The sequence below is a fragment of the Nostoc sp. FACHB-190 genome, assembly GCF_014696905.1.
Lineage (GTDB): Bacteria > Cyanobacteriota > Cyanobacteriia > Cyanobacteriales > Nostocaceae > Nostoc_B.
In genome coordinates this window covers 57,672-173,014 of record NZ_JACJQW010000013.1, presented here as the reverse complement: position 1 = coordinate 173,014, position 115,343 = coordinate 57,672, and the positions used below count along the sequence as shown (strand labels likewise).

The following is a 115,343-nucleotide window of genomic DNA, read 5'->3' as shown; positions in this document are numbered from 1 at the left end:
GCCTGTTGATTTTGCTGACGTAATTGCTTGATGGCGCGAGATGCTGCTAAAAGATGGCGGATTCTGTGGGATAATACTACCCATTGAATTGGTTTAGTAATGTAGTCGGTTGCACCCACGGCAAAAGCTCGCTCTACCGATGCTGGCTCGTAAGCCGCAGTAATCATTAATATTGGTGTATCCTGAATATCTGGTAATTTTTGTAATTTTTCGCAGCAAGTAAACCCATCCATAACGGGCATAATAGCATCTATAATTACCATATCTGGATGTAAATTAGTGTAGGTAGTAATTGCTTTGCAACCATTACTAGCTTCTACGACTCGATATCCAGCATATTCCATCAGTTGACGCAGATGAATTCTGGTCACATCGTCGTCATCGACAATCAAAATCAGCGCCGAATCTTGATTAGTCATGGTGATTGGTAGTTCTTCATCAATATCAAAATTTAAAATCAGAAATTTAAAATGCTATGGCTTATACAAATTATTATCAACTCTATGATGGGACTCATATTTGATTTCTGAACAAAATCAATAAAATCTCTGTTCCCTGTTCCCTTTTCCCTACCTTCACTCCTTAAATTCAGAAATCAAACCAAATTTTATATGACCACTACATTTACCGCACCAATTAAACCAAGACTCGAAGATAGTTTTGCAATTACCTTTGCTCCCTTATCCCTTGAGGAAGTCTACGCCAAAGCGGACGATGCAGCTAACGGTGCTGTGGTGGTGATGAGTGGTATGGTACGCAACAACACTGATGGACAACCTGTCGTCGCCCTAGAATATCAAGCTTATGAACCGATGGCGATGCGGGTGTTTTATCAAATTGCGGCTGATATTCGCACATTTTGGCCTGATGTTAAACGAGTTGTGATTCATCACCGCATTGGTAGGTTACAAGTAGGCGAAATCAGCGTTTTAGTCGCTGTCGGCTGTCCCCATCGCGGTGAGGCGTTTGAAGCCTGTCGCTATGCTATTGATACTTTGAAACATAACGCGCCAATTTGGAAAAAAGAACACTGGCAAAATGGTTCTACCACTTGGGTGAGTATTGGTGCTTGTGAACAGTCAGGACAAAATTGCTAAAATTCCCGAAGTAGTTGCCTATGCCCGTGTTTCATCTAGAGAACAGGCAGAAAATTGGGCGGCATTAGATCAGCAAATAGCTCGTCTTAAGGCGGCAGGGGCAGAAATAGTATTAACTGATACTGAATCTGGACGTGAGGGCAAAGAAGACCAACGTTCTAATTGTGCAAACTGCAAATCACATCACAGTTTGCACAGTGTTTCAAAGATTACCGAAAAGTAAACCGAGTTGACCATTCAATAAAAGACTTAATTACACAACGAATATACGGATTAATCATGGGATACGAAGACTTAAACGACCATGAAGAATTACGTCATGACCCGATGTTTGCTCTAGCATTAGGAAAAAAAATATGTTGAGATTTTAGTACGAGGAGATAGTGCTTATTCCAGGGACGATATTATGACATGGTGTGAGTCACTGCCTGGAGTTGACTACGTTTTTGGATTGGCGCAAAATAGTCGTTTAATTGGGATGGCTACCACGACTCATTTAGGATTGCTATGCAATAAATAGGGTTTGCTGAAAAAGTTATTTGGTGGGGATTTTTCTGTAGGGTGCGTGACGCAACGAGAAGATTTGAACGTAGTCATCAGATTTATCACGCCACACACCAACCACCAATTGTGACACTTAGGTAAGTCCTACTTAAATAGGTTGTAGGGGTGAACAGCCGTTCACCCCTACAACCTCACACTCATTCTTAACAAACAACCTTTGTGCTTAAGTCTTGTATGTACTTATCAATCTTGGGCAATTTCCTCAGAACTCTTTCTGAGAGTTTGGCTGGCCAAGGCGACAGAATGATCGTAATACTTTCTAAAGTCAAATTTGTCCGGCCAGTCTTGCTGAAAATCGTATCTACCGGGAGCTAGGATATTATTTGGGTCTAACGCCCGTTTTAATTCTTGTAGTAATTTGCCATAGTCATCTTTGGGTGTTGGTAAAGAATTCATTGCTGAAGTCGTTAAGCGATAAGGAATATAGCCTTCTAGTATCAATTTTTGCATCATTTCATCATGACAAGCGATCGCTCTTTCATCTTCTCCAGGCACATCTCTATCGTAAACAATCGCAACAGTCATATCGATACTTCTTTCTGTGACACATTGCAGTCCAATATTTGGCTCAAACTGATATCGGATAGCGATTTCTTCAATAATTTTTAAAGCTGTTCTCACATGCTTGCCATCAAAAGGTACACTAGGAGCCAACCAAATCAAACCACAACGATCTCTATCTGGATTCATATTAGATGGTACAGGATCTCGCTTTCTCCAGTAAGCCATAGAAATAACTTTGTCAGTGGGGATACCTCGCTGGAGATTTTTATTATAGAAAAAGTCAATTATACCTCTTAAATCTACTCCAGTAATCAATTTATAAATAGGGCGAATGATTTCTAAAATTTTTGCTTTACGCTCATCAAAAAATACAATTTTATTAACTGTTTTCTTCAATGCTCGTTGAATTAACTTCCTTTCAATTCGTCCCTGTTCTTTACTAGCAGAGTATAAAGCGCCTTCACCAATCCATAAACCACCACCCCATGCCTTTCTAAAGTTAGGCATTAAATCTTCTGGGAGGGGTGTTTTTTCATTAGTATCTTTCCAAGGATATTGTTGTTTTGTAGACAACATACGATAGTCATTAAAGATAACAAAGCTATTTCTTAATAGTCCTTGTAACTTTAAATTTTGCAGAGTATCGATAAATTCTTCAAAAGCAGAATCATCTTGGAGAGAATAGAAAAAAGACTGGAAATATTGAGGTTGGGGAATTAACCAGATTGTCATTTGTGTAACAATCCCAAAGTTAGACTGTGTAAATATGCCATCTAAATAAGGGCCTATTCCCCAACGATTCACCTTAGCAGCTTGAGCATTTGCAAAGCGATCAAATCCAGTATGAATCAATTCTCCTGTTGGTAAAACAACTTCAAATCCGCAGACATTAGCAAATCTATCGCCATAAGGCCCTTTACCAATTCCTCTTTCTAAGATATTGCCAACTAAACTGGAATCGGAAGCACTTCCTGTCACAGACATCATTAAGTTTGACTGATGTTTTTGTAAAAACTCAAACAGTTGTCCCTGTGTGACACCAGCTTCTACAGTCACATAAGCCAACTTCTCGTCATAATCCACAATTCGGTTGAGCCTACTCAATTCCATAATCACGCAACCATCTTGAGTAGGCACTTTTGAACCATATCCCCAATTTTTGCCTGTACTCACAGGGTAAATAGGTACTTTATATTTGTTTGCTATGCAGACACACTCTTGGACTTCAGCACAGTTTCCCGGTCGAATAATGGCCAGCACTTTCTGAGTTGTTGCAAATGTTGCAGTTTCAGCCGCCGAGATGGATTTTTGATCAACCACCACATTATCTGGACTTAAAAGTTCTTGATATGCTTGCAGTACTTTGGCTAAGTATTCCATATTTTTGGGTTAAGTACTAGATTGTTGATAATTCAAAATGTTGGTATCTCACCTCTTTTTTAGAGGTGAGACTAAATTCCGATTTCTCACTAGTGGCGTAGTCAAGCTAAATCAGTGCATCAAGATGAAGCATCTTTGTTGCAAAAAAGTTATCCTCCAAAAAAATTAATGCAACATTTTTATTCTTGAGTCGTCACTATTGAAAAGGTTTTCAAGACAATGAAAGCCTAGCAATCAGTTCTCGGTACGGGGGCGCTGGGGTAGTGAAAATTTAGCAATAATAGCTCTTTTACTTCTCCAGCTTCCTCGGCTTTCTTTTATCTACGAAGTTTTAGGAATTTCTAAGTTAGTTAAACAAGCGGCTTGCGAGCAGTTGTAATCTCACCTGGACAGAGCATCAAACTAACATTGCGATCAAATTGAATACGCCCATTTAAACGCATTCTGTAAGCTCTAACTTGAGCCGCTTGATGTTCGAGGTCAGCTTGAAGTCTTTGTTCCTCGGAAAAGTACTGTTGAGCAACAATTGAAGAGTTAATTCTGTAATTGAAGCTTTGTTCGCACTTAACATTGATAAACCCTGATGTGGTGAGCCATCCGTATAGCTCTTCTCTGGTAAGAAAATGACGGTTTTTGGCTAAATCATCCATACCAGCATAAGTATCTTTGACTCTCGCAATTTCCCGCAGTTCATCCCTTTCTTGTGGATCATCGAATAGCATACCAAGATTCACAAAAAGTCCGCCTGGCTTCAAAACTCGGTAGATACTACGATAAAGCTCTAACTGATAAGAGCGAGGAATTTCATGGTTGGAACTTTTAATCATGACTCGATCAAAAGAGTTATCGGGGATTCGGATGTGAGAGTCGCGGGAAGTCATGGTTAAAATATCTCCCCAAATCACCTCTGCGTTAGCTTGTGCAAGCTTATTGCTGGCAAACTTGGTTTGTACCTGTGAGTACTCCAGTACAACGAGTTTAGGACAATCAATTTTGTGTGTCAGACAGTATTGATAAAGCCCGTGCGCTAGGTTGCCATCTCCTGCCATTGCATCTAGAACAGTCTGAGCTTTTTCTGGTTCTAACAGCCTGAATATCTGATTAATTAATTGAGAGTCAAATCCGTTAATTGCATCTTGATCATATTTTCCAACTAAGTCAAATCCTCTATCTTCTTGTAGTAAAACCATTGGAATCCTCCAGTTATGTGAATTGTTGTTGCAGATTCAGGAAAGAAAAGTCAGCAACTCAAACAGTTGTAGCGATCGCCAAGAACGCTGCAAAATTAAGAGTAAGATTGCACTGTTTGGGTAAAATGAGAGCTTTATTTTATACCGAAGTTATTTTGGCTAAATACTTTGGTCAAGCTCTAATCTTTAATCATTCCTAATCCGGAATGTTTCGCAGATAGTAACAAAACTTTACAGTTCTCCCTTTCATCCTTCCCAAACCCTTGATTTTTGGTTTTATTGTGTAAGTTCTATGTATATGTATGAAATCAAAAATCCTAATGACTGTTGTAAAAATCGAGGTTTTGATATCTCTAGTGTTTGAGGAGTGGAAGTGGTTATTTGCTCCCAAATACTTAAAAAACTTTACACTTAAAGCTTAATATTTTATTAACTTTCAATTCCGTCCCATTTGTAATACGCAAAATTTAATATTCAAAAAGCTTTTAAATGCACACTCAATTATGTATAATTTAATTCACCAAAATATATCATTAAATCGAGTTTTTACTCAAACTAAGTATGTTATCAGTTTTTTTTTGAAGATTAAATTTAAGCAGCCTACAGTCAATTTAGCAAAAATTTTTTCCCAACATATACCAGCTTTTCAACTATATCTATTGCAATTTCAAATACTAACCGTTACTAGCATCATTTTAGGATTATATCTAACACCTAAAACAGTCTTAGCTCAAAACATCATCCCCGCCAACGACGGCACAGGTACAACAGTTGACCCCCAAGGCGACAAAATCAATATTAGTGGTGGTAGCCTCAGTAGCGACAAAGCCAATCTCTTCCACAGCTTCAGCAAATTTGGACTCGATGCCAACCAAACCGCCAACTTTTTATCCCAACCATCCATCCAAAACATTTTAGGCAGAGTCACAGGTGGAGACGCATCCATCATTAACGGCGTAATTCGCGTCAGTGGTGGCAATTCCAACTTATATTTAATCAACCCCGCAGGTATTATCTTTGGGCAAAATGCCAGTTTAAATGTACCAGCCTCCTTTACCGCTACTACAGCCACTCGTCTCGGTTTTGGGAATAATAACTGGTTAAATGCTGTTGGCACAAACAACTACAGTCAACTTATTGGTACACCCAATAGTTTTGCCTTTGATAGTAGTGTTGCTAGTGCAATTTTCAACCAAGCTAATTTAGCTGTACCAACTGGCAATAATCTCAGTTTATTTGGTGGCACAGTGGTAAGTACAGGCAGTTTATCAGCCCCTGGGGGTAACGTCACAATTGCGGCTGTACCGGGAAGTAGTTTACTCAAAGTCAGTTTGGCGGGAAATCCGTTGAGTTTGGAAATTCAACCGTTAAATGCAATTAATAATAATTTGCCATCGAATGATTTAGCGGCGTTATTAACTGGTGGTGGTGGTGGCAATGCCACTAATTTAGTTGTAGATAATGGTGAAGTAAAGTTAACTGGTTCTGGTTTGACTGTGAGCAATGGTGATGTTGTTGTAACTCAAAATATTATCACTGCTGATAGATTTACTGGTTTAGCAGGCGCAGTTAATATAACAGCAGAAGGTAATATTACAACTAATAATATTGATGCTTCAGCTTTCAGCCGTTTTGAAAGTGCTAAGGCAGGCGCAGTTAATTTAACAGCAGGCGGTAATATTACAACTAATAATATTGATACTTCCGCAGCTTTAATTTTGGGGACTGCTAATGCAGGTGCAGTGAATTTAATTGCTGGTGGTAACATTAATGTGGATAGCATCAATACAAGTGCTATTAGTATTGATGTTGGTCAAATTAATTTTATCAATGCCAATCTTCCACCTCAAGCTAGAATTTCGTTGCCTGATACACCCCCACTTGCTCAAGGTGGTAATGTTAATCTTTTAGCCAATGGCACTGTCAGGGTAGTAGGAGAAATTCTTGATAATGATCAGCCTACCGGGAATTCGATTTTGACTAGTGCATTTACTCAACCGGGTTCTGTCACGATTCAACATAACGGCGGCGTAAATAATGTGCCATTTGTGGTAGGTAATGCTAACTTGAATGGCACCAAAGCAGCTATTAATGTCAGTCAACTTAGTTTTTTTAATCAAACTTCAACTGTTGCAAACATCATCATAGATAGCAACGATTCCCAAATTACGTCGACATCACCAATTAACACTTTTCCTGTACTGCCACTAGGCGGAATGGCAGAAGGTACACCTGATTTAATTTCTATTATTTCTGTTAATACTCCACCGACTTTAACAGGTAATTATAATTTACCAGATACTCGCCAAAATCGTCCTGTTACATTTACCCTTGGTTCATTAAATATTAATCCTAATGATGTTAATAATGATGTCAGCAAAATAATTGTAGATAAGATATTATCTGGTTTTTTAAACTTGCAGGATGGAACACCCGTTACACCAGAAACTATTTTAAATCCCAATACAGTTTTAGTTTATACACCACAAAGGGGTTCTGTTGGTCGAGTACAAGCTTTTACAATTAAAGCAAGTGATGGTGTTTCTGAATCTGCACCACAATCAATCAATGTTAATATCACGCGACAACCAATAATTATCCCTCCGCCTATTACTGAGCCTCCTGTAACAGATAATCCCTCGCCTAACCCTAGAACAAATAATCCTCCTCCTGTAGATACGGATAATTCTTTTAATCCCGAAACAAATAATCCGCTAAATATAGACCTAACTAATGTAGTTGATTCGGAGACAGAAGAAAAGAAAACGGCTAGTATTCCAATTTTAGAAAAAGATCAGTCTTTGCTAAATGTAGATGTAGATAAAGAGATATCTAAAATTGATGCTAGATTTACTAACCAGTTTGCCCAATATTTAGGTACAGGTACACCACCAATTAAAGGTATTAAAGAAGCTAGTGAAAGTTTAGTCAATATTGAAAATGCTACAGGTGTAAAACCTGCATTGATTTACATTTCGTTTGTGCCGAAAACACTCAAGCGGAGTGTTTTACCAGAACAAAAACTCACGCCTCAAGCTGATGATGTTTTAGAGTTAGTTGTAGTGACGGGTAAAGGTGAGCCGATTCGGAAAGTAATTGATGTGACGCGATCGCAAGTTTTAGCTGTAAGTAAACAGTTTACCAACAATATTACCCAACCAAGTTTGTCAAATAACTATCTTACTTCAGCACAACGACTATATAACTGGCTCATTACACCCCTAACACCTACCCTACAAGCACGGCAAATTAACAATTTAGTGTTTATTGTGGATGCTGGCTTGCGAACTATGCCCATAGCGGCACTTTATGATGGTCAACAGTATCTTATAGAAAACTATAGTGTTGGCTTAATGCCAAGTTTGAGCCTGACAGATACCACATACGTCGATATTAAAACAGCCGAAGTTTTGGGGATGGGTGCATCTCAGTTTATGAATCAAGATCCCCTACCATCTGTACCTTCAGAGTTAACTACTATCACGCAAAAACTGTGGCCTGGTAAAGCCTTTTTAAACGAAGCTTTCACCTTAACAAATCTGAAAACTCAACGACAGCAAAAAGCCTTTGGAATTGTTCACCTAGCAACTCACGGCGAATTTAATTCCGGTGCGCCGAGTAACTCTTATATTCAATTGTGGGATACCCAATTAAAAATGGATCAGATTCGCCAACTGGGTTGGAATAACCCACCAGTAGAATTGGTGGTGCTGAGTGCTTGTCGTACAGCCTTGGGTAATGAAGATGCAGAATTAGGTTTTGCTGGCTTTGCGGTGCAAGCTGGTACAAAGTCGGCGTTGGCGAGTTTATGGTATGTTTCCGATGAAGGAACACTGGGATTAATGACCCAATTTTATGAGAAGTTAAGACAAGCGCCTATTAAAGCTGAAGCTCTACGAAGAGCGCAAGTTGCTATGCTGAAAGGTCAAGTGCGAATAGAAATGGGTAGGCTGCGGACAGCGCGGGGTGATGTTCCTTTACCACCAGTTTTACTAGAATTGGGTGATAAAAAGTTGACGCATCCCTATTTTTGGGCGGCTTTTACAATGATTGGAAATCCTTGGTAATGATATGGGGAGTGGGGAGTGGGGAGTGGGGAGTGTGGGGAGAGAGGGGGGAAAGATTTCTTCACTATCCTCACACACTTGTCACACCTCCCACACCTTTCACACCTCCCACCCATTCCATTTATTGCATAATCATCCGTGCGACTTTATCCATAACTTGACTCAAGGGATGTTCTGGATGACGTAAGCAAAATAAATCGCTACTGGCTAGTTGAATTAATTCTTCTGCTAGGGGTAAAATTCCGGCTACGGGTGCGTTGTAGATTTTTTCGACTTGTTGTTTGAGGGCATCAAAATCTAAAGCTGGAAGTGCTTTATTAATTAACAACAACATATTGGGTACTTCCAGTTTGCGGGCTACTTCTACGGTGACGGCTGTACCTTGAAAATCTTGGCGATCGGGGCGTAAAATTAAAACTAAAATATCAGAAATTGCAATTGAAAGTAAGGTTTCTTCGTTGAGTCCTGGGTGAGTATCAATGAAGAGGAAATCTAGTTGTAAAGCAGTTAGTAATTTTTGAAAGCCTTCGTTAAGTAAATTAAAATCAAATCCTTCCCGCAAGACTTTGGTAATATCTTTGGCTTTAATACTAGAAGGGATGAGATAAATTCGTCCTTTTTTGTTTGCTGACTGCCCTAAAACTGAGCTAACATCATAAGCTGACTCTTCAATATTACAGCGCCCCCAAAGATAATCATTCAAGGCATATTTCATTTTCTGTTCATCAAAACCAAACAAAACATGAATCCCTGGCGATTGAATATCTGTATCAACAATGCCAACCCGATAACCATAACGTGCAACAATTCCGGCTAGGTTAGCGGTAGAGTTTGATTTACCTGTACCGCCGCGAAAGGAATGGATAGATACAATTTTTGACATGATGAAATTGATTTTTGTAGGCGAACCACAGAGACAGCAGAGTAATATATAGCAGTCCTAGTTGATATGTGAATAACAGAGACAAGGGAGACAAGGAGGACAAGGTAGACAAGGGAGAGAAATATTTTTGAAGAAGAAAAAATTCAGAAGTCAGAATCAATTAGTACGTAGTGGAATATCTAGACTAAAATAGTGCATTAGATTGGAAAAATTAACCGCAGATGTAGACGTGCAAGCGGCTTGCCGCAGTCTACGCGGATGAAATCAATTTTTTAATGCAACATTTTAGTCTGGTCACGTTACTACACTTACTCCTGGATTCTATGTTGAGAAATCATTTAGGATGGCTATAGTTGTCAGAATTTTTACATAGATTTAGAGTTTATCCCAAATATTTTGACTGAGTTTACTTTTCTTTTTTTCACCAAAGTAGGGTTGATAGTAGATTAATCCACTATCATCTATTTCTTGAATAAATCTTTGGGTAACTAAAGTTTTTAGTTGCTGTTGTGCCAATTCTTCTGTAGTTTCCAAATGGCTTACTACTTCTGCTAAAGTAACTTTTTGCTGGCGAGTTATCCAATTTATTAGTTGTCGTTGTTCGTCTGGTAAATCGAGGATATCTAATTGACTATTTTGGGGAGATGATTGGTTAGGTTCTGGGTAATTCATGATGATTATTTGTTTTCTTTCAATTTTTTACTACGACGTTGTAAATCTGCTAGATATTCTAGTTCGTCTGGTTCTTCAATTGTGGTTGGTGTGGTGGTGATTTCTAAGTTATTGCTTGGATTTTGAGGGAGTAAGGTTTCTTGGGAATTAATTTGGTTGCGTCTGTCGCGGACTTGCTGGAGATAATCTATTTCTGTAGGTGCAGAATTAGTAGGTTGAGAAATGATGGTATCAGCTAACAGATGATTAGTTTCTGGGGTATTTACAGTAGGTAAAATTGTGGGTGGGAAGTCTTCAATATTATCTCGCCCCCGCAAATCTTTGGCTTTTTGTTGTAGTTCTAAAAAGTAGTCACTTTCGGTAATTGCTGCTACTTCTTGATTTTTTTTGTCTTGGTCAATGTCAATATTAATTTTGAGAAAGCCTTTGACTGTTTTTACAATTGTGGCGGCATATCTGTCTATTAAAACCACAGCAACAGCACTGCCTAACAAACCTAAAACTGGTGGTACTAAAGGTATCCAACCAGCTTGGAGAAAGATGATATAAGTACTACCTAATAATACAGCGATCGCTACACCGCCACCCAATATCAACAGCCAAGGTTTGCGAATTTGCCAAGCTAAAAATCCCCCAACTAATGACCAAGCAAAGATCCACAAGCCTTCTTGCCATTCATTCCAATACCAAAATAAAGGTCGTTTATCTAAAACTGCACTTAATATTTGACTAGCATTTTGGGCGTGGACTACTACCCCTGGCATTTTTTGGCTATCGGCTGCACCCGCGCTATAAGGTGTGTAAAAGGTATCTTTGACAATTTGGGCAGTATAGCCAATCATCACAATTTTGTCTTTAATTAAGGCTGGGTCAACTTTATCTGCTAAAACATCGCTGAGGGAAACTTGCTTGACGGCGTTTTTGGCAGAACGATATTTTAGTAGTATTTGGTAATCTGATGTATCAATGTTGTGATAGCCGCCAGCTTTTGGTGTTAAGCGTCTAATAACGGTAGAATTAAACTGTAATTCACCAGATTTGGTTTGTTGTGGTTCAATTCCCTGGGCGGTGAGGTAACGCACCACCATTTGAAAACTCAGCGATGGTAGTTGATTTTCAGGATCATCGATATTGCAGATATGTTCGCTGGGTTTGGGCAGTTTGGAAGCTTTAGGAACGGAAATCATCATTCCTTGGCGGACTGTACCACCAGCATCTACAGGAAAGTCCGCAACTCCGACTCTATCTTCAGGAATCCCAGGTGCGGCGGCGATACCGGGAGAATCAGCTTTACTCAGAACGCAAACAGCCGCTATATTCTCGTTTTCTGCTAATATTTGCATTAAATCTGCCCGACCTGTGGCTGCACCTTGTTTCACATCCCGCAAAATATCTATGCCAATGACGCGCGGTTCATGTTCTGCGAGTTTCGTTAATAACTGCGCCATTGTGCCGTCTTCAATGGGATATTCTTTGCGGGTTTGAATATCGTTATCATCCACACCCACGATTAAAAAGCGATTGTCTATTCCTTCATCGGGACGCGATCGCATTAACCAATCAAATGCAGCTAACTCCATCCCCTGCAAACTTCCCAATTCTCGCAATCCCAAAATTAATCCCGCGATCGCTACACTGGTGAGAACAACTGTTCCGCCAATGGTGACTACTGTTTGACGGAAATTACGCTGTTGGGAATTTTGACCGACCATTGGCCTTACCTCTTTCTGGATTAGCTAAAGTGTAAATGTTAAAAAATAGCTCGTTTCCCCAAGAAATTTCGATGTAATAATTGTTTGCTGTAATTAATATTTTGCGAATATGCGTCCAAATTACCTGTTTTGCTTCACTCTGTCATTAGCTATTTAATATTTCTCAATGAAATTGGTTTGAAAAAACAATAGATGTAGCCACCCTGATTTCTCGAATCCAGGACTTACGCAAAAGTAGGAAAAAACGAACCGCAAAGGACGCAAAGGACACAAAGTTATAAGAGTTTTAGAGAGTTATTGCATAAGTCATAAAATAATTGGGCTATCTGTTGAGTTTAAGAATAATTGAGAAATGCTATAGTGTTTTCACTGAGGCTATTTTAAGCCAAAATTAACTAAATTTAAGCAGAAAAGATTCACAAACTGAAACTTTAAATATTCGTAAATAGTCATTCATAAAAACATACATATTGTAAAAAATATGCTCAACAAAAACTTACTATTAATTACATTAGGCTTAACTCTCATTCCCGATTTGCTGCTGGGGACAATCCCCACAATTGCCGCACCTACCAATAGCATTGCTCAATTCGGTGTTCCGCGTTCCACACCCAGATTATTTCCGCGTCGCCGTTCTCTATTAAGATTTAAAGTGCCAGGAATCCGGGGTTCGCGCAATTTAGAAGCAGGTGCAGCCAGAGGAAAATGCAGCCCGCAAGATATTAGTGGAGTTTTACCACCCAAACCGCCCAAAAGTGCCGCTAATCAAATTCCCGTAGAATTAACAGTGAGCGATCGCCCGACGTTTTTTGTCAATGTACCCCAAACCTCTGCACAGCAAGCAGGATTTTTACTCCGGGATGAAACTGGAGAAGAATTACTTGACAAAACTCTGCCAATTACAACCAGCAGGGGAATTATGAGCTACACCTTACCATCTGATTTTGCAGGGTTAGAAATCGGGAAGAAATATCGATGGCGCTTGTCTTTACTGTGTGATGCTACCAACGGCGATCGCAGTGGCGATCCAACCGCTAGTGGCTGGATTGAACGCATCGAAGTACCCCCAACCGTAGCAAGTAAATTACAAACAGCAACACCTAAACAACGTGTCATCATCTATGCAGAAAATGGTTTTTGGCATGATACCCTAAAAACCTTGGCTGATTTACGTGCTGCCCGTCCCAATGATTTAACTTTAGTTCGAGATTGGGATGATATTTTGCGATCGGTCGGGTTAGAAGCGATTTCCCAACAGCCGTTAATCCCCCTCCACCCCACCACAGCAGCTAATAAATAAACTCTACTTTCGGTATGGGTTTCTCTTCTCCTCCGCCCATATCCTTTGTTCTCTTGCTTGACGATGGTTAAATATCAAGGTATTTAAATGCTTAATATCCTGTCACTATCTAACCATGTCTACCGCACAAAACAAGGCCATCGCCCTGGAATTTTACCAAGCCTTTGACAATGGCAGTGTTGAACAAGCCAAAAAAATTATCGCCGCAAATTTCATCGCCCATACAACAGGCGCATCGGAACCTCTCGATTTAAATGGTTTTATCGAGTATGGGTTGATGATGCGGAATGCTTTTCCTGATGGGAAGCATACATTTGCAGATGTGATTGTGGAGAATGATAAAGTCGTTACCCGTGGGACATTTAGCGGTACTCATACAGGAGAATTACTGGGTTTTCCGCCCACAGGTCAGCCAGTGAAATTTGCCGTGATGCACATAGACCAGATTGTTGACGGCAAAGTGGTAGAACATTGGGGACAGGCAGATATTATGGCTTTGATGCAACAACTGGGTATTCTTCCCCCATTCATGTAATCGGTATGTTGCTATATGAAAATCACAGTTAGGACTTACGCATCAAAATGAAAAATCAAGGGTGTAGGGGTTCAGGGGTATAGGAGTGTACTGATTCAAAATCCTTACACCCCAAACCCTTTCACCCGAATTTCTCACGTATAGGTAGCGGGTGTGGAGAGAGAGGGGAGTGTGGGGGGAAAGATTTTTTCACCATCCTCCCACACTCCCCACACCCCTGGATTTCTCTCTTGTGAGAAATCCAGGTTTCACCCTTACACCCAATCTTCACAGATAATCTTTGTGCGTCAGTCCTGACTAGTAATAGCGATGATTTCTGGACGCAGTTCCAAATTTGATGTTTAAACTACTAAGACACGTAAGTCTTTTTCTGATTACAGCTTGTTTGCTGTTGGCTTGTCATAGTTCAGCGCCAACAAAATTGCAACGTCCGCCTTTGAAAGTGCAATTTGGCTCGTTTGTCGGGGAGTATCCTGGAATAATTGCTCAAGAAAAGGGATTTTTTCAAGCCCAAGGGGTAGATGTAGAACTAATTTATAAAAGATATGCAAAATTAGAACAAGCAAATTTCAGTGCTGGTAAATATGATGGAATTTCATTATCATTAGGAAGTTTCATGATTTTGAGTGCCACAAATCCTGATATTCAAGGAGTGATTGTGATCGATGAATCAACAGGTGCAGATGTGGTAGTTGCCAAATCACAAATTAAAATCATTGCTGATTTGAAAGGGAAAAAGTTAGGGGCAAATCTCGGCGGTTTTAGTGAAGTGTTTGTGACGGAAATGTTAAAAAGTGCCAACTTAACCAGCGATGATATTAGCTTCGTACAATCAGAAGCTTTAGATATTCCTCAACGTCTGAAAAATAATGTGATTCAAGCCGGACATACTTGGCAACCTCATCTGACAGAAGCTGTGAAATTAGGGGGACATATTTTATTTACTAGTAAAGAAACCCCTGGCTTGATTTTAGATATGATTATCTTTCGTAAAGATATCATCCGCGATCGCCCTGAAGATATTCGTGGATTTGTGCGGGCTTGGCTGCAAGCCTCAAGCTATTGGAAAGACCATCTTCAGGAAGGAAACACCATCATCAGCAAGGCTTTAAATATTCCCATTCATACCCTGTCTCTAGAGGGCATCAAACTCACTAATTTAGCCGATAATCGCCAATTTTTTCAATCTAGTAACCCTCATTCTATCTACAAAACTGCCAAGATATATGCAGACTTTTTCATTCGTGCTGGAAATGTCACCCGCCTTCCAGAGTTAAAAGGTTTGTTCAATTCTACCTTTGTGAACCCTCCCTCATAATTTAAAGCTATGCAGCGAACATTTTTGGGCGGTATTCGGAGTAAGTTAATTGCTTCATTTCTAATTGTAGCTTTAATTCCCTTGCTGTTACTGTCTTGTATTAACAAACAAACCACAGAAACAGCACTGACTGAAAATGCAAAACAGGCTTTATCTGCGGCGGCTAAGGAAACAGCAAATAGAATCGATGCTTTTATTGATGCTAATTTGAATGCGGTGCGGGTAGAGGCAATTTTACCAGGTTTGTCACGCTACCTGAGCTTAACTCCACAACAGCGAAATAATAGCCAGGAAATGCAATTGGCGACAGAAACTTTAAGTCGCCTCAGTCGCAAAGATATGCTGAATATTCTTTCGTATTCTTTGCTGGATTTAAACGGGAAAAATGTTTTAGATACCCACACATCGAATATTGGTAAAGATGAATCAGCCGCAGATTATTTTCAACAACCATTGCATACTGGCTTATCTTTTGTTTCTAGCATGAAGCGATCGCCACAAATTCCTGACCTTGTTACCCTGGTTTTTAGTAGTCCAGTCCGCAATGCCAAGGGTAAAATATTGGGGGTATTGCGGGTTGCTTACAATGCAACTGTGGTACAGCAGTTAGTCACCAGAGAAACTGAACGGGCTGGGGCTAAAGCCTTTGCGATTTTGTTAGATGAAAATCATATTTATTTAGCACATAGTACAGCACCAGAACTACTATTTAAATCAATTGTACCTCTGCCTTTGGAAGTAGTAACACAACTCCAAAAAAAAAGTCTGTTGCCTAATGCTCCTGTGGAACAATTAGCAACTAATGAATGGCAACTCAAGCAAGCATTAGATAATCAACAATCATATTTAATTACATCTTTATCAACAACAGCCAATCAGGTAAATTTGATTGCGATCGCTCATTTAAAATATGAACCTTGGTCGGTATTATTTATTCGCCCCCTAGCAATTGCTCTAGCACCTGTAGACAAGCAAATTACTGATGCTATGTTGCTGTTTGCTTTGATTGCTTCAGTAGTAACAATCATTGCTATTGTGATTAGTCAACTGTTCACAAAGCCAATCATTTATCTTACCAAAATTGTTGCTCAGTTTACCGCAGGTAACTTAGATATCCGCGCCAAAATTAACTCTCAAGATGAAATCGGTCAATTGGCGACATCTTTTAATAATATGGCACTTCAGTTACAAACATCTTTGACAACTTTAGAACAACGAGTCCAAGAAAGAACAGCCGAGTTAGTCATTGCGAAAGAAAAAGCGGAAGATGCAAATCAGAAATTAGAAAAACTGATTAATCTTGATGGTTTGACTCAAGTAGCTAACCGACGCTGTTTAAATATACAACTACAAGCAGAATGTCACCGCCTCGCACGCGAACAACAACCTCTTGCACTAATTTTATTTGATGTTGATCAATTCAAACTTTATAACGATTGTTATGGTCATCTTGCAGGTGATAATTGTCTAATCAAAGTAGCACAAACAGTTCAACATATTCTTTATCGTCCTGCTGATCTTGTGGCGCGTTACGGTGGAGAAGAATTTTTAGTATTACTACCTAATACTAATTTAGTAGGAGCGATAACTGTAGCGCAAAGAATTCAGGAAGCAATTCATGAACTGGCGATTCCTCATGAGAAATCTAGTGTCAAGAATATCATCACTGTGAGTTTGGGTATTACTTCTGTTATTCCCACGTTAGACTTCAAGCCAGATACATTCATCGCCTTGGCTGATCTAGCACTGTACAATGCCAAAAAACAGGGACGCGATCGCTATTGTAGCGCCGAGGTAGGAGATAGTTCACAATTACATGAATCCGGCTGACTCGTATAATCTCTGCACCATTGCCGTAATTTTAGCCCCATAATCTAAATCTGCTGACCAACGACCAGAAAGTTGACTAACTAAAGGTGCAATTCCTCTGGTGACAAAGCGAAATCTAGGGTCAACCACTTCATTTACTAACGGTTCTAAACTGGCGTAAGCTTTTAAATGTTGAATATGCGCCCTAACTCCAATTCTGGCACTATCAAACGCCGCCGCATCAGAACCACCGCCAATACTCCCCAGTCCAGCAAAGTTGTTTTGTTCTGGTCGAATATCACCACCAAAGCGTAAAAAACCAGTTTCAACACACATTTGGCAAAAGGCGATATCGTAATTTACCCCTTCAATTGAGGCTTCTTCTCGATAGAGTTTGGGAATATCAGGAAACTTGGCTAAAGCATTTTCATTATTATTTCGCAGAAAGAGTTGTAGCTGCACTTCGGAAGTATTACCACGGGAGATAATTTGATCCATCTGACCTTTGCAGATCACTAAAATCGAACGCAGGTTAACAGTGCGGGTTGTACTGTCCCAGTTGACAGAAATATTAAAATCCCGCAGTTCCACAGCTTTGACATAGACAACTCGGCGATAGGTAATTCGGTTGACATTGGCGGCTGTTGTTAAGTCAATTCGCAAGCGGTCTACTAAATCAATGGGAATATAAGCATTACCATTCACTAATATTCCTTGTTCTGAATAACTCTGCCCATTGATGTTGATATTAATCGATGGATAAGTTTGTTCGGTGGGAGTTCCGGGTGTAGGGTCAACAACACGACTCCAAGAAGCCAAACCATCAGCAATACCCAAAGCAAAATCACGGCGACGGTTTTGCAGCAAGGCGCGGTCATCAGGGCTGCTGAGAAATCCCACCTGCATTAATAATGAAGGCAGTGTTGTTTGACGACAAAAGGCTAAACGTCCCAAACCACTATCGCTATCTGGTTTCACTCCCCGATTCGGTAATTGGGGAACACGGCGTAACAAACCCACTAACAGCAGTTCACCATTACTTTTACGCTCATTATTACTGGCAATATAAAATACACTAGCCCCACGCACTATTGGGCTACTGGCGGAATCAGCATGAATTTCCAGGGCGACATCTCCCCGACGACCACGAGAATTAATCCAAGTGATGGTGTCGGCGGCGCTTAAATCATCAGGAACAGCCAAAACTTCAAATGTCCGCGCCCGTAGTTCTGTAACAATTAAATCCCGCAGCAGAATCATTTCTCTGGCTTCTGTAGTTCCCCCAGCAATTGAACCTGGATCGATTCCTCCTGCTTCTTTGCCTCCGTGCGCCGCCGAAATAAAAATACGCCCCATCTTCAGTATTTCCTCTTAAAAAGTTAAGCGTAAGCAATTCTATAGCGGTTCTCGGTTGGATGAGGTACATTTCAACCCCACCCCCAACCCCTCCCCGCTTGCGGGGAGGGGAGCGTTTGCGTCAGCAAATGCGGGGTGGGGTTCCAACTGTATTACAAGCAAGTAAGAACTGCTATATACATAATTCTTCGTCTAGCAACAAGAATATAATAGCTATCAGAAGTATTTTGTCATTAGTCATTTGTCCTTTGTCCTTGGCAATGACCAATGACCAATAACCAAGGACTAATATGTACATTCCCCGCTTGCACCCAGACACAATTGAGGAAATTAAACAACGTGCTGATATTGTGGATGTGGTATCAGAACACGTAGTTTTACGCAAGCGTGGTAAAGATTTTATCGGTTTGTGTCCCTTCCATAGCGAGAAGAGTCCTAGCTTTACCGTCAGTCAAACTAAGCAAATGTATTATTGCTTTGGCTGCAATGCTGGGGGAAATGCAATTAAGTTTTTGATGGATTTGGGTAAGCAGTCGTTTACGGAAGTGGTGCTGGATTTGGCGCGGCGCTATCAAGTAAATGTCCAAACCCTGGAACCTGAACAAAGACAAGAATTACAGCGTCAATTATCGTTGCGGGAACAATTATATGAAGTTCTCGCAGCAACCGCCAATTTTTATCAACACGCCCTGCGTCAAACTCAGGCGCAAAAGGCTTTGCAGTATTTACTGGAGAACCGCAAATTAAAGGAAGCAACTATTCAGCAGTTTGGTTTGGGTTACGCCCCTGCTGGTTGGGAAACGCTGTATAAATATTTGGTAGAAAATAAACATTATCCTGTGCAGTTGGTAGAAAAGGCAGGATTGATTAAGCCGCGCAAAGAAGGGGGCGGTTATTATGATGTGTTCCGCGATCGCTTGATGATTCCCATCCGCGATATTCAAGGGCGGGTGATTGCGTTTGGGGGGCGCACATTGACTGATGAACAGCCAAAATATCTCAATTCCCCAGAAACCGAACTATTTAATAAAGGTAAAACTTTATTCGCCATAGATTTAGCCAAAACCGGAATTGCTCAAGTTGACCAAGCTGTGGTAGTAGAAGGGTATTTTGATGCGATCGCCCTTCATGCGGCGGGGATTAACAATGCTGTGGCTTCTTTGGGTACAGCCTTGAGTTTAGAACAAGTCCGGTTAATGTTACGTTACACCGACTCGAAACAGTTAGTTCTCAACTTTGATGCTGATAAAGCCGGGACTAACGCCGCAGAAAGAGCGATCGGCGAAATTGCAGATTTAGCCTACAAAGGTGAAGTCCAACTCAAAATTCTCAATATTCCCGATGGTAAAGATGCTGATGAATATTTGCATACTCATACCACAGAAGATTATCAAAGCTTGTTGCAAAATGCGCCACTGTGGTTAGATTGGCAAATTCAACAAATTACCAAAGACCGCGATTTAAAACAAGCTACCGATTTTCAACAAGTAACTCAGCAAATAGTCAAATTACTCAAAAATATCGCTAACACCGATACTCGCAACTATTATGTTTCGCACTGTGCGGAAATTCTCAGCTTGGGTGATACGAGATTAATCCCCTTACGGGTGGAAAATTTGCTGACTCAAATCGCCCCGAATGTAATTAAATTTTCTCAGCCGACAACCACAAAAAGAGAATCGAGTAGCAATAAAAAAGCACCAGTTCCACAAACAGATAAAAGTCTTTTAGAACGAGCCGAAGCTTTATTATTACAAATTTATTTGCACTGTCCCGAACAGCGAAAAGTAATTATTAACGAACTGGAAGAACGAAATCTAGATTTTAGTTTGTCTCATCATCGGTTTTTGTGGGGACAAATTTTAGAATTAGAGGAATCTAATACTCAGCACTCACACTTCGACTCCGCTCAGTATGCAGCACCCAGCACTCACACTTCGACTGCGCTCAGTGTCCAGCACTCAAAAGAGGATTTAATCTCCAGCTTGCAAGATAGATATTTAGAATTAGGTGAAGAAATCGAATTAATCTCACATTTATTTCATTTAAATGAAAAGAGTAAAAAAGAGCTACTCCGCACCCCGCAAGTTGTCCAAGCTGCGACTGCTGGGATGGAAAGAGTATTGCGAGAAAAACGTTATCGTCACTTTTTAGAATTATGGCAACAAACCGATCCAGACGCAGAGCCGGAAAAATGCCGAGCTTATTATGAGGCATTTTATAACGAAAAAATCAAACTGCAAGAACTCGATCGCCAGCGTCAATTTTCCATTACTGATTTGTTATGAAAGTTCGAGCCTTTTTCCAAGCTGCGACGGTTGAAAATATTTCGCCACCATATAATAGTATTCACCTCAAGGTTTTCTACCCAGAACCAGAACAAAATTTAAGTCTTGTTCCGGCTGAAACTCAAGCATCTAAGTTTCCAGTCGTGATTTTGTTCAACGGAATTAACTGTGGCCCGGAAATGTATCAATGGTTGGCGGTGAAATTAGCCGAGTTTGGGTTGGTAGTCGTGACATTTTCCTGGATTGCGGAAAATATACCTGGGTTTGTGGCGATGACTCCTGGCGTTGATTTGAGTATGCTGGCTCCCGATAATTATGGTCAAGGGGCGACAGCTTCAGCTTTACCCACATTGCTGAAAACCTTGGAACGTTTGCAAGTGGAAGGGATTTTGGCTGGCTTGCTTGATTTAGACAAAATCATTCTCGGTGGACATTCTGCTGGTGGTAAAGTTGCAATTGAAAGTGCAGATCCGGGATTTTGCTCACAGGTAGTAGCCGCCTTTGGTTATGGCGTACATACAGCAGCAACTGTACAACTAGGATATAAAGCCGGGACAATCTTACCTTTACCAGACTCCTTACCGTTACTCTTGATTGGCGGAACTTGTGATGGCGTGATTGCGAACAGTAGCAATAACTATGGCGTAACTTGGGAACAACCAACAACTCCTATAATCAGGACTTTCCAAGAAGCGATCGCAGGTGGTAGAAATGATAGTTATTTACTGATCCTCGAAGGCGCAAACCATTTTTCTGTTACCCATCCTTTGGATACCACTATTAGTAGACAATTTCCTGACTTTCCTGCTACACAACAAGAAGCAGAACTCCGAGATTTAATCGCCCAAATTATTCGTTTATTTATTGATGCTCACGTTCGTTACCAAACAACCGCGCTGGAAGCTCTTAATCAAATGTTAGTTGCTCAAAATCCGTTAATTGCATCATTTAATCGCAAGTAAATTTTAAGATTTAGGTGTAACAGAAGCAATAGGTAGAATAATTTCAAATTCTGTTTCTGCATTTGGCTGCGATCGCACGCTCAAAGTGCCGCCATGTTGTTGAATAATTGAATAGCTAACAAATAAACCCAACCCTGTACCACGCCCGAAGGGTTTTGTGGTAAAAAATGGTTCAAAAATGCGGTTTTGGATATGTACAGGAATTGTACTATCTGTATTGGCGATCGCAATGCGTAAGTGGTCATTATCTATCACTTCAGTGCGAATACGAATTTCTGGGTATTCACTGCATTGGCGATTATCTCGAATGGCATCAATGGCATTATTAATAATATTTAAAAAAACTTGATTTAAGTGGCTAGGATAGCAATTTACCAGAGGTAGTTTGCCATATTCTTTCACTATCTGCACTTCTGGTTGAATTGCTGAACCTTGCAAGCGGTGTTGCAAAATGAGCAAAGTACTTTCAATCCCACTATGCAAATCTACTGCTTTAATTCCGGATTCATCCAAGCGCGAGAAGTTGCGTAAACTCAAAACAATCTGGCTGATGCGATTACTTCCTGTCTCCATTGATTCCAGAATTTTATTCACATCATCAAAGATAAAATCGATATCAATTTCTTGGCTTTTCTTTTTAATAGCTTGGCTGGGCTGGGGATATTCTTGCTGATAAAGTGTTAACAAACTAATCATATCTTGAATATAACCTTTGGTATAAGTTATATTTCCTTGGATAAAACTCACTGGATTATTAATTTCATGGGCAATTCCGGCTACTAATTGCCCCAGAGATGACATTTTTTCTGTATGAATTAATTGGGCTTGGGTTTGTTGTAATTGTTTAATAGTTTGTTCTAAATCTTGGGCTTTTTGGTTGAGAGCCTGGGTTTTTTGTTCTACTTCTGCTTCTAAAGTGTAAGAATAATTTTCGACTTGTTGGTATAAGCGAGCATTTTCTAAAGAAATAGCAGCTTGAATACACAGAAAGTTGAGAACTAAGATGCGATCGCTCGTAAATACTCCACTGGCAGAATTATTTTTTAAATACAAAATCCCAATTAAATTTCCTTGATTGAGAATTGGCAAGCACAATAAACTTTTTGGTTGACGTTGCCATAAATATTCATCAATTACAGGTAAATCAGTTTTAAGTTCATCAACTACCACCACTTTTTGACTGTTTTTGACATACTGAATCAACTTCACAGGTAAATTAGGATTACCTTCCAGGGGTTGACAACAAAGTTCGGTGTTATTGGGTGTGCTGATTGCTCTCAATAACCATTCTCCTTGATTATTCGGCAAAATCAACGCACAGCGATCGCCGCCAGAATTTTGGAGAATCATCTGCGTTAGTTGGTGTAGCAGTTCATCCAGTTGAATTTTGCCAGAGATGGCTTGAGAAGCTTTGAGAATAGTGACAAAATCCAGAGTTGTATTAATACTTGTACTAGAAGAGTGAGAGGTTGTATTTTTGGTATTAATCACACCATTCACAGTTGCAATACTCGCCAGTGTTTCCAATGGGTTCCAGTTCTGTGTGGTTTTGTGGAGAATTGGACGCAATAAATGAGGATAGCGTTGTTCTAAATCATCGATTTTGGCTTTTGCACCCCAATGAGCATAGCAATAGTAGGCTTCTTGCATATAGCCTGCGGCGATTTTTTCTCTGTGGCGTTCAAGGTAGAATTTGGCTGCGAGTTCGTTGGCTAATGCTTCTTCTTGGATGTAATGATTTTCTTTGGCTGTGGCGATCGCGCGATCGTATAATTCCATTGCATCATAAGGTTTGCCTGAAATACGACACAGTTCGGCTTCTACTAAGTGATATTTGTGTAAATGATTACTGGGGACTAAATCTGCCCATTGTTTGAGTTTTGTTTGATGAAGTTGCACACGCTCTAAAATAGCCGATGCTTCCGGTTCTGCAACTTGGTTAAAGATGGCTAACTGTGCTAAAGCATCGTAGAAAGGTAGCAAAACGCTGACAAATAAACCCGGAACCCCATCTAAATATTGTGCAGCAATCTCAGCCTCTGCGATCGCTTGCTGATATTCACCAAACAAGTAGCAGAGAATAATTTTGTTAATCTTGGCATGATAAACAGCCGGACGATCATTAACTGCTTGATGTTGGGGTAACATCTCATCTTCGTTGTACACATCCCCCACTAACAAAAAAGGCGTTTCACTATAGCCGAGTAAGTTTAAAGTCGCTTGGTGATAGGTTTTTTGATAATTCAGGGCTGTGGTTTGCTTGAGTTGGGCGATCGCTTTACTATATATAGCTAACTCTTGTTCTAATTTTGTTAGTTCTTTACCAGAGCAATAAGAATGGAAGCTATAACCAAATATGCACCATACAGCCCATTCTAAATCCCCAGTTTCTAATCCACTTTGGTAGCCTTGCAATGAAGATGTCAGCGTTGCTTTTAGAGGCTCTTGCCAATGTCTAATAAAATTATTAAAGACGGCTGCTATCCTCGCACGCAGGTGTTGAGCAGAAAACTTCTCCATTAAGTTTAAAGCCAGTTGCCCAAATTTGTAGCTGGTTTCTACCGCACCAGTAAAAGCACAAAGAATTAACCCATAACTTGTATATGCAAAAGCTGATAAAGCTGTATTACCGTATTGAATTGATAAGTTAACTTGTTCACAAATTGTTAAAGGTAACATTTCTGGACAGCCATTATATGCAGCCCCAAACATACTTGCTAAAATTCGCATCGCAGCTTGGGCGCGAATATCTGTCATCACAGGCAAATCAAGTATGTCTGTGGTATTTTTTTCACCTAAAATTAAACTTGTTTTTTCTAGTGCTTGGTTAACATCTTGGTATGTAGGCTGATTTGGTAAATCTATCCCCAACTGATGCAGAATTGCCAAGGCTGTATCTAAGCCTAAGCGCAGTTGATTTTGAGCAATACAAGCTTGTATTTTAATTTCATAGATAGGTATACTATCCCAAATATTCTGCACCTGATTTAATACTATTGCAGATAGTTCCTCCATCTGCTCAAAATCTGTATTCAAATAAGCCGCTTCTGTTGCTTCTGTATAGATTGTCAGCATTAAATCATAAGATATTTGCCAATGATGATTTGCTAATAATTTTCTGGCAACTCCATAATATTCAACGGCGGCGGCGTAAGCTGTAGAAATTTTCGCTCTCCGTCCAGCAATTAAATTCAATTCAGCTAAATCTTGCTGTTCTTGGGGATGGATAACTAAATCAATACCTAGTTTAAATTGATTGACTAAATCAAAAATTTTGTCTTCTCGTTCTGCTAGGGAAGTATGCTGGAGGAGTAGTTTCCCAATTTGATAGTGAGTTGCTGTTGTTTGCGCTTGGGGAATTAAACAGTAAGCAGCTTGTTGAATGCGATCGTGTAAAAATCGATAGGCAACATTTTGCATCTGCCCATGATTACCATTAGTTTCTGTCTGGTACAAATAAAATTTATAGATTTCATTTTGGGGTAAAATCAAGCCCTCTTGTAATGCTTGCCATAATGCTGTTGCTGTATCATTTGGTGACTGCTCAGAAACAATTGCTAAAGTAGTTAAATCAAAGGAATTACCAATACAAGCAGCCAACTTCAAAACATTTTGTGTTGCTTCGGGTAACTTTTGCAATTGACTAGCCATAAACTCCACTACATCAGCAGTGATAGCTAGTGTATTTACTGCTGTTAAATCACATTCCCAATTACCTTGCAGGTAATTAAAGTTAATTATTCCATCTTCATATAATACTTTGAGAAATTGCGTAATAAAAAAAGGATTGCCTCTAGTTTTACGCTCAATTAATGCGGTGAGGGGCTGTGTTTGCTCAGTACTACAATGCAATGTATCCGCCACTAACTGATTCATATCTACCCAAGCCAGGGAAGTTAAAGTGATGGTGTTCACTGTTTTCCCAGCCTGCTTTATCTCCTCTACTGTCAATCTTAATGGATGTGCGGATGATACTTCGTTATCTCGATAAGCCCCCAACAACAATAGAAAACTTTGGTTTTCCATTAATAATTTAATTAACTGCAAAGAAGCTAAATCTGCCCACTGTAAATCATCCAGAAATATTACCAACGGATGCTCTGATTTAGTGAAGATGGCAATAAACTTCTGAAACAATAAATTAAACCGATTTTGGGCGGCAGTTCCTGATAATTCTGGCGCAGGTGATTGTTTTCCAATTACACATTCTAATTCGGGAATTACCTCAATTAAAACTTGCCCATTTTCCCCGACAACTTCTAAAATTCGACTCCGCCACTGTGCCAATTTTGTATCCGATTCTGCTAACAATTGCCCCATCAAATCCCGCAAAGCTTGGACAAAGGTAGAGAAGGGAATATTTCGATTGAATTGGTCAAATTTACCTTTGATAAAATAACCATACTGACGAGTAATTGGTTTGTGAACTTCGTTAATTACAGCCGTTTTCCCAATCCCAGAGAATCCCGCCACCAACATCATTTCTGATGTGCCACTAGCCACACGTTCAAAGGCTTCTAATAAGCAATTAACTTCCGCTTCTCTACCATATAATTTTTCCGGGATGAGGAAGCGATCGCACACATCCCGCTTACCAATTTTAAACTCTCTAATTTCGCCTGTCTCTTGGAGTTGGGTTAAACAAAGTTCTAAATCATACTTTAATCCCAACGCACTTTGATATCTATCCTCGGCATTTTTCGCCAGCAGTTTCATCACAATCTCTGCCAGTACTTGCGGAATTTCCTCCCTGTTCCCTACTACCGTTGGCATTTTTACCAAATGACAATGCAGCAACTCCATCGGATCATCGCTATTAAATGGCAATTCTCCGGTTAATAATTCATAAAATGTCACCCCCAGCGAATAAAAATCACTACGGTAGTCTATACCTCGATTCATTCTTCCGGTTTGTTCAGGCGAAATATAAGCCAAAGTTCCTTCTAAAATATTAGGATTTTTGATTTCTTGAGTTTCTTTGGGGAGTAATGAAGCAATGCTAAAATCTATTAATTGGACTTGTTTTGTTTGGGGATGAATTAAAATATTTGCTGGTTTAATATCTTTATGAATCACGCGATTTTGATGTAATTCATCAAGACTAATACTTAATTGCAGAGCAATATGCAAAAATTCTCTTAGGGATAAATTATTGTTTTTAATATAGTCTCGTAATGAGATTTTCCCGCTATCCTCCATTACGAGAATATAACCATTGTTATATGTTTCTAAAGATAACGGCTGAATAATCCCAGCAATGTTGAGATTTTTGCTAATGGTATATTGATTGCGGAGTTGCAGTAGTTCACTAAAACTCGGATATTGTGAGGTTAGCAATTTGATGACAACTGGGAGTTGATCTGATTTGCGGATAGCTCGATATACAAGCGTTCTGGAGCCAGCATACAGTTGTGAGCTAAGTTCATATCCGGGAATGATGGGGTTAGCATTGACTGTCATCATCTATACATACCTCACAGAACAAGTTAGTTTCTGTTGTTGCTCAACAAGCTGTGCAGACAAACTCTGCACTCCGCTAGTATTCCCATCAACTACATATTCACTAACATTTATGTATAGATATAAACAAAAAAACCAACAATGTTAAGAACCATTAATTAGACAATCATCTCAATTTAGGACTTACACACAAAGATTGTTGGTTAAGAATGGGTGTGAGGGTTGTAGATACGTAGACCCTTAGCAAAGTCCTATTACTCTGGAATTACTGGACTCAAAGGACTCAGAGGAGTGGTAAACACATAATAAATGACTCCAGAGCCGAGAATCATAATTGCCAAACTGAATAAAATCACCCAACGGTCTGTAGGCTCATAATTATCATCTTCAATATCACGCCGTACAGCAAAATAATGTGCAGTTGACAGCCAGACTGTTATTAACCCAACTAGCGAAAAGACTAAACCCAATTTCCAGCCGTTACCGGGTGTGGGTAATAGGGGGACTTGAAAGGCTCGCAGACGGACGATAACGACTCCAAAACCCAACAGCGCGATCGCGGTTCGCATCCAAGCTAGGTAAGTGCGTTCATTGGCTAAATGATCCCTGATGCGCGATGGATTTAGCCTACCAAGTTTCTTAGTTTCTTGCTTTTCTGTTGTTGGTTTAGACTCTAATTGCATCAGTAACACCCTTAAACTCCAAGAAGCCCCTCTCCAAAAAATCCCAAAATGATAGCAAATTTCTTTCCAGATAATTTGCCATTTGTGCAGCGATCGCACTTGCAAAATATATTTAATTTGTCGGTACATTTTTGCCAAAATTTATTTTAATGCAGAGATGGTAATAACACAAGTCTCAATAACACTTTTAATGCTCCAAATTATTTATAATCTCAGATTTTGTTGACAATTAAGCTACATTTTTTCCTATTCAAATAGGCACATTCGCAATGGGTGTATTTATTAGTCTTATTTTTCTACTGTATTTAATTTAATCAATAGAATCAAATGTTTTTATTTGTCAAAATTATAAATATAAGTGATTAAATTTTTACATCAAGGTTTTTAGGGATAATGAAGTATGGCAGGAATGACGCTGGAACAGCTCAGAATCTTTCTCGCTGTAGCAGAACATCTACACTTTACGCGTGCAGCTGAGGAGCTTTATATTACCCAGCCAGCCGTCAGTGCTGCGATTCATAATTTAGAGCAAGAATATGGAGTCAAACTATTTCATCGCATTGGTCGTCACATTGAAATTGCTGAAGCTGGTAAATTATTACAAGTAGAAGCTCAGAAAATTCTTGACCAAGTGACATTAACAGAACGGGGATTGCGAGAATTAAATAATCTCCAACGGGGTGAATTAAAATTAGGTTCGAGTTTAACCATTGGTAACTATTGGCTACCCCGAAAAATTAGTGAGTTTAAAAGTAAGTATCCGCAGATTACTGTTGATTGTTGTTTGGCAAATGCGGAAACAATTTGCGAAGGAACAGCAATGGGACAGTTTGACATTGGTTTAGTCGAAGGCGATGTCAAACCAGCCTTACAGAATACTTTAGAACAAGAAATCATCGGGAGCGATCGCTTACAAATTGTTGTGGGCGAAACTCACCCTTGGTTTGAACGCCAAGAAATCACCGTTACAGAACTAACTCAAACAGCTTGGGTAATGCGCGAACCTGGTTCTGGTACTCAGCAAAGATTTGAAGAAGCCTTAAAAAATTGGGGTATTAATTTGTATGAACTCAATGTCATTTTAGTTTTCAACAGTGGCGAAATGGCCAAAGCCGCCGTTGAAAGTGGCGTAGGTGCTACCGGAATTTCTGAGTTAATGGTAAAAAAAGAAATTCAGTTAGGCACTTTACGCGCAATAAAGATTTTCCCTAACCCAGAAGATAACAGTAAAGACTTAGAAATAGTGAGACCATTTTTTAAACTCAAGCATCGCCAACGATTTCAAACGGCTCTAGCGAAAGTTTTTGAGCAAACCTTGATTACATCATACACAACTATAAGTTTTCCCGAAAAAAATTTAGCTAGTACAACAAGGCAAAAGTAAAAAGAAATAATAACGATACCATAAGCATTTTAGCAATTTCTTATGGTCTTTTTATCTGCGTTTATCTGCGTCCATCTGCGGTTAATTTTAGATTACGACACCAGTCCCGACAGCAACACAATAAAGCGCCGCATGACGTTTGCCATCAATACCCAACATCTTATTGAGGCTGAGGTCATGAAAACCACCAATGCAAAGACTACCCAAACCTAATTGCACAGCCATCAGACAAATATTTTCTGCTTGATGACCAGCTTCTAAAAGTGCAAAACGGTAGCCCCGCGCACCATATTTGCACAGCGATCGCATAAAAATAGACGTGAATATCACCAAAGCATTTGCATTCACAATGTAGTCTTGTTGCAAGCAAGCTTCCACAAAATCATTAGGTACTGCATTATTCACCAGATGTAAGCCATGACCACGCGGTTCATAATGATAAAGTCCATCAGCTAAATTTTCTACCGCTTGGGTTGAGACAAACACTTCCAACGGATACAGCCCCCCCGCCGATGGTGAGTTTCGTGCTTCATAGGTGTAACCCTCTGTGTGACGCAACCCATTTAAACCACATCCCGCATCCAGCAATTGAGCTAATTTAATCAATGGCATAGTTGTATTAGCAAACGATCGCACAGAAGACCGTTGCTCTAAAAGCAGGCTCAAAGAATTGTCATGCGGTGCTTTGGGCAATTCCAAAAAAGTAGCCTCCGGCATATATCGCATTTCCGTAGCCGGAACGCGCTTGACATAACTTTTCGGTACTGGGGAGTTCAAATGATAGAGAAGAGCTAATTCTAGTGGCTCGTTGACTGTATACATAAAGATGAGTGATGAGTAATGAGTAATGAGTAATGAGTGATGTATAACTCAATACTGTTCAGTTAGTACTTTTTTCTTCTCTTCGCGCTCTTTGCGCCCTTTGTGGTTCGTTAAAAAAAATGACTTTAACAAAGAGTTTTAGTTAAGAGAATAGTAGGTTGGGTGTAGCGATAGCGTAACCCAACATTCTCAAGACTGATTAGTGGGATGATTTTTGTCTCACGCAAAGGCGCAAAGAATCAATATTCTGCTTTGTACAAAAGTCTCAATTCATCCCGCATTTATGCAACGCCAAAGAACGTTAAGCCATAGGATGTGGACAGGGATTTAAATCAGCTTCGCTGCGTCGCCCACTATAACCTAACCTTTGTGGTACTTCAAATAACCGCCGATTTCCCAATGGTTCTAACCCATAACCAAAATATATCGGCACTAATTCACTCGCCAAAGTCCGCACGACGCGAAAACCAAGCGGTGCTACATCAGGCGTTGTAATATCAACTAAATATGGTTCAGCGCCCACAGAATGCAATCTTGTGATGACAGTCCGCAATTTTTCTGCTTCTGTGGCAGAGGTGTACGTTGGTAAATCTTCAACGGCTATATAACTATCATGCTCAAATAAAAATTCCAACTCACCTAAGCGAGTGGTTGTGTAGAAAAAGGCGCTGTGATCATCTAAATTCTGGACATCTTGATATTGATGGAGATGGGAACCAGCACCATTAGCTTTGCGTTCTATATCACCGAAACGGGCTTGGCAAACTTCAAAAATTGCCTTACGTAGCGCCGTTGAACCATCCAGATGACATCCTAAACCAGTGGCGACAGCCGGAGTTCTGCCGGAACGGTCAATTAACATCGCCATCACCACTGGGATGTTAATATCAGTGGTCAAATAAAAGGTAACTAACTCAATGCCAAATCGGGAGTAGTGACGTAAAATTTCTGTCTCAATTCCGGGGCGGTGGGCGAAATAAATCCGGGGCGCAGGTAAGCGGTTTAACCAATTAATAACAAAAGCATCGCGCTCAATCAATTCACACAAGCCACTGTAAGCTGCAAACTCAACATTTGGGCCACTAGCCAAACCGTTAGAAGTCACAGGTAAAATGTCATCTCCTGGTTGATGAATATCCCAGTCAAAATAAACCATAAATGCTGGGACTAACATTGGTTGGTTACTTGAAAGAGAGATCGCAGTCATCCAGGAAGTCTGCGTTGTTTCATCAAAAGCAGGAAAAGGAAAAGTTGGGTCAGAGTATTGGGTGTCTGAAAATGAGAAAAAACTTGGTGGCGGGACGGCGGGATAAGTTAAATCTGCGTAGCTACTAATAATGAGTTGGCGATAATTAACAATGCTGCCACAGTATCGCTCTACGGCTTCTCCAACTGCCCCAAAAATTGCTTGTTCATCTGTCATTCCTCTGCCGACACCGTAGCGTAAATCATCTGGCTGTTTACGCAATTGAAAATTAGCTAATTCGGCTTGCCAGAGAACTGGGAAATCAAACTCTGTATAAGGCTTGGTAAACCTATCGATGGCGCGGATGATACCAGTATGAGGGCTAACTAAATCACGCCAACGTGGACTAGCGATCGCACTATTCACTGATTCTCTCCTGTTGTGAACAATGGGGGCAACCTGGTTTTTTCAGCACAACATTGTGAGTGAGTTTTGTACCCAATAAGTCTAGATGCACTAATTTGCCATCTGTAGCGATGGGTAAACCAAGAAACATTTTAATGGTATCCAGAGCTAGGTAACTTCCTACTAACATCTGGGCGATGGGTAAAGTTTCTTGCAACCTTGGTTGAGAACGGCGTTCTCGGTCAAGAAATCGCTCAATGGCTAATTCCGCCTCTGGGAGTTTGGCGCAAGCTATCGACCGCATCCGATAGCAGAGATAACAAGGGCCATCTTGAGCCAAGACTAACGGCCCAAAAGTGCCTTCCACACCAGCCGCGCCACCTGGTAATAATGGGCGTTGCATCTGCCAGCATAATCTATTCAGACGATAGGCAAGATTGACGGAAACCGCATCAGTGGCGACAATCACCAAGTCAACATCTTCTAGTAAAGCATTGACTGTAGCATCGTCTGTGAAATTATCAGTCACAATTTCAGTTTCAGTGATTTCTGCGATCGCGGCAATTTGTCTTGCAGTTTCCACACCCCGCAAAGCACCAATTTGATTAAATGCTGAGTCTGACATCATCAAATCAGCAGTCAGTGTGCAGACATCATCACATAATCTCAGAAAACCAATCCCCGCACTAGCCAAGTTAATTGCTGCTATCATCCCTGAACCACCAAGTCCAAAAACAGCAATTCTCGCCTTTACTAACTGTTTTTGGGCATCCTTTTGCTGAAATCCCAACTCATGATAAAGACTCATTTGAGGTAATAAATCAGCCCGGATATTTAAATCATCAGCATCTTCTAATAATTCTTCAACTAACCGATTTTCCATCAAAAACTTTAAACATTGATTGATTGAAGCATCTGTTAATTTCTCCCCTATTTCTACTTTAATTTCTCCGATTGTTCGTGAGCCATCTAGTAAAGGTAATACTATACTTTCCACATCACGCAGTGCTTGACCCTTTACAGTCAGTGTTCGCCGTGTTGTATTAAAAATCATTGTTTCTTCGCCACTACAATCTGACGGCATCACATGAACAACAATATGTTCTAATAAACGCAGACGTTGAGCATTATTTAATTGCATAGGCTTTATCTGATTATTTCAAGCTGTCAAAAATAATTGCAAAACTGTTTTTAGAATTTGTCAGGTAAAAGTTTTTTTGCTTTACATAGCACAATACGGTTCAGATAAGAATAGGACTTACGCAAAAACTCTCTCAAACTCTCATTTCTCCGTGAAATCTGCGCCTCTGTGGTTCGTTCTTCCGTAGCCTGTGCGTAAGTCCTAAAGAAAAATAAATTTCAACAAAACCAGAAAATGATCACTCAACAAAAAACGAAAAAATGATTTTGGAGGGGGTTTGGGGGACGCAACCGTACCCCAATCGGGGGCTTGGGGAGCCACTGCGTTGGGCGGCTTTGCCGACTTGAAGCATGTGGCGTGGAGAATCCCCCAAATCTTAGCCATTGTCTAATAAAAGTACACGAAGGAAGAGAATAGAGTCATTTGGTTTCAGATCCCCGACTTCTTAAAGAAGTCGGGGATCTGAAATGCTAGATATCCCCAGATGATTTAGTATCCAAATCCAAGCTCATCTATGTCGTCTGGAACACTTGACATTGAGCCAGTTTCACTAACTCGACATCCACAGCCACGACAGCCACGACATCCCCGACATCCACCACATCCACCACATCCAAAACAGCCACGACAAGGAAAACATCCCCGACATCCACCACATCCACCACAGCCGCCGCAATTAGCAAACCATCTTTGTTGAGTTTCAGATTCTAACATTCCAGGCATTGCTAATTTTTCTAAAGCTGCTCTTTCCTCATCAGACAACAAAAGTTGCTCTAATTTGTCAGCTTTATCTGCCAAACGCATATCTATTGTTTGTTGGGTCAGTGTTTTTTCTGCAAGCATTGTCAATTACTCCTTGTAACTTCAATTCATCAGCTTGTGAGCAAATCTGCATTTAATTTGCCGAAAAACTGTGATGATATTTGTCCATCAATAGATTTGATGAAATCAGAGATATAGGAACAAGCGAATTTGAAGACGAGCCGATAATCAGACAGTGGTTAATGCTGAAATATATATGCCAATAAGGGCATAGTTAAACAACGACATTCAGCTTTGTATTTAGATTGTCACTAATCCACAACAGGCAAAATCACTTTGTCATCAGTGATGGGAATTTCCATAGAGGATTAATCTTCCCGAAAACCTTGTCTTTGATAAATCTTGTGTGATTGTTAGCGATACCTTATCCTGTCTTGATCATCTAACTTCTCTAACATTATCTTTTTCTAGAGTTTTTTATTCTTTCTGGAGTAGTATACTTTTGACTCATAACATTCAGATTGTTCTATCTTAAGTAAGATGGTTTTGAGTTGAAATAGCATCTAATATAACTGCCTGCCTTCAAAGATAAATAATTAGGTTTAATTGATGAGCGATTTTAGAGTTTGGTTTACAGACTACGCTAAAACTTTATTTCGTTCTCTACCTTTGTTATGGCAAGCAGCACCCAGAGAAATGATGTTCTTAATTGCTGTGACTTTATTACAAGGTTTTCTACCTGCTATTAGTGTTTGGATTACTAAGTTAGTAATAGATACTGTAGCAGGAGCCTTAACATCTGGTAGAGAATTAGGGTATGCAGTTCTGATACCTTTGGTATTAGGATGGGTGGGAGCTTTGCTATTAGAAACGATGCTTTATCCTTGGATATTGGCACTGCAAGGAAATCTCAATGATAAGTTAACGGCGCATATCAGCTTATTGTTAATGCGTAAAGCCGATAATTTTGCAGATTTGAGTCGTTTTGAAGATTCTATGTTTTATGATGAACTACAAATATTGCAGCAACAAGTCGGCTATAAACCGTTAAGTTTACTAGAAAATTTAGTGGAATTAAGTCGCTCTTTTGTGACTTTGATAGTCATAGTTGGGTTACTAGTTCCCTTAGCTTTTTGGATACCATTAGTAATTGCGATCGCCACTGTACCCCAAATCGTCGTTTCTTCTCAATATGGTCAAGCAATTTGGCTAACTTTATTTGAAAATAGTCCGCAAGCGCGGCGAATGCAATATTACACTTCACTCATGCTCACCGATAGCTACGCTAAAGAAATCAGGTTGTTTCAACTAAGTTCATTTTTTATCGAGCGTTACTTACAAGCGTTTCAATCTTTACACCAAACCATGCGTTATCTGCGTGGTAAACAAGCATTTTGGTCATCAACTTTAGCTATTCTGAGTACTCTAGGTAATGGTTTTGCTTTTTATTGGGTCGTACAGCAAGCTTTTCGGGGTAATTTCAGTCCTGGTAGTGTACTTTTATTTGTCCAATCATTAACTTACTTTCAAAATAATCTCGAAAGATTTGTCGCTAATTGGGTAGAATTATTTGAAAATATTCTATATATGCAGCAGTTTTTCAATTTTCTCGACAGTCCCATCCCGATGCGAATCAGCATCCCTGGCGAAAAGGTACCAATGCCGATTCGTTCTGGTATTACTTTTGAGAAAGTTGACTTTTACTATCCAGATAATCGATTAGCTTTACAAGATATTTCTTTTACTCTTTACCCTGGGCAAACTGTCGCCATAGTCGGCGAAAATGGTGCAGGTAAAACAACTTTAGTTAAACTTTTAACTAGGCTGTATGATCCAACACAAGGTTGTATTTTAGTGGATGATATAGACCTCAGAAATTTAAATTTACAACAGTGGCGACAACAAATTGCTGTGGTTTTTCAAGACTTTGGTCATTACGCGCTGACTCTGGGAGAAAATATCGCGCTAGGAAATTTAGCGGCTTTAGAAAGTCCAGATATTCTCAGGTATGCAATCGAAAAAGCTGATATTACCACACTTGTTGATAATTTTCCTACAAGAGAAGATACACCATTAGGTAAGCAATTTGGCGGTACAGAACTTTCTGGTGGTCAGTGGCAAAAATTAGCTTTAGCGCGTGCTTTTGTCCGCCAGGAAGCACAAATATTATTATTAGATGAACCAACGGCTGCGCTTGACCCCCGTAGTGAATATGACCTCTACAGACGCTTTATTGAATTAGCCGAAGGTAAAACAACAATTTTGATTACTCACAGACTAGCTTCAGTACGGATGGCTGACCGAATTTTAGTCATGAAAGCTGGTCATTTAATTGAAGATGGAACTCATCAAGAACTTTTACAGCTTGGTGGTGAATATACAACTTTGTGGAATATGCAGGCACAACATTATGGTATTTCTGATTGAAGAATTCAGAAGTCAGAATAAGAAGGTGATGTCAAAAAGCACTCATTGAATTTACGTTAGTTCAGAAATTATGTAACATTATCTACCAAGTATAATTTCTGCAAAAAAACATACATAAAAAATGCTCTTTCTTACTGCTAACCAAAGATAAACAGATTATCTTAGCAGGGTTCCAGGATTTTACACAATAACAAACAAGACAGTTAAAAAACTTATCACAATCTAAATTTTTATCATTAACCTTTTGATAGATTAGGGCTACTCTAGAAAAGCTATATATTAAGACAGAGCTAATACCATTTTGGATTTTAGATTTTGGATTGAGAAAGGGTTTACTGGTAAGCTTTTCGAGCAATCCATTTGTCGCAATCATTCTTCCATTTGGTATAACATATAATTTATTATTGCTCTTCATACTGTATCAGTAAATTGCATCTAAAAAGACCGAAAATTATCAAACAGAATGCAGGAGTCAGTAGGCAGAATTCAGAATTTACCTGAGTGTGACACTTCTCCTGGCGGAGACGCTACGCGAACGGCAAGCTCAGTGCGTTGCTGGTGAATGAAAAAACGGGTATAAGATACCCACCAAATTCTTAATTTGCTGGTCTTCAATCAGTACGGTGTATTTTTCTCCTACTGTTCACATTCTGACTCCTGAATTCTGACTTCTGAATTCTTCAATTACTTTATTTTTAGTAACCTGATAAGTCATGACATCCCCTGAGCCACAAATTGATTTTGACAAAGAACTTACAGAACCATCATCGCCACCACCTCAAAAAAATTGGCGATGGTGGCGATTATTGTTAGCTTTAATACTAATAGTAGGGGGTGGAGTTGCGATCGCTTGGCGTTTACTTACTCCTGTACAGCCAACAAAACCCATTCAAGCTCAAACACCAGGGGTAAGAGCCAAAATAGCACCTGTGCAATTAGGCACAATTGAAGAAAGTGCAGACTATATTGCCACTTTAGAGTCCCGACGTTCTATCAACCTCCTACCGAGAATTCCTGGCCAAGTTACCCAGATATTTGTCAAGCCAGGAGATACGGTTGCTATTGGTACGCCTATTATTCAGATAGATTATAAAGCCCAACAACCCAACAACCTGGGTAATAATGGTGCAACTCAAGCAACCGCCGCCCTCCTAGAAAGCGCCCGCGCCACACTCCGCGCTTTGGAACTAGAACGCATATCAAAGTTAGGTGAAGTCCAGTCCAATCAATTAGATTACGCAAAATCTGCCAATTTAGCAGACCAAGGTGCAATATCACGCCAAGCCAAGGATTTAGCGGCTAATAGATTGGCGACAGCAAAAGCTAATCTAGATGCTGTCAATTCTCGCATTCAAGCCCAAAAAACTAGCATTCTGCAAGCTGAAAATGCCCTCCAGCAAGCCAACGCTAACAATAGACAACCACCAGCACAACTTCAATATGACAAAATTACGGCTCCCTTCGCTGGTACGGTAGGCGATATCTCGGTAAAAGCTGGTGATTTTGTCACGCCTTCTTCACGACTGATGACCGTTGCTGAAACCCGACCTTTAGAAGTTGCCTTAACTTTACCACTAGAGCGCGGCCCTAAATTACGAAAGGGAATGCCTGTGGAAATTCTCAGCACCCAAGGGCAGGTTTTGGGTACAAGTCGAGTGTTTTTAATTGTTCCCAACGTTAACACTGAACAACCATCGATATTAATTAAAGCATTGTTCAACAATACCCAAGGGCAATTAAGGGCAGGTCAATTAGTCCGCACAAGATTAATTTGGAGTCAGCGTCCAGGAGTTTTAATTCCAACTACAGCAGTCACTCGCGTGGCGGGTGAAACTTTTGTTTATGTCGCCCAACCACAAACAACTCCCCAAGGCGTTTCCCAGTTAGTAGCGCAACAAAAGCGCGTGAAGTTAGGCAATATCAACAATAACTATTACCAAGTTTTAGCCGGGTTACAGCCAGAAGACAAAATTATTATCTCTGGACTGCTAAACATTCGGGATGGCGTGTCTATTGTGCCTGAATCTTAGTGCTGAGTGCTGAGTGAAAAAAACAAATACTCAACAGGTAAATTTAACCTTTGTGCGATAGGTTAAGAGCAACTCATCACTAGTCAAGCAGGATTTATTTATGGCAGCTTTAACTGGGAAAGTTGCAATTGTCACTGGTGCATCACGGGGAATTGGTCGAGCGATCGCTCTAACATTAGCGCAAAAGGGTGCATCTATCGCAAAGCACGTTGGATAACTGGGCAGAACATTCGGGTTAACGGTGGGGTTGTTTGAGGTTTTTATTTATCAAATATCTGCTTCTTGGTTTTATAGCAATCCTATCTGAGTTGTGAAAAAGTATTCTTTTTAACGAACCGCAAAGGGCGCATAGACGCGATAGCGGCTTCCTGAAGGGTAGGACACAAAGAAAGAGAAAGAGGAAAAGAAAGAGAATTTCACAAATGATTTAGAATTGCTATATAGTTATTCAGTTTTAGATGTGAAATTATCTGTGCAGGTAGAAAGTCGAAAAATTTACTTTTTAAGTCTACTGTTTTTCAGAAATCAAACGTTCGTCTTATATAATCTTCCTGGAACGGCAGACAAAACAAGTAAAGAAAAATGGGCGAAAAAAATTGTATAAAACGTTTTCTATTATACAAAATTAGCTCCTCAAACTGATTTATAGCTTGTTTTTTTGCTAGTAATTCTCAGTTAACCAATAATTCCTGAATAGTGAAATCATCTAGTTTCATTTGTGGAATTAATGGGAAATTGGCAATTATCGAGCATTTTGCTTTGGGGACAACCCAAACTCAAAAACCTACAATTAAAATTTTCTGACAGGTATTCTCAAACTATGGATTTATCTAACATTAATACTCTGCATAACCTAGAAGCCGCCTTCGGTGGTGAGTCGATGGCTAATCGCAAATATTTATATTTTGCGAAAGTTGCTAGTAAATTGGGATTTTCGGATTTAGCAAAACTGTTTCGTGAAACCGCAGAACAAGAAACCGAACATGCTTTTGCTCATTTTGAGTTGCTGCATCCAGAATTGGTGGTGAAAGATCCAGCCGCTTTAACTGATGAACAAAAAAAACAAATTGTTTCGCGTTGCTTGTCTTTAGCAATTGAAGGCGAGACTTACGAATACACTACAATGTATCCCGAATTTGCTGAAGCGGCAAAAAGCGATCGCGATAACCCAGCCGCCGCAGAATTTCTCAAACAAGCACAAGAATCTGGCGAACATGCTGATACATTTCGAGAAGCTGCACACCGTTTTGGCTTGCTCAAGTTTATCGAAAATTACCACGCCGATCGCTACACTGAAGCATTAGAAGTCCTCAATGGTGGACAAGCCGTCACCAGAGTCGCTGGTGATGACCCCCAAACTCGCAAATGGATTTGTCGTCAATGCAGTATGATTTATGACCCCGTAGCAGGCGACCCCGATTCAGGTATTGCTCCTGGTACACCTTTTGAAGATATTCCTGATGATTGGAAATGTCCCATTTGTGGTGCTACCAAAAAGACTTTTAAACCGCTAGAAGAAAAAGTCGCGGCTTAAAAATAGGGGCTAGAGATTAGAGGCTAGATTTTAGGAAGAGGAATTTTTTGGTTAGATTTTACTGAGTAAAAATTACTATTTCTAGTCTCTAATCCCTCATCTCTTTTTCCCCTGCAAAATTATGATTGATATCAGCATGACTTATATCATGTGCGGCAAATCAGTTATGATTCAACACATCTGTGCAGAACAAAACTCTTTCTCCCCCTGCGGTTTTGATGATAAGTCTTTTACCGGAAATGATATTACACACCAAGCTTGTCTGTAGAGACTGGGTGTGGTGGTGAAAGCGTACAGGGTTGTTAGGGTTTTGAATAAGTACACCCATGAATCCCTACACCCTTACACCCTTACCAATCAAACCTTCTGTTTGCAGTACTGAATCTCGAATTACCGTAAAAATACTCATTAACTCTATTTTTCAATTAAATCAAAATAATTGTCATATTTTTGATGATCACACCCTTCAACCATTGAGCGATCTCTAAATGTTTGACAGCAAGTATTATCATCTTCTATCGTTCTTTTTGAATTTATGTCCGCAGGACGATGCGAATTTTCTTCTACGAGTTTCAAGTTGGTGTTAATTACTTCCTGGGCATTTGTAAATTTTGCTAATTCGAGACGCAATTTATCTAGTTGCTCATCTTCAGGTGTTACCAAAATATTCATTGGTGAAGTACCTCTGTTATCTGTTATCAAATTTTACTGTGTTTTGCTATGAATAACCTTTTAGGTAATGATAGAAAACATCAGGAAGTTGTTTACAAATCTATTTATTACCTGTCCGGTTTCTATCTCTTGACGATTCAGTTAATCAATCAAATGGGTCTTCCATCTTACAACAAGATAAAAATACAAATGACTTATGTAAGAAAATGAAAGACTCAGATTTGAAACAGGCGATCGCGTCATGAGTCTTTAAGTAGAAAAAGTTAAAATAACTACAAACTTATAGACTCATCCCACTTATGCTCACAAACAATCTTTATGTAGAAGCTTTGATTGATTAACTATAAGTAGAGTATTACACATCTTTTTGCTGTATAAGAACTGTTGCTTACTTATATTTACAGAGAAAATTGTGAAAATACGCTGAAGTCAATTGTTACAAAGCAGCACCCATCTTAAAATTAGGGGGCGGGAGTTTTACAGCCCATTGAACTTAGATGAATGCTGACGATTTTTTTAACCAAGGTTTTAACAAAAATTTGCAAGGAAACTTTCAAGGAGCGATCGCAGATTATACAGAGGCGATTCAGCTAAAACCTGACTTTGCAGAAGCTTACTATAATCGCGGTAATATTTTGTATACCTCACTCCGAGACTATGATGCCGCACTGGCAGATTTTAACAAGGCAATCCAAATAAATCCTGAGTTTGCTGAAGCCTATCATAATCGCGGCAACACTCGTTATTCTCTAGCAGATTACGAAGATGCGATCGCTGATTACGAGTGGGCATTAGCGATCAATCCTAACTTAGCAGAATCCCATCACGGGCGGGGTAATGTTTATTGTGCGTTGGGTGATTATGATCATGCGATCGCAGATTATCACCAAGCGATTGAAATTAACCCAGTATTAGCAACATATATAGATTTTGATATAGCGCGAGCTTTTCATTATCGGGGTATCGCTCGCAGTGAGAGTGGTGATTACCAAGGTGCATTAGCAGATTTTCAGCAAGCTTTACAATGGTATCCCCAGTATGCTGCCGTTTACAGCAGTCGCGGGAATATTTTCCATATTTTAGAAGAATATGAGCAAGCCCTTGCCGATCATGAACGGGCATTACAATTAGATCCGCATTTGGTGGAAGCTTATCATTACCGGGGGAATACCTGTTATCTTTTAGGAGATTATGCAGCCGCAATTGCTGATTACAATCGCGCCTTACAAATTAACCCCAATTTTGCCCCAGCCTACTACAATCGCGGAGTCGTCCGTTCTTACCTAAAAGATTATCCAGCCGCGATTTCTGATTTTAACCAAGCTCTGCAATTAAATCCTGAAGATGTGCAAGCATACTATGAGCGCGGATTAGTCAAAGCCACTTTGGGAGATTTTCCGGGTGCGATCGCTGATTATGAACAAGCTTTAGACAGAAACCCGACTTTGGCTTTAGTCTATGGTTTTTTGGCTTATGCGCGTTGTCAGTTGGGTGACTACCAAAGTGCGATCGCCGATAGCAATCGTGTCTTACAAATTCACCCCGAATATGCACAAGGATACAGCGATCGCGCTACCGCTCGTCGTTGTTTAGGAGATTATCAAGGGGCAATTTTAGATTACAACCGCGCCTTACAACTCAATCCCAACTCAGCCACAGCATACTATGGACGGGGTTTAGCCCGTGAAGCTTTACAAGATTATTTAGCGGCGGTGGAAGAATACACCCAAGCCATTAGAATTGAGCCTGATTTTGCTCCAGCTTACTGTAATCGGGGTAATGCTTTGCGGTTTTTAGAAGCGGAACAAAGAGCTTTAGCTGATTACAATCAAGCAATTAAAATTAACCCCAGCTTAGTAGAAGCTTATTACAATCGCGGTTCCTTGCGCTATGCCTTGCAAGACTATCACGGCGCAATTACAGATTACACCACAGCTTTGCAAATCAACCCCAGCACAGCAGCATTTTACAGCGATCGCGCCAGTGCTTACTATGCCCTGCAAAATTATCACAGTGCGATCGCTGACTACAACCAAGCCATTGCCCTTGACCCCAGTTTTGCTGAAGACTGGTATCATCGCGGGCGTAGCCGTTTGCTGTTGGGAGACTTGCAAGGCGCATTAGCAGACTTAAACCAAGCCTTACAACGTCAACCCCATTGGGCTTCCGCTTATATGTTACGCGCCGATATTTACCGCCAACTCGAAGATTTTCCCGGTGCGATCGCTGATTTTCAACAATCTGCCAACATCTATTATCAAGAAGGCAACATTGAATATTATCAACAAATGCTGACTGCGATCGCTCAACTCCAGTCTCAAGTCTAAAACATCCATTCAGGCAGTTTTTACATAAAAACTATGTTCCTTTCGCATAATAGCTTGACATAAATTTCTTAGCGGTCATGATTGATTAACATATAGTTTTGTTGTTTTGGGAAAGGCGGATAGCTAATATCAATCAAGCATCCGCCATTTATTTTGTGTACAGTTTGACGTAGAAATACTCATCAAATTTAGGATTTTGGATTGGAAATTGTCATCTAATTTTCTTCCTAGCTTTGGACTCAGATTACCTTGTATTATTTCCTGTAATCACGATTAAGTATTTTCCCTGTTGCATCAAGTTGTTATCCCCAAATAGTATTTACCACATTGTTTTTCATCATCTAAATAATTGTGAAATCAGTTCTACAAAGTTACTTGGATCAAGAAATTTGGTTATTGATCAGAGATAAGTGGTATTTCGCAACAATTATCAATGTTTGTGACGATTTGTTATGCTTTAAACACAGAACGCATAACAAAGATACAGAAGAAGATACTTTGTGGGAAATGGTTGTTAAAACTAGTGAAGTAGTTGCTATTGATAAAGTTATCTCTGTTGTGAGTCGCAAACCAGATGTGTTTATGTCTCGTCTGTTAGAAACGAATAGACAAAATGATAATCAGCAACAAGATTGAAGAATTCAGAAGTCAGAATGCAATCTATGGGGAAAATAAATGCCACAGATTGAAGACCACAAAATTTAAATGCTAAATTGCCTTTAAATTTCAGGGAATCCTTTATAACTTCTGAGTGCAAAATTCAGATTTATTCTTCCTGACCAAAAGTCACACATGGGCTATCAATTTCTTCCGCAGGTTGAAAAGAACTGCAAAAAGTCACAATAGCACAATTAACTGCTAATTCATCGGGGTGAATACACTCTATTCCTGACTCAGTTTCAACATGAAAAGCACATTCATTGCAGATAGTTTGACAAGACATAGAATTACTATTATTTCTTAAATTTTCTCTAGCTTCAAATATTGATAAAAAAAGTCAGAAGACAGAATTCAGAATTGGTGAATACTTCACTCATAAAGGGATGGAGTTTAGAGCTTGCCGTTCGCGTAGCGTCTCCGACAGGAGAAGTGTCATATAGAATTCATACGGCATTCTGACTCCTGATTTCTGACTTCTTCTTCATCAACATCTCTCTCCCTTGTCTACCTTGTCTCCCCTATCTTTTTTATTCACATCTCACATAGGACTGCTTTAGCAGTAGCGATTGTGGCAAATTGTCAACTAATATACGCTAAATTACTTCACAATATTGGTAGTCGTTTGGTTGAGCAGTTTGGTTATGAGTCAAAATGAGAACAACGAGCAATCTAGTAGCCATGAATTGTCCTCACATTCAGGTGCGAGATACTGGGGTAACGTGGAGGTAATTGAAGAAGGCGATAATTATAGAATTAGTCGCGTTGAGATTAAACCCAGGCATGGTATTAAACCACAAATCCATTACCACCGCAATGAACATTGGGTGGTAGTTTCTGGGGTAGCTAAGGTAACTTGTGGCGATACGGAAACGCTGCTGAATCGCAATGAATCAACTTATGTTCCAGCCGCAACCTTACACAAAGTGGAAAATCCCGGTTTAATTCCCTTGGTAATTTTGGAAATTCAAAACGGTGAGTATTTAGGCGAGGATGATATCGAACGTCCTTATGACCTCAACTTAATTAAGCCAACATCAGAAAATAAATGAAGTTTGTCAATGGTCAATGGTCAAGAGTTAATGGTCAAAAGTTATTTTTGACCATTAACTTTTGACTTGATCAAAACCATCCTTCTTGTTCTAAAGTTTCGATTAGCTGTAAGCCACGGGGGTCGCCTACTCCGAGTAGTGAGGCTTTAGCATCTTCTCGTACGCCTAAATCTTTATCTTCGGCAAAGGCTTGAATTAAGGCATCAATGGCTGTGGCGTAAACAATATTAGAGGGTAGTTCTTTGCATAACTGTCCAATTGCCCAGGCGCTATTACTGCGAACGGCGGGAATGGGATCTTGGACTAAGGCTTCAATTAAGGCGGGAATTGCCCCTATGACGGTTTCGTAACCCACTCCTGCCATTTGGGCTAAAGCACTCGCTGACCACAAACGCACTGCGGAAATGTCTGTTCTTAAAGCATCAGCGAGGGGTGCGAGACAACGGCGATCGCGGCAATTACCCAATGCCCAAACTACACCTTTACGTACATAACCGTTCCAATCTTGGTTGAGTTGGGCAATTAATGGTTCTACTGCTTCTTTACTGGGATTGCGACCAATACCATAGGCGGCACTCACGCGCACCAAGGGACAGGAATCTTTTAACAGCCCAATGAGTAGCGGGGTAGCTCTTTCATCTTCAATATCACAAAAAGCACGCGCCGCCAACATTCTCTGCTGGGGTTGAGAATTTTCCAAAAGTGCTAACATCACTTCTGGATCGGGCTTTGCCACTTCTGATTCAGCAGTGAGTGGCTCCATTTTATCAAGAGGGCTTTCTAGCTCTACGTCGGGATCGAGTAGGCTTAGGTCATCGTCGTCATACATACGTCATTTAAGTGCCGAGTGGGATTTACAGATAACCCCCCGTGCCAATAATTCAGCGCCTGATAGGTATTTGCTAGATTATTGTACACTTTATGTTCGACATGATTGAGATTTGTTTGAAAAGTCTGAAGTCTAAAGTATGAAGTCTGAAGTCTTATTTTTGAGCCTTGTGTCTATTGACCAATTACTAACTGTCCCAAGTGTTTCAGAATTTTTAGGACGGTAAATAAATTGTTGCGGTACTGCGATCGCCAAACTGCTACTCATGGCTGTCACCGACGAAATAACCTGACAGTTCTTTCAGCATCCACAAAGATTGAGTTTGATAACCCAGTTGATAGTAGAGATTTAAAGCAGGTTGATTGGATTCAAAGACTTGTAAACCGATTTGTTTATCGCCTCGTTGAATTGCCCATTTTTCGACATGCTGCATTAAAGCCTTACCAATACCTTTACGCCGATGTTCTGGGACGACGTAAAGCAAAAAAATATGAGCATGGCGATCGCCACTGACTTGATCTATGGCATTTCCCACCCAGAGGCAAGCAACGGGGGATGAGGGAGACGAGGGAGACAAGGGGGCACAAGTCTTGTATGTTTCTCCCCTCTGCTCCCTGCTCCTTGTCTCCCCTGCCTCTTTCACATCCACCCACCATAAGGGCGTATCTTGGGATAAATACTGCTCGACAGTGCGGGCGAGGTGGGCAAAATCTTGCTGGGGAAATCGCTCCTGGTAAGTGCGTTGCATGAACTTGACAAGGAGCGATCGCTCTAATGTTGAACCGCGACGAATTAAATACCCTGGTAGTAATTGCTCAGACACTTTATTTGCTAAAGGTGAATAAATCCACAGCCGTCGCTGGCAAAATTACCCCAGTTTCTTCAATAGGCGCGGGTGCTGCCATATCAGCCGGCAAAAATATCCGGGCGCTGACTGCTACTAAGGCAACGAGAAATACTAAAAGTACCAGTAGTGGGGCGATGTATTGACGAATTATAGACATATTTAGTAAGTCAAAAGTTAAAAGTCAAAAGAAAGAAACTGAGTGCTGAGTGTTTAGTGCTGAGTGCTGAGTGCTGAGTTGAAGCATTTTCCCCTCCCTCCTGCCTTCTGCCTGGTTGGTGAGCGACTTGCCTTGAGCGCAGTCGAAAGGAGCCGAACCACTGCCTCCTGCCTCTCTTTTTTAACCTTAACGCTGATCGCGTTCTAAATCATCCATAACTCGCTCGCAATACCAACTTTCTGGCATACCGGGATAATTTTGCTTGGCTTGTTCAATTAAGCGTTCAGCTGCGGCGGTATCACCATTTAACTTGGCAATCAGCCTGTTTTTGAGTTGGTTATCGGTGATGCGATCGTTAATCTCTGTTGCGGACATATTTTCCGGCACAACGCTGGATTGTTCTCGGCGTAACTGCCAAAATAAAACGTAATACAGTGTGCCGAAAATTAAAATTAGGCTGAGTGTACCAAAAAAAGTAAAGAGATTAAAAGTCAAAAATCCCAGTACTAACTGTGACAGGACATAGCCAAGTAACAAGCCTGTAAGTAAAAGAATAAATGTACCAACAACAACAATTACTTGGCTTCCCATACATCCTCATCTTCTTCCTCTAGTCCTGGTCTAGATATTACCACTGGCTTTTGATTCCAGGGAGCAACAAACGGTAAAAGTAACAATCCTGGCAAGGCTGCTACTAGGGTTAACAAGAAAAACACAGGCCAGCCTGTGGCTTTTGCCCAATCGCCTGCCGGTGCTGAAAGAACATCTCTACTAATCGCCATTAAGCTAGAAAATAATGCAAATTGAGTGGTTGTAAAACGGTGATTGCAGAGGTTCATTAAAAATGCCACTGTAGCAACCGTTACTAATCCAGCACTAAAATTTTCGATATTTACTGCCAAGATTAATAACGAGTAATTTTTGCCAGCAACAGCTAAAGCATAATAACCCAAGTTACTCAATAATTGCAGTATGCCAAATATCCATAAACCGCGATTAATATGAATTTTGCTTAAGATTACCCCACCAGCTAATACGCCAACAGTCGTGGCGAGAAAGCCAATTCCGGCTTGAATTGCACCAATTTCAGTTTTAGTAAAGTTGATTTCTCGCAAAAATAAATTAGCTGTGATACCAACTAAAGAATCGCCCAGTTTATAAAGGATGATAAATATCAGAATTACACCAGCTTGAGCCAAGCCAAAGCGATGAAAAAACTCTTTAAAAGGCAGAAAAATTGCTTCCTGTAAGTTTTGGGGGGCTTGATTTTCTTGAGCTTCACCCAGTAATTCATCAGGCAATAATAAAGATGAAACTATCCAAGCGACAATCAAAGCTGCTAATAACCAATAAAATACAGGCAAAGCAATATAGCCAAGAAAAACTCCTCCCAGTAAACCAGCTACTAATGCTGTGATAAATAGCACGAATATCACATCTTTGGCAGATAAAGGTGCTGTTTCTCGATTGTTGCTTACCTGTGGTTCTCTGGGTGCAGATAAAGTGACAAAGATACTCCCAGCCATTAAAGCCGCCATGAGTAAGTAAACACCATTCCAAGGTAAGCGATCAGCTAAAACTAAAGCTAAGGAACTGGTGACAAACAAAGCCACACGATAGCCGAGTACCCACACCGATGCACCAGCTTCAGCTTCTAGGGGGTTTAAAATATCGGTACGGTAAGCATCGCCGGCGATGTCTTGGGTGGCACTTAAAAAGGTGATAATTAAACAGTTGATTGCCAAAATTTGCAATACTTGGTCACTTTGAGAAGGTTGTTGAAGTGCGAGAGTGGCGATCGCAATTGCTAACCCAACTTGAGTCAAAATCAACCAACCCCGTCTCGCGCCCAAAAACGGTGGTACAAACCTATCTAACAACGGCGACCACAAAAATTTGAGCGAATAAGGCAACGCCAACAAACCAAATAAAGTAATTTTGCCGATATCAACCTTGGCATCTTGCATCCACAATTGCAATGTTCTACTAGTTAAGAACAAAGGCAATCCCGATGCAAAACCCAGCAATAACAAAGCCCCCATTTTGCGACTTTGGACGGCTTGGCGTAGTGCTTGGATTTCTTTCATCGTTTCGATATTCCTTACTCACAGGAGCGAATTGCAGTTATCTTGCCATAGTTACTGCATAGTTTCATAACTTGACAAAAATTAATTTGGTTCTTCCCAATCTTCAAGCTTTAGTCCACTGATTCGACTAAATTCTCGCGTGTTGTGCGTGACTAATATCAGATTCTTTGCTATTGCGCCAGCCGCAATTTGTAAATCATAAGGGCCGATTGGTGTACCTATAACTGCTAAATCAGCGCGGATTTTACCTGCTATTTTTGCTGTTTGTGAGTCCAATTCAATAATATTAAATTGGCTATGAAATCTTTGTAATATTTCTAAATTTTTCTCAGTTTGTGAGCTACGATAAGCTCCATAATAAAGTTCCAATTGAGTGATATAGTAATCCTAAATCATTTGTAAAATTATCTTTCTTCTCTTTATTCTTCTTCTTTGTGTCCTACCCTGCGGGAAGCCGCTATCGCGTCTATGCGTCCTTTGCGGTTCGTTATAAAAAATATTTTTTCCAACTCAGATAGGATTGCTATAGCAGAAATAAATATATTCCTCTGGTTGCTGACTTGCCAGACGATTCACGACACCAGGATGACTGTTATTGATTAGGCGAATACAGACATTTGTATCAAGTAAATAAGTCAAAATATCTGCTCCCTCGTTTCATATTCTCCCTGTTCTGGTCTTTCTAGGGCTTCTCCTACCCAACCACCAATTACTTCCTCAAAAAATCCCGGCATCCAGCCGCGTTTTTGTGGTGTAATTTCTTGAATTGTTACTGTTACTTCAATTTCTATATTTGTCATTTCTACGGGAATATCAAGATGTAAAATACCATCTGCGCCTACACGAGAACGGATATTAATACTTTGCATAACTATTTGTCCTCTAAATTTTGTCTAACTTTCTTTGATCGGATAAATTTGATGTCCTCTAATTTCGACTCCATGTTCAGCCAGACATTTTAACCAACCTTCACGGGTACCAATATCACTTTTTTGCTTGAGTAAACCTAATTCCTGTTCTTGTTGGGTGAGTTTAGCAAATTCTTCGTATTGGGGATAATTAGGTGTAACAAAGGTTTCTTTCCGATGCAGAACAGGTGGATTTGCCCGATTTGCATAATCTCGATGAGTGACGTACAAAGTTTTTAAGTCAATGGTGATGCTGGCTTTTAAAGCTGGATGGGGGTCTGTATCAAAGTCTGGATAAAATAAGTAGGATATTTGCGGTTGGTCAAGGTTATATTTGATCAGCGTCGCTCCATCAACACGCCCAATGGTACGACTGGCGCAACCTTCGTAAATGCGGAGTAAGGGATCGAGGGCGGCGAGGGCGGAAACATGAACGTAAAGTGCGCCGCGTGTATGTTTGCCGATTTTGCTTTTTTCGCAGGCTGTTTGCACTACTTTTGGTCTACCCAAACTAAATAATTTTTGGTCAGCGACTTCGCAAGCTTCCTCGTAACTACCAAAAAAGGCTTTGATGTCGTGGCGCATTTCTGGCGCTAGTTGGGAAAATCTAGGGCGTTTATCAAAGTGGGTGAGGGCAAGGTAAACTTGAATGTCTAAAGAACGACGATAGGCGATCGCATCCCATTCTGCTTCATCGGTGGCTTGCAACACAACTGCAAAGGCGCGGCGAAAGTTACCAAATTCTGTTAATAGTTCTTGTTCGTTGGCTAATTCACCCTTGACAGGTAATCTCCCGCGTTTGGTGAAAAACTCCATGAGTGGTTGCAGTGTTTCCTGATAATCTTCAAACCGCTTGCTAGGGATGCGGACTCGCGGTGTATAAGTGCGCGAAAAGAAACGGATGGCTTTGAAGCTTTCTTTTTCGGCTTCGTCGCGGAAGACAAAGTAAACCCCAAGCGCCACCGGGACTGCATCGACGTTTAAGACTTGATCAATATATTTTTTGAGTTCTTCTTGCTCGTAATATTTTTGAAAAGTATTACGGCTAGTCACAATGCCGTCATTGTAAGCGAGTTGGGCTTTGCTGGGAGCGTTAATTAAGACTTGTGCAGCGACAATTAAAACTTTGCGGGTGAGTTCCCAGGCTTTAATCAGGCTTTGGTTGCGTTCTGCGATATCTTCGATGACGTTGATAACGTAACCCAAATTAACAACATCAGCAGGCGTAATTTGCTGATTTGGGTAATAGTACGGGTCCCAACCTGCACTCGTATAGCCGAGATTCCCGACACGCTGCACATCGCCACCATGACCGCAGCCATAGTCAAAAAAAGTCCTGTCCTGGTTAATGATTGACCATTCTATGGCTAATCTTACAGGGCGAGAGATTTCTGTGCGAGCGATCGCCGCGCGATGACGCTCAATTTCTAAGTAGCTCTCCGGCATAATGTTCAGTTAACAGTTAACAGTTAACAGTTAACTAATATCCTTTCAATCTTTTATTACCAGTTCAATCAAATCTTCAATTTTCTTGATATTTGGGTCGCCAGCTAAATAACCAATACCCCGATGCAAATGCAACCGGAATTGCGTAGCGAGGGTTTCTTTATCAGTCCCTAAACCGTCATTATGACAGCGTTGCTTCAGGGCAAGTAAAAAAATATCAGACATTTCGCCACCAAAAACCCGCCAAGCCATTTCCACATTACTATCTTGGGGAATAGGTACAGGCGATGGTGGCGCGGGTTCAGCCAGCGAACGACACAACGCCCAACGACACAGAATATTCCATTGGTCAATTTTCGTATTGCGTTTGAGTTTTTGTAGTTGGTCTTTGGCTGTTTGGGAAAGTTTAATTCTTTCGATTGGTGCTTCCATAATGTTTACTCATATCTTTTACAAAAATTTAGACAGTTTTTGGTCATAAACCCAAACAGTAGCGAACCGCAGTTTCAACTTCTAGCATTTTGGATTCAGCAAGCTTACCAGATGGAGCAGCAGGAAAGCGGTTTGGATCTATAGAACGAATTTGAAAACATAAGAATACTGTTTCCATAGGCAGTCCACATTCATTTGGAGAAACTCGGATATTAGTGGGATAATCACGCTTAATATTTTCTCCTTTTGTCCCTACAACTACAGTCACAACCAAAGGTAATTGATTAATAGGGTCTATGGATAAAACTAAAACTGGCCGTGTTCCTGCTTGTTCTCTACCCTGTACAGGATTAAGATTGACAAAATAAATTTGTCCTCTTTCGATACTCACAATTTTTCTAATCCATCCATTTCAGTAAAAATAAATTCCTCGTGAATAGAAGCAATTTCTGTCTTTATATCTAAATCATTAGCCATAGTCGCTAGTTGTTTATTTATCTGGTGAATATCAGTAAAATCATCTGATTGTTTTCTGGCTTGCACTTGTTTTCTAATACGTTCTAAAAGCCATTCAAGTTCTTCTAATGACAAAGTACTTAAATCACGTTCTAGTTCCAGTAAATGTGGTGATATCATCTCTACTCTCTAAAGCTGCTTACATCTATTGTAAATAGACAAACTTATACAAATTGCTCAACCCCATTGTCTCAAAGTTATCTCCTACCAAAAATATTGATTTTCTATCACGGTAGTTTGACGGGTAGATGAGTCGTATTTGAGAAGATATTCACGAGCGATCGCTTCATTTTTCCGCAGAGTTTCGACTTCTTTTTTACCAATTTCCGTATCAGTAGAAAGGAGAATTACTTGATGGCTGGCGGCTGGGAAGTATTTTTCTACTAGGTTTTGGCGGTGGGAAGAGTCGAGTCTGCCGAGGGGTGTGTCAATAGCTACTGGTAAGCGCAAACCAGAGACTTTGGCAAGTCCCCAAAGAAAGGCGATCGCAAGTAACTGCTTTTCCCCAGCCGACAGGCGATGTTTCGGGACTGCTTTACCATCAAAATCAAACAGAGATAAAGCAAAAGTTTTAGTATCAATAGCAATGCGAAATACTAAGTCTGATTTGTGCAGTAAATAGAGAAAACAATTCTTCACTTCTTCTTCTAACTTATTTAGCTTCCGCAGCGTTAACTTTTCTCGAAAAATCTTCAGGGTTTCTTGCACTTTAGAAGCAGAAGTAATGATATGTTCTCTATTTTGATGTTTGATACTTTTGTCAGTATAATCGTTTAATTCTTTTTTGGTGATTTCAATTGCATCCATTAACGCTGCTAATTTCTGCCTTGTTGTTTCATACTTGGATTTAGCTTGTATAACTTCTTTTTGTGAATCTTCCACAGCATCACGTAACTTTTTATAAGCTTCTGGTTCTGCTGCTGTCTGCACTTGTCTTTCTAATGTAATAATTTCTTCTTCCAGATTTCTGAGACTAAATAAATGCTGTTTTGCAGTATTACACGCACTTTTTAAGTGATATCTAACATTATCTAATTGGCTCAAGCTTTCCTCATCCGCTAACAGCCAAGGTGCTTCAGATTGGAGTGAACTTGCATATAAACTATCGACATCTTCAGCTAAAAAAGCTTGAATTTTATCAACTTGGTCAGCAGCAATAGTTAACTGATTTAGCCATTCAAGTAAACGTTTATCTCGTTCAATTAAAACATCTCTTGCAAGTTGCACCTGTTGATTACGAAATTCACTTGCGCCCTGGGTTTGTACTTGACTCAATAAATTAGGAATTAACGCTAAGGGTAAGATTTCAGCAGCTAATTCACATAAAGACTGTCGAATTGCTTCTAATGCAGCAGTTTTTTCTTTTTGTTTATCTTCTAACTGACTGCGTTCGGCGGCAATTTTACCACCTTCAGATACAAATTTATCTAAAGCCTCTTGCTGGATAGTTTCTAATGATTCAACTTGATTTTTTAAATTAGCTAACTCTTGTTCTGTTACTTGATAATCTTCTTGCTTTTGTAATAACCTTTTTTCAATATCTTCAATATTAGCTAAATCTTTAGTATCAGCCATCTCTTTACGCTTACGGTTGATTAAAACATCTAAATCAACGGCTAATTTGTCAGCTAATTCTAGTCCTAAAAGTCCACGAATAGCTTCCACAACAATTGGCGGCGGTGTTTCTTGTTCTGCTAGTTCTTTTACTTGTTCGCCATCAAATAAAAATAAATTAGAAATTCCTAAAGGTAGTAAATTTTCTATATAGTCATCCCAGATACTTGTCAGATAATCAACAGGCCAAGTATCATCATCACCTAAAATTCCTAAAGCATCTTTGCCATCTTTAGGATTTTTCTCCCAAGTTCTCACAATCCGATATTTTACTGGCTGATCATCTTCAATATGTTCAAAAAGTAACTCAATTCGTGTCTTTTCAGAAGGAGTAGCTTTACTATTAACACATTGATTTAAAAAATCACTATAGCTCAAATTACCGCGCGTCGAACATTGAGCGCGTTGTCCATATAATGCTAGGCGAATAGCATCCATCAGCGTAGTTTTTCCCCCACCATTCATACCACCTAATAAAAGAATTGGGCGAGGATTATCCTCATTTCTTGGGTCAAGATTAATTACTTGTCTGCCAGAATAAGGGCCAAAATTTTGTAATACGAGTTCTAAAAATATCATTTGTCTTTATAGATAAAAGGCTAGATGCTTTGCGAGATCCCCGACTTCTTAAAAAAGTCGGGGTTCTGACCACTCCCACGTCTTAAAATGAATGCGATGAACCACTAATTAATTTGTCAGAATCTGCCTTGTTAAAATACTCATAACTTCGCCAGGGTTAGAACTAGGTAATAAAGGACTCCACTCGTAAACTTGGGCGAAACCCAGTTTGTATAAAGTCAAAATTGTGTTATTGACACCTTTTTTAGAACCATAAATTACAACCTTTACAGACTCTCTATCGGGTGTTGTTTGTGTAGAGTCGTTGCTGGAAGCAAGCTGTGTGGTGGTTTGACAAGTCTCTGCTAGAAAGCTTTTAGTCATTGGAATTTACCTGTTTATGGGTAAGTCGTTGTGTTACTTAAACGTAACAAGATAATCTTACCTCGTTTGTTACATATACAGAACATTTACTCTGTTAGAAGCCTTTGACACAATCAAAGGCATGGGAAAAGCAGGTAAAGCACTTAAACAGGTGTTGGAAACATACAGCATCAGTCAGAACAAGTTAGCCGTCACAATGGGAACAGGACGGCCAAACATTCACCGTTGGATTAATGAAATGACAGACCCCGTTGCTGATAAGCTGTTAGAAATTCGTGATGCACTCAGAAAAATTAATCCAGTCGCCGCAGACGAGTTTATCAGGCTGTACTTAGGAGACGCTAATGATGACCAGCAAATTTAAGCCTTTGTCTGTTTCTTTTTAAATTTCATATTTGACCAAGTTTTTGCATTGTCAGAAGATTTTGATGTATTTTCTGTATCATTTTGTGTATTAGGTATACTTGCTTGTTCATCCGGCGTGGCAAAATCAGCTAAAGTTAACTGCTTGACTTTTTCTCTAACTGTTGCAACATCTCCTTGACTAACAGCCTCTCTTAAATCACGTTTTAAATGGGCATTCCTAATTGCTTCTTCAGGAGAACGAGAACTAGTATTAAAACATTTTTCGAGAGTTTCGTAAATTCCGACACGCTTTGTTTTCTTACGAAATTGCCATTCTGTGCTTAAAAGTTTTGACATGAGTTCCAAGTGCATAGTGTCATCAGCACAGATTTCTTCTAAGACAGCCCATTCATCACTACCTAATAGTTTATGTTCAACACCAGGGCGCGGGTCTTTGAATTCTTCCCCAGTTACTTCGTAATAAATGCGGGGTAAACTATCGTCAAACTCATGTCTTTCTTCTAGCCAGATGCGACGAATTTCGCTAAGTTCTTCTGTAGAAATCAGAGTAATATCGCGCATATTTTCTGGTGCTGTTTGACGGATTTGTTTTTCGACGTTTAGTAATTTTCTCAGCCAATCTTCCCGTGCTTCTTTTACATAAGGGCCTGGAATTGGTTCAATAGATAGTTCACCTTCTAGATTGCGCTCATACAGTTGAACATCTCCATTTCTGCGGCGGAAATCTCGGCGATCGCGTGTTTCTTCTGCATCTAATTCCTTGCGAAAATCAAGTAGAGGTTGCATCCACTCTTTTTCTTCATCATTTTGAATCATAGCCGCTAGAGATTTATCCTGGCTAACTAAGGTACAAACCCAACAACCAAAACGAGAGCTACCACAGCTTGGAGTAGAAGTATCTACTACTAAGGGACATTCATTATCAGCAGAAGCACCCCGATACATAGCAAATAGGTCTTTATTGCTATATCTCCAAGGGTTTTCCCACTGCATTAAATAAATCCAAACTTCATCATTTTGCCAGTCTTCAATAGGGCTGTAAACTAAGGAGTTCGGCAAATTCATGTTAGGACTTAGGCGATCGCGTACCCGCAGAGCTTCTAATTTTTTCATTCTGTTAGCGCGTTTTGTGCTTTCTGCTTTGCGAGTACCCAGCACCACAATTGCTTCTCCACTAGCTCGAATTACATCACGGATAAAGCGATTCGAGGGATTGATTTTCAGTCGTTCTGTACACCACCGGAATTTACCTCTTGGTGCTGGATAACCTTTCCCAATCAAACCCACCCAAAATGTTTCTTTAAAATCTGGCTGTAATAAATGAGGTTCAAATGGTAATTCTTGCGCTTGAGCTTCTAATTTCATTTGCTGTAGAGAATTTCGCACCCAAGCAGCAACAATCGGGTTTTCTACCAATGTGTCTGTAGTAATGACGTAGATTGTTTTAGTCCGTTTTTCTGCTGGGAGTCCAGCGATCGCATTCCAGACCAACTGTAAAGTAGCAGTGCTGTCTTTACCACCCGAATAACCTACAACCCAAGGAATCGCATCCAAACAATACAATTCTTGAATTTCAATGGTCAGAGCTTGGATATCCTCTACTAATTCTGCTACAGTACCTTTCTGCTGACCTTTATTTTCTGGTTGTTGTGCTTCAGTCATTGCTTCCTACCTCTGGACATTTGGGCGTTACCGCTTTTTACTCCAGTGTATGGAATGCGCGGGTTCCCAAAAAGTTTTTAAAAACTGATTTATTAGTATCTAACTTTTTGGACAATATAGCTAGGTTACAAGACTAAGTTTTTAAAAATTAATATGAGTGACATTGCATCTAACCTCACTACTGATATTGCGAAAGAGTACCTGGAGAGAGACAACAAGGATAAACAGGTACTAGCTTTACTCCTCGAAAAATTCTTAGAGAAAAAAGACCAAATTTTGGTGCAGAAAACGGAAATGGGTGGAATTGAAGCCTATATTGGTTCAGTGACTCTGGAATGGTTTGCTAGTCGAGTTCATTTTGCTTCTGGTTTACCTCTGCTGCAAAAAAAATATAATCCAGAGACGGATAATATCGAAATCGATGCAGATAGTATTGATGAAATTCAACAGCGTCCTATTGACTGGTCGCGTCAAGCACCTCTAGTTCAATATTTGGCTGCGAGAAAAAATCATAAGTTTCCCCCAGTTCTTGTAGTAATTAACCAGCCTTGGGTTGATAACTCAAAAGCCCCGGAGTGGGACAGTGAAGAACGCGCTACAAAATCTACTACCGATTTTACACCTCTAGATAAAGATGGTAAGGTCGGCTTACTCAATGTTTCTGAAGAAAATGTGACTATCTATGCTTTAGACGGTCAACATCGGCTGATGGGAGTTCAGGGTTTAATTGAGTTAATTAAAACTGGTAAACTCCAGCGATATAAAAAAGATAAAACTGCCGATGATAGTTTTATCACTATCTCAGATTTAACAGAGCAGTATCAAGTAGATCCTGCTTATTTGCAAAGCTTACCTAAAGAAAAAATTGGCATTGAATTTATTTGTGCAGTAAATTCTGGGGAAACTCGTAACGAAGCTAGAAGAAGGGTAAGGTCGATTTTTGTCCATGTTAACTTGATGGCTGCACCTTTAACTAAAGGTCAGTTGGCACAGTTAAATGAAGACGACGGTTTTTCTATTGTGGCGCGAAAAATAGCAGTAACTCATCCACTTTTAGAACAACGTCAAAACCGTAAACCGCGTGTTAATTGGAACAGTTCAACTGTAGCGTCAAATTCGACAGTTTTGACGACATTGCAAGCTCTACAAGATATGTCTGAGAGATATTTAGGTCAAAAATTCCCTCATTGGAAACCATTGGAAAAAGGCTTAATTCCGATGCGTCCAGAAAATGAGGAAATTGAACAGGGAATTGCAGAATTCACCAAACTTTTTGATAACTTGGCAAACTTACCTAGTTATAAGATTTTGGCACATGAAGATACACCAGTTTTACGAAGGTTCAGCTTTGAAAAGGATGGCGGTGAAGGAAATATGCTTTTCCGTCCTGTGGCGCAAGTTGCTATCGCTCAAGCTTTGGGATTTTTGGTGTTTAAAAAAGGGTTTTCTTTAACCAGTATTTTCAAGAAATTGAAAAAGTTTGACCAACAAGGTGGCTTTACTGGGATGGAATACCCTCAGTCTCTTTGGTATGGGGTTTTATATGACCCGAATAAAAAGCGCGTACAGGTTTCTGGAAAAGACTTAGCGGCTAAGTTATTAATTTACATTTTGGGTGGACTTCAAGATCCAATGGAAGTAGCTGATCTTCGTAAAGCTTTGGCTAATGCAAGAACAGTGGAAAATAAAACTATAAGTTTTGATGGTGAGTTTGTCGATCCAAAGGAAGTTGGACTTCCAGCACTCTTATAAGTTACAGCAGGCTCAACATTTCAATTTCAAAGGGTTTTTACTGATTGCAAACAACTTAACAGCATAGTAGTATGTTAAATACTTGACTTAAATTATACAGTTCTTCTTATGGTTAACATAAACCAGGATAGTGACAGTACCATTTCACCAGAAGTTCAAGCTGCGTTTAATGCCTCTGTTGAAAGTGTTTTTTCTCAATATCATCGTGAGCGTTGCTATCCTGGACTAATTTTTAGGCAGGGTAAGCGTACTATGCTGCAAATAAATATACCTGCTGGTGATTTTCCTGCGCTTTTAGTAGCAAAACCTGCTACTGATGATGATCCTGAATCAGGTAAACAGCGTCCAGAGGTTCCAGGTCATGCTGATGAGATCAAAAATTACATTGTAGAGCAGTCCCAAAAGAAAAAACCTTGGATTTTAGGAACGCTGACAGCAAATGTATCGCAAGAGAAAATCAAAATTCTCCAATTGGGTAGAGGTATGTGCATAGTTGTTATTCCTCGTGGAGTAAAGTTAGAAATTACAGATGGACAACATCGCAAGAGTGCTATTCAAAAATTGATTGAAGGTGATGAAAGTTACCTAATTAGTGATGATGATTTTCCCATTACGCTGGTTTTAGAAGATGATGCTGATCAGTGTAGAAAGGACTTTGGAGATATGGCTCAAACCAAACAATTAGGTAAAGCCTTGTTATTATCATTTAGCGTAATTGAAGGGCGTGCCGGAATCACTAAAAAGTTGGTAAAAGAAGTAAAAATGTTCTCTAATAAAACAGACAAGATTCAAGATTCTCCACGTATTCAGAAAAAATTTATTTATACAAATAATTACATAGCAAGGGCTGTAAGTTGCGCGTTTACTAATACCCCTGATTCTGAACTTCAAGATAATGATGTAGAAATTTCATCGAATGCTCTAGCTAATTGTCTCAATAAGTTTTTTTATGAGTGCAAGGACACAACATATATTGCTGAAACAAATATAAATGTGATAACTCCTGTTGAGTTAAAAAGATTTAAAGATGAATGCCTATTAGGTGTAAGTGTTGGTTTAGAAGTTCTAGGTCGCTTGCTCTACTTAACTTACAATAAAGATCATAATTATTTTGATGAAGCAAAAGTTTCTCAACTTGCACAGATAGGTTGGACGAAAGATAATCCACTTTGGGAGAATAATTTAATTAGGATAGACCCAAATCCTAAAAATCTAAGTAAGCGTTACAAACTTTCTACTGGTGCAAATGCAGTAATTGATGCAGTGAGAACAGTAAGAAATAAACTAGGATGGGTATAAAAAAATCTAATAAGAACCCTATTTCTTAAGAAAGGAATTTGCTTAGATCAAATTCCTCTTCTTTTTCGTATTGTTGTGTTCGTTCATAACTGAGAAATAATAAAATTCTTTCTGCATAATCCACGGCTCCACGCAACTCATTGCGTAAAATTTCTAATCCCCCATTAGCATACTCTTCAAAAATAATATTGCGTTGAATTTCATACTCTTCTTCATGAATAGATAAGATGTTAATATCTTGAGTTTCCGTCATTCCTAATAATTTAATCACCACATCATTTCCCACCGAAGCGAAATATTCTAGCCTGATTGGCGATGGTTCGCGTTTAGAAATTTCGCCTAAAGGGACACGCTTTTTATGCTTTGCACCCAAGGCTGCTGCAAATACAATCACATCAGCAAATGTTTGAAAAGGCCCAGTACCACCATCGGAAGATGTTAACGCTTTTACTAAATCTGCTTTATCTTTAGCAACCCTGATTCTGCCAGTTTCAGCCATTGATTTCAATATTCACATTGTAGCTATGATAACCGAAAGCTAAGATAATCCCAATCAACGCAAACAAAAACGCCCCCCTAAAAAGGAGAGCGTTTTTATTAATTATTTAGAGACAATCTCTAGAAAATTAACCGTTGATTGCAGGAGCATTCAAAGCAACGGGAGTAACTTCACCAGCAGCTAAGTCTAAGGGGAAGTTGTGAGCGTTACGCTCGTGCATGACTTCCATACCTAAGTTAGCGCGGTTGATGATGTCAGCCCAGGTGTTGATGACGCGACCTTGAGAGTCAATCACTGATTGGTTGAAGTTGAAACCGTTCAAGTTGAACGCCATTGTGCTGATACCTAAAGCGGTAAACCAGATACCAACTACAGGCCAAGCAGCTAAGAAGAAGTGCAAGGAACGGCTATTGTTGAAGGACGCATATTGGAAAATCAAGCGACCGAAGTAACCGTGTGCTGCAACGATGTTATAGGTTTCTTCTTCTTGACCGAATTTGTAACCGTAGTTTTGAGATTCGGTTTCGGTTGTTTCACGAACCAAGGAAGAAGTTACCAAAGAACCGTGCATTGCAGAGAACAAAGAACCGCCGAATACACCAGCCACACCGAGCATGTGGAAGGGGTGCATCAGAATGTTGTGTTCTGCTTGGAACACGATCATGAAGTTAAAGGTACCGGAGATACCCAAAGGCATACCATCAGAGAAGGAACCTTGACCGATGGGGTAGATCAAGAATACTGCGGTAGCAGAAGCCAAAGGAGCAGAGTAAGCTACGCAGATCCAAGGACGCATACCCAAGCGGTAAGACAATTCCCACTGACGACCCATGTAGCAAGCACATCCGATCAAGAAGTGGAAAATTACCAATTGGTATGGGCCACCGTTGTACAACCACTCATCTAAGGAAGCTGCTTCCCAGATGGGGTAGAAGTGCAAACCGATCGCGTTAGAAGAAGGAACAACTGCACCAGAGATGATGTTGTTTCCGTAGATTAAAGAACCAGCAACTGGTTCACGGATACCATCGATGTCTACAGGAGGAGCAGCGATGAATGCGATTACGAAGCAGGTGGTTGCAGCCAGCAATGTAGGAATCATTAATACACCGAACCAACCGACATAAATACGGTTTTCGGTGCTGGTGATCCAATTGCAGAACCGCTCCCATACGTTAGCGTTAGAACGCTGTTGTAAGGTTGTGGTCATTGTTTTATAAGTGCAATGTTTAGTTAAATATTGAACAGACAAATTTTTTTAATGCCTGTTGAAATAAGTCTACATGAATTTACTTTAATTGGATGTTTCGCTTCATATTCTGTAATATTTTTCTGCTATTTACTCGCGTAAATGTAAAGTTTTAAGTTGAATTTATGGCAGCCTTTCAAGGCATCCAAAGCCTTGATATTCATGAGTTATAGCTGTTTGAATTGGCAGTGAATTTTGGGGATAAATTTTCTAGAAACACGGCTTTATATTTCTTTACAAATCTGACTTAAATTAATCAAGATGTAGTCAAGACTCTAAAAAGCTTACTGGATAAGAGACTTAGTATGTAAACCATGAAAATAAGGGGAAAATTCTAAACCCAACTTTCTTAGAATCCTAAAATTATTACCATTAAATAATTTTTATTAAAAAACGTAAACGAAATAACTTATTTCTTTCGCCATACTCTGTTATGGAAACTGCATCAGAGGTTTTATCGTTGCGTTGGAGGAATTAAAAGACTAACTTTTGGTCAGCTATAATCATTAGCCCTAGATTCAATCGATATAGCAGGTGACAGGGTTAAAAGCTTTGTGATGTCTAAGTTTGATTATTTATCGATGTCCTAAGCAATTTGGCTACTGCTATAGATGCTAATTATCTGAGAAGGAGAAGAAAAATCTGCTTGTAGAGGTTGGCGTGAAATGAAGCGATCGCCATTTCTCAAGCTATAAGTATTGATAGGGCTGACTTTTAATTTTCTACAATTAAACTAAAATTGTTGATTGTGCCACTTTCAATGGCGGAATGTAAGCTAAAAAACAAATCAGTAAAAAGTGGTAGCAATATAGCAGTTTTGCTCAAAAACTCACATCTACCAAAAATCTGCCCCACACATGAGTTCACTATCGCCGCGCCCTGACAAAATTTTGGTGGTCGATGATTCACCAGATAATGTTTTTTTAATTAAAACCATACTAGAAGAAGAAAGTTATACGGTTAGCACCGCAGAAAATGGTTTTGTTGCTTTAGCCCAACTAGAAGCATCTCCTTGTGACTTGGTATTGCTGGATTTAATGATGCCAGGAATGGATGGTTATGAAGTTACCAGGCGCATTCGTGGAGAGATGAACTTGCAGCAATATATTCCTATTTTGTTAATCACAGCCCACGATGCACCCAACGTTGCACACGGATTAGATTTGGGCGCTGATGATTTTATTCGTAAACCAGTGACGGTAGATGAATTACTTGCCAGAGTGCGATCGCTATTACGACTCAAGCATAGTATGGATGAGCGTGATGAAATTGCCCGTCAGAGAGAAGACTTTGTTTCTCGACTCACCCATGACTTGCGTACGCCCTTAGTCGCGGCTGATCGAATGTTAATGTTATTTGAGCAAGGTGCTTTGGGTGAATTGTCATCGCAAATGCGAGAAGTACTCACCATCATGGCGCGTAGCAATGCCAACTTGCTCTCGATGGTAAATACTTTATTAGAAGTGTATCGATTTGAAGCCGGTCGCAAAACCCTGGCGTTTCAACCTGTTGATTTAAAGCTATTAATTGCCGAAGTAGTTGGAGAACTAGCACCTTTAGCCGCAGCTAAAGCACTGACTATCGAACAAAAATATGCCGAGGAATTAACTAATAGTAATATTATGGGCGATCGCTTAGAACTGCACCGCCTGTTAACTAACCTTATAGGTAATGCCATTAAATTTACTGAATCTGGCTATATAGCAGTGCGCCTCTCCCCCGCAGATCAAAATCCAGAGATTTCCTCCTGGGGAAACACGTCATCTATCTCTGGGAATGACTATATTGATATTGTGGTAGCTGATACAGGTTCGGGTATTTCGCCCGAAGAACAAACAACATTGTTTCAAAGATTTCGTCAAGGTAGCCACAAGAGTTCCGGTAGTGGCTTAGGACTGTATTTATCTCGCCGAATTGTCGAGGCACATCAAGGGCAGATTTCTGTTAATTCTGTATTAGGTAAAGGTAGCGAATTTATTGTCCGTTTACCCCTTAAACCTTGAAGAAATAATAAATTGATCAAGTATGATCCATAGCAGTCCTAAATCATTTGTGAATATCAAGATACCCGAATTCTTAAATAAGCTGGGTATCTCACCCTCTCGATCAAATATTAGAGGATAACATCATGATTACTGCTGAATTATCTAAAATTTCTGAACTGATTAAGCAGCAACGTCAATTTTTTCAAACTGGTAAAACAAAAGATATAGCTTTTCGCCTAGAAAAACTCAGAACTCTCAAACAAGCAATAATTGATAACGAAGCTGATATTGTACAAGCTTTAAAAGCAGATTTTCAGAAACCCGAATTTGAGTCTTACATCACAGAAATTGGTATTACCAAAGAAATCGATTATGCCATTAAACATTTGCACTCTTGGGCTAAACCACAAAAAGCAGCAGTGCCAATCGATTTTTTTTCTTATTCAGCTAAAATTTATGCTGAACCTTTAGGAGTTGTTTTAATTATTGGCCCTTGGAATTATCCCTTTAATTTAATTATTGCCCCCTTAGTCGGTGCGATCGCCGCAGGTAATTGCGCCATTCTCAAGCCTTCAGAACTTGCCCCCGCTACCTCTAGTTTGTTAGCCAAAATGATGGCTAAATATTTTGCACCAGAGTTTATTACTGTAGTGGAAGGTGGTGTAGAAGCCAGTCAAAAGCTATTGGCAGAAAAATTTGACCATATCTTTTTTACTGGTGGTACAGCTGTGGGCAAAATTGTGATGGAAGCAGCAGCAAAACATCTCACACCAGTGACTTTAGAATTAGGCGGCAAAAGCCCTTGTATTGTTGATGCTGAGATTAATTTAGAGCATACTGTTAGACGGATTACTTGGGGTAAATTTATTAACGCTGGACAAACTTGTGTTGCGCCAGATTATCTTTTAGTTGATAAAAAAATTAAGCCAGATTTCATCAATGGCTTGAAAAAAACTCTCACAGAATTTTATGGCGAAAACCCATACAATAGTGCTGATTATGCCAGAATTATCAGTCAAAAACACTGTGAAAGGTTAATTAAACTGCTTGATAAAGGTGAAATTGTGGCTGGTGGCGAAAGCAAATTAGAAGAACGCTATATTGCCCCAACAATTATTGATCAAGTCTCCTTAACAGATCCTGTAATGCAGGAAGAAATTTTTGGCCCAATTTTACCTGTAATTGAATATACAGATATTACAGAAGCGATCGCCTTAATTAATTCCAAGCCAAAACCCCTAGCTTTATACCTGTTTTCACAAAACAAAAATCTGCAACAACGAGTTTTACAAGAAACTTCTTCTGGTGGCGTTTGTCTGAATGACACAGTAATGCACCTTGGTGTTTCATCTTTACCCTTCGGTGGCGTAGGTGATAGTGGTATTGGTAACTATCATGGTAAAGCGGGTTTTGATACCTTTTCCCACCATAAAAGCGTGCTGCATAACTCCTTCTGGCTAGATTTAAAATGGCGTTATGCCCCGTATCAAGACAAATTAGGCTTTGTGAAGCGATTAATTAAGTGAAAAGTGCTGAGTGCTGAGTGCTGAGTAATCTTTTTCTTATTAGGACTCTGTACTGAAGTATGGTAAAAATTGAGAGACATTGGATTGCAACGTCTCTCACTCAACAAAATCTTCAAATCAAAAACTACTGCTATAGCGTTCTTCCGCCCAAGGTTCGCCCCGGCGATGATAACCGTTGCGTTCCCAAAAACCTAGTTCTTCTTTCTTGAGAAATTCTAAACCATTAATCCACTTGGCACTTTTCCAAGCGTAGAGATGGGGAACAACTAACCGTAAGGGGCCACCATGTTCTGCGGGTAATGGTTCTCCAAACAGTTGAACAGCAAAGAAATTTTCTTCCCGGACAAAATCTTCAATGGCGATATTAGTAGTGTAGCCACCATAGCAATGTTCCATGATGTGGGCGGCTTCTTTTTCTACCTCTATCAAATTCATAAAATCTGTTACCTTAATGCCAGTCCACTTGACATCCAGTTTTGACCAACGGGTAACACAGTGAAAATCTGCTGTAAATTCGTGCTGTGGTAGCGCCATAAAGTCCGACAAAGTGAAAACAGCAGGTTTAGCCGCACCCCAAACGCGAAATTCCCACTCTTCGATATTGACTTTGGGTGTTGCACCATAAGTTAGTACAGGGAAACCTTTGGCGAGGTGCTGTCCAGGCGGGACACGTTCACCCTGTTCTTTATCTGGTTTTTGAAAAAACTTGCCTAACATATTCTCAGCAAAATTAGGTTAATTGAAACACTTGGCTATTTCGAGATGATGAACTAAACCTGATTGTGAGTGTGGCAGAGAGCCTGAGCATAAACAACTAGACTCAGACAGAGAAGAAATATTAATTTTGCTGAACACCTACATCATTAGGATATCCAGATAATTTACTGTGTGATTATGATTATCTGATCATCAGTCATGGGTAATAGGTAATGGATAATGGATTTTCCAAATTATTCATTACCGATTTTTTATGTATCCGATTACTTGCTGCACAACAGGCATAAACTATTAATAAGTAGAAGAAATTTCGGAAAAACTTTTGCTCAAATACCAAAAAGCCTGAGCGGTAGAAGTCACCGCTCAAATCTTCGGTGATGCTAGGGTTTTTCCTAATCGGAAATTATGATTCTTCTTCCTCTTCTTCAGCAGCAGGATAGACAAATGTAGAACGTCCAGTCAAAATAGACTTGCCGAGAGACAAAGCTTTTTGAGCTTCAACAGCAGCTTTATGTCTCCAAGTAGCTCGACGTTTATCGCGTTTAGATTTAGATGTTTTCTTCTTAGGGACAGCCATAGTAGCGGATATCGCAATTTTTGACAACCTTTCTATTCTAAGCCATCTCTTTGCATCTGCAATGGTCTACCTGTAATTTACAAGTAAGGGGCTAGAGGTGAGAGGCTAGGGGCTAGTATTTTTACTCAGCACTTACACTTCGACTTCTTCTGTTGGAGACGCTGCGCGAACGCTCAGTGTACAGCACTAATTACTCAGCACTCAGCACTTTTAACTTACGGTGTGGTGGTTGCTGGTGCAACGGTGGTGATGGGAGGGATATTGACGGGGTTGCTTGGGGTTTGTTCAAAGAATAATAGCGATCGCGCGGTTTTAAAGTAAGTCGCCCAAAGTTGAGCATCAGGACGGGAACGCCATTGGGGACGGCTGACTTCTAAAGCTAAAATTGGTGCGATCGCACCGTAGCTCTGTACGGAGACAATAATCGATACATCTGTAGCTAATATATCTTGGTCAAAACTGCGTTGTGCGGCGGCTCTGGCTGTGGCTTCGGCTCTCCGCAGTGTGGTTTCATAGTTTTCATCAGGTAATCTATCAATAATTAAATCAACTCTAGCTGTGTAAGCTCTTACCATCTGTGGTGAAATTACTTCTGCCACAATCCATACAGGTAGGCTAGAAAAGAGCAAAAATATTAATGGAAATATCCGGATTTGTTTGATAACTTGGCTAATAAATAAAAAGGAAATGATCGATGATTGTTGGTTAGCAACATTCTTGGTCATAACCTGAAAGCTCCTTACTAATTAATGGCCTGTAATTGAATTGTCTGAGAATTTTTACTGAAATTAAAGGCAATAAAAATTACTTAGTCTTTGGGATTTCATGAGAAATTCCGAGACTATAAGACATAGGTTAGCTTTGTTCTTTCGGCAAAGCCAACCGCAATTTTAGGCAAGTCAACCAATTTTGGATTTTAGATTTGCGATTTTAAATTGATGATGGCTACGCTATCGAGCGTCTTTTCAATTTGTTTAGCGGACAAGCATTAAAACTTGAACTAAAAAACAATCCAAAATCCAAAATTCAAAATCTAAAATTGGCACGGTCAACCACAACCTACAAATAGCGGGATGGCAAATCACTGGGCGATCGCGATCGGCATCAATCAATATCAATTTTTTCAACCTTTACGTTGCGCCCAAGCCGATGCCGAGGCGCTAAAAGATTTTTTGGTTCAAGAAGCAGGTTTTTCTCCCCAACGCTGTCTACTAATGACAGATACTTCACCACCAATTGGGGATAGGTCTACCTATCCCACAAAAGAAAATATTTTGCTGTTGATAGAAGACTTGGCTGCGGCTTGTTGGCAACCGGGGGATTATCTGTGGTTTTTCTTTAGTGGTTATGGTGTTAACCATGCAAGCCAAGATTACTTGATGCCAGTGGAAGGTAATCCTGAGTTAATGCAGGAAACCGCCATCGAAATGCGATCGCTCTTGCACAGCCTCCACATAGCTGAACTAAATGCTGTAGTGCTGCTTGATATTAACCGGGCTTCCAGTACGCAAGCAGATGCAACCGTTGGACAAGAAACCATTGAAATAGCGCAAGAATTACAATTAGCAACGATTCTGTCTTGCGAACCAGAACAATTTTCTCGTGAAAGCAGTGAGCTAGGTTACGGATTTTTTACTGCGGCTTTGTTAGCTGCGTTACGTTCTGGTCATGGCAGCAGTTTGGCAGATTTAAACAGCTATTTAAATGTGTTCACGCCAGAATTATGTCAACACTATTGGCGACCAACTCAAAATCCAGTAGCGATAGTACCTGCTAAACCGTTTGTCATCTTGCCACAGTCAGAGGTGAATCATCCAGTTACAGAAGTTCCCAGCACACTGGAACCAACTGAAGCCGCACCCCATGAATTAGAGACATCTGAAGTTGAGGGTAGTATTTTTTCAGAAGAAAACTTTGCTGTGGCTTTGGCTGCTCCCCCATTAGCGCCAACATCAACCAAAAATCCCGTAAATTCGCCGCATATTGGGATTTGGGGAGAAGCATCGGTTTTACAGTCGGCTGTTGCTGCCAGATTACCAGATTTGAAGTTTCCCAGTTTCAGTTTAGGAGAACCACAACTTTCTCCGTCACCCGACTTAATTGCCAACGAAGAATATAGCAACCAGCAAGGGCAATTAGCGATCCCTGCTTCAGAAACAAGTGCGGGGAGATTTATTCCCGATGTTGCCCAACCTTACATCTCACGTTTACCGCAGAAAAAGGCCAATACCTTATGGTGGCAACAATTTTTCTTTTGGGGCGGTGGCATGATGTTAATAGCTGCTGTAGTAACAGTGGTCTTTCTCCGCAATCAAGAAAAGTTCGTGGCGGGTCGAGAAGCTTTATCGGCAAAGTCCCATGAACATGAACAAGTAGTTCCCGCAAAAAATCAGTCTGCTGCTCAAATAGCTTCCCTTTCTGAGTCGAAGAACCGCAATCAAGCTGTATTAGACTTGGCGAAAATGTCTCTTAGACAAACTCAAGCCAGTGATTTGAGTTTAGCGATCGCCACTGCGAGAAAAATTCCGCCAGGTGAGCCGCTTTACGAACAAGCCCAAGAAAATATCAATATTTGGAGTAACATGATCCTTAATTTAGCCGAGGGTCGTGCCAAGCAAAGACAATATACTAATGCGATCGCTGCCGCACAACTCATCAGTAAAGAAAGCTCCCTTTATCCCCAAGCCCAAACAGTAATTAAACAGTGGCGACAAGAAGCCAAGCAATATCTCGCTAACAAAACTTTATTAGATGCGGCTAATGCCTTAATTAAGCCAGGACAAGCCTCTACATATAATCGCGCCATTGAAGTAGCCAAGCGCGTTCCCCAAGGTCAACCAGGATTTGATTTAGCTCAAAAATCAATTAATAAATGGAGCGAAAAAATCTTAGACTTAGCAAAAACTCGTGCTGCCGAGGGTGATCTCAAGTCCGCCATCACCACCGCAACTTTAGTCCCAGAAGAGACATCTGTGTATGAAGATGCTCAAGAAGCAATCCGTAAATGGCAGAAAAAATAGTTGAGAGTTAATTCTGGGTTGTTGATCAATTTGCCAGCAGTATCGATTTTAAAGAAAAGATGAGATTTAGTTGCTAATGATGAAGTCAGGGGCTAGTTTATGCCAAAATCTGGCTATGGATACTTGATAACTTACCCCTTAAGTATAATCATGGGTCTGAACGGGTATAAATCTCAAAGTGATCATGGAAAATCGTCAAAATTTCAACCATGAGCCACCCCAACTGATAGAACCCAATCTAGAATTAGCGAAGACTAAATTGGGTTCCAAAGGTCGCTCAAACATGCTGATGGCTTTACTGACACAGCATCCACTGGTGCTGTTATGTGGAGTTTTTACAATGGTTGTGGGTACGGCGACTGTGGCATTTTATAGCCTCAGTTATGTAGATCATAGGAAACAGGCAGAGTCAGAACCCATCCCAGTAATTGTAGAAGAGCCAATTACGATTGAACATAGCAATCCTCTACCTTTATGGATGGTAATGGCGATCGCACTCAGTTGTGGTAGTGGTTGCTATCTCATTTTTCGCTTGTGTAACCCCAGCCAAGCTCAGAAATTTCCTAAATCTGCCTCCAGTCGCCTAAAAGCTCTAAAACCAGCTTCGCAAACATCCCGAAATTTACCAGTGTTTGCATCTTTGCAACCACTCAAAGTCAAAAGCAAAACCTTGGTTGAAGTTCTACCACCAGCACAAAAATACCGCCTGGGTAAAGGTAAAGAGTCACTCGCAGACTTGATGGATATTCGCAAAGAAAATTCCTTGTCAGCACTTTTACAAAAGCATTAATGTTGCCGTAATACAAAAACTTTTGAAATACAACTTTTAAACTAAGAGGGTACAGCAATGCTGTACCCTTCTTAGTGGGAATTATACTGAGATTGTGGATTGATTATTTTTTCCTGCGCCTGGATGTTTTTAATATATAACGCGATGTGCGACTTATTCTTGAAACCCCTCTCCAAACCTCTCCCCGAAACGGAGAGAGGCTTTGAATCTTGCTCCCCTTCCCTGGTAGCTTACTGGTGAGTTTTTCAGTAACCCATTTGTCGCAATCATTTTTCAAATTGGTATAATTATCAAAATTTGGGGGATTCTCCTTCATACCCCATACACTGTACTTTTTATCTGAAATGCAAAAATATAGTAAAAATAATATGTTTACTTGATTAAAAAAATAACGTGAAAATTTGATTTTCTCAGTATTTGTTTAAGTACATATAAATCTATTTTTGCTCTACTTACTTAAATTTACCAATTGTTGATATTCAATTAACTAATGTAATATATTAATTGTTTTATCCAAAAATTAAATTTCATTTCAAATTTAAAATATCAACATTTAAACTCAGATGTTCTTGTGAAGAATTAACCGATTTATTCTGATTTATCAATCCTGAAATATAACCTGATAAATTATCAATATTTTTTATAATTTGTTCAACTTGTAAAATCATCAGTTTTCAGCCTACATAACCAAGCGTATTTATGAGTGACTTATTCAATCATGCCCTGGGGCTGACACAAAATCAATTAACTGCTGTTGAAAAATCAGATCCAGATGCACTACATTTTAATATTACATTTAATGATCCATCAGGAAAATTTTCTGCCTATTACTCCGCTATCAAGTCTCATATATTAGCGGCTGGGTCTAGTTGGGACAAGTATATTACAGGTAATGCTGATTTAGAAATTGTTGTTAATTTTTCTAATCCAAATCCCACAGCGACAGGCAGAAGTTTAACTTCATCTTTTGTGTATAAGAAAGGCACTTTGTCAGTATATGAACCAGGTGCAGTATCAGAAATTCGCACCGGAGTTGATCCTAATGGTGCTACGCCTGACATTGAATTTAACTTTAATCCTGATTATCTAATTAATGAACTGTGGTTTGACCCCAAACCAGTAGCACGAACTACGGCTGTACCCATTAATAAAACAGATGCCGTTTCTTTATTACTCCATGAATTTGGTCATGTCTTTGGCTTCAATGCCTGGAAAGATAATTTTGATGGCACACTCTCAGGTAATTATCAATCTACATTCGATGAAAAAATTGTTTTTGATGGCAGCAATTTTTTCTTTGTAGGAAAACAAGCGACTAGTGTTTACGGCTCTCCTGTACCCTTGACTTTTGGTAACATCACTCATGTGGGAAATGATGGTTCTAGACCAGGAGTTAATCTGGTTAGAGACTTAATGAATGGTGTCAAATTTTATCGAGGATTTCGCTATAGTATCTCTTCACTTAATGTTGCCATATTAAAAGATGTTGGTGTACCTATCATTGATGTCCCAACTCTTAGTCTGAGTAGTGTTACGACTACCTTACCAACCAACGTTGAAAACCTCACCCTGACAGGAACATCTCAAATTAACGGTACTGGTAACGCGGGTAATAACATTCTCAAAGGTAATAGTGCAAATAATAAGCTAATAGGCAATGCTGGGAATGATACCTTAGATGCTGGTGCTGGCAAGGATACCTTAAACGGGGGGAGTGGCGATGATATCTTAATTGGCGGCGCTGATAATGATAGTTACTACGTGGATAGCAGCAATGACCAAATTATCGAACTATTGAATGAAGCTACAGATACAGTCCGCACGACTGTGAATTGGAAACTCAGCGACAACTTAGAAAATTTGGTCTTAACTGGTACTAGCGGGATTAATGGTACGGGAAATGCTTTGAAAAACACCATCACTGTGAACAAAGCGGATAATCAACTGTTTGGTGGCGATAATGATGACAAACTAATAGGAGACGCAGGTAACGACACCCTGAATGGCGGAGATGGCAATGATAGCCTAGTTGGCGGCAATGGTAATGATAGCCTGGTTGGTGGTAATGGTAATGATAGCCTGGTTGGTGGTGCGGGTAGCGATCGCCTAACGGGTGGTACGGATAGTGATAAATTTGTTTTTTCCAGTCTGGGTGAGGGTATTGACACTATTACTGATTTCAGTAGCACCGAGGATTTTTTAGTAGTACAAACTCTCTTGACTCATTTGAATTATACGGGTATTAATCCCATTGCTGATGGTTACATTCGGGGCATACAATCTGGGTCAAGTACTTTGATTCAAATTGATATTGATGGCTTAAATGGCAACTCAATTTTTAGCACTTTAGTCACAGTCAGCAACTTCATTGCTAGTAACTTCAGCTTAAATAACTTGATTTTTTAGTGCAGTAATCAGCAAATCTGCATTGAGGTGACAATGCCAAGTCTACATATATTTTCACAGGTCAATACTGGTTTATCGTCAATATTTGATAACTAGGATAAATAGTCATAGTTGGATTTACTTGTTAAACTTTAAGTTAACTACATACTGTTATCGGTTACTAAAGTTTAAAATGAATGAATGAACAAACGAAAGCAATTCGAGTTGCTTGGTGTAGTTCACTAGATTTACCTCAACCAACAAATACGCGCCTCAATTTTGAGTGGATTACGGTTGATATCTCCAGCTTATTTGAGCAGGATTTTGACATTATTGTACTCGACTTCAGAGTTGTTGCAAGTATAGAGAAAGTTAGAGATTTATATAATACTGTTGGGAAACCAACAGTATTATTAGTAGAGACGATTGAGCAAGAATCTGCTGTGCTTACTTGGTTAGAAGCAGAAGATGAAACCTGTCAATATGATGCAATTAATCAGCAAATTTGTCTACGTTTACAGCGCAGTTTTTGGCACAATCAACAAAAGCATTTATTTAATCTCGATAAATTGACAGGAATTGCTAATTTTCGGAAGTTTAATGATTATGCAATCAATCTTTTAACTTCTAATGAAGATATCGAACAAATATCTTTGATTTATTTAGATATTGACCGTTTTAAGTTTATTAACGATCGCTACGGTCACATAACAGGAGATCAGATATTACAAGAGATTGGACAAATTCTGCAAAAGTACTCACTAGGCGCAGGAATTGTGGCGCGGACAGGCGGGGATAAATTTGCTATTTGTATGCGTGGAAGTATTGAGCAAGGGAAGGCCTTTGCAGAGTTTCTCAGAACCCAAATCGAAACTCATGAATTTAAGCTCAATGCGATGTCGTCGGTGCGCCTCACTGCGTCCTTTGGTGTGATTTCGATGTTAGGACACACCTCGATTGAGCAATTATGGCAAGAAATTAATCAATGTATATATGCAGCCAAGCAAAAAGGGCGTAATCAAGTTGTCACATCTGAAGAATTTGATGCGATCGCCGATGCTTCAGGACAAGATAAACTGATAACTGATTTTGAGCATCGCATTCGTGTCACCGCAGAACGGATGATTAGTGAAATGGTGCTGAAAGCCAGTCGATTAGCTAATAAATACCGCGTCGAGGCCGAACTCGATGGTTTAACGGAGGTGTTTAATCGTCGCTATCTGGATAGGTTACTGGCGCGTGAAATCGAAAAAGCTCATAAATATCAGCAACAACTCACAATCTTACTTTTAGATTTAGATTATTTCGGTGCAATCAATCGCACCTACGGTTTTCCTACAGGTGATCAAGCTTTAAAAACTGCCGCACAAGTATTTCAAACCCATATCAGAGCCGGAGATTGGGTGACACGCTACGGTGGAGAGGAATTTTGTATTGTTATGTCTAACACTGACCTGAATACAGGATGTCAGATAGCAGAACGAATTCGCCTCGCCCTGAGTGCAGAAGTTATTACAGCCTACAATGGTCAACAATTCCACCTCACTACCAGTATTGGTGTTGTCGAACTCATAGCAGAAGATAAACTTGTCTCTTTTTTACAGCGTGCCAGCGATAAACTGAGAGAAGCCAAGAAAAACGGGCGTAATCGCATTTGCTTTTGATGGGAAAGTGCTGAGTTTGATTAGACAAGGTAGACAAAGTAGAAACATTACTCCCTTGTCTCCCTTCCCTTGTCCCCTTTATCTCCAATAACCAAGCACACTTCAAATTTTCTCCTTCGCCGGCGGGACAATACCAGTTTGATTTAAACCTGCATCAATATCGCGGAGAATTTTGAAATCATCCTCTGGTAAAGGATAACTACTACTGTTAAACAAACCTGCACTTGCAACTGGTTGCTTTTCTAAAAAAGAGAATGCTTGGCGAAATTGTTGTGGTTGGGCTTTAATTGGTGCATCAAAATGGCAGGGAATAATCCACTGAAAATCCCAACTAGCAACTTTATCAGCCCAATCAATTGTTTCTCTGGGTGCGCGGTTGAGGATGAGAGTTTGCAAAACTGGTGCGACAAATAAACGTCCATCGCCACGCAAGGCGTGAAATGACCTTTGCCAATTATTTTGCCATTTAAAGGGAAATAAACCAAAATAAGCTTTGCGGGAACGTTCTGGGGCTTTGAGGGCATCGCGGAAGACTTCACCCCAGGCGGGTACATCTAAAACACTGGGTTGAAAGTATAAAGCAAATAAAGTGATGCGTTGCCATCCTTTGCGGCGGTTGGCTTGATTATCAGCAACCACATCAGAACCTTTTTCTTTAGCGTGGAAGAGTAAGGGATAAGGGTCGAGTTGAACGATCGCAGGTGGTTCTTCTGGTATAGATACTACTGCATCTGTGACTAATAAAGTGTGCGATCGCTTGTGTAGAAATGCTACTTCTGTAAATTTACCTGGGCCTAAATCAATCGTTTTCAAAATTGTATAGTCAAATTCATCACCAAAAGGCGATTGACTGCTATCTTCTGGCAAGACTTGAGTACGTTTTCCTGGTAAACCCAACCAACTCAATGGTAAATTTAGCGGGAAACTCCATTGATTTGGGGCGACAAATACCTGTGCATTGGGAAAACATCTGGCGAAGGGGCCGACGAAAACCTTATGTTCAATGCCAGAAATAGTTGGCAAGATAATATATTTCACATCACCATGTTCTGCAACTAACTCCTGTATCAGTTGCAGACATTCTTTTGTCGGTGCGACAGGTGCATAAACCAATAAACCACCCGCATCTAACTTGACAACTGTCATCCGAATCGGCACAACAACATAAAAAATGCCTTGCAATTGGTCAAAAGTCCAGATGGAGTCTTTGATGATTTCTTTGCGAATTGTCCGCCGCCTGCTATATGGGTAAAGTGGCACAATCGGCCAGAATGGCCAAGAAATATCTTGTGGATGAATTTGTTCTGTTACTACACGTTCATCAAAAGCCACCCTGAAACTCCTCCGAAAATTCCCAATACTTCAGTTTATTCTTTCTGCGCCAAAGTTGGAGTTTAGCAAATTCTGTTACTGAGAAATACAAAAAGTAAAATTTTTAAACCAGATATTTACAGACGAAGTTAATTACCTCTGTTAATCCTGATTGGGTTTTTAAATTAGTAAAAATAAAAGGTTTATCACCGCGCATTCTTTTTGCATCGCGTTCCATCACATTTAAATCTGCACCGACATAAGGCGCAAGGTCAGTTTTATTAATCACTAATAAATCAGATTTGGTAATTCCTGGGCCACCTTTGCGGGGAATTTTATCGCCAGCAGCGACATCAATCACATAGATAGTTAAATCGACTAATTCTGGACTAAAGGTAGCAGCCAAATTATCACCACCACTTTCTAAAAAGACTAAATCTAAATTATGAAAACGTTCTTCTAACTGTTCAATTGCCGCTAAATTCATTGAAGCATCTTCTCTAATCGCCGTGTGGGGACAGCCACCAGTTTCTACACCCAAAATGCGATCGCTTGCTAAAGCCTGAGAACGCACCAAAAACTGTGCATCCTCCTGAGTATAAATATCATTCGTCACGACAGCAAGATGATACTGCTCACGCAACGCCTTACATAAAGCATCCACTAACGCCGTCTTCCCCGAACCCACCGGGCCTGCAACACCTACTCGAAATGCGTTCATAGTCACACAGTTAAGTAATAAGTAGTGAGTAATAAGTAAAGAATTTACTCATTACTCATTATTCATTATTCCTTACTCATTATTCATTACTTTTTTCAATCAGTTGCTGTAACTCATAAACACCGAGTCTGCTATAACTATGGTATTCCCTTTAATAAAAAGTGAGTACATAAAGAATTTTTATAGTTTTGGACATAATTCTGATTAAGATAATTACTTAAATATTGCTGAATAGTTTGAGATTTACATAACAGAACTTGCTCAGGACGATACATTTGTAAAACTGAGATCAGTTGTTCAGCCGTTATGCTGTTAGATTCTATCCTGATGTGGGACAAAACAGCAATCTCTGGAGGCACGGGTAAGCCCGAATAAAAAGCATAAATTGGATAGTCTGTAAACAGCCAGTTAGTATATTTTTTATGTTTTAAGAGAATGTCTACGAGTTGGATATGATTTTGATTCTGCTCTAAATATTTATGATTTTCTACCAAAATGACTCCTAATTTAATAGGAGTGACAAAAATTGCGAAAATAATCAAGACTGCGGCTAAATAAGGAATGGTAATTTGCGAGAAATTAGCAAGTTTAAATTTAGAGTACCACTTATTTTGACGGAAAAAATCTAGTGATAGCTGTAATCCATAGGTGGCTAACCAAGTCAAGGGAATAGACATTAAAAGGTAGTGGTGATACCAGACTGGTCGATGATTCATTAAAACGATAAAACTGATAACAAGCCAAATGAATGGGAAAGAATTTTTCCATTGTTTTTTTTGAATGATCACTGTACTTGCCAGAATAGCTAAAAGTAAATAATCAAAATCTTGCAAAAGAAATGATAAGGTGAGAATTTGACTATTTTTGGCTAAAAAAGCTGTGATTTTTTCTTCAGATAAACGAGCTTGCAGCAATTGTTCATAATTGAGAGAATTCCAGGCGATCGCAATCAGGAGAGAAACAATTAAACAAGCTGCCAACCACAGTAAAGGAGTTAGCAATACTTTCCAATTTAGTTGCTGGCGATTGTATTTATTAACTTGAAAAATAATTATATCAAATAGGATTAAAGGAATAATAAAAGCAGTAAATAACTTGATTTGTAAAGAAAATCCGAAAAGTACACCTGATAGCAGAATTAGAAGTTGAGAGTTTTTATGAGGAAAGTTTTGTTTATATAGACTCAATATAAAAATTGAGAGCATGACCATTGCTAAGGAAGGTAAACCAATCATCACAGAAACACTCAACCGCAGAAAATTGCAGGAAATTATTAACATTAAAGTGCCAATGATTGCCAGCAAATTTCCAAAATATATCCGTAGCGTCTGTGAGAAAGACCAGACCAACATTGTGGCATAAGTCAAAGTTAACAGCCGTGCAGAATAAATTGATTTGCCAAACAAGTTCAACCAAAACCCTAAAATGACTGTTGAAAGAGGAGGTTGGTCATTCCAAACTTGTGTATACATTGAAAAGCCATCTAAATATAAAATAGCTTTAATTAATTCAATTCCTTCATCACTGCTATCAAATTGAAATACCTGCTTAATTGGCATAAAAGTAAGAGCAAAAATAAAAAAACCAACAGGTATCAAGAGATTAAATAATAAAAATATTTTAACTTTATGATTGGTCATGTATAGCAATCCTATTGGAGATATGAACAAAAGATACTATAGGACTGATATTTGATTTCTGAAAAAAATCAGTACATTCAGATCAGGCTTCTTTCCTACTCCCGACTCCCCATTCCCTATTCCCTACCTACACAAATAAATTCAGAAATCAAACCGGATTCCTATAGTACAACAAGGCAAAAGTCAAAAGAAAGAATATTAATAAGTAGATAGGTGAAAAAAAATATCGTTCAGGGAAGGTAGGAGGAAATAAGTTGTTAAGCTTATTTACTTTTCTTGACACAGTTGGGTTTATTTATGCCTACCTACTTATCACAAGCCTTTTAGCAATTCCTTATGGTCACTGAGTTTCGGCTTTGCTCAACTACTGCATGGTCTAATACCATTTCACTTTAAAAATGATACAGACATGAAAGCAGCGCCTCGACTTCTCCTGACGGAGACGCTGCGCGAACGCTCGGCGACCGGAATCAGAGTTGCAGAGGAAGTGATTTGTATCAGTAATTTCGTGAATTGGTAAGTAACCACGCAAAATTAATTACAGTCATTGCGAGCGAAGCGAAGCAATCCCAGCCCTTGCGATTGCTTCATTTCGCTTCGCTCCATTCGCAATGACTTTGTGTAATTAATTATGTTTAACTACTTATAAGTAAGGCTGTGAGGCATTTATCAAGGGAGTTTGAGAGGGTGCTTGAAAACAAAAATCTTTGCTTCCTCATTGTTGATCACAGGAGGGTACAAAAATTAACCGTATGTTGGGTTTTCGCTGTTGCTAGGGTAATTACAAGAGCGTTTTATGGTTACTTACGGTTTTTACAATTGCTCAATTGCTTGTCTATCCTGGGTTTTACACTTGCCTTGATACTCCAAATACATACACGCCTGACCATTTTTTGTTTTCCTTAACTTGATACTAATCATCTCATCCATAAAAATTAAGCAATGTTTAAAATTAGGATTTTGTTACCAAATATACAGTAATCCTTGGTGATTGACTTTTGAATACATAAGTAATGATGTAATAAATTTGAAATGACGTAAAATAAAGCTCTCTCAAAGTTTTAATCGCAGGGATCATCTCATCTCTAAGTAGAAACCAGTTCTAAGTGAATTTATATATCTAAAGTGAGATGATAAAATCACCTACAGATTAAGATAATCAATAAAAGTATTGTAAAGGTTTATTAGCTAAAATTTTTCTTAAGATTACCAACAAATCTTCTGGCTATTTGTTAGCTTGGTTAAACCAAACATCGAATTTAAGACTAACAGTTCAAAAACAAAAATTTAGTTATCTCCAGGGGTTAAAAAATGCAGATAGTATACAAGATTTACTGCCCAAATTGTGGTAGTAAAGCAGAGCGTTATTACATTTCAGATAGTGAATTAACACGGACACAATGCTCAAGTTGTGATTACTTGATGATTAGTTGCACCCGTACTGGTAAAGTGATTGAAGCTTACGCTCCTGGAATTCAGTTAAGTAAAAGATAAAAAGTAAAAAGGCAAAAAAATGAAGTATGAGTAAGTTAATTTCATACTTCAGAATTCATCACTTAACACTTCAATTTACTTTTTACTCATTCTCAACTGTCCACAAGCAGCATCAGCTTCTAAACCGCGAGAATAACGTACACTTACAGCAATTTTTTGTTGTTGAAGAATGTTAACAAAAGCTTGGATGCGATCGCGGCTGGGGCGTTGATAATCCACTTCTTGAATTGGGTTGTAGGGAATCAAGTTAACGTGACTTTGGAAGCCCCGCAGACGTTGTGCTAGTTCTAAGGCCTGTTCTGGTAAATCGTTGACACCAGCCAGCAAGATATATTCAAAAGTCATACGGCGGCCTGTAATTGCTACATATTCCCGACATTCCGCCAATAAATCTGCTAAAGGATAGGGGCGGGCGCTGGGAATGAGTTGTTCTCTGAGGGCTTGGTTAGGGGCGTGGAGACTTACCGCCAGGGTAATTTGCAAATGATGTTGGGCGAATTGACGAATGCGATCGCGGATTCCCACTGTAGAAACAGTTAGCATCCGTTGTCCAATACCCACATCTTGATTTAAGGATGTCAAGGCGGCTAAAACATTATCTGTATTTAGCAACGGTTCACCCATACCCATGAACACCACATTGCTAACTCGTTCTTGAAAATCTTCTTGGACAGTTAATACTTGATCAACAATTTCGTGACGGGCGAGGTTGCGTTTATAGCCTCCTTTACCAGTCGCACAGAAATCACAAGCCATCGGACAACCCACTTGGGTAGAAACACAGACAGTTAATCGCTTATCGGCGGGAATACCTACAGTTTCGATAATCTGTCCATCAGCTAATTGCAGTAGATATTTGACTGTACCATCTGGGGCAACTTTGCGGTAATGGATGGTAGAACGACCAATAGGGATATCTGCAATTTCTGTACGCCATTGTTTGGGAAAAACGGAAATATCAGCAAGCGATCGCACTTGCTGATGATAAATCCAATCATGTAACTGTTTCCCTCGGTAAGCCGGCTGTCCCTGCTGCTGTACCCAAGCAGTTAACTCGCTAACCGAAGCACCGAGTAAGGGAGGAATCGCTAATTTTTCCGTGGTGGGTGAGTCAACTTGAGAAATGGATGGCGTAACAGACATAGGGAGAGACTTACGAGTTTAAACTTGGATCTCTATCCTAAGCTGTTACGCCAGAAATTTGCATATTGACTTTTAGTATCCGCTTACATATCTAATAACTCGTTCTGTTTGAATCACCCGATTATTTTTGAGAATCTCCAGGGATGCACCATTAACTGCATATTCATAGTTATTATTCCGAGCTACATATCCTACACCTTCTTCGGAGGAAGTAGGTAGGGAACGGATAGCTTTACCAGTTGATTTAGCAATTCCAGTGTAAAACAGGTTGCCTCTTCTCTTACAAATATAGATATGAAAATTCTTAGTTTCAAAATAAGCTTCTAATCTGCCGCCACCTGTAGAACTAGGACAATTAGATGCTTGGGCAATTGTCTGACTATTAACTGTTGAAACAGGAGTAGATTCTAATTGTGCAGCATTCGCGGATGAAGATATACCTACAATTCCAGACAGTAGTGAAGCTGTGGCTAAAATGAAAACAAAAGACTTATTTTGTACTTGATAAAAGCTGTTCATAATCAGTCCTGAAGTTTGATTACTATTCGCTTCAAATCTAACTGATGGTTTTTCGGATTTTTGAGAGAAAAAACACTGAAATTTACATAAAGTCTTATCTAACTGGAATTTCCAAGATGAACTCTGCACCCTTTCCTGATTCCGAAATACACTCTATTTTACCTTTATGCTGTTCCACAACAATTTGATAGCTGGTAGTTAACCCAATACCTGTACCTCCACCTACTGGTTTAGTAGTGAAGAATGGATCAAATATCCGTGGTTTAACTGCTTCGTTAATTCCTATGCCATTATCTTGAATAGAAATTCGCACCCAATGGTGATTGATTGCTTGCGTGGTAATGGTAATTTGAGGTGCAGTTGGTAGCTGCGATCGCTCCTTAATCATCTCATGTAACGCATCAATCGCATTACTGAGAATATTCATAAATACTTGATTCATCTGCGAAGCATAGCAGTTAACTAAAGGCAACTGACCATAATTTTTAATCACTTGAATTACATTAGTTTCAGTCTTACCCTTAAACCGGGGTTGCAGCAACATTAAACTATTATCAATTCCCTCATGAATATCTACAGGCTTCATATCAGCCTCATCCAAGCGCGAGAAATTTCTTAAACCCAATACAATCTTGCGAATCCGGTCTGCGCCTACCTTCATTGAAGAGAGAATTTTTTGCAAATCTTCAATTAAAAATTCTAAATCAATCTCAGCAATAATTTGTTCTAGTTTCGGTGTCACATTGGGATATTCTTGCTGATATGCCTCAATTAATTGCAGTAACAAATCAACATAATCACTTGCAGGTTCAATATTCGCATAAATAAAATTCACCGGATTATTAATTTCATGGGCTACACCAGCTACCATCTGTCCTAAACCAGACATTTTTTCGGTTTGGATGAGTTGCGATTGGGTACATTTCAATTCATACAAAGTTTGTTCTAACCGCAGATTCTTTTCATTTAAATCTTGAGTCCTAGCGGCTACTTTTTCTTCTAATTTGGCATATAGCTGGGCAATTTCTAAAGAAATCGCTGCTTGAGAAACTAACAGCTTTAAGATTTGCAGTCTATCGGGGGTGAATACACCTACCGTTAAAGTATTTTCTAAATAAATAATGCCAATTAATTGCCCTTGATTCAAGATAGGCGTACATAATATAGACTTTGGTTTATTGTGCAAAATATATGGATCAGCCGCAAAATGTCTGTCAGCACTCGCATCGTTGATTAATACATTTTCTCTGGTATGTGAAACATAATTAATCAAGCTCAAGGGAATATTTTTACTTTCTGTTGCTAAGGTTGATTTTATCTCGCATGATAGATGATTGTGACATTGCACCACAATTCTCAACTCATCATCCTCTTGCAACATCAATGCAGATTTATCTGCACCAACATTTTCGATAATTACCTGCATTAACTTTTGCAATAGCTTGTCTAAATGAATTTCTGAAGCAATTGCTAGAGATGCTTGAGTCACAGTTTCTAAATCTAAAGCATCTGAGACATTTGTGGTATTAGCATCAACCGTGATTGGGCTGGTAAAAGAGTTAATTTGTGTATTTTTGATTTGATTGTTAATCACCTTAGCTAGTAACTGCTGATAGCGTTTTTCTAAATCGGCAACTTTGACTTTAGCACCCCAACGGGTATAACAGTAGTAAGCATCAATCAAATAAGGTTGAGCAATTTTTTCTTTACCACAAGCCAGATAAAATTCCGCAGCTAATTCATTTGCTATTGCTTCTTCTTGGACATATCCATTAATTTTAGCCCCTTGGACTGCACTTTCATAAAGCTCTACAGCTTGCCAATTATTGCCTAAAACTCTAGCTATTTCTGCCTCGACCAAATCATCCTGATGTTGAAAATTCATTGGTGCATTTTCAGCCCAAACTTTCATTTTTTGCTGATTGGCTAACACCTGCTGCATATATTCTGCTTTTTTGCTATCAGGCTGATTATGATAATCTGCTAACAAAGCCAAAGAATAGTAAAGATTATGTTTAGCAGTACCATATTGTCCGACAGCAGCTTGGATATATTGCAGCCCAATTACCGCATTTTCTACAGCATTGTGTGGCTGTTTAAATAAATAAAATAGTAAGGTTTTAATTAAAAATATATTAAATAAAGAAGTTTCTGTCTTTTTATCGAGACAATAGGCTAAATTTTCAGCGTGATTAAATAAACTACCATCTAATTGTTCTCTACTGGCATTCATATCCATTAAGTTTAATGCAAATTGTTGCCAGCCTCGCAACATAACTATTGCGCCATACTGCTCAAACTGACACATCCATAAATAATATTTTTCTAACTGGTTAAATACATTTGGTAGTTCTTCACCGACATAAATTAAATGTGAGTAATTATTAGAAGCAGAATAAAGTGCATATTCTATATCTCCTACTTCCATACCCAGTTGTAAACATTCTGCTAGGGGAGTAATTGTTTCTTGTAGATGAGATTTCCAGAATTTTACATTGCTATTGTACATCAATAAAACTCGACATTTAATTTCTCTCGAATCGACTTGATCGAGTAAATTTAATGCAGCTTCACCATAGCGATAACCCGCTTCAATTTCTAAATATAATGCACTGATTAACAAGCCATATAAAACATACCCATAAGCCGCAAACATCGAATTTCCATAGTTGACAGCAAGAGTAATAATTGTAAATATAATTGCTGGTAATAATCCGGGATTTGTGAAATAAGCCGCAGAAATCATATTAGTTAAAATTCGCATAGCGGCAAGTTTATCGGGAGCAGTCATCAATGGTAAATTAATTAAGTTAGTAACATCTAAATTTTGTGGTGGTGCTGACTCTAAACTAATTCCTAACAAATCTAATAACTGTAAGCCTGTATCTATAGCTAACTGCATCTGGACTTTGGAGGTATACATCTGCATGAGAATTTCATACACCTTCACTTGGTCGAGTAAATTAGCTGCTTGCTGACGAACTATATTGGCATAAATTTCTACTTGGTCAAAATTGATATTTAAATATTCGATTTCTACTGCTTCTGTATACAAATTCAGTGTTAATTGATACTGCGCTTGCCAACTATCCAAAGATAGTAATTCTAAGCCAACAGCTAAATATTTCTTAGCCGCTTCGTAAGCTGTGGCTGATTTTGCTTTGCGAACAGCAAGTAAATTTAGTTGCGCTAGTTCATCTTTTTCAGCTTGGGTGTGAATTAAAGCAATACCGACATTTAATTGGTTAACTATCTCAAAGATATTTTCTTCTAATTTTTCGGGTTCAGTGTTTTTGAGGAGTAGTTTACCAATGGTTACGTGTGTTGTCTTTTTATTAGCTTCTGGAATTAAATAATAAGCTGCTTGCTGTACTCTGTCGTGGAGAAACTTATAGGTAACATTGATATTATCTTGATTAATAATGGCTGGTGTCTGGTCAGTTGTTAATTCATCATCAGTAAATAATTTATAAATTTCATTTGTCGGCAAAATCAAGCCTTCTTTGAGTGCTTTCCACAAATCAGCAGAGGTTTCAACTAAGGATTTGTCCGAAACTATAGATAAGGTAGCTAAATCAAATTTATTGCCAATACAAGCTGCAATTTTCATGATTTCTTGCGTAGCTTGAGGCAGTTTACACAACTGTTTGGCTACAAACTCAACCACATCATCCTGCAAGTATAAAGCTTTGGCTTCGGTAATATCATATTGCCAGTTAGCAGTATGAAAGTTAAATGTGATTACTCCATCTTCATGTAATGATTTGAGTAATTGAGTTGTGAAAAATGGATTACCTTTAGTTTTGGCTAATACTAATTGAGTTAATTGTATAGCTTGTGTTTCGTGGCAATTGAGGGCATCAGCAATTAAGCAGTTAAGTTGCGTTTCGTCTAGAGGGTTGAGATGAATTTGATGAACAATGGCTTTGGCTTGATAAATATCATCTAAAGCCATCATAAATGGATGTCCAGGATAGACTTCGTTATCTCGATATGCTGCAATGACTAATAAATATTTTGTCTCTGTACCGCTTAATAGTAGTTGAATTAATTTTAACGATGCTGCATCTGCCCATTGTAAATCATCTAAAAAAATTACTAAGGGATGTTCTTGTGTGGCTAAAACTTGAATGAAGTTACTAAATAATAAATTAAAGCGATTTTGGGAAGCATTACCACTTAATTGAGTGACTTCTGGTTGTTGATCGATAATTTTTTCTAATTCGGGAATGACATCAATAATTACTTGTCCTTGAGTTCCCAAGGCTAATAATATTTTGCTTTTCCATGTTTGTAATTGGGTTTTAGTTTCTGTGAGTAATTGCCGCATTAAACTGCGAAAAGCTTGAACTAATGCTGAAAAAGGAATATCTCGCTGGAATTGGTCAAATTTACCAGCGATAAAATAACCCTGTTGGCGGACAATGGGTTTATGAACTTCATTGACGACGGCAGTTTTACCAATACCAGAAAAACCTGCAACTAACATTAATTCAATGTTGCCAAGGCTAACTCTCTCAAAGGCATCTAATAAGGTTTTAACTTCTATTTCTCTACCATAAAGTTTTTCGGGAATTAAAAAGCGATCGCTCCTATCTCGCTGTCCTAATTTAAATGGTATAATTTCACCTTGATGGCATAAATAATCTTGACAAACTTCTAAATCATGGCGAATACCTCTAGCAGTTTGATAACGTTCCTCTGCCGTCTTTGCCATTAATTTCATAATCATCTCAGCTAGTATTGATGGCAATGCAGAATTGATAGTTTTTGGGTTAATTGCTTCTTTAGCCAGATGACAATGTATGAGTTCTAAAGGATTTTGGCTATTAAAAGGTAACTTACCTGTGAGTAATTGGTAAAAAGTCACACCCAAAGAATAAAAATCAGTGCGATAATCAATTCCGCGATTCATTCTCCCTGTTTGTTCGGGAGAGATATAAGCTAATGTGCCTTCTAAAATATTCGGACTTTTAATTTCGGAGTTTTCTTTGGGTAATAAAGAAGAAATACTAAAGTCTATGATTTTAACTTCTTTAGTTGTGGGGTTAATTAAAATATTATTGGGATTAATATCTTTATGAATAATCCGATTTTGATATAAAAATTCTAGTGCCTGGGTGACTGCGATCGCAACTTTAAAAAAATCATCTAAACTTAAAATTTGACCTTGAGTATATTGGCTTAGAGAAATTCCCCCAAAATCTTCTAAAATCAGTGCATAACTATTGCCATAAGTTTCTAAGCTATAGCATTTAACAATATTTGGATGTTTGAGATGGCGGGTAATAGAATACTGATTTCTAAATAAAATTAAATCTTGAAATTGGGGATATTCCGTATTTAACAGTTTGATAGCAACTGGGGTGTGGGTTTCTTTCTGTTCAGCACGGTAAACCCTGGTTTTAGGACTGTCATGAATTTTTTCAAAAATCTCATACCCAGGAATAAAAGTACTTACCATAAAGATAACCACAGGAGATACATTATAAGTAGTATTCCCGTGGGTATCTGTAATCTCACATCCGTGAGTAACTACAGCTATATAAATTTCTTAAAAACTAGCCAAAAGTTGTGCTGTTCCAACCCCACATCGCACCTTTAGCATCTGCAAACTCTATGTAAATGCGATTTTGGGGGACATCTAAAGCTTGATTAATTTGCTGGCAAAAATCCTGACTCATCGCTTGGGTTTGGTCTGGCTTCATGGAACCAATACTTTTAATCTCAATGTAACAAACCGGGTCTGTAGTCCCAGCAAAAGTCATGGGGACATCTGCTTCAAAAGCCGTCATTACATAAGATTCTGGTTTACCTAAATGCTTGGCTAATTTCCCTGATAAACTCTTGAGCATTGTCTCAACTTCAGCTTTTGCAGGCGCAGATACAGAAGTTTGTACTTTGATTAATGGCATAGCACTGAACTAGAGATTTACATTGTTCAGTTTATCGTAGACAGGTAGGGTAGGGGGCAGAAGGCAGTTCAGTTAAGAGAATAGTAGGTTGGGTGTAGCGATAGCGTAACCCAACAAAGTATGCGTGAATGTTGGGTTCCTTTCCTCCACCCAATTTTTATGAACGAACCACAGAGGCGCAGAGAGAAGTTGCGTGCGCGGGTTCCCCGCGTTGAGCAAACTTCGGGAGAACGCAGAGAGAAGAGAGAATACTTGATAATGTTGGGTTTTGTTACTTTGCCAAAGCTTGTTGAAAAGTTTTGATGGCATCAACGTGGTTCACCATATTAATGCAGCGTAGCAACAAATCCAAATCGATGCCTTTGACTTCTTCACTACTGGATATTCTTTCATAGTCTAGTGTGTCCCCGTTTTGCCGCAGGTGATACACTTCCAAAGCTCCATCTTCCCAAAACCACACTTCAGGAATTAACAGCCGCTTGTATGCTTCCAATTTGTTGATACCGCCACTGCTAAACACTACTTCAATTACTAAATCAGGGCGTACTCGACCAGGAGCAAGTTTATAAGATTTATCTGCTTCTCGCTTTACTCCACCCGCTTCATTTTCTAAAGTCATTGAACCAGTAGGAGTAAAGTCAAATCCTGCCATGAGCAGGTATATTTCTAACAATGCGCCGAGTCTTTCTTTAACAGTTTCGTGTGGTTCTCCTGGCATTCTGCGAATCTCCAAAACTCCATCTAAAAAAGACAGTCGATATCCTGGACGGTCTAATAACTGCTCAACTGCTTTAAATTCTCTCCAGGTGACTCCCTCAAACAACAGAGGTGATTCTTTTGCTGGTTTGGCGATGGCTGCTACGGTCATAACAAAGTCTCCAGTCTGTTTCCAGATGAGAAATAATTCCGGCTTGAGAAGGCAGGTTTTAATTTTAACTATGCTTTAAGTCTGCAATGACTTCAGCCATTTATTCACCAGTGTATTGGCAGTTTTCATGACTGTATTGAAGTTTTGTTTTAGCTGATGCTGGCGATACCATTTCTGAAAAGCGATTTCATAGGCTTCTCCTCTGGCATAAAAGTTATTCCAAAAATCCAGCCCAACTGTTAAACCCCAGAATAGCAAAATGCCCAGTGACCAATGAATATTCGGCAAAATAATCAAATAATTAGCTAATATTAAAAAACTATTGACAATTGCAAAATTTCCTAAACGTTTTTTAAATTTTGCAAGACGGTAAGCATCGAAAGCTTGGCGCTGTTGAATTTCATTTTGTTGCGATCGCCAATCTTGTTCTGCTAATTGTAAAGACTCTGGTGATATGTCTAACTCACCCGCAATTTCTACGAGTAATTCGTAAGAAAACTCTTTTTCTTGGTTATCAGCTTGACGCGCGATCGCTAACTGAAGAATACGATGTACATCTTCTTGACTATAAGAATGATGGCTATTACTTTCAAATCCTGCCATAGTCTTGACTATTAATATATTTTTTAACGTGGGGTTACTATTTCTAGACTAGCAAATCTAGATTATGCTTTCTGGTAGCTTAAAAGCATAAATATCTTGGATGACTTGCACCCAACCGTCAGAGACAGATTCCAAGATGCGATCGCCTTTTTCTTTGCTGGCGGTTGTTGGATCACCAATCACGCCACTTTTACTGATATCTTTTGTTGTCCAAGATACTGGTAACTGTCCTTCCCAACTAATTAAAGTACTGTTTGGCTGTTCTGGTGGGTATTCAGCCACAGCTTTTTCGAGTTTTACCTGTTCTGGTAATATTGCCAACATAATGCTAGTTTCTGCATCTCCGGCGTGCATACCAAATTTGGCTTCTTTGGGTGTGAGCAATTCTTTAGTAATATTGGGCGCACGCCAAGTAAACAACGGAAATATTAAAAAGTCATCATACTTAACGTGTAAATCTCGCGCCGCCATTTGCATAATTTGGGGTTGTCCACCGTGGGAGTTCATCAACACCAATTTTCTAAACCCAGCCCGGTAAAGACTTTCCCCCACTTCCATAATTGTGGCTGTCAGGGTTTCGGAACTGAGGGTAATTGTGCCAGGAAAGTGCCAGTGTTCGTTAGATTTCCCATAATACAGAGTCGGCAAGGCATACGCGGGAAGATTTGCATCTAATTTAGTCAAGGCTTTCCCCAAAACACCAACACCAATCGCCGCATCTACAATCAATGGTAAATGGGGGCCATGTTGTTCAATCGCCCCGACTGGTTGAATAATTACCACATTTTCTTTATTGGGCATATCTTGGATATCAGTCCAAGTCAGGTAAGGAAAAAAGCGTTCTGGGGGAATAAAGCTGTGCATATCACTGCGATCGCGTCATTTTTATATTAATGGTTACTGGATATTGGATATTATGAGTTCCAGTTTTTAATGAATGATGCTGAGTGTAAATTTCTTACCAAGAGGTATTTCTAATTTTTGCACCTTCACAATTAGTTGTCTCATCTGTTTTTATATTACGCAACTTGGCGTAACTAAAGTCTAAGTTTCGTAATTCTGCTCCTAATAAGTTTCCATTTGAGAGATTTGTAAAACTCAACTTCGCACATCGCAGAATATTCTTTCAACCTTTTGAGTCTGTGAATTAAATTCAATAATACATACATTTTGATCCTGGAACTTACGTCTAATACGCTCTATAATTTTTGGTATATCTTCTATTAAACCTCCAACAAGAGAAGTTTCTTCAGTATTTCTTGGAGGTGAAAGATTATTTGTAGATATTTCAACCTTTGGAGCTTGTAAATTCAGTCCAAGAGAAGATGCCATTTTGGAGAGAGTATCAGCATTAATTGCTACACCCCTAAAAATAGTTGTTTTAGAACCAATGGGTTCACCTAAACCATGAATTCCTATTAAGATTCCTTGAGAATCAAGAACAGCTCCTCCACTCATCCCAAAAGTTGCAGCAGATTCAGAATCACTAGGAGTATACGTAATATCAAAACTTTTTTTAGAAGCAGCATCAAATTTTCCTTCTGAAACAAGAGCTTCTTCAATGTTTTTACGAGCAAAACTCGCTGGAAAACCTATAATGTAGACTTGCGGTTTTGATAATAAATATGTCTGTTTTGCATTCCCTATAGTGGCAATTTCATACCCAGGTTTTTTATTACTCACAAACTCTAAAACAGCTAGGTCAATATCATCAGGCGCTACTCTAGGGTTTTGAGCTTCGTATTGCATTCCGTCAGGAGTTATAATCCTAATACTTTTATTATGCTTAATACTTGTAGAAATATTATGCTTGGCAGTAAGGATGCAGTAATTATTTCCTTGACGTGCGAAGATTACACCTGAACCTTGTGACTCTAAAGCATCAATTTTGATAGTAAACTGTTTTGCATTCTCTTTAACACGAACACTTTCTTCTAGAGTACTCGATTTCTCTATATCTGATGGTTTAGAAATAGAAGTTATTTTTATAGGGCATGATATTTGATTTTTCTTCACTATTTCATTTCCAAACAGGAATCTTTCAATATCCAGAGAAAAATCACTATGTCTCAATGGAGAAGTATTACCATCAAAGATACGTTTAAATAATTGTTGTGCTACTTCAACTGCTGTATTTTCTCCAGGAAGCAGAGAATATAACGGGTAATCACATTGCTTACCCTTTTGCGAAGCACAGATAATCTTTCTACCATTATAATCAGATGAAATAATGCGTTTTAATTTATCTTCCTGATAAGCTTTTTGGAAAGCTGCTGATACATCAATACACTTCTGCCTAAGAGTTGTGTCGTATTCACTAATCCAATTTTGGTCTCTCCAAAAAATAATGTTATCTACTCTATTATTATTTAACCATTTTGCCTGTGTTGCTAATAATGTTTCATCACAAACAAACTTTATTTTATTTTTCTTATCTAATCCAATAATTTTTTCACTTTTCAAAAGGGTAAATAGCAAAAATAATGATATTAAAGAAGTTAATTTTATTGCTTTTTTCATTTTTTTATATTTTTATGTATAAATTATGTTTATATATCTACTTTACCTTAATTTGTAATAATTGCCTTACTAGGACATTGATTCATTTGAATTAACGCTTCACCCGTATTAATTTTTCTTATTAATTCTGCCAGAGAATTTTCTATTTCTTGAGAACGATGCTTAATTTTTTCTAAATTTGCTTTCATCTCAATCCAATCACATCTACTTTCTGCTTCTTTAGCATCTCTATAATGTTTTAAATCAACGATTGATTCACGGGCTTCTGTAACTTCATGGAAAAGAACACCTTGAGGAACTAAATCTAAAAGGCGCATTGCTTGCTCAAAATCATTATTGACTTGAAAAATTTCTTTAGCCTGTGCAATTAAACCGTTATAACACTGTTGAGCAGTTTGAGATTCTGTTAAACGCAGTAATAAATCTTGATTTATCTTTGTAATACATTCTTCATATCTTTTGTATTTTATTAATGTTTCAATTGGTTTTGTAGCCATTTTCTTGTAGGCATAAATTGCGTTAGCTGCTACTATACCTAAACCCATTAGTAAGCATGTTATACTTAAGCACTGTAAAGAAGATTTTCTCGACAGCTTAACAAACCTGTTTACTCCAGGCAGCATCAAAAGCAAGTTTTTTTCAATGAGAGCAATATCTTTATCTCTCAATCCAAGAATCTTTTGATAATATTTGAGTTCATTGTAAGTATCTTGCTTTAAATGATATCGATGTTCAAGTGCTTCAACTAAAGCTTGTTCATATTTTTTTAACTTCTTTTTGTATTCTTGATAAGGTTTTAAAACATCAGCTTCTATTTCTTTGGCTTGTTCAATTGTTAATCCTGAAGCTTCTTGTAATGCTGCTAATATTCTATGTCCAGTACTAGAAATTTCTCCCTTCTTTGCATATTTTTCAACTTCTTTCCTATACTGAAGTTTTGGATCATTAGTAGGTGCTTTTGCTATGTAAATTCTGAATCCTTCTTCTGCGGTAAAAATTTTAGGTGACATCGTTGGTGCAACTTCCTGAACTTTTTTCTGAGCATATCTATGTAATTCATCTGTTGAAATCAGCCCATCATTGTCTATATCAGCAGCACCAGTCTCAATACCTTCTACTATGAAACGAGTATACACTGAAAGGTCTTCTCCCTGTTGCTCTAAAGCATATTGTGTCGAAGTTGAAGCTGTGAGAACTGCCCGTCCCTTTCCACCTAGTTGATTCTGAATATCCACAGTTTCATCACCTTTAACTGTGAGTCCATCTGCAAAAGCTCCACTAAAACAACAGTCAAGAATTACAACCTGGCTACAGCGTGAACCACTCATAATGTACTGCACGAAACTGGCTGGTGTAGCTGTTGCCTCAATATGTTCACTGTTGGTAGCTCGATTAGAAAAGTAAAATTTGCCGTTTCTATCTTTTAATCCATGTCCTGAAAAAAATAATAGTGCCAAGTCTTCTTTTCTTCGTCCAGAAAAGAGTGTTTTAATTTTTACTTGAATTTCTTGAAGATCAGGGTTGAGTAGCTGTTCTACCTGATCAAAACCACCTATTTCTGAGTTTTGCAATACTCTCTGCATTGCCTCAACGTCGTTAGTAGCACAAGGCAGAGGCGATAAATTATACATATATTCACTGTTTCCAATCAGCAGTGCTACCTTTGCCATGTCGCTATCTTGATGTATTTCTGTGCAATATAAATTACTGTAAGTTGAATCTTACATTCTATGTACTTAATTCTCTCATAAGTATTCGGTTAATACTGACATCCTAGATTAACAATATAAGTTTATGTATAAAGCTTCACAAAAGCTTTATCAAACAGATTCAAGCAAGAAGAAATTCAGGTAATCAAAAAGACTTGGAAAAGTGTGTATTAAAACATAATCTTAATATCAGCCATTGCTGTACATTTTTGGATTAGCACATATTACTGATCTATCTGCTGTTTACAACAATAATTAAGTCGTAACATATTGTGTACAAACTTAATGATTTCAATATGACAAAAGTTTTGTAATTCTTAATTAATACTTAGGTAATTACTGTTTAAATATTGAGGATGAGGATGAAAGGAATTAGTTTTCTAATTTTCAGTCTTTAGTTAAAGCATAATAGCCAAAGAACAAGTAGTAACAAGGAAGAATCAATGGTTGATGACAATGGCTCAATTCGCACTTTATCGGTTGATATTGGTGGTAGCGGTGTAAAGGCGATAGTTTTGGATATTACCGGAACTCCCGTTACAGAAAGGGCGCGGGTAGATACACCATCCCCAGCTAAACCAGATGTTGTAATTAATGCGATCGCACTTTTAGCAGATTCTCAAGGTGATTTTCATCGGGTTTCGGTTGGGTTTCCGGGTGTAGTGCGCTGCGGAGTCACAGAAACAGCAGTTAACTTACATTCTGATTGGATTGGGTTTGATTTTGCTAAAGCATTATCCCAACGTTTGAATAAACCAGTCCGAGTAATTAATGATGCAGACATGCAAGGCTTAGGTGCGATCGCAGGTAAAGGTGTAGAGTTAGTAATTACCTTGGGGACTGGCTTTGGTTCGGCTTTATTTGTCGATGGTAAACTTGTACCGAATATGGAAATGGGACACCATCAGTTCCGCAAAGGCCAGACTTACGAAGAACAATTAGGACGTGCAGCCTTACAAAAGTATGGCGAGAAGAAATGGAACAGGCGCTTAGAAAAAGCGATCGCTTCTTTGCAGCATTTATTTAATTATGATTGTCTTTATATCGGTGGTGGTGAAGCTGTAAAAGTAAATTTACAACTACCTTTAAATGTTAAACTCATACCCAATGTTACGGGTTTGTTAGGCGGAATTGCCTTGTGGCGCGATTAGTCTAAAGTCTGAAGTGTGAAGTCTAAAGTCTGAAATTAATTAGTCACATATCTTGCACCAGGCGACTGAAGTCGCGGCTACACAGACAAAACCTGCCTACGCAGGTTCCAAACCCTTGATTTTACGTTAGTCCGCGTAGGCGGACTTCGTTTGTGTAGCCGCGAATTCCATTTGCCAAGGCTAGGTGCAAGATGTGAGTAGTGGAGGATTTAGACTCACCACATAATTCATCCCACAAATATAGCAGTCCTAAATCATTTGTGAAGAACAAGATCCCCGACTTCTTTGAGAAGTCGGGGATCTAAGCCTCTCAATTTTTACATCTCATGTAAGATTGCTATATGCAGCGCCCCATTTTTAGCAATTTCTAGCAGTTTTTTGAGAATTTTTATTGATGCCGATCGCAAAGCAATGAACATCTTTCAGCATGAATAATATCATCTCCGGCTAATCAGTTTTAATTCGATACATCAGTGCAGAAAAGATAAAATTCTCTCCCCTGCTCCTCTGCTCCCTTGCCCCCCTGCGGTCTTAATGATAAGTGTTTTAGCGGACACAATATGATGCCTATTTGTTGCTTGTTACGCCGTCTGTGTAGAAGCTAATTTTGAGTCTGCGGTCGATTTTAACCGGGTAATGGTGGCTTTACGAATGCGATCGCTTTTGCGTACTCCACCTGTCATTTCGTATTCTCGGCTGTCTTTGCCATACCTCAACACCACACCACTAACCAAGCGTTCTGAAGTTTCACGAATGGTCTTTTCCAGGGTTTGTATGTTTGCTTTGGCTGTATCAAGGGCAGTTAGCATCATATTATACTGGTCAAGCTCCTGGCGGAGTTGCTCTGTTAACTCAGTTAAATGGTTTAAACTGATGGAATCACCAAAGTCCAAGCTAGAATCAATTGATTTAAATCCGATTAATCTCTGTTCTGTTTTTTCTAGTACCGGAGAGCCTTTTTGTTTGCGTGGCATCAATGGATAGCCTTTACTAAACTTTATCTTTCTAAGGTGTCTCAATAGAGCGATTTATTGGTTCAGTAAAACTTACAAAATAAAATGTTTTTTGTAATAAGGTTTGATTACTAACTCAGTATTTTTACGACAAAAAATAATAAATCGTTGAAAACAGATTTGTGTTGTGAACGAATAGACTTGTGTTGTGAATGAATGAATTTGTGTTGTGAATAAATAGATTTGTATTGTGAATGAATAGACTTGTATTGTGAATGAATAAACTTGCGTTGTGAATGAATAAACTTGCGTTGTGAACAAATAAGCTTGTTCACTTGATTATTTATTTCAGGACTTACGCAGAATCATGAAAAAACGAACCAAAAAGGGCGCATAGACGCGATAGCGGCTTCCCGCAGGGTAGGACACGAAGTTAAGAGGATTCGAGAGTGTTTTTGCGTAAGTCCTATATTTAACCTAAAGAAGCCCACCTATTGCTAAAGCTATGGTGTACACACAAATCTGAAATAGCTGATTAACAAGGTTTTACCCCACCCTAACCCTCCCCTTGGAAAGGGGAGGGAACTAAATTTCTCTTTTTCCCCCCTTTCCAAGGGGGGACTAAGGGGGGTAATTTGATTTGTGTACACCACACCGTAGCTCTGCAAAGAGTTTCTTGTAATATTATTGCTCCTCAGAACGGCGATGTGTGGGTAACAAGCTCTTTTTTTGTTTTTCTTGCAAACTCCTAGCTTGTTTCAAGACTGGAATACACTGATTAATCATCCACATTAAAACCTCAATTGCTGAGTCTCCTTGCTGAAGGCGGTTTTCGGCATTTACGCCAATTAATATTGTTTGCAGAATTAGCAAGAAAGTAATAGCTTTTTGACTTGCACTCTTACCTGATTTTTTAGCTGACATCTGAACTCACCTTGTTTTTAAGCTGACAAGGTGAATTATTTTTTTGGGTGTTTCCCCAGACACATCCCCCACACAAAGTCTATAATGCTTGTATCGTCAGCTTTTGCGGCTTGGGGAAGCTTGTTTGTTTGGGTAATTACAAATTATTTATATTTTCTTTATATTTGACTGATGTCAAGAAATCTTCGTAAGGATGAATCAGCTTTAGACAATGTACTCAGTCTGGTAGAAGCATTGCTACAACTGTCACAAGAACAGGAGTGTGAGTCAAAACTTCCACTTTGCGTTGTTTGGAATGCTAATAAGCTGCAAATTACCGGATATAAAAGCGAACAGAGAACAGGAAACAGAACCAAAACAACTGAAGTTGGTACAAAGAAAGAAGATTTACTCAATCAGATTAAAAAAGCTGGCAAAACTTTAAAACCTTCCCCAAAAAAAGCAGAATCTAACGTTGATGAGTTAGATGAGCTTCAAACTGCACTTGACTGGTTAAATAAATTGCAAGTGCTAGGAGACAAACAAGTTAAGAGAAATCCAGGTTATTGGAAATTTACCCTAACGTTAAAACATCAGACAGCATCGATAAAAGATAATCTGGAGGTGGTTAAGCAGAAGTGGAAGGAATACCACCAAAAGCTAAATTTAAAAGAAACATCCCAGGAACAAACAACAGATAATAGCTTCTATTGGCAAAAAATCTGCCGCGCTATGCTCCAAAAACACAAGCGTCTCACCACAAATGAGTTGCTGTTTGCTGATGATGAGATGAAATTTGAGTTAGACGAAATTCATGTCCCTTTAGCATTGGTGGAACGTAATAAACCGAAAAAGTGCAGCGAGGATACTTCCCCAGAACAAGGTTCGCAACTTTACGAACCGAGTTATGAAGAGAAGCAGCGATTTGAACATCAGGCTTTTTTAAAGCAAATTATCCGTGATGGTGTTGGTAAAACTCAAGGACACCGCATTGCATTAATTGGAGAACCGGGTGCGGGAAAAACTACTCATTTGCAAACTATAGCTTTTTGGATATTAAACAATCATCTGGGTTTACCAATTTGGATTTCTTTGGCAGACTTGCAAGGAAAGAGCGTAGAAGATTATTTACTGCAAAATTGGCTGAAGAATGCTTTAGAAGTGGTGCGTGTAACAGAAGAACAGGAAAACTTTTTTGCAGATTTATTCAAGAATAATTTTGTGTGGTTGTTTTTGGATGCAGCAGATGAAATGTCTTCACCCCAACCATTAACTGAGATTTCCCAGCAGTTGATGGGATGGGTGAAACATGCGCGGGTTGTGCTGACTTGTCGGGTGAATGTTTGGGAAGCAAACGCCAACGCTTTAGAAAATTTTGAGACGTATCGGTTACTCAATTTTGCATATCCCCAACAAGTGCAAAAGTTTATTGGGCGTTGGTTTCACAACAAGGATGTAGACAAAGGGGAAAGATTATGGCAGGAATTAGATAAACCTGAACGTCAGCGCATCCAAGATTTAGTTAAAAATCCTTTGCGGTTGGCGCTGTTGTGTAGCACTTGGCAAAGTTCCGATAAAGGTTTACCAGAAACTAAAGCCGGACTTTATCAGCAGTTTGTAGAAGAGTTTTACAAGTGGAAAGAAAACCGCTTCCCTACCACCGAACAGCAGCAAGAAGAATTAAACGCAGCCTTGGGACGTTTGGCAAAACGGGCAATTGAGCAAGAAAAGTCACGGTTTCGGCTAACACATAAATTTGTGCGTGAGCAATTAGGCGATGCAAAAAGGGAAGATTCTTTATTTTGGTTAGCGTTAAAGTTGGGATGGCTTAATGAAGTTGGACTGGCTGCGGAATCAGCAACGAAAGAGAAAGTTTACGCTTTTTACCATCCCACATTTGAGGAATATTTTGCAGCGTTGGCGGTTAAAAATTGGGACGAGTTTCTGAATCATGTTCCCGACAACCCCACGCTAGGCGTTTATCGCATTTTTGCGCCGCAGTGGAAAGAGGTGATTTTGCTGTGGTTGGGACGTGAGGATGTGGAGAGAAAGGAGAAAGAAGAGTTTATTCAGGCGTTGGTGGAATTTGATGATGGGTGCGGAAATGATAGAGTCACAATAGGATTTTACGATTTTCGCGCTTATTTTCTCGCTGCTGCGGGGGTTGATGAGTGGAAAAATTCTTGCTACGCAGATGCTATTGTGGCGGAAATCGTTAAATGGGGTTTTGGCGAGTTTAAGGTTGAACAAAATAAGTGGGTAGAATTTCTTACACCAATCTCAGAGGTAGCAAGGACAGCACTACCTCAGACAAATCGCATAAAAGCGATCGCTGTTTTAATTGAGTTAATCGGCAATCGACAACTGGATAATTCTACCCGAAGTCAAGCGGCAAAAAGCTTAAGGAAAATTGGCTCTGGCAACCAAAAAGCTATTGATGCTTTGGTGGAGTTCATCAGCAATCCAGAACTGGATTATTCTACCCGAAGGCAAGCAGCAGAAAGCTTAGGGGAAATTGGCTTTGGCAACCAAAAAGCGATCGCTGCTTTAGTGGAGTTAATTGCCAATCCACAGATGAAAGATTATAGAAGGCAAGCGGTATCTAGCTTAGGAAGAATTGGCTCTGACAACCAAAAAGCAATTGATGCTTTGGTGGAGTTAATCGCCAATCCTCAACTGGATTATTCTACCCGATTGCAAGCGGCAGAAAGCTTAGGGAAAATTGACCCAGGCAACCAAAAAGCGATCGCTGCTTTAGTGGAGTTAATCGCCAATCCACAACTGGATTATTCTACCCAATTGCAAGCGGCAGAAAGCTTAGGGAAAATTGACCCAGGCAACCAAAAAGCGATCGCTGCTTTAGTGGAGTTAATCGCCAATCCACTAGTGTATCGTGAGAAGACCGTATGGCAAGCGGAAAAAAGCTTAAGGAAAATTGGCTCTGGCAACCAAAAAGCGATTGATGTTTTGGTGGAGTTCATCGGCAATCCACAACTGGATTATTCTATCCGAGAGCAAGCCGCAGAAAGCTTAGGGGAAATTGGCTTTGGCAACCAAAAAGCGATCGCTGCTTTAGTGGAGTTAATTGCCAATCCACAGATGAAAGATTATAGAAGGCAAGCGGTATCTAGCTTAGGAAGAATTGGCTCTGACAACCAAAAAGCAATTGATGCCTTGGTAGAGTTAATCGCCAATCCACAACTGGATGATTCTACTCGATGCCGAGTGGCAGAAAGCTTAGGGCAAATTGACCGAGGCAACCAAACAGCGATTGATATTTTGGTGGAGTTAATTGGCAATCCACAACTAGATTATTCTATCCGAAGGCAAGCGGCAAAAAGCTTAGGAAAAATTGGCTCTGGCAACCAAACAGCGATCAACGCTTTGGTAAAGTTAATCGGCAATTCACAACTGGATTATTCTATCCTACGACTCGATGATTTTGTCCTACAACTCGATAATCTTATCCTAGATGATTTTACCCTAAATGAAGCAGCATCTAGCTTAGGGCAAATTGGCTCTGGCAATCAAAAAGCGATTGATACTTTGGTAAAGTTAATCGGCAATTCACAACTGGATTATTCTACCCGATGGCAAGCGGCATCTAGCTTAGGGCAAATTGGCTCTGGCAACCAAACAGCGATCGCTGCTTTGGTAAAGTTGATCGGCAATCCACAACTGGATTATTCTACCCGATGGCAAGCGGCATCTAGCTTAGGGCAAATTGGCTCTGGCAACCAAACAGCGATCGCTGCTTTGGTAGAGTTAATCGGCAAACCACAACTGGATGATCTTACCCTAATAGAAGCGGCATCTAGCTTAAAGAAAATTATGTCAGAGGAACAGATGCCGAATGTTGTCACCGTGTTGAAGAATTACTTATCACCTGAAACTTACAAAAATGACTTTGAGCGATTTTATTTTTGCTACAGATTGATCTGGACGTGCGCCCAAAGTATGCCCTACCCCGCTTTTTATCAAGCTTGGCATTAACAAGAGAAAGTGAAAGATGGAGAGTAGGAAAATTAATTTTGTGTGGTTATACCAATTTTTTATGAAGTTGCATAGAATTTGATACCCTTGAGCCTCCCCTTATTAAGGCTACCGTGTACACACAAGTCGAAAATAGGCAGTATGAAACGCATCCCGCCTAGAACTAAAGTTCCAGGCTGATAGCAAAAGTCTACTGAAGTAGACTGGAATTAATTTTTTTTGAGTCATCTGAAGATGACTTGCGCTATGAGACTCGGAATTCATTCCGAGGCGGGATAGATGCACTCAACGAACATTTCATTTATTTGTGTGTACACCGTAGCCTTGTAGGAGAGAGGTCAAAATGTACTGCACCCAACCAAGAACTGCTATATTATGACCCCTGCGCTCGATAAACTGGACTGATGTGACGATAGGTATTAAGTAAAGTCAGGAACTTATCAAAATCAAAACTTACTGGGTCAATTTTTTGCCCAGAACGATCAACTTGTTGATGGGTAGTAATGCGGTCTTCGGGAATTTGACTTTGAGCAATTAACCAAGCTAGAGAATGATATTGTTCTGGAGTATAGCCGCTATGAGCTTGGATGTAATTATCACCTCGTCCATCGGGTGGTGTTTCTAAAGAAACGTGATAGGCAAAATTATTGACAGATGGTGATAAATTAGGATTAGTCTGGACAGTTTCAATGCCATTAAAGCTTTCAAACACTGAGTTAGCTGCCCCAAAAGCTCGCTTTTCTGGTGGTACTAAATAAACAACTGTGCCATCTAATTTAATTAAGGAATGATAACTTGCTTGCACACTTTCATCTTCGTGGGGTGTTTGAAAGAAATTAATCGCACTGTCGGCAGAATAACCAGTTTCATGGAGTACGATAATAGCTGGATTGGTGAGTGTGACACCGTAAATATCTTGAGTGTAGCGATCGCCATAATTACTAGGGTCTACTATGGCAATCTCATATCTTGGTTGATATTTCGCAAAAGCCTCTGTAGTTCGATATCTGCCAAGATTTTGCCTGGGAATGACTGGAGACTTGGCTGATTGATTTTTAGAAGATTGCAACTTTACTTGAGGATATTCACTCCAAGCTGTCGTCATCTCTTGATTTGATGAGGTGGTTTGATGGATTTTTGCTTGGTTAATTTTGCCAATCAACAGTGCCACACTCAAAGCAGTAAACACTAGAGAAATTAATAGCACCCTGGTTGCCCATTCTCTAAAACTCATGTTGGCAGATTTCAGAATACAGCTAGAAACATCTTAATCGAAACAACAATACCAATTCATCTGCCAGACAGCCCCAATGCGACTTATTTCAAGAATAAATAAAGTCTCCCTCTCTCATCAAAACTACTTAAGTATTTTTAATTGCCAACAAAACTGTTACAATCTCCCTATTGTCGATAGAGAATATGAATTTTTTATTGAGTTTGCAATTAAACATTACTAATACGTGCAATCATCCAGTACCATAAATCGTATATAACCATATATACATCAGTTTACCGTAGATTGAGAGGAAACACGGAATGAAATTTTGGCAGCATCCCCTGAAGCAAATTCAGAATAGACCATATCGGTTTAGACTCAATTCACTCAAAGGTTTTGTATCACTCACCTTAGTAGGAGCTATTTTGAGTGTGGCGCTGTCCGCCTGCTCTGGTGGAAATAGTAGTAGTTCTGGTGATGGTACTACACCTGCTGCTAGTCCTGTTGCAGCAAATAAATCCAATGTGGAAATCACCTTAGTTTCCTTCGCGGTGACTAAAGCTGCTCACGAAGCAATTATTCCCAAGTTTGTAGAGAAGTGGAAACAAGAGCATAATCAAACTGTCACCTTCAAGCAAAGTTATGGTGGTTCTGGTTCGCAAACTCGCGCCGTCATCGATGGTTTAGAAGCAGATGTAGTTCACCTAGCATTGGCTGGAGATACAGAAAAGATCCAGAAAGCCGGATTGATTGAGGCAGGATGGGAAACTGAAGTTCCCAATAATGGTATTGTATCGAAATCCGTTGCGGCGATCGTTACTCGTGAAGGTAATCCGAAAAACATCAAAACTTGGACAGATTTATCAAAAGAAGGCGTAAAATTAATTACCGCCGATCCAAAAACATCTGGTGTAGCCAAATGGAACTTCCTAGCACTGTGGAACGCAGTCATTAAGACTGGCGGAGATGAGGCTAAAGCCACAGAATTTGTCACAAAAGTGTATAATAACGTACCAATTTTGACTAAAGATGCCCGTGAAGCAACTGACGCATTTTTCAAACAAGGTCAAGGTGATGCCTTAATCAACTACGAAAATGAAATTGTGTTAGCTGAACAGAAGGGTGAAAAAGTAAATTACATCGTTCCTGATGTAAATATTTCTATCGATAACCCAGTTGCTGTGGTAGATAAAAATGTTGATAAGCATGGTAATCGAGAAGTAGCAGAAGCTTTTGTGAAATATCTCTACACTCCAGAAGCACAGCAAGAATTTGCCAAATTGGGATTCCGACCAGTTGATGAAACTGTAGCCCAAAGCAAAGAAGTCAAAGACAAGTTCCCCAGCGTTAAAACATTAGGCACAGTCAAAGATTACGGTGGTTGGAGTGAAATTGACAAGAAATTCTTTGCTGAGGGCGGCGTTTTTGACAAGATTCAAGCCCAAAAGAAAAAGTAACTAGTCAAGAGTCAATGGTCAAGAGTCAATGAACAATAAACGGACATCAAGGCTTTATTGTTCAACGACCAATGACCAATCACACAGGATAAATTGATATTTTTTTATGGCTGTATCTTCCCCGTCATCACCTCAAGACATTGTTGCCGAAACTCCTGTTTGGAAGAAATTTCTGCATCAGTTGATTAATTTGCCTTGGACATGGCGCATTACTTTGGCATATCTAACATTCATGTTGTTTTTGCCAATAGCAGCTATGTTCTTAAAAGCCAGTACCGAACCACCTGCTAGGTTTTGGGAAATTGCCACTAGCGATGTTGCTTTGGCAACTTACAACGTAACCTTTGTGACATCCATAGGGGCGGCGTTACTCAATGGTGTATTTGGTACTTTAATTGCCTGGGTTTTGGTGCGTTACGACTTTCCTTTAAAAAGGATAATTGATGCCACAGTAGATTTACCCTTTGCCCTGCCAACTTCTGTAGCGGGTTTAACATTGGCAACAGTTTACAGCGATAATGGCTGGATTGGTTCACTGTTAGCACCCCTAGGAATTAAAGTATCATTCACTCGCTTGGGTGTGGGTGTAGCCATGATATTTATTTCCCTACCTTTTGTGGTGAGGACTGTCCAACCTGTATTGCAAGAAATGGAACATGACATTGAGGAAGCGGCTTGGTGTTTGGGTGCTTCCCAATGGCAAACCTTTTTGAAAGTCATTTTACCGCCTTTATTTCCCACAATTTTGACGGGTGTTGCTTTGGGTTTTTCCCGTGCAGTTGGTGAGTATGGCTCAACAGTAATTATTGCTTCTAATACACCCTTTCAAGATTTAATTGCGCCGGTGTTGATTTTCCAGAGATTAGAGCAGTATGACTATTCTGGCGCGACTGTGATTGGGATGGTGTTGTTGACAATTTCTTTAATACTGCTGTTGGCAATTAATTTCTTACAAGCGTGGGCGAGAAGATATGACAGTAAATGAGCCAAGATTTAACCCCAAACAACAGAAAAGTTGGGTTCCGACAGTTTTAATTGGCATTGCCATTGGTTATTTAGCATTAATTCAATACATCCCAGCAATTAACGTTTTTGTCCAAGCCTTTAAAAAAGGAGTCGGCCCGTTTTTTGCCAACTTAACCCACCCAGCGTTTCTCCATGCAGCTTGGTTAACGTTTATATTGGCGTTAATTGCTGTACCGTTAAATACCGTTTTTGGCTTGTGTGCAGCTTGGGCGATCGCGCGACATAAATTCCCTGGTCGTGCCATAGTTTTAAGTATCATCGACCTACCCTTTTCTATCTCTCCCGTAGTCGCTGGGTTGATGATTGTCTTACTCTATGGCCGCAACGGCTGGTTTGCCCCTTTTCTCCAAGCTCATGATATTAAAATTATCTTTGCCTTTCCGGGAATGGTATTAGCAACCGCTTTTGTTAGTATGCCCTTTGTCGCACGAGAAGTCATTCCTGTATTAGAGGAATTTGGTAGTGACCAAGAAGAAGCAGCTAAAACCTTGGGTGCAAAAGATTGGCAAATATTTTGGCGCGTCACCTTACCTAGCATTCGTTGGGGATTACTTTACGGCATAATTTTGACCAACGCCAGAGCAATGGGCGAATTCGGTGCTGTTTCGGTAGTTTCTGGTAACATTGCTGGCAAAACTCAGAGTTTACCCTTGTTTGTCGAAGATGCTTACAAGCAATATGAAACTGAAGCTGCCTTTTCTGCGGCTGTACTCTTGGCACTGTTAGCCGTCGTCACATTAATACTGAAAGAAATTTTAGAACGCAAAACGCGCATCAAAGACGTTGAATGAATGCTTTGAGATAGGATGTCAATTTGATGCGTAATGAGTAGCTAAGGTGTACACACAAGCCGAAAATTTGCTCTATGAAACCGCATCCCGCCTTGAACTAAAGTTTCAGGCTGATAACCAAAGTCCACTCAAGTGAAGTGGAATGAGTCTTTTGTTGAGTCCTCTTGAGAGGACTTGTGCTATGTATGAGACTCGAAATTGATTCCGAGGCGGGATAGATGCACTCAACTCGGATTTGGATTTGTGTGTACACCGTAGTCTTTTGAAGGGGAGGTTCAAGGAGATCAGATTTTATGCAGCTTCATAAAAAATTGGTATAAGTCCTAACTTATTACTCATTACTTACTTGTTCCCTGTTCCCAGCGTTGTGGTTTGATATCATCTCCGCAGAGAGAGTAATACTGGTGACATACAACCATTGCGATTATACTGTGTCAGTGGTAGTCAATGGTGCATTATGGATGCTATGGATGCTGAGGAACTATTAAAAAGGTACTCACAAGGTCAGCGAAATTTCGAGAAAACAAATCTTCGAGGAGCAAATTTAAAAGGTACAAACTTACGAGGAATAGATTTAAAAGGTTCTGATTTAACAGGGGCAGATTTAAATGATGCAAATTTAAGTAAAGCTGTCCTTCAAAACACAAACTTTTCTAGAGCTTCTTTAATAGGTGCAAATTTATCAGAGTTAGCAGAAAGTCCTAGTTTAAACTTGAGTTGGGCTGATTTAAGAGAGGCTAATTTAAGTAAAGCAAATATCAGTAATGTTAACTTTAGTCACGCCAATTTAGATAATGCTAATTTGAGTGAAGCCAATCTCACTAGTGCTAACTTTAGTCATGCCAAGTTAGATAATGCTAATTTATGTGATGCTACTTTAGAGTATGCCAACCTAACAGAAGCCTCTGTAAATGAAGTAAATTTTGTCAGAGCCAATTTGAATCGTATTAATTTAAGCTTCGTTAACTTGACTGGTTCTGACTTAAGCAGAGTTAAAATAGTTGGCGCAACACTTAAAGAAGTTAACTTCCAGCGAACTAAAATTCGAGGAACTAACCTATCTCAATATAATTTTTCAGGGATGAATCTAGCCGAGGCTGATTTAGGTGCAGCTAATCTAAGAAATACAAATTTTAGAAAAGCTGATTTACACGGAATAAATCTAGAAAGAGCGGATTTGCAAGCAGCAGATTTAATGAAAGCAAATCTCAACGGTGCAAATTTGAGGAAGGCTGATTTAACCGGGGCGAATATTTATGGAGCCAGCTTTATAGATGCTGACCTAACTGGTGCGATAATGCCTGATGGAGAAATTTACAAACCGATCGCCTCTGAGGTAGAAGTCGGTAAACAGGTAGTATCACCAGAAAAAGTAATATCTATGACACGACAAGTTATTAATACTGATCAAGCACCTGCACCAGTGGGGCCGTATAATCAAGCGATCGCAGCTTCTGGACAAATGATATTTGTGGCTGGACAAATTGCGATCGATCCTCGACTCGGTGATGTTGTTTACACAGATGATGTCAAAAAGCAAACTGAGCAAGTATTAGCAAATTTAGAAGCAATTTTAAAAGCTGCTGGGGCGACTTTTGCCAATGTCGTCAAAACAACAGTGTTTTTAGCTGATATGAATGATTTTGCTGCCGTGAATGCGGTTTATGCTAAATACTTCCCTGAAGATACAGCCCCAGCGCGTGCTTGTGTTCAAGTGTCGCGTTTACCAAAAGATGTAATGGTAGAAATTGACTGTATCGCAGTGGTTTGAAACTGATACAGCGTTTTCCGGTTGAGTGCAGTACAAGTTAATAGGGGATAGAGGCTAGGGACTAGAGGCTAGATAAATGTAGCTCATTAGAATGAAAAACGCTGTAGATTAGCTCATAACCTCAACTTCTATGAAAAGTTGGGGTTATACAGTTGTTTTAATTCCTAAACTGTTTCTGGAGTTAGTACTATTTAAATAAAGCTAATTGCAACAATTATGAATATCCAACTTAAGCCAGAACATGAGCAATTTATCCAAGCTCAAATCGCTAGTGGCAGATTTACTAATGCAGATGAGGTTATTGATATAGCATTTCAACTGCTAGAGAAACTAAATACTGACTACATTTCGTGGATAGAAGAAACTCGGCACAAAGTTGATGTTGCAATTGCTGAAATTGAACGAGGGGAAGGTTTGGATGGAGAAACAGTAGTTATGGAAATACTCGACAGGTTTCAAAAGGCGCGTGAGGGTACGGAATGAGCCGATATATTATTGCGCCATCTGCCATTCGTGATTTGAATGATATTGCTAATTACTTTCTTGATAAAAATTTGGAAGCTGGCGAAAGAATCTTTAGAGAATTTCATAATAAGTGTCAAAAATTGGCTCAATTTCCCAATATGGGGCGTAGCTATGCTCATGTTAAAGATTCATTGCGTGGTTTACCACTAAATTGATATATCATTTTGTATCAAGTTATTAATGATGGAGTCACTATTTTGCGAATTGTTAGTGGTCGTCAAGACTTAGAAAGTTTATTTGCAGAACTAGATGATAACTAAGAGATGACTTATTAAAGTAAACCTTAAATTTTAGGATGCTTTATAGTAACGCTTAACACACCGAGAAAGATACTGCGTTACGTCCAATTCTCAGAGAATTGCGTTTGTTCAGATCCCCGACTTCTTTGAGAAGTCGGGGATCTTGTTTCTCACGGAGGTTTGCTTACTCATAAGTGTAGCGATCGCGCGGCAGGGGTTTTGTTAAAAATCTCGCCAGCCATGCTAAGGCAATTATCCATAAACCGACAGATATTGGTCTAATTTGATTTTGTAATTGCAAAATTTCCGTATCACTAAAACTACGATTGAGCAATTGGAATGCAAAAAGAAAGGCTACAACCCAAATAATGATCCCAATCGGAGTTAGTATTGCTAATAATTTAACTGTTTTATTTACCTTTCTATAATTCTGCCAGCGTAAAGCTATCCAACATCCAAGCACTTCTCCAATCCACCAACCTAAAAATTGACCCATTAAAGGTGGTATAATACCTTCTAATTCAGCATTAGGCATAAATTTAATTACGTATTCTCTACCTAAATAACCACCCAAATATAAAAGTGGCACAGCACCGATAAAACTACCGAGAATTGCTGCTAAATATCCGCTTTTGTTGTTTTTAGATAACTGCATATTGACCAGAAAACCGATAATTAATACTGAATTAAGATTGTTAGTAATTGAACAACTGAATTTAGAGGTAATTTTTGTTGCTCAATGCGAAATAAGTTTCACTATCCTATTTAATTTGTGAACGCAAATTATCGAGGATGGCTATAGATCCAATATCAATTAAGCAGTTTCCGGAACTGAAATAATACAGACAGAGTAAACCCCACTGTTCATACCATTTCACGAAATTACTGATAGAAATCGCTTCCTCTGCAACTCTGCTTCTGGTCGCCGAGCGAAGTCGAGGCGCTACTTGCATATCCGTATCATTTTTAAAGTGAAATGGTATCAGATAAGGAAGAGTGGGGTGCGGGATTAAAGCTTATGTTATGGAAGTATTGACCAAAAATTTAATCTTGTGGTTCAATACCTGCTGCTCGTAATTGTGCTGCTAGTCTTTCTGCACGTTGGCGTTCTTGTTCTGCACGTTGGCGTTCTTGTTCAACTAACTCAGAACCCCACAATAATAATTGTCCATTTTCATCCCACCAGCGCAACCAATAACCTGTACGATTTTCATGTGTACCTTGCCATACACCAAGGTAAAGATTCATGTCGGCTATCAAGTAATGTTGGTTTTCGTTAGGACTTTGTATGGCATACCTACCTGTGTTGTTATCTAACAAATAAACCTCTAAGTTACCACTGGCTGGTTCAAAAATTGCATAGTTTGGTACTTTTAAAATGCACTCGTAAAAAAACCATTTACCAGGGGGATACGTTGGTTTGATGGAATATTCTCCGCCATCTTTATCAGAGAGAAATTCAATCACAATTATGGGGATGTCTCCTTCTAATTGCGGCGTGTAACTGCGAATTACTTCTTCTCTGCTGACTGTAATGTTAGGAATATATGCCCAATCTGGTGCTTTGACAACTGTTGCACCGTTTAAAGTGGCGCAAATGCCGTAATTTGTTGGTGTCAGCGCATTAACTGGGAGTTTTCCTGCTAGTTCTAGGCTTTGGGTTAAGGCTGCGGCTAAGGCTGGTTGGTTGATGTTGTCCACTGGTTCATCAGGCAGAATATAATCTTCGGGTAGTTTTTCCCAAGTGATTTGGTAGGTTTGGGTGATGGTGGCTGTCATATTTGCTAGGGAGTTGGGAGTTGGGAGTTGGGAGTGGGGAAGAAAGTTACCTATTCGTCATCGTCGGGATCGAAATCGCTATCTTCTAGTGTTTGATGGGGGATGGCGGCGATAATTGCATCAATTACTTTGGATACTGGTAAGATTTCTAGATTAAGGTCAGGAAATTTTGTGCCTTTCGGGACGATCGCTCTTTTAAATCCCAATTTAGCTGCTTCTTTTAACCGCAGTTCCATTTGGGAAACGGCGCGGACTTGTCCACCCAAGCCGACTTCCCCAATCAAAACTGTACCAGGGTCAACAATGCGATCGCGGAAACTGGCAACAATCGCGATCGCTACTCCTAAATCTACGGCTGGTTCTACTACACTCAATCCACCCGCCGAAGCAACATAAGAATCTAATTTAGACATAGGAATCCCCACACGTTTTTCTAAGACGGCGAGAATTTGGACTAAGCGGTTGTAGTCTACTCCAGTTCCAGCCCGTCGCGGAGAAGGGTAACTTGTCGGACTAACAAGGGCTTGTAATTCCACCACAATCGGGCGTGTACCTTCGCAAGCCACCACAATGGCTGTACCAGGTGCGGGATCATCACGATTGCCTAAAAATAACTCTGAAGGGTTAGAAACTTCTCGCAGTCCGTGTTCTACCATTTCAAAGATACCGATTTCGTGGGTGGCCCCGAAGCGGTTTTTCACGGTTCTTAATAAGCGGTGGGAGGCAAAGCGATCGCCTTCAAAATACAATACTGTATCTACTAAGTGTTCTAAAACTTTCGGCCCGGCGATCGCACCTTCTTTGGTGACGTGTCCCACAATTAACATCGTAATATCTTCATGCTTCGCCACTTTCATCAGCGCCGCAGTACATTCCCTTACCTGGGCTACCGAACCAGGCGCAGATGTCAAAGCCGGAAAAAATACTGTTTGAATACTATCAATTACCGCTACATTCGGTCTGAGGGAATCTATTTCCCGTAAAATCTCTTCTAAATCAGTTTCTGGTAATACATACAAGTCTGCACTCATGCCTTCTGGGGCTTCTGCTTCTAATGCTTCGGTAGTAGCGGATGTTTCTGATGCTTCTGTATTTTCCTGAGACTCAGTTTGTTTATCATTAGCATCCCCAACTACATTCATCGGTTTAGACACACCCAAACGCAAAGCCCGCAATTTGACTTGTTGTCCTGATTCTTCCCCAGAAACATAAAGAATACGATATCTCTGCGCCAGTTGATTGGATACTTGCAACAATAATGTCGATTTCCCAATTCCCGGATCACCACCAATTAACACCATTGAACCGGGAACAATGCCACCACCCAAGACTCGATCTAATTCTCCATAGCCAGATTCCCAGCGCGTGACTTGGCGATCGCTAATTTGATCAAAAGTCAGTGAAGCTCGCGGTTTTGCTGGTTTAGCATTAGGCTTACCATTATTTTGCTCTTTGTGCCAACTGCTGACTCCGCCTCTTGTGGGGACATCCACAGAAGATTGAATCGCAAATTGTTCTTCTAAAGAATTGTAGGTTCCGCAATTAGGACATTTACCAAACCACTGGGGAGATTCTGCACCACATTCGTTACAAATGTAAAAGGTTTTAGGCTTAGGCATTCTTAAATCTTAATTAAGTTAATTATTCTTAATTTTTTCTTAATTCTTACAGAAATCTAAAGTCAAACAAAACTGGGTTCTACCGCATTTTTCAAATCAATTGTGGGAATGATATCTTAATATTATGGTATTAAAAATTAATCATGAAAAATTTTAGTTAAGGAGAATTGAGAAACTTGGAAAGTCATAAAGAAAAAATTCTGGTGGTAGACGATGAAGCCAGCATTCGTCGGATTTTAGAAACGCGCCTTTCGATGATTGGCTACGATGTGGTGACGGCTGGCGACGGTGAAGAAGCGTTGGACACTTTTCGCAAATCTGATCCTGATTTAGTAGTGTTGGATGTGATGATGCCAAAGCTGGATGGCTACGGCGTGTGTCAAGAATTACGTAAGGAATCAGATGTCCCTATCATTATGCTAACAGCCTTGGGGGACGTTGCCGATCGCATCACAGGTTTAGAATTAGGTGCTGATGACTACGTAGTTAAACCATTCTCCCCCAAAGAACTAGAAGCGCGGATTCGCTCAGTCTTGCGCCGTGTCGATAAAACAGGTGCGTCGGGTATCCCCAGTTCGGGTGTAATTCACGTAGGGAATATCAAAATCGATACCAACAAACGCCAAGTCTACAAAGGCGATGAACGCATTCGCTTGACAGGAATGGAATTCAGTTTACTAGAATTGCTAGTTAGTCGTTCTGGCGAAGCCTTCTCTCGTTCCGAAATTTTGCAAGAAGTTTGGGGATACACACCAGAACGCCATGTAGATACGCGGGTGGTAGATGTGCATATCTCTCGGTTACGAGCAAAATTAGAAGATGACCCCAGTAACCCAGAATTAATCCTGACTGCACGCGGTACAGGTTATCTGTTTCAACGCATAATTGAACCTGGAGAAGAGTAAAGGAAAGTATGAAGTGTGAAGTATGAAATCTTATCGTTCATTACTCAGCACTCAGCGAGAAGTTGCGTGCGCGGGTTCCCCGCGTTGAGCAAACTTCGGTGACTCAGCACTCAGCACTTAAGATGACTAAACCTGATGATCCCAATCGAGTTCTGCGCCGTTTACCCCTAGTTGTTGGTGGGTTAGGCGCTATACTTTTGCTGATTAACCGTTTATTAACACCAGAACTTACAGAATCCCAATCCCGTGGCGATGTGTTGGGTGTAATTTTGAGTGCTGTGTTAATTTTAACAGGGTTAATTTGGCAGCAAGTACAGCCGCGATCGCCTGAAGTTGTGGAACTGATTGGGGAAGAAGGTTTTATCCTGTCAGAAGACTTACCAGAAGCCGTGAAAACAGAACTAGCCTGGGCATCTCACTTGATATTAACGAATACCGTCACGCGATCGCTGGTAGTTGTATATCAAGGCAAAGTTTTGTTACGTCGCGGTATTCTGGGTTCTAAATCAGAAGTCGTACCAGGGCCAATCTTCAATCGGGTTATCGAAAAACAACAGCCAGTTTATTTAGTAGCATTAAACCTTTACCCTGGCAGAATAGAATTTGATTACTTACCCGAAAATACTCAAGGAGTAATTTGTCAACCAATTAGCAATCAAGGTGCGATGATTTTAGGAGCCAATGCACCCAGAAGTTACACCAAACAAGATGAAAATTGGATTGCTGGCATTGCTGATAAATTAGCCGTAACTCTCCAACAAATCAGCGTTGATGCTTCATAATTAAAAATTACTTATGCAAATTATTTATTGGTTACTAATTGCCTTAATGGTTGTGGGAATTATTGGTGCTGTAGTACCAGCAATTCCTGGTAGCAGCTTAATTTTAACTGCCATTATTATTTGGGGAATTGTGAGCGGTTCTTTTACAGCGATTAAGATACCGTTAATAGTCACAGTCGTTGTTTTGCTATTAAGTGTAGGCGTTGATTTTTTAGCCAGTTATATCGGCGCAAAACAAGCAGGTGCTAGTAAATGGGGACAAATTGGCGCAGTTGTAGGGTTAGTATTAGGAATTTTGGGATTCTTACCAGCTTTACCCTTTGGCGGGCCGTTACTCGGAATGTTACTGGGGCCACTATTAGGTGCAATTGTCGGTGAATTTATTTACCGCCGAGAATTATGGCCAGCAGTGAAAGCAGGTATTGGAATTGTTGTCGGTACATTAGTCGGAAATTTGATTCAAGGTTTATTAGCAGTAGCCGCAGTTGCTGTTTTTATTGTGACAACTTGGCCGCAAGTATTTGGTGGATAAGCTAACTTTGAGAATCTTGCTTTCTTTTCTCTGCTTGTTCAATACGTTGTCTAATTGCTTCTTCTGCTATCCGAATATTCTCTTCAATTGGCGTACCATCTTCAGCAAACATTGGCCCGTACCATGTCGCTTCCGAGTCTGGAGGGTTACGGCGACTAAATAAGATCCGAATAGCTTCATCATCATGCCTGTGGGTAAGTACATAAGCTGTCAGTTCTTTGTTAGTCATTGCTTCAAAGTTCGGTTTCACTTAAAAACCTCCAAAATCCCCTAGGGGGTACGATGATTTGAATATTCTGGCAGGCGAGAATATATAGTTTAGTACTATGTTTGTGCCTAAAACTCTTGAAAATACTGAGTTTCTACTCAGCACCCAGCACTCAGCACTCAGCACTTTCCTATTAACAAGCATAATATTGACTTGACTTAATCAACTTTACATCCATTTATTAATTATTTTGCGGTAACTACTCAGATGAGTCCATGCTTAAGCGATAATAACTACAACCCCAGACAGATGCACAGTTATGACCTGCTGCCTAGATCCAGCTTGCCACAACCCACCCCATCCCGAAGGCGTAGAGTACTGCTCTAGCTGTGGTGGGCCATTAATCGCATTAAGAAACCGCTATCGTCCAATTCAATCAATTGGTGGCGGGGGATTTGGTAAAACTTATCTAGCAGAAGATATCGACAAACTCAATGAGCCATGTGTCATTAAGCAATTTGCACCGCAAGTCCAGGGAACAGGCGCACTTAAAAAAGCTACAGAACTATTTGAACAAGAAGCAAAGCGACTGCAACAGTTAGGCAAACATCCGCAAATCCCCACACTGTTAGCGTATTTTAATGAAGATAAACGTCTGTACTTGGTACAGGAGTTTATTGAAGGACAAAATTTATTAAAAGAATTACAACAGCACGGACATTTCACAGAGGATAAAGTTAGGGAATTATTGCTGGATTTATTAGATATTCTCAAAACAGTTCATCAACAAAAAGTTATTCACCGCGATATTAAGCCAGAGAATATTATTCGTCACAGTAATGGCAAGTTAGTACTGATTGACTTTGGTGCATCCAAGCAACTGACCGCAACAGCAGTGACGCAAGCTGGAACTCAAATTGGTTCTTTTGGTTATGCACCTATGGAACAAATGCAAGGTGGGGAAGCTTTCCCCTCCAGTGATTTATATAGTGTTGGTGCAACTTGCTTTCACCTGTTGAGTGGAACCCACCCTTGGGAGTTGTGGAAACGACAAGGTTATGGCTGGGTTTTTAGTTGGAGAAATCATTTACGACAAGGTGTAAGTCAAGAATTTGGGCAGATGCTAGATAAATTATTGCAAGAAGAATCTCATCACCGTTATGAGTCGGTGGAAGAATTATTAAAAGATTTAAATCCACCACCACAGCCTTCTATAACCAAAATCCAGCAAGACTTTGCCGACTTACCACCTACACAACTACCAATACATCAACAACTAGTTTCATTTTCACCATCATCCTCACCTGCTTTAGTATCTTCTCAGGATCAAGTACTCACAAAAGAAAAATTAGTAGAGCGACTAGTAAATTCAGAAGTATCACCACCACCATCGAGACGATATGCTAAGTTGGCAAAACACTTGCTGCTGGGTGTTGCTATTACCTTAGTAGGAATTCAAGTATATGGTTATGTCCGCGATCGCTTTTTTCCAGCTAATTTAGTAATTGCAAATGTTAGTGAATTAGCTAGTCAAAGTAAAGCAAACAAAATCTTTTTGGAAAATGTCCTCAAAGGTTATTCCAATTACAATCAACCTATTCCCATCGCCATCAGCCCAGATGGCAAAATTCTGGCTAGTAATAGTGGGGACAAAAACTCGAACATCAAACTGTGGGATATCTCCACAGGACAGGAAATCTTTACTCTCCCTGGTCATTCAGAAGCAGCTCGTTCCTTGGCTTTTAGTCCAGATGGTCAACTTCTTGCCAGTGGTAGTGGAGACAAAAACTCCGACATCAAACTGTGGGATATAGGCACAGGAAGGGAAATTCTGACTATCCCTGGTCATTCAGAAGCAGTTCGTTCCTTGGCTTTTAGTCCAGATGGTCAAATGCTTGCTAGTGGTAGTGGTGACAGAAACTCCAATATCAACAACATCAAACTGTGGGATATAGGCACAGGAAAGGAAATCCTTACCCTCCCTAGTCATTCAGAAGCAGTTCGTTCCTTGGCTTTTAGTCCAGATGGCAAAATTCTTGCTAGTGGTAGTGGGGACAGAAACTCCAATATCAACAACATCAAACTGTGGGACATTGCAACAGGAAAAGAAATCCTGACTCTCCCTGGTCATTCAAAATTAGTTCGTTCTTTGGCTTTTAGTCCAAACGGCAAAATTCTTGCTAGTGGTAGTAATGATACAACCATCAAACTGTGGGATATCGCAAAAGGAAAGCTCATCAACATCCTAGAAGGTCATAAAGCTGAAGTTAATTCGGTCGCTTTTCGTCAAGATGGCAAAACCCTTGTCAGTGGTAGCCATGACCAAACAATTAAAGTGTGGGATATTGCAACCAGAGAGGAAATCTTCAACCTCGAAGATGATTACGGGGTTAATTCTGTTGCTATTACTCCAGATGGCAAAACCCTTGCCCGTGGGAATATGGACAAAACCGTCAAAGTTTGGTGGCTACCATAGAAAAGGTGTAGGTTGGGTGGAGGAACGGAACCCAACATTCACGCATACTCTGTTGGGTTACGCTATCGCTACACCCAACCTACTATTCTCTTAACTGCACCATATTGCATTAAAGATTAACATTAGGTTTTATCATAAAAAAAGCCACGCTATGGTCTAGCTTATGTCTTCCCTTGTCTTGGAACAACCTAGTAATGCTGAGACTTCCTACGTTCTTCTGTACAATGTCAGTTGGGAAAAGTTAGAACAGCTTGATGTTGCTCTTGCTGGGACAAACGCAAGGCTAAGTTATTTAGATGGTCTTCTCGAAATTATGTCACCCCTATCTGATGACCACGAGGATAATAAAAAAACTCTGGCGATGTTACTAGAAGTCTATATGCGGATGAAGAATATTCGGTTTTATGGACGGGGAAGTGCAACTATAGGTAAAAAGGAAGACAATACACGGCGAGAACCAGATGAGTCTTATAATTTAGGCACAAAAAAACCAATTCCCGATTTAATTTTAGAAGTAACTGTTACAAGTGGTGGAATTAATAAGTTAGAAATTTATCGACGTTTGGGAGTAGCTGAAGTTTGGTTTTGGGAAGATGGTTTATTATCAGTTTATTGTTTGCAAGGTGACAGCTATATCAAAGCTAATCAGAGTAATTTGTTACCCGATTTAAATTTGGATGTATTAGCGAAATATGCACGAATGGCTGACCAATATGATGCTATCAATGAATATACAGCCTTTTTAAATAGAATCAGTTAACCCTGATTATTTTCTCTCTGAACTATTTTGGCGATCGCTTCCTCAATTATCGGAATATTCTCTTCAATTGGCGTACCATCTTCAGCAAACATTGATGGATAGATAATTGCTTGGGAATCAGGAGTCCGACGGCTAAATAAAATTTCCAATGCTTCTATATCTTCTCGATGAGCCAGTACATAAGCTCTCAATTCTTTTGTAGACATCTGGGCAAAATTAGGCTTCATTGACAAATCTCCAAGTTCCATCACGAAATACCAGGATTTGCAGTTCATCACCTGCCAAAATAAACACATTGCCAGTTTTGTCACTAAAACGAAATAGCTGAATTTCCCGGTAGAAATTGGACAAATACTGGCAAATAAT

97 protein-coding genes and 2 pseudogenes (2 of these 99 cut by a window edge) are annotated in these 115,343 nt (G+C 39.5%); 41 read left to right on the top strand and 58 right to left on the bottom strand.

Annotation, left to right across the window (positions count from 1 at the left end; all coding sequences use genetic code 11):
* On the bottom strand, positions 1 to 419 hold the 5' end (the start) of the coding sequence (locus H6G28_RS16465; protein ID WP_190672286.1) for a PAS domain-containing protein. Its footprint begins 2,041 nt before the window's first position; 419 of the gene's 2,460 nt are visible here — the first part of the coding sequence; its start codon is at positions 417 to 419; the stop codon falls past the left edge of the window.
* A gap of 192 nt (positions 420 to 611) precedes the next feature.
* Between H6G28_RS16465 and H6G28_RS16460 the strand changes: the two genes are divergently transcribed.
* From H6G28_RS16460 to H6G28_RS37945, 3 genes and pseudogenes are all read left to right on the top strand, one after another.
* Positions 612 to 1,097 carry a molybdenum cofactor biosynthesis protein MoaE gene (locus tag H6G28_RS16460; RefSeq protein ID WP_190672283.1) on the top strand — a complete coding sequence of 162 codons (486 nt, stop codon included), beginning with the start codon at positions 612 to 614 and terminating at the stop codon, positions 1,095 to 1,097.
* A complete protein-coding gene (locus H6G28_RS16455) occupies positions 1,066 to 1,320 on the top strand; it encodes a recombinase family protein (RefSeq protein WP_524538614.1) in 255 nt (84 codons plus the stop codon). The genes H6G28_RS16460 and H6G28_RS16455 overlap by 32 nt, the downstream gene beginning before the upstream one ends.
* A pseudogene (locus tag H6G28_RS37945) lies at positions 1,266 to 1,590 on the top strand (transposase); the annotation flags it as partial. The gene H6G28_RS16455 and the pseudogene H6G28_RS37945, both read left to right, overlap by 55 nt.
* A 254-nt stretch (positions 1,591 to 1,844) precedes the next feature.
* Here H6G28_RS37945 and H6G28_RS16445 read toward each other — a convergent pair.
* Both H6G28_RS16445 and H6G28_RS16440 read right to left on the bottom strand, forming a co-directional pair.
* Complete coding sequence (locus tag H6G28_RS16445) at positions 1,845 to 3,545, bottom strand: FAD-binding oxidoreductase (protein WP_190672280.1); 1,701 nt, start codon at positions 3,543 to 3,545, stop codon at positions 1,845 to 1,847.
* A 350-nt stretch (positions 3,546 to 3,895) separates the two neighbouring features.
* The gene (locus H6G28_RS16440) at positions 3,896 to 4,735 is read right to left on the bottom strand and encodes a class I SAM-dependent methyltransferase (protein ID WP_190672277.1); all 840 of its coding nucleotides are present in this window, start codon (positions 4,733 to 4,735) and stop codon (positions 3,896 to 3,898) included.
* A 578-nt stretch (positions 4,736 to 5,313) separates the two neighbouring features.
* Here H6G28_RS16440 and H6G28_RS16435 point away from each other — a divergent pair.
* Complete coding sequence (locus H6G28_RS16435; protein ID WP_242054597.1) at positions 5,314 to 8,802, top strand: CHAT domain-containing protein; 3,489 nt, start codon at positions 5,314 to 5,316, stop codon at positions 8,800 to 8,802.
* Between the two features lie 121 nt (positions 8,803 to 8,923).
* Here H6G28_RS16435 and H6G28_RS16430 read toward each other — a convergent pair whose 3' ends face one another.
* The 3 genes from H6G28_RS16430 to H6G28_RS16420 form a co-directional block, all read right to left on the bottom strand.
* On the bottom strand, positions 8,924 to 9,685 hold the full coding sequence (locus tag H6G28_RS16430; RefSeq protein WP_190672272.1) for a MinD/ParA family ATP-binding protein: 762 nt from the start codon (positions 9,683 to 9,685) through the stop codon (positions 8,924 to 8,926).
* 375 nt (positions 9,686 to 10,060) lie between these two features.
* A complete protein-coding gene (locus H6G28_RS16425) occupies positions 10,061 to 10,357 on the bottom strand; it encodes an ArsR family transcriptional regulator (protein WP_190593274.1) in 297 nt (98 codons plus the stop codon).
* 5 nt (positions 10,358 to 10,362) lie between these two features.
* The gene (locus H6G28_RS16420; protein ID WP_190672269.1) at positions 10,363 to 12,069 is read right to left on the bottom strand and encodes a CHASE2 domain-containing protein; all 1,707 of its coding nucleotides are present in this window, start codon (positions 12,067 to 12,069) and stop codon (positions 10,363 to 10,365) included.
* A gap of 481 nt (positions 12,070 to 12,550) precedes the next feature.
* Here H6G28_RS16420 and H6G28_RS16415 point away from each other — a divergent pair, with 481 nt between their 5' ends.
* From H6G28_RS16415 to H6G28_RS16400, 4 genes are all read left to right on the top strand, one after another.
* The gene (locus H6G28_RS16415) at positions 12,551 to 13,369 is read left to right on the top strand and encodes a DUF928 domain-containing protein (RefSeq protein ID WP_190593276.1); all 819 of its coding nucleotides are present in this window, start codon (positions 12,551 to 12,553) and stop codon (positions 13,367 to 13,369) included.
* Positions 13,370 to 13,484: 115 nt separating this feature from the next.
* A complete protein-coding gene (locus H6G28_RS16410) occupies positions 13,485 to 13,904 on the top strand; it encodes an ester cyclase (RefSeq protein ID WP_190672266.1) in 420 nt (139 codons plus the stop codon).
* A 337-nt stretch (positions 13,905 to 14,241) separates the two neighbouring features.
* Positions 14,242 to 15,222: an ABC transporter substrate-binding protein gene (locus H6G28_RS16405; RefSeq protein ID WP_190672263.1), complete on the top strand. Its 981-nt coding sequence runs from the start codon at positions 14,242 to 14,244 to the stop codon at positions 15,220 to 15,222.
* Between the two features lie 9 nt (positions 15,223 to 15,231).
* Complete coding sequence (locus H6G28_RS16400) at positions 15,232 to 17,052, top strand: sensor domain-containing diguanylate cyclase (RefSeq protein ID WP_190672260.1); 1,821 nt, start codon at positions 15,232 to 15,234, stop codon at positions 17,050 to 17,052.
* Here H6G28_RS16400 and tftA read toward each other — a convergent pair.
* The gene (tftA, locus tag H6G28_RS16395) at positions 17,035 to 18,387 is read right to left on the bottom strand and encodes a hormogonium tapered terminus morphoprotein TftA (RefSeq protein WP_190672247.1); all 1,353 of its coding nucleotides are present in this window, start codon (positions 18,385 to 18,387) and stop codon (positions 17,035 to 17,037) included. The genes H6G28_RS16400 and tftA overlap by 18 nt on opposite strands.
* A 290-nt stretch (positions 18,388 to 18,677) precedes the next feature.
* On the opposite strand from tftA, the gene dnaG reads away from it, so the two are divergent.
* Together dnaG and H6G28_RS16385 are read left to right on the top strand one after the other, a co-directional pair.
* Positions 18,678 to 20,675, top strand: a complete 1,998-nt coding sequence (gene dnaG / locus H6G28_RS16390; protein ID WP_190672243.1) for a DNA primase — start codon at positions 18,678 to 18,680, stop codon at positions 20,673 to 20,675.
* Entirely contained in the window at positions 20,672 to 21,637 is a 966-nt protein-coding gene (locus tag H6G28_RS16385) for an alpha/beta hydrolase (RefSeq protein ID WP_190672240.1), read from the top strand. The genes dnaG and H6G28_RS16385 overlap by 4 nt, the downstream gene beginning before the upstream one ends.
* Positions 21,638 to 21,640: 3 nt before the next feature.
* Here the strand turns inward: H6G28_RS16385 and H6G28_RS16380 are convergent, their stop codons facing one another.
* Positions 21,641 to 27,100, bottom strand: a complete 5,460-nt coding sequence (locus tag H6G28_RS16380; RefSeq protein WP_190672237.1) for a trifunctional serine/threonine-protein kinase/ATP-binding protein/sensor histidine kinase — start codon at positions 27,098 to 27,100, stop codon at positions 21,641 to 21,643.
* Positions 27,101 to 27,351: 251 nt separating this feature from the next.
* Positions 27,352 to 27,909 (bottom strand): YidH family protein, encoded by a 558-nt coding sequence (locus tag H6G28_RS16375; protein WP_199332864.1) that lies wholly within the window; start codon positions 27,907 to 27,909, stop codon positions 27,352 to 27,354.
* 271 nt (positions 27,910 to 28,180) lie between these two features.
* Between H6G28_RS16375 and H6G28_RS16370 the strand changes: the two genes are divergently transcribed.
* Entirely contained in the window at positions 28,181 to 29,164 is a 984-nt protein-coding gene (locus H6G28_RS16370; RefSeq protein WP_190591308.1) for a LysR substrate-binding domain-containing protein, read from the top strand.
* 87 nt (positions 29,165 to 29,251) lie between these two features.
* Here the strand turns inward: H6G28_RS16370 and H6G28_RS16365 are convergent, their stop codons facing one another.
* The 4 genes from H6G28_RS16365 to H6G28_RS16350 form a co-directional block, all read right to left on the bottom strand.
* Positions 29,252 to 29,986 carry a SagB/ThcOx family dehydrogenase gene (locus tag H6G28_RS16365; RefSeq protein WP_190672235.1) on the bottom strand — a complete coding sequence of 245 codons (735 nt, stop codon included), beginning with the start codon at positions 29,984 to 29,986 and terminating at the stop codon, positions 29,252 to 29,254.
* 301 nt (positions 29,987 to 30,287) lie between these two features.
* Positions 30,288 to 31,598 carry a YcaO-like family protein gene (locus tag H6G28_RS16360; RefSeq protein WP_190672232.1) on the bottom strand — a complete coding sequence of 437 codons (1,311 nt, stop codon included), beginning with the start codon at positions 31,596 to 31,598 and terminating at the stop codon, positions 30,288 to 30,290.
* Positions 31,591 to 32,718 (bottom strand): TOMM precursor leader peptide-binding protein, encoded by a 1,128-nt coding sequence (locus H6G28_RS16355; protein WP_190672229.1) that lies wholly within the window; start codon positions 32,716 to 32,718, stop codon positions 31,591 to 31,593. The genes H6G28_RS16360 and H6G28_RS16355 overlap by 8 nt, the downstream gene beginning before the upstream one ends.
* A gap of 489 nt (positions 32,719 to 33,207) precedes the next feature.
* Positions 33,208 to 33,561, bottom strand: a complete 354-nt coding sequence (locus H6G28_RS16350; protein WP_190672226.1) for a hypothetical protein — start codon at positions 33,559 to 33,561, stop codon at positions 33,208 to 33,210.
* 528 nt (positions 33,562 to 34,089) lie between these two features.
* Between H6G28_RS16350 and H6G28_RS16345 the strand changes: the two genes are divergently transcribed.
* The 4 genes and pseudogenes from H6G28_RS16345 to H6G28_RS16330 all read left to right on the top strand — a co-directional run bounded on the left by H6G28_RS16345 (position 34,090) and on the right by H6G28_RS16330 (position 39,471).
* Positions 34,090 to 35,907: an ABC transporter ATP-binding protein gene (locus H6G28_RS16345; protein ID WP_190672223.1), complete on the top strand. Its 1,818-nt coding sequence runs from the start codon at positions 34,090 to 34,092 to the stop codon at positions 35,905 to 35,907.
* Positions 35,908 to 36,620: 713 nt separating this feature from the next.
* A complete protein-coding gene (locus H6G28_RS16340; RefSeq protein WP_190672220.1) occupies positions 36,621 to 37,937 on the top strand; it encodes an efflux RND transporter periplasmic adaptor subunit in 1,317 nt (438 codons plus the stop codon).
* A gap of 100 nt (positions 37,938 to 38,037) precedes the next feature.
* Positions 38,038 to 38,136 (top strand): annotated as a pseudogene (locus H6G28_RS16335) (SDR family NAD(P)-dependent oxidoreductase); the annotation flags it as partial.
* Positions 38,137 to 38,757: 621 nt separating this feature from the next.
* Positions 38,758 to 39,471, top strand: a complete 714-nt coding sequence (locus H6G28_RS16330) for a rubrerythrin family protein (RefSeq protein ID WP_190591301.1) — start codon at positions 38,758 to 38,760, stop codon at positions 39,469 to 39,471.
* Positions 39,472 to 39,885: 414 nt separating this feature from the next.
* On the opposite strand, the gene H6G28_RS16325 is transcribed toward H6G28_RS16330, so the two are convergent.
* A complete protein-coding gene (locus H6G28_RS16325; RefSeq protein ID WP_190591300.1) occupies positions 39,886 to 40,143 on the bottom strand; it encodes a hypothetical protein in 258 nt (85 codons plus the stop codon).
* Positions 40,144 to 40,640: 497 nt separating this feature from the next.
* Here H6G28_RS16325 and H6G28_RS16320 point away from each other — a divergent pair, with 497 nt between their 5' ends.
* Both H6G28_RS16320 and H6G28_RS16315 read left to right on the top strand, forming a co-directional pair.
* Entirely contained in the window at positions 40,641 to 42,470 is a 1,830-nt protein-coding gene (locus tag H6G28_RS16320) for a tetratricopeptide repeat protein (protein ID WP_190672217.1), read from the top strand.
* Positions 42,471 to 42,821: 351 nt separating this feature from the next.
* Entirely contained in the window at positions 42,822 to 43,106 is a 285-nt protein-coding gene (locus H6G28_RS16315; RefSeq protein WP_190591298.1) for a hypothetical protein, read from the top strand.
* Between the two features lie 130 nt (positions 43,107 to 43,236).
* On the opposite strand, the gene H6G28_RS16310 is transcribed toward H6G28_RS16315, so the two are convergent.
* A complete protein-coding gene (locus tag H6G28_RS16310) occupies positions 43,237 to 43,413 on the bottom strand; it encodes a hypothetical protein (RefSeq protein ID WP_190591297.1) in 177 nt (58 codons plus the stop codon).
* 358 nt (positions 43,414 to 43,771) lie between these two features.
* On the opposite strand from H6G28_RS16310, the gene H6G28_RS16305 reads away from it, so the two are divergent.
* Positions 43,772 to 44,179 carry a phosphomannose isomerase type II C-terminal cupin domain gene (locus tag H6G28_RS16305; protein WP_190591296.1) on the top strand — a complete coding sequence of 136 codons (408 nt, stop codon included), beginning with the start codon at positions 43,772 to 43,774 and terminating at the stop codon, positions 44,177 to 44,179.
* 70 nt (positions 44,180 to 44,249) lie between these two features.
* Here H6G28_RS16305 and H6G28_RS16300 read toward each other — a convergent pair whose 3' ends face one another.
* From H6G28_RS16300 to H6G28_RS16240, 15 genes are all read right to left on the bottom strand, one after another.
* A complete protein-coding gene (locus H6G28_RS16300) occupies positions 44,250 to 45,008 on the bottom strand; it encodes a HEAT repeat domain-containing protein (RefSeq protein ID WP_190591295.1) in 759 nt (252 codons plus the stop codon).
* 132 nt (positions 45,009 to 45,140) lie between these two features.
* Positions 45,141 to 45,275, bottom strand: a complete 135-nt coding sequence (locus H6G28_RS37380; protein ID WP_277880555.1) for a hypothetical protein — start codon at positions 45,273 to 45,275, stop codon at positions 45,141 to 45,143.
* Complete coding sequence (locus tag H6G28_RS16295) at positions 45,268 to 45,831, bottom strand: GNAT family N-acetyltransferase (RefSeq protein WP_190672214.1); 564 nt, start codon at positions 45,829 to 45,831, stop codon at positions 45,268 to 45,270. The genes H6G28_RS37380 and H6G28_RS16295 overlap by 8 nt, the downstream gene beginning before the upstream one ends.
* Position 45,832: 1 nt before the next feature.
* A complete protein-coding gene (locus H6G28_RS16290; RefSeq protein WP_190591293.1) occupies positions 45,833 to 46,012 on the bottom strand; it encodes a DUF8624 family small hydrophobic protein in 180 nt (59 codons plus the stop codon).
* A gap of 186 nt (positions 46,013 to 46,198) precedes the next feature.
* Positions 46,199 to 46,603, bottom strand: coding sequence for an ABC transporter permease (locus tag H6G28_RS16285; protein ID WP_190591292.1), 405 nt, complete (start codon positions 46,601 to 46,603; stop codon positions 46,199 to 46,201).
* The gene (locus H6G28_RS16280) at positions 46,588 to 48,099 is read right to left on the bottom strand and encodes an AmpG family muropeptide MFS transporter (RefSeq protein WP_190591291.1); all 1,512 of its coding nucleotides are present in this window, start codon (positions 48,097 to 48,099) and stop codon (positions 46,588 to 46,590) included. The genes H6G28_RS16285 and H6G28_RS16280 overlap by 16 nt, the downstream gene beginning before the upstream one ends.
* An 81-nt stretch (positions 48,100 to 48,180) precedes the next feature.
* On the bottom strand, positions 48,181 to 48,468 hold the full coding sequence (locus H6G28_RS16275; RefSeq protein WP_199332863.1) for a PIN domain-containing protein: 288 nt from the start codon (positions 48,466 to 48,468) through the stop codon (positions 48,181 to 48,183).
* Between the two features lie 141 nt (positions 48,469 to 48,609).
* Positions 48,610 to 48,738, bottom strand: a complete 129-nt coding sequence (locus H6G28_RS37375) for a type II toxin-antitoxin system VapC family toxin (RefSeq protein ID WP_277877291.1) — start codon at positions 48,736 to 48,738, stop codon at positions 48,610 to 48,612.
* On the bottom strand, positions 48,735 to 48,968 hold the full coding sequence (locus tag H6G28_RS16270; protein ID WP_190672211.1) for a hypothetical protein: 234 nt from the start codon (positions 48,966 to 48,968) through the stop codon (positions 48,735 to 48,737). The genes H6G28_RS37375 and H6G28_RS16270 overlap by 4 nt, the downstream gene beginning before the upstream one ends.
* Positions 48,969 to 48,992: 24 nt before the next feature.
* On the bottom strand, positions 48,993 to 50,453 hold the full coding sequence (locus H6G28_RS16265) for a DNA phosphorothioation-associated putative methyltransferase (RefSeq protein WP_190672208.1): 1,461 nt from the start codon (positions 50,451 to 50,453) through the stop codon (positions 48,993 to 48,995).
* A gap of 45 nt (positions 50,454 to 50,498) precedes the next feature.
* Positions 50,499 to 50,885, bottom strand: a complete 387-nt coding sequence (gene dndE / locus H6G28_RS16260; protein WP_190591288.1) for a DNA sulfur modification protein DndE — start codon at positions 50,883 to 50,885, stop codon at positions 50,499 to 50,501.
* Between the two features lie 43 nt (positions 50,886 to 50,928).
* Positions 50,929 to 51,276 carry a type II toxin-antitoxin system PemK/MazF family toxin gene (locus tag H6G28_RS16255; protein ID WP_190672205.1) on the bottom strand — a complete coding sequence of 116 codons (348 nt, stop codon included), beginning with the start codon at positions 51,274 to 51,276 and terminating at the stop codon, positions 50,929 to 50,931.
* Positions 51,273 to 51,521: a hypothetical protein gene (locus H6G28_RS16250; RefSeq protein WP_190591286.1), complete on the bottom strand. Its 249-nt coding sequence runs from the start codon at positions 51,519 to 51,521 to the stop codon at positions 51,273 to 51,275. Before H6G28_RS16250 ends, H6G28_RS16255 begins: the two co-directional genes overlap by 4 nt.
* A gap of 84 nt (positions 51,522 to 51,605) precedes the next feature.
* A complete protein-coding gene (dndD, locus tag H6G28_RS16245) occupies positions 51,606 to 53,594 on the bottom strand; it encodes a DNA sulfur modification protein DndD (protein ID WP_190672203.1) in 1,989 nt (662 codons plus the stop codon).
* A 108-nt stretch (positions 53,595 to 53,702) separates the two neighbouring features.
* On the bottom strand, positions 53,703 to 53,957 hold the full coding sequence (locus H6G28_RS16240; protein ID WP_190672201.1) for a hypothetical protein: 255 nt from the start codon (positions 53,955 to 53,957) through the stop codon (positions 53,703 to 53,705).
* Between the two features lie 121 nt (positions 53,958 to 54,078).
* Here H6G28_RS16240 and H6G28_RS16235 point away from each other — a divergent pair, with 121 nt between their 5' ends.
* On the top strand, positions 54,079 to 54,321 hold the full coding sequence (locus H6G28_RS16235) for a helix-turn-helix domain-containing protein (protein WP_190591283.1): 243 nt from the start codon (positions 54,079 to 54,081) through the stop codon (positions 54,319 to 54,321).
* Here the strand turns inward: H6G28_RS16235 and dndC are convergent.
* Positions 54,318 to 55,985, bottom strand: a complete 1,668-nt coding sequence (dndC, locus tag H6G28_RS16230) for a DNA phosphorothioation system sulfurtransferase DndC (RefSeq protein WP_190672198.1) — start codon at positions 55,983 to 55,985, stop codon at positions 54,318 to 54,320. The two genes, H6G28_RS16235 and dndC, sit on opposite strands and share 4 nt — an antisense overlap.
* 153 nt (positions 55,986 to 56,138) lie before the next feature.
* Between dndC and H6G28_RS16225 the strand changes: the two genes are divergently transcribed.
* Together H6G28_RS16225 and H6G28_RS16220 are read left to right on the top strand one after the other, a co-directional pair.
* Positions 56,139 to 57,737, top strand: coding sequence for a DGQHR domain-containing protein (locus H6G28_RS16225; RefSeq protein WP_190672195.1), 1,599 nt, complete (start codon positions 56,139 to 56,141; stop codon positions 57,735 to 57,737).
* Positions 57,738 to 57,845: 108 nt separating this feature from the next.
* The gene (locus tag H6G28_RS16220) at positions 57,846 to 59,036 is read left to right on the top strand and encodes a DNA sulfur modification protein DndB (RefSeq protein ID WP_190672192.1); all 1,191 of its coding nucleotides are present in this window, start codon (positions 57,846 to 57,848) and stop codon (positions 59,034 to 59,036) included.
* A gap of 25 nt (positions 59,037 to 59,061) precedes the next feature.
* On the opposite strand, the gene H6G28_RS16215 is transcribed toward H6G28_RS16220, so the two are convergent.
* Entirely contained in the window at positions 59,062 to 59,535 is a 474-nt protein-coding gene (locus H6G28_RS16215) for a DNA phosphorothioation-associated protein 4 (RefSeq protein ID WP_190672190.1), read from the bottom strand.
* A 127-nt stretch (positions 59,536 to 59,662) separates the two neighbouring features.
* Positions 59,663 to 60,745: a photosystem II reaction center subunit D1 gene (psbA, locus tag H6G28_RS16210; protein ID WP_190591278.1), complete on the bottom strand. Its 1,083-nt coding sequence runs from the start codon at positions 60,743 to 60,745 to the stop codon at positions 59,663 to 59,665.
* Positions 60,746 to 61,641: 896 nt separating this feature from the next.
* On the opposite strand from psbA, the gene H6G28_RS16205 reads away from it, so the two are divergent.
* Positions 61,642 to 62,787 (top strand): hybrid sensor histidine kinase/response regulator, encoded by a 1,146-nt coding sequence (locus H6G28_RS16205; RefSeq protein ID WP_190672187.1) that lies wholly within the window; start codon positions 61,642 to 61,644, stop codon positions 62,785 to 62,787.
* Positions 62,788 to 62,912: 125 nt separating this feature from the next.
* Positions 62,913 to 64,295 (top strand): aldehyde dehydrogenase, encoded by a 1,383-nt coding sequence (locus tag H6G28_RS16200; protein WP_190672184.1) that lies wholly within the window; start codon positions 62,913 to 62,915, stop codon positions 64,293 to 64,295.
* 117 nt (positions 64,296 to 64,412) lie between these two features.
* Here H6G28_RS16200 and H6G28_RS16195 read toward each other — a convergent pair whose 3' ends face one another.
* From H6G28_RS16195 to H6G28_RS16185, 3 genes are all read right to left on the bottom strand, one after another.
* A complete protein-coding gene (locus tag H6G28_RS16195; protein WP_190591275.1) occupies positions 64,413 to 65,012 on the bottom strand; it encodes a sulfite oxidase-like oxidoreductase in 600 nt (199 codons plus the stop codon).
* 403 nt (positions 65,013 to 65,415) lie between these two features.
* Positions 65,416 to 65,589 (bottom strand): 50S ribosomal protein L32, encoded by a 174-nt coding sequence (rpmF, locus tag H6G28_RS16190; RefSeq protein WP_190591274.1) that lies wholly within the window; start codon positions 65,587 to 65,589, stop codon positions 65,416 to 65,418.
* Positions 65,590 to 65,804: 215 nt separating this feature from the next.
* Positions 65,805 to 66,314 carry a hypothetical protein gene (locus H6G28_RS16185; protein ID WP_190591273.1) on the bottom strand — a complete coding sequence of 170 codons (510 nt, stop codon included), beginning with the start codon at positions 66,312 to 66,314 and terminating at the stop codon, positions 65,805 to 65,807.
* A gap of 348 nt (positions 66,315 to 66,662) precedes the next feature.
* Here H6G28_RS16185 and H6G28_RS16180 point away from each other — a divergent pair, with 348 nt between their 5' ends.
* The 4 genes from H6G28_RS16180 (at position 66,663) to H6G28_RS16165 (ending at position 73,448) form a co-directional block, all read left to right on the top strand.
* Positions 66,663 to 68,609: a caspase family protein gene (locus tag H6G28_RS16180; protein ID WP_190672181.1), complete on the top strand. Its 1,947-nt coding sequence runs from the start codon at positions 66,663 to 66,665 to the stop codon at positions 68,607 to 68,609.
* 184 nt (positions 68,610 to 68,793) lie between these two features.
* Positions 68,794 to 69,399 (top strand): hypothetical protein, encoded by a 606-nt coding sequence (locus tag H6G28_RS16175; RefSeq protein WP_190591271.1) that lies wholly within the window; start codon positions 68,794 to 68,796, stop codon positions 69,397 to 69,399.
* Between the two features lie 699 nt (positions 69,400 to 70,098).
* A complete protein-coding gene (locus H6G28_RS16170) occupies positions 70,099 to 71,805 on the top strand; it encodes a calcium-binding protein (protein ID WP_190672178.1) in 1,707 nt (568 codons plus the stop codon).
* Between the two features lie 176 nt (positions 71,806 to 71,981).
* The gene (locus H6G28_RS16165) at positions 71,982 to 73,448 is read left to right on the top strand and encodes a diguanylate cyclase (protein ID WP_190591269.1); all 1,467 of its coding nucleotides are present in this window, start codon (positions 71,982 to 71,984) and stop codon (positions 73,446 to 73,448) included.
* Between the two features lie 102 nt (positions 73,449 to 73,550).
* Here H6G28_RS16165 and H6G28_RS16160 read toward each other — a convergent pair whose 3' ends face one another.
* From H6G28_RS16160 to H6G28_RS16150, 3 genes are all read right to left on the bottom strand, one after another.
* Positions 73,551 to 74,780, bottom strand: coding sequence for a DUF4336 domain-containing protein (locus tag H6G28_RS16160; RefSeq protein WP_190672176.1), 1,230 nt, complete (start codon positions 74,778 to 74,780; stop codon positions 73,551 to 73,553).
* A gap of 103 nt (positions 74,781 to 74,883) precedes the next feature.
* Positions 74,884 to 75,480 (bottom strand): urease accessory protein UreG, encoded by a 597-nt coding sequence (gene ureG / locus H6G28_RS16155; protein ID WP_190591267.1) that lies wholly within the window; start codon positions 75,478 to 75,480, stop codon positions 74,884 to 74,886.
* Positions 75,481 to 75,617: 137 nt separating this feature from the next.
* Positions 75,618 to 77,120 carry an ArnT family glycosyltransferase gene (locus H6G28_RS16150; protein WP_190672173.1) on the bottom strand — a complete coding sequence of 501 codons (1,503 nt, stop codon included), beginning with the start codon at positions 77,118 to 77,120 and terminating at the stop codon, positions 75,618 to 75,620.
* Between the two features lie 1,311 nt (positions 77,121 to 78,431).
* Between H6G28_RS16150 and H6G28_RS36870 the strand changes: the two genes are divergently transcribed.
* Entirely contained in the window at positions 78,432 to 78,614 is a 183-nt protein-coding gene (locus H6G28_RS36870) for a replication restart DNA helicase PriA (protein ID WP_242048484.1), read from the top strand.
* Positions 78,615 to 78,689: 75 nt separating this feature from the next.
* Here the strand turns inward: H6G28_RS36870 and rlmN are convergent, their stop codons facing one another.
* The 10 genes from rlmN to H6G28_RS16100 form a co-directional block, all read right to left on the bottom strand.
* Positions 78,690 to 79,757, bottom strand: coding sequence for a dual-specificity RNA methyltransferase RlmN (rlmN, locus tag H6G28_RS16145; protein ID WP_190591265.1), 1,068 nt, complete (start codon positions 79,755 to 79,757; stop codon positions 78,690 to 78,692).
* Positions 79,758 to 79,829: 72 nt separating this feature from the next.
* Complete coding sequence (locus H6G28_RS16140) at positions 79,830 to 80,276, bottom strand: hypothetical protein (protein WP_190672170.1); 447 nt, start codon at positions 80,274 to 80,276, stop codon at positions 79,830 to 79,832.
* 94 nt (positions 80,277 to 80,370) lie between these two features.
* Positions 80,371 to 85,740, bottom strand: a complete 5,370-nt coding sequence (locus tag H6G28_RS16135) for a trifunctional serine/threonine-protein kinase/ATP-binding protein/sensor histidine kinase (RefSeq protein ID WP_190672166.1) — start codon at positions 85,738 to 85,740, stop codon at positions 80,371 to 80,373.
* A 97-nt stretch (positions 85,741 to 85,837) separates the two neighbouring features.
* Complete coding sequence (locus tag H6G28_RS16130) at positions 85,838 to 86,191, bottom strand: phenylpyruvate tautomerase MIF-related protein (protein WP_190591262.1); 354 nt, start codon at positions 86,189 to 86,191, stop codon at positions 85,838 to 85,840.
* 271 nt (positions 86,192 to 86,462) lie between these two features.
* The gene (locus H6G28_RS16125) at positions 86,463 to 87,059 is read right to left on the bottom strand and encodes a Uma2 family endonuclease (RefSeq protein WP_190672162.1); all 597 of its coding nucleotides are present in this window, start codon (positions 87,057 to 87,059) and stop codon (positions 86,463 to 86,465) included.
* A 75-nt stretch (positions 87,060 to 87,134) separates the two neighbouring features.
* Positions 87,135 to 87,662: a 2TM domain-containing protein gene (locus H6G28_RS16120; RefSeq protein WP_190591260.1), complete on the bottom strand. Its 528-nt coding sequence runs from the start codon at positions 87,660 to 87,662 to the stop codon at positions 87,135 to 87,137.
* Between the two features lie 57 nt (positions 87,663 to 87,719).
* Entirely contained in the window at positions 87,720 to 88,526 is an 807-nt protein-coding gene (locus tag H6G28_RS16115; protein WP_190672159.1) for a creatininase family protein, read from the bottom strand.
* Between the two features lie 94 nt (positions 88,527 to 88,620).
* A complete protein-coding gene (locus tag H6G28_RS37805) occupies positions 88,621 to 88,764 on the bottom strand; it encodes a pentapeptide repeat-containing protein (RefSeq protein WP_190672156.1) in 144 nt (47 codons plus the stop codon).
* Entirely contained in the window at positions 88,761 to 90,182 is a 1,422-nt protein-coding gene (locus tag H6G28_RS16105) for a trypsin-like peptidase domain-containing protein (protein WP_190672153.1), read from the bottom strand. The genes H6G28_RS37805 and H6G28_RS16105 overlap by 4 nt, the downstream gene beginning before the upstream one ends.
* A gap of 47 nt (positions 90,183 to 90,229) precedes the next feature.
* Positions 90,230 to 91,852: a caspase family protein gene (locus H6G28_RS16100; RefSeq protein ID WP_190672150.1), complete on the bottom strand. Its 1,623-nt coding sequence runs from the start codon at positions 91,850 to 91,852 to the stop codon at positions 90,230 to 90,232.
* Positions 91,853 to 92,334: 482 nt separating this feature from the next.
* Here H6G28_RS16100 and H6G28_RS16095 point away from each other — a divergent pair, with 482 nt between their 5' ends.
* Entirely contained in the window at positions 92,335 to 93,042 is a 708-nt protein-coding gene (locus H6G28_RS16095; protein ID WP_190672148.1) for an ROK family protein, read from the top strand.
* 581 nt (positions 93,043 to 93,623) lie between these two features.
* Here the strand turns inward: H6G28_RS16095 and H6G28_RS16090 are convergent.
* Together H6G28_RS16090 and H6G28_RS16085 are read right to left on the bottom strand one after the other, a co-directional pair.
* A complete protein-coding gene (locus H6G28_RS16090) occupies positions 93,624 to 94,016 on the bottom strand; it encodes a hypothetical protein (RefSeq protein WP_190591257.1) in 393 nt (130 codons plus the stop codon).
* A gap of 663 nt (positions 94,017 to 94,679) precedes the next feature.
* The gene (locus H6G28_RS16085; RefSeq protein ID WP_190672144.1) at positions 94,680 to 94,919 is read right to left on the bottom strand and encodes a hypothetical protein; all 240 of its coding nucleotides are present in this window, start codon (positions 94,917 to 94,919) and stop codon (positions 94,680 to 94,682) included.
* A 171-nt stretch (positions 94,920 to 95,090) separates the two neighbouring features.
* On the opposite strand from H6G28_RS16085, the gene H6G28_RS16080 reads away from it, so the two are divergent.
* Positions 95,091 to 98,891, top strand: coding sequence for a HEAT repeat domain-containing protein (locus H6G28_RS16080; RefSeq protein ID WP_190672141.1), 3,801 nt, complete (start codon positions 95,091 to 95,093; stop codon positions 98,889 to 98,891).
* 373 nt (positions 98,892 to 99,264) lie between these two features.
* On the opposite strand, the gene H6G28_RS16075 is transcribed toward H6G28_RS16080, so the two are convergent.
* Positions 99,265 to 100,125 carry an N-acetylmuramoyl-L-alanine amidase gene (locus H6G28_RS16075; protein WP_190672138.1) on the bottom strand — a complete coding sequence of 287 codons (861 nt, stop codon included), beginning with the start codon at positions 100,123 to 100,125 and terminating at the stop codon, positions 99,265 to 99,267.
* A 302-nt stretch (positions 100,126 to 100,427) separates the two neighbouring features.
* Between H6G28_RS16075 and H6G28_RS16070 the strand changes: the two genes are divergently transcribed.
* The 6 genes from H6G28_RS16070 (at position 100,428) to H6G28_RS16045 (ending at position 105,832) form a co-directional block, all read left to right on the top strand.
* A complete protein-coding gene (locus tag H6G28_RS16070; protein ID WP_190672136.1) occupies positions 100,428 to 101,564 on the top strand; it encodes a sulfate ABC transporter substrate-binding protein in 1,137 nt (378 codons plus the stop codon).
* 106 nt (positions 101,565 to 101,670) lie between these two features.
* Positions 101,671 to 102,549, top strand: a complete 879-nt coding sequence (cysT, locus tag H6G28_RS16065; protein WP_190672133.1) for a sulfate ABC transporter permease subunit CysT — start codon at positions 101,671 to 101,673, stop codon at positions 102,547 to 102,549.
* Positions 102,536 to 103,381 carry a sulfate ABC transporter permease subunit CysW gene (gene cysW / locus H6G28_RS16060; RefSeq protein ID WP_190672129.1) on the top strand — a complete coding sequence of 282 codons (846 nt, stop codon included), beginning with the start codon at positions 102,536 to 102,538 and terminating at the stop codon, positions 103,379 to 103,381. Before cysT ends, cysW begins: the two co-directional genes overlap by 14 nt.
* Positions 103,382 to 103,847: 466 nt before the next feature.
* On the top strand, positions 103,848 to 105,152 hold the full coding sequence (locus H6G28_RS16055) for a Rid family detoxifying hydrolase (RefSeq protein ID WP_190672299.1): 1,305 nt from the start codon (positions 103,848 to 103,850) through the stop codon (positions 105,150 to 105,152).
* 216 nt (positions 105,153 to 105,368) lie between these two features.
* Complete coding sequence (locus H6G28_RS16050; protein ID WP_190672126.1) at positions 105,369 to 105,635, top strand: ribbon-helix-helix domain-containing protein; 267 nt, start codon at positions 105,369 to 105,371, stop codon at positions 105,633 to 105,635.
* Positions 105,632 to 105,832 carry a type II toxin-antitoxin system RelE/ParE family toxin gene (locus H6G28_RS16045; RefSeq protein WP_242054596.1) on the top strand — a complete coding sequence of 67 codons (201 nt, stop codon included), beginning with the start codon at positions 105,632 to 105,634 and terminating at the stop codon, positions 105,830 to 105,832. Before H6G28_RS16050 ends, H6G28_RS16045 begins: the two co-directional genes overlap by 4 nt.
* A gap of 268 nt (positions 105,833 to 106,100) precedes the next feature.
* Here H6G28_RS16045 and H6G28_RS16040 read toward each other — a convergent pair whose 3' ends face one another.
* The 3 genes from H6G28_RS16040 to radA form a co-directional block, all read right to left on the bottom strand.
* On the bottom strand, positions 106,101 to 106,571 hold the full coding sequence (locus H6G28_RS16040; RefSeq protein WP_190672122.1) for a hypothetical protein: 471 nt from the start codon (positions 106,569 to 106,571) through the stop codon (positions 106,101 to 106,103).
* 389 nt (positions 106,572 to 106,960) lie between these two features.
* Entirely contained in the window at positions 106,961 to 107,695 is a 735-nt protein-coding gene (locus H6G28_RS16035) for a Uma2 family endonuclease (protein ID WP_190591248.1), read from the bottom strand.
* A 50-nt stretch (positions 107,696 to 107,745) separates the two neighbouring features.
* Entirely contained in the window at positions 107,746 to 109,314 is a 1,569-nt protein-coding gene (radA, locus tag H6G28_RS16030) for a DNA repair protein RadA (RefSeq protein WP_190672119.1), read from the bottom strand.
* A gap of 176 nt (positions 109,315 to 109,490) precedes the next feature.
* On the opposite strand from radA, the gene rpaB reads away from it, so the two are divergent.
* The 3 genes from rpaB (at position 109,491) to H6G28_RS16015 (ending at position 111,533) form a co-directional block, all read left to right on the top strand.
* Positions 109,491 to 110,219, top strand: coding sequence for a response regulator transcription factor RpaB (gene rpaB / locus H6G28_RS16025; protein WP_010997963.1), 729 nt, complete (start codon positions 109,491 to 109,493; stop codon positions 110,217 to 110,219).
* Between the two features lie 122 nt (positions 110,220 to 110,341).
* Positions 110,342 to 111,001, top strand: coding sequence for a cofactor assembly of complex C subunit B (locus tag H6G28_RS16020; protein ID WP_190672117.1), 660 nt, complete (start codon positions 110,342 to 110,344; stop codon positions 110,999 to 111,001).
* A gap of 13 nt (positions 111,002 to 111,014) precedes the next feature.
* Positions 111,015 to 111,533 carry a DUF456 domain-containing protein gene (locus H6G28_RS16015; RefSeq protein WP_190672114.1) on the top strand — a complete coding sequence of 173 codons (519 nt, stop codon included), beginning with the start codon at positions 111,015 to 111,017 and terminating at the stop codon, positions 111,531 to 111,533.
* Position 111,534: 1 nt separating this feature from the next.
* Here H6G28_RS16015 and H6G28_RS16010 read toward each other — a convergent pair whose 3' ends face one another.
* A complete protein-coding gene (locus H6G28_RS16010; protein WP_190672110.1) occupies positions 111,535 to 111,783 on the bottom strand; it encodes a DUF6887 family protein in 249 nt (82 codons plus the stop codon).
* Between the two features lie 277 nt (positions 111,784 to 112,060).
* Here H6G28_RS16010 and H6G28_RS16005 point away from each other — a divergent pair, with 277 nt between their 5' ends.
* Both H6G28_RS16005 and H6G28_RS16000 read left to right on the top strand, forming a co-directional pair.
* Positions 112,061 to 114,217 carry a WD40 repeat domain-containing serine/threonine-protein kinase gene (locus H6G28_RS16005; RefSeq protein ID WP_190672107.1) on the top strand — a complete coding sequence of 719 codons (2,157 nt, stop codon included), beginning with the start codon at positions 112,061 to 112,063 and terminating at the stop codon, positions 114,215 to 114,217.
* A 163-nt stretch (positions 114,218 to 114,380) separates the two neighbouring features.
* Positions 114,381 to 114,977 (top strand): Uma2 family endonuclease, encoded by a 597-nt coding sequence (locus H6G28_RS16000; protein ID WP_190672104.1) that lies wholly within the window; start codon positions 114,381 to 114,383, stop codon positions 114,975 to 114,977.
* Here the strand turns inward: H6G28_RS16000 and H6G28_RS15995 are convergent.
* Positions 114,974 to 115,204, bottom strand: coding sequence for a DUF6887 family protein (locus tag H6G28_RS15995; protein WP_190672101.1), 231 nt, complete (start codon positions 115,202 to 115,204; stop codon positions 114,974 to 114,976). The two genes, H6G28_RS16000 and H6G28_RS15995, sit on opposite strands and share 4 nt — an antisense overlap.
* Positions 115,194 to 115,343 carry the 3' portion of a DUF6888 family protein gene (locus H6G28_RS15990; protein WP_190672297.1) on the bottom strand. Its footprint extends 36 nt past the window's final position, so the window shows 150 of its 186 coding nt (coding positions 37–186); the start codon falls outside the window, past its right edge — the gene reads right to left on this strand; the stop codon is at positions 115,194 to 115,196. Before H6G28_RS15990 ends, H6G28_RS15995 begins: the two co-directional genes overlap by 11 nt.

What these genes read in the sequence shown, in the direction of transcription:
- H6G28_RS16460 (WP_190672283.1), top strand. Translation starts at nt 612, where the DNA reads ATGACCACTACATTTACCGCACCAATTAAACCAAGACTCGAAGATAGT.
- H6G28_RS16445 (WP_190672280.1), bottom strand. Translation starts at nt 3,545, where the DNA reads ATGGAATACTTAGCCAAAGTACTGCAAGCATATCAAGAACTTTTAAGT.
- H6G28_RS16440 (WP_190672277.1), bottom strand. Translation starts at nt 4,735, where the DNA reads ATGGTTTTACTACAAGAAGATAGAGGATTTGACTTAGTTGGAAAATAT.
- H6G28_RS16430 (WP_190672272.1), bottom strand. Translation starts at nt 9,685, where the DNA reads ATGTCAAAAATTGTATCTATCCATTCCTTTCGCGGCGGTACAGGTAAA.
- H6G28_RS16425 (WP_190593274.1), bottom strand. Translation starts at nt 10,357, where the DNA reads ATGAATTACCCAGAACCTAACCAATCATCTCCCCAAAATAGTCAATTA.
- H6G28_RS16420 (WP_190672269.1), bottom strand. Translation starts at nt 12,069, where the DNA reads ATGGTCGGTCAAAATTCCCAACAGCGTAATTTCCGTCAAACAGTAGTC.
- H6G28_RS16415 (WP_190593276.1), top strand. Translation starts at nt 12,551, where the DNA reads ATGCTCAACAAAAACTTACTATTAATTACATTAGGCTTAACTCTCATT.
- H6G28_RS16410 (WP_190672266.1), top strand. Translation starts at nt 13,485, where the DNA reads ATGTCTACCGCACAAAACAAGGCCATCGCCCTGGAATTTTACCAAGCC.
- H6G28_RS16405 (WP_190672263.1), top strand. Translation starts at nt 14,242, where the DNA reads ATGTTTAAACTACTAAGACACGTAAGTCTTTTTCTGATTACAGCTTGT.
- H6G28_RS16400 (WP_190672260.1), top strand. Translation starts at nt 15,232, where the DNA reads ATGCAGCGAACATTTTTGGGCGGTATTCGGAGTAAGTTAATTGCTTCA.
- tftA (WP_190672247.1), bottom strand. Translation starts at nt 18,387, where the DNA reads ATGGGGCGTATTTTTATTTCGGCGGCGCACGGAGGCAAAGAAGCAGGA.
- dnaG (WP_190672243.1), top strand. Translation starts at nt 18,678, where the DNA reads ATGTACATTCCCCGCTTGCACCCAGACACAATTGAGGAAATTAAACAA.
- H6G28_RS16385 (WP_190672240.1), top strand. Translation starts at nt 20,672, where the DNA reads ATGAAAGTTCGAGCCTTTTTCCAAGCTGCGACGGTTGAAAATATTTCG.
- H6G28_RS16380 (WP_190672237.1), bottom strand. Translation starts at nt 27,100, where the DNA reads ATGATGACAGTCAATGCTAACCCCATCATTCCCGGATATGAACTTAGC.
- H6G28_RS16375 (WP_199332864.1), bottom strand. Translation starts at nt 27,909, where the DNA reads ATGTACCGACAAATTAAATATATTTTGCAAGTGCGATCGCTGCACAAA.
- H6G28_RS16370 (WP_190591308.1), top strand. Translation starts at nt 28,181, where the DNA reads ATGGCAGGAATGACGCTGGAACAGCTCAGAATCTTTCTCGCTGTAGCA.
- H6G28_RS16365 (WP_190672235.1), bottom strand. Translation starts at nt 29,986, where the DNA reads ATGTATACAGTCAACGAGCCACTAGAATTAGCTCTTCTCTATCATTTG.
- H6G28_RS16355 (WP_190672229.1), bottom strand. Translation starts at nt 32,718, where the DNA reads ATGCAATTAAATAATGCTCAACGTCTGCGTTTATTAGAACATATTGTT.
- H6G28_RS16350 (WP_190672226.1), bottom strand. Translation starts at nt 33,561, where the DNA reads ATGCTTGCAGAAAAAACACTGACCCAACAAACAATAGATATGCGTTTG.
- H6G28_RS16345 (WP_190672223.1), top strand. Translation starts at nt 34,090, where the DNA reads ATGAGCGATTTTAGAGTTTGGTTTACAGACTACGCTAAAACTTTATTT.
- H6G28_RS16340 (WP_190672220.1), top strand. Translation starts at nt 36,621, where the DNA reads ATGACATCCCCTGAGCCACAAATTGATTTTGACAAAGAACTTACAGAA.
- H6G28_RS16330 (WP_190591301.1), top strand. Translation starts at nt 38,758, where the DNA reads ATGGATTTATCTAACATTAATACTCTGCATAACCTAGAAGCCGCCTTC.
- H6G28_RS16325 (WP_190591300.1), bottom strand. Translation starts at nt 40,143, where the DNA reads ATGAATATTTTGGTAACACCTGAAGATGAGCAACTAGATAAATTGCGT.
- H6G28_RS16320 (WP_190672217.1), top strand. Translation starts at nt 40,641, where the DNA reads ATGAATGCTGACGATTTTTTTAACCAAGGTTTTAACAAAAATTTGCAA.
- H6G28_RS16310 (WP_190591297.1), bottom strand. Translation starts at nt 43,413, where the DNA reads ATGTCTTGTCAAACTATCTGCAATGAATGTGCTTTTCATGTTGAAACT.
- H6G28_RS16305 (WP_190591296.1), top strand. Translation starts at nt 43,772, where the DNA reads ATGAGTCAAAATGAGAACAACGAGCAATCTAGTAGCCATGAATTGTCC.
- H6G28_RS16300 (WP_190591295.1), bottom strand. Translation starts at nt 45,008, where the DNA reads ATGTATGACGACGATGACCTAAGCCTACTCGATCCCGACGTAGAGCTA.
- H6G28_RS37380 (WP_277880555.1), bottom strand. Translation starts at nt 45,275, where the DNA reads ATGAGTAGCAGTTTGGCGATCGCAGTACCGCAACAATTTATTTACCGT.
- H6G28_RS16290 (WP_190591293.1), bottom strand. Translation starts at nt 46,012, where the DNA reads ATGTCTATAATTCGTCAATACATCGCCCCACTACTGGTACTTTTAGTA.
- H6G28_RS16285 (WP_190591292.1), bottom strand. Translation starts at nt 46,603, where the DNA reads ATGGGAAGCCAAGTAATTGTTGTTGTTGGTACATTTATTCTTTTACTT.
- H6G28_RS16280 (WP_190591291.1), bottom strand. Translation starts at nt 48,099, where the DNA reads ATGAAAGAAATCCAAGCACTACGCCAAGCCGTCCAAAGTCGCAAAATG.
- H6G28_RS16270 (WP_190672211.1), bottom strand. Translation starts at nt 48,968, where the DNA reads ATGCAAAGTATTAATATCCGTTCTCGTGTAGGCGCAGATGGTATTTTA.
- H6G28_RS16265 (WP_190672208.1), bottom strand. Translation starts at nt 50,453, where the DNA reads ATGCCGGAGAGCTACTTAGAAATTGAGCGTCATCGCGCGGCGATCGCT.
- dndE (WP_190591288.1), bottom strand. Translation starts at nt 50,885, where the DNA reads ATGGAAGCACCAATCGAAAGAATTAAACTTTCCCAAACAGCCAAAGAC.
- H6G28_RS16250 (WP_190591286.1), bottom strand. Translation starts at nt 51,521, where the DNA reads ATGATATCACCACATTTACTGGAACTAGAACGTGATTTAAGTACTTTG.
- dndD (WP_190672203.1), bottom strand. Translation starts at nt 53,594, where the DNA reads ATGATATTTTTAGAACTCGTATTACAAAATTTTGGCCCTTATTCTGGC.
- H6G28_RS16240 (WP_190672201.1), bottom strand. Translation starts at nt 53,957, where the DNA reads ATGACTAAAAGCTTTCTAGCAGAGACTTGTCAAACCACCACACAGCTT.
- H6G28_RS16235 (WP_190591283.1), top strand. Translation starts at nt 54,079, where the DNA reads ATGGGAAAAGCAGGTAAAGCACTTAAACAGGTGTTGGAAACATACAGC.
- dndC (WP_190672198.1), bottom strand. Translation starts at nt 55,985, where the DNA reads ATGACTGAAGCACAACAACCAGAAAATAAAGGTCAGCAGAAAGGTACT.
- H6G28_RS16225 (WP_190672195.1), top strand. Translation starts at nt 56,139, where the DNA reads ATGAGTGACATTGCATCTAACCTCACTACTGATATTGCGAAAGAGTAC.
- H6G28_RS16220 (WP_190672192.1), top strand. Translation starts at nt 57,846, where the DNA reads ATGGTTAACATAAACCAGGATAGTGACAGTACCATTTCACCAGAAGTT.
- H6G28_RS16215 (WP_190672190.1), bottom strand. Translation starts at nt 59,535, where the DNA reads ATGGCTGAAACTGGCAGAATCAGGGTTGCTAAAGATAAAGCAGATTTA.
- psbA (WP_190591278.1), bottom strand. Translation starts at nt 60,745, where the DNA reads ATGACCACAACCTTACAACAGCGTTCTAACGCTAACGTATGGGAGCGG.
- H6G28_RS16205 (WP_190672187.1), top strand. Translation starts at nt 61,642, where the DNA reads ATGAGTTCACTATCGCCGCGCCCTGACAAAATTTTGGTGGTCGATGAT.
- H6G28_RS16200 (WP_190672184.1), top strand. Translation starts at nt 62,913, where the DNA reads ATGATTACTGCTGAATTATCTAAAATTTCTGAACTGATTAAGCAGCAA.
- H6G28_RS16195 (WP_190591275.1), bottom strand. Translation starts at nt 65,012, where the DNA reads ATGTTAGGCAAGTTTTTTCAAAAACCAGATAAAGAACAGGGTGAACGT.
- rpmF (WP_190591274.1), bottom strand. Translation starts at nt 65,589, where the DNA reads ATGGCTGTCCCTAAGAAGAAAACATCTAAATCTAAACGCGATAAACGT.
- H6G28_RS16185 (WP_190591273.1), bottom strand. Translation starts at nt 66,314, where the DNA reads ATGACCAAGAATGTTGCTAACCAACAATCATCGATCATTTCCTTTTTA.
- H6G28_RS16180 (WP_190672181.1), top strand. Translation starts at nt 66,663, where the DNA reads ATGGCAAATCACTGGGCGATCGCGATCGGCATCAATCAATATCAATTT.
- H6G28_RS16175 (WP_190591271.1), top strand. Translation starts at nt 68,794, where the DNA reads ATGGAAAATCGTCAAAATTTCAACCATGAGCCACCCCAACTGATAGAA.
- H6G28_RS16170 (WP_190672178.1), top strand. Translation starts at nt 70,099, where the DNA reads ATGAGTGACTTATTCAATCATGCCCTGGGGCTGACACAAAATCAATTA.
- H6G28_RS16165 (WP_190591269.1), top strand. Translation starts at nt 71,982, where the DNA reads ATGAATGAACAAACGAAAGCAATTCGAGTTGCTTGGTGTAGTTCACTA.
- ureG (WP_190591267.1), bottom strand. Translation starts at nt 75,480, where the DNA reads ATGAACGCATTTCGAGTAGGTGTTGCAGGCCCGGTGGGTTCGGGGAAG.
- H6G28_RS16150 (WP_190672173.1), bottom strand. Translation starts at nt 77,120, where the DNA reads ATGACCAATCATAAAGTTAAAATATTTTTATTATTTAATCTCTTGATA.
- H6G28_RS36870 (WP_242048484.1), top strand. Translation starts at nt 78,432, where the DNA reads ATGCAGATAGTATACAAGATTTACTGCCCAAATTGTGGTAGTAAAGCA.
- rlmN (WP_190591265.1), bottom strand. Translation starts at nt 79,757, where the DNA reads ATGTCTGTTACGCCATCCATTTCTCAAGTTGACTCACCCACCACGGAA.
- H6G28_RS16140 (WP_190672170.1), bottom strand. Translation starts at nt 80,276, where the DNA reads ATGAACAGCTTTTATCAAGTACAAAATAAGTCTTTTGTTTTCATTTTA.
- H6G28_RS16135 (WP_190672166.1), bottom strand. Translation starts at nt 85,740, where the DNA reads ATGGTAAGTACTTTTATTCCTGGGTATGAGATTTTTGAAAAAATTCAT.
- H6G28_RS16130 (WP_190591262.1), bottom strand. Translation starts at nt 86,191, where the DNA reads ATGCCATTAATCAAAGTACAAACTTCTGTATCTGCGCCTGCAAAAGCT.
- H6G28_RS16125 (WP_190672162.1), bottom strand. Translation starts at nt 87,059, where the DNA reads ATGACCGTAGCAGCCATCGCCAAACCAGCAAAAGAATCACCTCTGTTG.
- H6G28_RS16120 (WP_190591260.1), bottom strand. Translation starts at nt 87,662, where the DNA reads ATGGCAGGATTTGAAAGTAATAGCCATCATTCTTATAGTCAAGAAGAT.
- H6G28_RS16115 (WP_190672159.1), bottom strand. Translation starts at nt 88,526, where the DNA reads ATGCACAGCTTTATTCCCCCAGAACGCTTTTTTCCTTACCTGACTTGG.
- H6G28_RS16105 (WP_190672153.1), bottom strand. Translation starts at nt 90,182, where the DNA reads ATGAAAAAAGCAATAAAATTAACTTCTTTAATATCATTATTTTTGCTA.
- H6G28_RS16100 (WP_190672150.1), bottom strand. Translation starts at nt 91,852, where the DNA reads ATGGCAAAGGTAGCACTGCTGATTGGAAACAGTGAATATATGTATAAT.
- H6G28_RS16095 (WP_190672148.1), top strand. Translation starts at nt 92,335, where the DNA reads ATGGTTGATGACAATGGCTCAATTCGCACTTTATCGGTTGATATTGGT.
- H6G28_RS16090 (WP_190591257.1), bottom strand. Translation starts at nt 94,016, where the DNA reads ATGCCACGCAAACAAAAAGGCTCTCCGGTACTAGAAAAAACAGAACAG.
- H6G28_RS16085 (WP_190672144.1), bottom strand. Translation starts at nt 94,919, where the DNA reads ATGTCAGCTAAAAAATCAGGTAAGAGTGCAAGTCAAAAAGCTATTACT.
- H6G28_RS16080 (WP_190672141.1), top strand. Translation starts at nt 95,091, where the DNA reads ATGTCAAGAAATCTTCGTAAGGATGAATCAGCTTTAGACAATGTACTC.
- H6G28_RS16075 (WP_190672138.1), bottom strand. Translation starts at nt 100,125, where the DNA reads ATGAGTTTTAGAGAATGGGCAACCAGGGTGCTATTAATTTCTCTAGTG.
- H6G28_RS16070 (WP_190672136.1), top strand. Translation starts at nt 100,428, where the DNA reads ATGAAATTTTGGCAGCATCCCCTGAAGCAAATTCAGAATAGACCATAT.
- cysT (WP_190672133.1), top strand. Translation starts at nt 101,671, where the DNA reads ATGGCTGTATCTTCCCCGTCATCACCTCAAGACATTGTTGCCGAAACT.
- cysW (WP_190672129.1), top strand. Translation starts at nt 102,536, where the DNA reads ATGACAGTAAATGAGCCAAGATTTAACCCCAAACAACAGAAAAGTTGG.
- H6G28_RS16055 (WP_190672299.1), top strand. Translation starts at nt 103,848, where the DNA reads ATGGATGCTGAGGAACTATTAAAAAGGTACTCACAAGGTCAGCGAAAT.
- H6G28_RS16050 (WP_190672126.1), top strand. Translation starts at nt 105,369, where the DNA reads ATGAATATCCAACTTAAGCCAGAACATGAGCAATTTATCCAAGCTCAA.
- H6G28_RS16045 (WP_242054596.1), top strand. Translation starts at nt 105,632, where the DNA reads ATGAGCCGATATATTATTGCGCCATCTGCCATTCGTGATTTGAATGAT.
- H6G28_RS16040 (WP_190672122.1), bottom strand. Translation starts at nt 106,571, where the DNA reads ATGCAGTTATCTAAAAACAACAAAAGCGGATATTTAGCAGCAATTCTC.
- H6G28_RS16035 (WP_190591248.1), bottom strand. Translation starts at nt 107,695, where the DNA reads ATGACAGCCACCATCACCCAAACCTACCAAATCACTTGGGAAAAACTA.
- radA (WP_190672119.1), bottom strand. Translation starts at nt 109,314, where the DNA reads ATGCCTAAGCCTAAAACCTTTTACATTTGTAACGAATGTGGTGCAGAA.
- H6G28_RS16020 (WP_190672117.1), top strand. Translation starts at nt 110,342, where the DNA reads ATGACTAAACCTGATGATCCCAATCGAGTTCTGCGCCGTTTACCCCTA.
- H6G28_RS16015 (WP_190672114.1), top strand. Translation starts at nt 111,015, where the DNA reads ATGCAAATTATTTATTGGTTACTAATTGCCTTAATGGTTGTGGGAATT.
- H6G28_RS16005 (WP_190672107.1), top strand. Translation starts at nt 112,061, where the DNA reads ATGACCTGCTGCCTAGATCCAGCTTGCCACAACCCACCCCATCCCGAA.
- H6G28_RS16000 (WP_190672104.1), top strand. Translation starts at nt 114,381, where the DNA reads ATGTCTTCCCTTGTCTTGGAACAACCTAGTAATGCTGAGACTTCCTAC.
- H6G28_RS15995 (WP_190672101.1), bottom strand. Translation starts at nt 115,204, where the DNA reads ATGAAGCCTAATTTTGCCCAGATGTCTACAAAAGAATTGAGAGCTTAT.